Source organism: Actinacidiphila glaucinigra (assembly GCF_035918135.1).
GTDB lineage: Bacteria > Actinomycetota > Actinomycetes > Streptomycetales > Streptomycetaceae > Actinacidiphila > Actinacidiphila glaucinigra.
The window spans coordinates 5894745-6006931 of record NZ_CP109144.1 but is presented as its reverse complement, the minus strand read 5'-3'; the positions used below and the strand labels follow the sequence as shown (position 1 = coordinate 6006931).

Sequence of the window (112187 nt, the reverse complement as noted above, 5' to 3'; positions counted from 1 at the left end):
TCAACTTCGCCGCCACCCTGGGGGTGTCGGCGCTGGTCTTCCGCCACGTGTTCGGCTTCTCGGCGACGGACGCCTCGGTGCCGCTGTACGGCTTCGTCTTCCTGGTCGCCCTGGGCGTGGACTACAACATCTTCCTGATGACCCGGGTCCGCGAGGAGACGCTGCGCCACGGCACGCGGCAGGGCGTCCTGCGCGGACTGACCGCCACCGGAGGGGTGATCACCTCGGCGGGCGTGGTGCTCGCGGCGACCTTCGCGGCGCTCGGCGTGATCCCGCTGGCCTTCCTGCTGCAGATCGCGTTCATCGTGACCTTCGGCGTGCTGCTGGACACCCTGCTGGTGCGCTCGTTCCTGCTGCCCGCGCTGGTACGGGACATCGGCCCGAAGGTGTGGTGGCCGGGTGCCGCGGCACGCGGGGGCGACGGGCCGCCGGCGCGGCAAGGCGCCGCGGATCCGCCGCGGGTGGCGGAGCGTCAGACGACCTGATGCAGCCAGCGCACGGGGGCGCCCTCACCCGCGTAGCGGAAGGGCTCCAGTTCGTCGTCCCAGGGCTTGCCGAGCAGCTTGGCGACTTCCGTCTCCAGGTCGGCCTCGCCCTTGCGGGCGCGGGCGAGCGCGGCGCGCAACCGGTCCTCGGGGATGAGGATGTCCCCGTGGATGCCGGTGACGGCGTGGAAGATGCCGAGGTCGGGGGTGCTGCTGTAGCGCTCCCCCTCGGCACCGGCGCAGGGCTCCGCGGTGACCTCGAAGCGCAGCAGGTGCCAGCCGCGCAGCGCGGACGCCAGCTTGGAGGCAGTGCCGGGTTGGGCCTGCCAGGAGAACTCGGCCCGCCAGGTGCCCGGCGAGGCGGGCTGGCGGATCCAGTCCAGGTTCACGCGCACGCCGAGCACACCCGCGACGGCCCACTCGACGTGCGGGCACAGCGCGCGTGGCGCGGAGTGCACGTACAGAACTCCACGTGTCGTCACCGGAACCTCCAGTGTGGGACGAGGTACGCCTTCCCCAGCGGCCTCATGCCCATAACCGAGCCATCCGGGACAGCAGTGGACATTCTGCACTAATCATAACGAATGAGACAAGATCTGACCTTGGATCACCTCTTTCGCACCACCTGTCAGGGAAAAAGCTACCGCGCGGCGTCAGGCGACGAGTGACGTACTGTCGGGATCAGCGAGAAGTCACCCACTCGTCCGAGGGAGAACGGATGCGCCTGTCGCTCTCGCGCGGGGTCAGCGGCGCCCTGATCGCGCTGGTCACCCTGCTCACGACGGCACTCGCGGCCGGCTGCTCGGCGAAGGACGGCCCGGGCAGCACCGAGGCCGGCGCCGCCGGACGGGCGGACGCGGCGAAGCGCCCCGCGGCGGTGTGGGACACCACCCCCGCCTCGCTGGCCGCGCTCGGGGACTCCATCACCCGCGCCTTCGACGCCTGCGGGATCCTGACGGACTGTCCGGACCTGTCCTGGGCGACCGGCAGCCGCCGCTCCGTGGAGAGCGTGGCCACCCGCCTGCTGGACAAGCCGGCCTCCAAGAGTTGGAACCTGGCGGCCAGCGGGGCCAAGATGCACGACCTGCCGGCACAGGCGAAGAAGGCCGTCGAACGACGGCCGCAGCAGGTGACGATCCTGATGGGGGCCAACGACGCGTGTGCGCGCAGCACCGACCGCATGACCCCGGCGGCCGAGTACCGCCGGGATTTCTCCGCCGCCCTGCGGACCCTCGACCGCGAACTGCCCAAGGCCCAGGTCTTCGTCGCGAGCGTGCCCGACCTGATGCGCCTGTGGGACGTCGGCCGGCAGAACGCGCTGGGGCGGCAGATCTGGAAGCTGGGCCTGTGCCCGTCGATGCTCTCCGACGCGGAGTCGATGAGCACGGCCGCCCGCGAACGGCGGCTGACCGTACGCGAGAGGGTGATGGCGTACAACGACGTCCTGCGGCAGGAGTGCGCGCGCCTCGAGCGCTGCCGCTACGACGGCGGCATGGTCTTCGACTACCGGTTCACCCAAAAGGAGCTGAGTCCCTGGGACTGGTTCCACCCCAGCGCCGAGGGTCAGGCCAAGCTGGCGCGACTGGTCTACGCGGCGGCCTTCGGGCCGGGCGCGGTCGGACGCTAGTCCCTGCCGGCAGGACCGGCTCCTCGTTCGGGGTTTCGGACACGGCGCGGTGCGCGCCACGGGCGGACGGACTCACTTCGGCAACATCGCCGTCACCTCCCCGGCACACCCATTGACACCGCCGGGAGCCCGTAACTACGTTCCCTTCAACATTTCGAACGTGTGACGAAATCTCGAACGACACCCTGTAAGGGGCGAACTTCCGTGCGCATCACCGGCATCAGCACCCATGTGGTCGGCACTCCCTGGCGGAATCTCACCTATGTGCTCGTCCACACCGACGAGGGACTCACGGGCGTCGGCGAGACCCGCATGCTCGGCCACACCGACGCGTTGCTCGGCTACCTCCACGAGGCGGAGGCCAACCACATAGCCGGCTCGGACCCCTTCGCGGTCGAGGACCTGGTCCGCCGGATGAAGTACGGCGACTACGGGCGCGCCGGGGAGATCGTCATGTCCGGCATCGCCGTCATCGAGATGGCCTGCTGGGACATCAAGGGCAAGGCCCTCGGCGTGCCCGTGTGGCAGCTGCTCGGCGGCAAGGTGAACGAGAAGGTCAAGGCGTACGCCAACGGCTGGTACACCACCGAGCGCACCCCGGAGGCCTACCACAAGGCCGCCGCCGCCGTGGTGGAGCGGGGCTACCGCGCGCTGAAGATCGACCCCTTCGGCACCGGCCACTTCGAGCTCGACCACGCGGCGACCGCCTACTCCGTCTCCCTCATCGAGGCCGTGCGCGACGCGATCGGCCCCGAGACCGAGCTGCTGGTGGAGATGCACGGCCGGTTCAGCCCGGCGACCGCGATCCGCGTCGCCAAGGACCTGGCACCCTTCAAGCCCAGCTGGATCGAGGAGCCGGTGCCGCCGGAGAACCTCAAGGCCCTGGCGAAGGTGGCCGCCCACACGGACCTGCCGATCGCGACCGGCGAGCGCATCCACGACCGCTACGAGTTCCGCGAGCTGTTCGAGCTGCAGGCCGCCGACATCATCCAGCCCGACCTCGGGCACATCGGCGGCATCAACGAGGTCCGCAAGCTGGCCGCCACCGCGGAGACCCACTACGTGCTGGTCGCCCCGCACAACGTCGGCGGCTCCGTGCTCACCGCCGCGAGCCTCCAGCTCGCCGGGTGCACCCCCAACTTCAAGATCCTCGAGCACTTCAACGACTTCGCGGACTCCGAGATCAAGAAGGTCGTCAAGGGCGCCCCCGTGGTCGGCGAGGACGGGTGCTTCACCCTCTCGGACGCACCGGGCCTCGGTGTCGAGCTCGACGTCGACGCCGCCGCCGAGTTCCCCCAGCAGCAGGCCCGTTTCGACCTGTGGGCCGAGGGCTGGGAGCGCCGGAAGCCGAAGGGCGCGAAGTGACCGTCCACACCCCCCGCGCCGTCGTCCTCGACGGGCCCGGCCGGCACCGGATCGCGCCGGCCGGACCGGTGCCGCCCGGTCCGGGCGAGGCGCTGGTCCGCGTGCACGCCGCGGGCATCTGCGGCAGCGACCGGGAAATGTACGCCGGCACCCGCCCTGAGGGGTACGTCCGCTACCCCGTCACCCCGGGCCACGAGTGGTCCGGCACGGTGGAGGCGGTCGGCGCCGGGGTGACCGACGGGCTGGTGGGCCGGAAGGTCGTCGGCGAGGGCTTCCGCAACTGCCAGGTCTGCGAGCGCTGCCACGCCGGGGAGACCACGCTGTGCAGCGCCCCGTACGAGGAGACCGGCTTCACGAAGCCCGGTGCCATGGCGGACACCCTGACCCTGCCCGCCCGGCTGCTGCACGTCCTGGACGACGCCGCCGACCTGCGGACCGCCGCGCTCCTGGAGCCGGCCGCGTGCGTGGCGGCGGCGCTGCTGAAGGCCCCGGCGGCGCCGGGCGAGCGGGTGGCGGTCGTCGGCACCGGCACGCTCGGCATGCTGGCGGTGCAGTTCCTTGCCGCGGTGTCACCGGCGGAGCTGCTGGTGGTGGGCACCGGTCGGGTCCGCGAGGAGCTGGCCGCCTCGTTCGGCGCCACGCGGTTCCGCACGGCCGCCGAACTGGCCGATACCGAAGGGGAGTACGACCTGGTGGTCGAGGCCGCCGGGTCCGCCTCCGCGGCCCGCGTCTCGGCGGGGCTGCTGCGCCGCGGCGGCCGGATGGCACTGACCGGCATCCCCGCACCGGGGGCGCTCGGCCTCGACCCCACCGACCTGGTGGTGCGCCAGCTGACCGTGCACACGGTCTTCGGGGCGCCGCCCGCCGCCTGGGCCCACACCGTACGGGCCTTCGACGCCGGAATCCTGGACCCGGCACCGCTGATCACGCACGACCTGCCCCTGGAGGAGTACGCCGACGCCCTGGAACTGCTGGGGAGCCGGGATCCCAAGGTGGGGAAGGTGCTGCTGCGTCCGTGACCGCTCCGTGCGCGGCGGACACACGATGTCCCATCCGTGCCCACTCACACCCAATGAACCGAACGTCGTCCGAAATCTCGAACGGCGAGAACGAAGGAGCACCGTGACCGACGCACCCACCCCGAGCCCCGGCACGGCCGGTCCCACCTCCGGTCCCCGTCACCCGGGCCAGTACGCGCTCACACTCCTCGGTCACGGCGCGCCGGCGGACGACCCGGCCGACTCCTCCCCGCACTCCTTCCCCGACGGCGGCACCTGGCGCACCGAGATCCCCTCCGTGGAGGGCCCGGAGGCCCTGGCCACCGTGCTGGAGGAGAGCGAGCGGCTGGAGGTGCCGGTGCACCGGATCAGCCAGGGCAGCGGCATCTGGATGCTGACGGACGCGGAGATCACCGAGATGGTCACCGCGTGCGCCGAACGCGACGTCGAGCTCTGCCTGTTCACCGGTCCCCGTGGCACCTGGGACATCGGCGCCGCCACCCGCACCGACTCCCGCGGCGGGGGCCTGCGGGCCCGCGGCCACGACCAGGTGGCCGGCTGCGTCGAGGACGCGCTGCGGGCGGCCGCCCTGGGCGTGCGCTGCCTGCTCGTCGCGGACGAGGGAGTGCTGTGGCTGCTGCACCAGCTGCGGGGGCAGGGGCTGCTGCCGGCCGACACCACCTTCAAGGTCTCGGCGCTGGTCGGCCCGGTCAACCCGGCGGCCTACGCGGTGTGGGAGCGGCTGGGCGCCGACTCCATCAACATCCCCTCCGACCTGACCCTCCAGCAGATCACCGAGATCCGCCGGGTCAGCCGGGCGCCGATGGACTTCTACATCGAGGCCCCGGACGACCTCGGCGGCTTCGTACGGCTCTACGACGCGGCGGAGCTGATCCGCCGCGGCGCGCCGATCTACCTCAAGTTCGGGCTCAGCAAGGCCCCCGGCATCTACCCGTACGGACGCCAGCTGCGGGAGGTCGCCCTGTCGACCGCCCGCGAGCGGGTCCGGCGCGGCCGCCTTGTGCTCGACCTGCTCTCCCGGCTGGGCGCGGACGGCGGGCAGTCCCCGCTGGGCGCGCGGCTGCCGGGCCCGCTCCACCGCTTCCCCCTGGACATCGCGACCGACCCGGACCAGGCGACCGACCCCCGCCTGGCCGCCGAAAGGATCTGATCAGCCATGCGCATCGCCAGAGCCGCACGTCTGCGCACCGCCGCCGCGATGGTGGCCACCCTCGCCCTCGGCGCCACCGCGACCGCCTGCGGGCAGAGCGACAACACCGGAGGCGGCGGCAGCAAGGACGGGGAAAAGGGCACCATCGGCATCGCCATGCCCACCAAGTCGTCGGAGCGCTGGATCGCCGACGGCGACAACATGGTCAAGCAGTTCAAGGAGCAGGGCTACAAGACCGACCTGCAGTACGGCGACGACAAGGTCGAGAACCAGGTCGCCCAGATCCAGAACATGATCACCAAGGGTGACAAGCTGCTGGTCGTCGCGGCCATCGACGGCTCGGCCCTCAGCGACGTGCTGCAGCAGGCCCACGACGCCGGGATCAAGGTGATCTCCTACGACCGCCTCATCCTGGGCTCGGAGAACGTCGACTACTACGCGACCTTCGACAACTACAAGGTCGGCGAGCTCCAGGCCGGTTACATCATCGAGAAGCTGGGCCTGAAGGACGGCAGCAAGAAGGGCCCCTTCAACATCGAGCTCTTCGCCGGCTCGCCCGACGACAACAACACCAAGTACTTCTTCAACGGCGCGATGGACACCCTCAAGCCGTACATCGAGAAGAAGCAGCTGGTGGTCAAGAGCGGCCAGACCGAGCTCAACCAGGTCACCACCCTGCGCTGGGACGGCGCCACCGCCCAGGCCCGCATGGACGACCTGCTCAGCAAGTCGTACACGTCCGACGACGTGGACGCGGTGCTCTCCCCGTACGACGGCATCTCCCGCGGCATCATCTCGGCGCTCAAGAGCGTGAGCTACGGCACCGGCAAGAAGCCGCTGCCGATCGTCACGGGCCAGGACGCCGAGGTCGCCTCGATCAAGTCGATCATCGCGGGCGAGCAGGCCCAGACCGTCTACAAGGACACCCGCGAACTGGCCAAGGTCGCCGTCCAGATGGGCAACGCGGTGCTGACCGGCGGCAAGCCGGAGATCAACGACTCCAAGACCTACGACAACGGCACCAAGGTCGTCCCGACCTACCTGCTGCCGCCGGTGAGCGTCGACAAGTCGAACTACAAGGAGGCCGTCGTCGACTCCGGCTACATCAAGGAGTCCGAGCTCCAGTAGTCCCGGAGCCGGTACACGACCGACGATCTTCCCCTTCCCACCACCCGAGGAGAACGGAAAGCAGGAATGGCCGGACCCGTCCTCGAAATGCGCTCCATCACCAAGACCTTCCCAGGGGTCAAGGCGCTCTCCGACGTCACCCTGACTGTCGCCGAGGGCGAGGTCCACGCCATCTGCGGTGAGAACGGTGCGGGCAAGTCGACCCTGATGAAGGTGCTCAGCGGGGTCTATCCGCACGGCAGTTACGAAGGGGAGATCCTCTTCCGCGGTGAGACCTGCGAGTTCCGCGACATCCGCGCGAGCGAGCAGCGCGGCATCGTGATCATCCACCAGGAACTCGCCCTGGTGCCCTACCTGTCCATCGCCGAGAACATCTTCCTCGGCAACGAGCACTCCACACGCGGTGTCATCAGCTGGAACGAGACGCTGCGGCACGCGGGCTCGCTGCTCAAGCGGGTCGGGCTGGCCGACCAGCCGAGCACCCGTGTGGCGGACATCGGCGTCGGCAAGCAGCAGCTCGTCGAGATCGCCAAGGCGCTGTCCAAGGAGGTCAAGCTCCTGATCCTGGACGAGCCGACGGCCGCCCTGAACGACGAGGACAGCCGCAAACTCCTGGACCTCATCCTGGAGTTCAAGGAGCACGGCATCTCCTGCATCATCATCTCGCACAAGCTCAACGAGATCGCCAGGGTCGCCGACTCCATCACCATCCTGCGGGACGGGCGGACCATAGAGACGCTCGACATGAAGGCCACCGACGAGGACGGCGGGAGGGCCGTCACCGAGGAGCGGATCATCCGCGGCATGGTCGGCCGCGACCTCGACCACCGCTTCCCCGAGCGGGAACCGGAGATCGGCGAGGTGGCCTTCGCCGTCGAGGACTGGACGGTGCACCACCCGATCGACCAGCAGCGCAAGGTGGTCGACGGGGTCTCCCTCAACGTCCGGCGCGGCGAGATCGTGGGCATCGCCGGGCTGATGGGGGCAGGCCGCACCGAACTGGCCATGAGCGTCTTCGGCCGCTCCTACGGCCGGGGCATCAGCGGCCGGGTCTACCTGGACGGCAAGGAGATCCGCACCCGCACCGTCCCGGAGGCGGTCGGCCACGGCATCGCCTACGTCACCGAGGACCGCAAGCACTACGGGCTGAACCTCATCGACGACATCAGCCGCAACATCTCGCTCAGCGCCCTGTCCAAGGTCGCCAAGCGCGGCGTCGTCAACCAGCACGAGGAGGCCCGCGTCGCCGAGTCCTTCCGCTCGACGATGAACATCAAGACCCCGACGGTCTTCGAGACCACGGGCAAGCTGAGCGGCGGCAACCAGCAGAAGGTCGTCCTGAGCAAGTGGATCTTCGCCGGGCCGGAGGTCCTCATCCTCGACGAACCCACCCGGGGCATCGACGTCGGGGCCAAGTACGAGATCTACACGGTCATCAACGACCTGGCGGCCCAGGGCAAGGCCGTCGTCTTCATCTCCTCCGAGCTGCCGGAACTGCTCGGCATGTGCGACCGCATCTACACGATGTCGGCGGGCCGGCTGACCGGGGAGATCCCGCGCGAGAGCGCGACGCAGGAAGTGCTTATGCGCCACATGACCATGGACCGAGGTAACTGAGATGGGCAGCCCGGTGAAGACCGACAAGACTCCTCCGCCGCCCGCCGGGGGCGCGGCCGCGGCCGTCAAGGACGGCGGCGCGGCGGCCGGAGCCGCCGGCCTCCTACTGCAGGCGGCACGGCGCAACATGCGCCAGTACGGCATGATCATCGCGCTGGTGCTGATCGCGGCGCTGTTCCAGATATGGTCCGGCGGCATCCTGCTCAAACCGCAGAACGTCACCAACCTCATCGGCCAGAACAGCTACATCCTGATCCTGGCGATCGGCATGATGGTCGTGATCATCGCCGGCCACATCGACCTGTCCGTCGGTTCGCTCGCGGCCTTCGTCAGCGCGGCCGCCGCCGTGATGATCATCCACCATCACGTCCCGTGGCCGCTCGCCCTGGTCGCCTGCCTGCTCATCGGCGCGATCGCCGGCGCCTGGCAGGGGTACTTCATCGCGTACGTCGGGATCCCGTCGTTCATCGTGACCCTGGCCGGCATGCTGCTCTTCCGCGGCGGCACCCAGATCTTCCTGGAGGGCCAGTCCATCTCGCCCTTCCCCCGCGGCTTCCAGAAGATCGGCAACGGCTTCCTGCCCGAGGTCGGACCGCACACCAACTACCACAACCTGACGCTGCTCATCGGTCTCGTGGTGATCGCGATCGCCGTCGTCCAGGAGATCCGCGACCGCCGCCAGCAGCTGGCGTACGACCTGGACGTGCTGCCGCGCAACTTCTTCCTGCTGAAGCTGCTCGCCATCATCGCGTGCTGCGTCGCCTTCACCATGACCCTCGCCAGCTACCACGGCGTGCCGATCGTGCTGCTCATCCTCGCCGGGCTGCTCATCGTCTTCGGCTTCGTGATGCGCAACGCGGTGATCGGACGCCACGTGTACGCGCTCGGCGGCAACCAGGCGGCGGCCAAGCTCTCCGGTGTCAAGGACAAGCGGGTCGTCTTCCTGGTCTTCGTGAACATGGGCGTGCTCGCCGCCCTCGCCGGACTGGTCTACGCGGCGCGGCTGAACGCCGGCGTCCCGCAGGCCGGCATCAACTTCGAGCTCGAGGCCATCGCGGCCGCCTTCATCGGCGGTGCCTCCGCGACCGGCGGCGTCGGCACGGTGCTGGGCGCCATCATCGGCGGCCTGGTGCTCGGGGTGCTCAACAACGGGATGTCGCTGGTCGGCATCGGCACGGACTACCAGCAGGTCATCAAGGGTCTGGTGCTCCTGGCCGCGGTCGGCTTCGACGTCTGGAACAAGCGCAAGGTCGGTTCGTAAAGCAGCTACCTACAGAAGGAGCCGCAAGTGAACAGACGTACATTGATCGCGGGCGCGGCACTCGGGGCGGTCGCGCCCGCGATCGGCGGGACGAACGCCTGGGCGGCCGGGGAGGCCGCCACGGCGCGGCAGACCGCCGACGCCAGGCACAGGCCCGCGGGCAGGAGCAAGGTGAGCAAGGAACACTTCGGGACCCTGGAGGACGGCACCAAGGTCGACATCTGGACGGTCAGCAACGGCGGGATCACCCTCAAGGTGCTCTCGTACGGCGGCATCGTCCAGACCTTGGAGCTGCCCGACCGGCGCGGCCGCCGCGTCAACGTGTCCCTCGGATTCGACGACCTGGCCGGCTACGTGGCGAGCAGCCCGTACTTCGGCGCGCTGATCGGTCGCTACGGCAACCGCATCGCGGGCGGGAAGTTCACCCTGGACGGCCGCACCCACCAGCTGCCCGTCAACGACGGCCCGAACAGTCTGCACGGCGGCGACCGGGGCTTCGACAAGCGGGTCTGGGCGGTCGAGGGCTTCAAGGCGGGCTCGGACGCCGGTCTGGTGCTGCGCTACACCAGCGCGGACGGCGAGATGGGCTACCCGGGCACGCTGAAGGTCAAGGTCGTCTACACCCTGACCGCCGACGCCCGGTGGCGGATCGACTACACCGCCACCACCGACAAGGCGACGGTCGTCAACCTCACCAACCACACCTACTTCAACCTGCGCGGCGAGGGCGACGGCGGCATCTACGACCACGAGGTCCAGATCGCCGCCCGGCGCTACACCCCGGTCGGCTCCACCCTGATCCCCACCGGTGAACTGGCGCCCGTCGCGGGCACCCCGTTCGACTTCCGCTCGGCGAAGACGATCGGCCGCGACATCCGCTCCGCGCACCAGCAGATCCTGTACGGCCAGGGCATCGACCACAACTTCGTGCTCGACAAGGGCCGCACGGCCGCGCCCGAGCACATCGTGACGGTCACCGAGCCCGTCTCCGGCCGGGTCATGCGGATCGCCACCACCGAGCCCGGTGTGCAGTTCTACACGGGCAACTTCCTGACCGGTGCGTTCGCCGGCTCCTCGGGCCGGGTCTACCGGCAGGGCGACGGCTTCTGCCTGGAGACCCAGCACTTCCCGGACTCCCCCAACCAGCCCTCGTTCCCGTCGACGGTCCTGCGGCCGGGGCAGACCTACCGCTCCACCACCGTGCACTCCTTCGACACCCACTGAGCGGCGCCACCCTCCCCGCGGGCGGGGGCGGCCGGGATTGTCTCCCGGGCGCCCCCGCCTGTCGACTCCGGGACCGGCTACGGGTGAACACCCCCTCGGCCGTACGGGAATGTTCTGGGCCACCGGAATGACAGCGGCACAGAGTCCGCGCGCCGGGGGGTACGCATCCCGTCGATCAAGCCCTGCGGCTTTCGCATTCGACGAGGAGTCCCCCATGAGTCCTGACGGCAGGCCGTCTTCGCCGCGCAGGTTCCGGCGGTACGGACGGCTGACCGGCGTGGTCCTGCCGCTCGCCGTCGCCGCGGCCGCGGTGTCGGCGCCCGTGCTCGCCACGACCCCCGGCACCGTGACCACGGCGGCCGGCACGAGGGCGGCCGTGAACGACCCCCGGCCGCCCGTCACGCGGAGCGTCGCCGCCGACGACGACGAGGATGAGGGGGAGGAGGGTGAGGACGGCGGCCGCGAGCAGGAGGCCCGCGACGAGAACGGCGCGGACGGCGGGGACGGCGGGGAGCGCACGGACCAGCGGGGCGAGCGGGAGACCGACCGGGGCGACAACGGGCCGGACGAGGTCGAGAACGAGCGCGGCGACGAGGGCCGGGACCAGGGCGACCAGGGCCGGGACGACCGCGGCGACCAGGGCCGCGACCAGGGCGGCAACCAGCGCGGCGACCAGGGCCGCGACCAGGGCGGCAACCAGCGCGGTGACCAGGGCGGTGACCAGGGCGGCAACCAGCGCGGTGACCAGGGCGGCAACCAGGGCGGTGACCAGGGCGGCAACCAGGGCGGCAACCAGCGCGGTGACCAGGGCGGCAACCAGGGCGGGAACCGCGACGACGGACGCCGGGACGAGCAGGGCGACGCACGTGGCGGCCGCGAGGGCGACTGCGTCAGCATCGACTCGACCCTCCGCAAGAACGACCAGGAGATCTCCGTCGCGGTGTTCGAGGGCCGGATCTTCATCGGCGGCCGCACCCTTCCCCGCGGGCGCTTCGTGTGGCACTCCCTCAGCGGCAACCGGGGCTACCCGCGCGGCGTCTGCGGGGCCACGGTGACCTCCGTCGGCTCCGGCGTGTGGGTCAAGGCGATCACCCGGGACGGCCGGGTGGTCGAGACGCACTGCACCATCCACGAGACCCGCGGCAAACAGAGCTCGTGCGGGGAGTGGAAGACCCTGGAAAGCCGCTCGTTCCGCTCGGCCAGGTGACCCCGCGCCCGCGCCGGCCGGTGAGCGACCGGCCCGCGCGGGCGCGGTGCGTCAGGAGGCGTCCTGCCAGTACAGGGCCGGCCGCGGGGTGCCTGACGGCACCGCCGCGAAGGCCGGCGGGACCTCGGCGGCCAGCGCGGGGTACATGTCCGTGGCGGGCCCCTCGGCCCGCGGCTGGAACTGCGGCTGTACCTGGGGCTGAGGCTGAGGCTGGACCTGAGGCTGCGGCTGCGGCTGCGGCTCGCGTCTGACCTCGTAGACCGGCTGCGGCGGCGCCGGGGGCGGCGCGAAGGGCTGCTCGTACAGCGGCTGGGGCGGTGGGGCCTGCTGGATCTGCGGGAGCGGCTGCGGCGGCGGGGCGGGCTGGATCTGCGGCAGCTGCTGCGGCGCGGGCTGCGGGGGCGGTGGGGGCTGCTCCTGGACGGGCGCGGCAGCCGCGGGTGCGGGTGCGGCGTACCAGGTGCTGCCGTACAGCACCGTGCTCAGCCCGGTGAGCAGCCGCTGGACGTCGGCCTGGGGGCGGACCACCAGCCGCATGAAACGGCTGCTGCTGCCCAGCTTGTTGCCGCACTCGCGGACCAGCACCCCGTGCTCGGCCAGCAGCCGGTCGCGCAGCACGGCGCCGTCGACGCCGTCGGGGAGCTTGACGAAGACGAAGTTGCCCTGCGACGGGTAGACGGTGAGCCCCGGCAGCGCCGCGAGCTGCCAGGTCATCTCCTGGCGGTCGCGGGAGACCATGCGCAGGCTCTGCGCGTACTCCTCGCGGTGGTCCTTGAGCATGAAGACCACCGCCTCGGCGAAGGAGTTGAGGTTCCACTTCGGCAGCATGCGGCGGACCTTCCCGGCCAGCGCCGGATTGGCGACCAGGTAGCCGAAGCGGATGCCGTGCAGGCCGAAGTTCTTGCCGAGGCTGCGCAGGACGATCACGTTGGGCCGCAGGACGGCCTCGTCGGCGACGCTCGGCCAGGCCTCGGCGTCGCTGAAGTCGAGGAACGACTCGTCGATCACGACGAGGTCGAGGTCGGACAGGGCGTCCATGAGCGCCACGACGGCGTGCTTGGGGAGGAAGCCGCCGTCGGGGTTGTTGGGGTTGCAGATCACGGCCGTACGGGAGCCGCGGGCGCGGACGAACGCGACGAAGGCCGCCGGGTCGAGGGCGAATCCGGCGGCCTCCGGGAGGAGGAACATGTCGACGCGCTTGCCGGTCTCCATCGGCTGGTCGGTCCAGCGGCCGAAGGTCGGTATGGGGATCGCCAGGCTCTCGCGGACCAGCAGGTGGTCGATCCACGTGATCAGCTCGGTGGAGCCGTTGCCCATGGCCACGGTCTGCGGGTTGAGACCGAGCAGCGAGCACAGCTCGTTGGTGATGACGTCCGTGCTGCTCGGGTAGTAGGTGAGGATGTCCCGCATCGACTCCTGGAGCTTCTCGTACATGGCCGGGCTCGGGAAGTACGGGTTGCACGGGATGCAGAAGTCGACGATGTCGCGCCCTCCGCCGGAGGGCGACAGGCCGCCGGCGGCGCGGCGCAGCGCGAAGTACGAGGGACTGTGCGCGGTGTTGGCGCGGAACAACTCGGTGGCATTACCGGTGACGCCGACAGCGACGGTCACGGCAGAACCTCCCTCGATCACGGGGGCCGCGCCGCGGCGGCCCGCTTCCCCTTGCCCGCACGACCTTGTCACACATTCCTCACATCTAGTACATGTGGGTTGATCGTGGGACAAGTGGTGCGCGGTTCGGCTATCTTGCGGCCTTCCCGCGTCTCATACGGGCCCGGACGCGCTTCCGTTCAGTGACCGCCGCCCCTTCCCGCGGACACCGACGGCGGGAGCGGGGCGGCGTGTCCCTCTCAGCCGAGGGTGCCCGCGGCCGCGACGAGCAGGGCGCGGATCTGGGCGGTGACCGCGAGCCGCTGGGCGACGAAGGCGGGGTCGGTGACCGTGCCGGTGGCCGGTTCGGTGTTGCCGGGGCCGAAGTGGAGCACCGGGGTGTGGACATGGCCGCCCGGGGCGGGCAGCGCGAGCCTGTCCCGGAGCAGGGTGGCCCGGTAGGCGATCTCGTTGGAGAGGTAGTCGCCGCCGCCCCCGGCGCGGGCGGCGGAACCGGCCGTCGGGCCGCCGTCACGGGTGACGGGGGCGGTGGCCCCGGCGGGCACCTCGGTGACGGTGGTGCGGTCGTGCACCGGGAAGGCACCGGTCCCGGCGGCGGCGATCGCCGCGTACGGCAGGGTGGACGCCGTCCACTGCGGCTGCCGGCCGGGGGCGGCGACGGGGACCGGGCCGGTGACGGACAGGCCCGCGTTGTCGGGGTGGCCGCCGCGCCAGGCGCCGTTGAAGCGTTCGAGGTCGAAGCGTCCGTCCCGGCCCTGGCTGACGGTGGCGAAGAGGTCGACACGACGCGGGCCGGGCCGGAACCGGGGGCGCAGCACGCGTTCGACCGTGCCGTCGGCGAAGTCGCCCCAGCGCACCGGGAAGACGACGGTCTCGACGCGGGCCGGGCCCGCGGCGGTCTCCAGCGTGACGCCGTCCAGGGCGAGCGCAGCGGCCCCGGAGGGATTGCTGCGGCGTATGTCGGCGTCCAGCCGGAAGGGGTCGAAGCCGGTCAGCAGGATGCGCCGAACGCCCTCGGCCACGGGCGGCCGGACGGCGTCCTGCCCCCGCGAGGCACGCTCCAGGCGGGCCGCCAGCGCCGCGCGGACGGCGGCGGACAGCCTGAACGCCGGTTCCCACCCCCGCAGTTCCCTGCCGAGGGCGAGCCGGGCCCAGTACAGCGGCCGGTCGTCGTCGTGACCCAGGTCGCCCTCCACCGGCCCGCGGCCCTGGGCCCGGTCCACGGCGGCCCGCCACAGGGCGCGCCCGTGCCGCCGTACGGTCCTGGCGGCCTCGGCCGGGTCGTGGGCCTCCGCCAGCGCCCGGGCGAACCGGGGAGCCGCGGCGTGGAAGCCGCTGCGGCGCAGGATCTCCCGCGGCACCGCCTGCTCCAGGCGCACTTCCTCGCCTGTCGGCGGCGGGACGTCGGCGGGCACGCCGGGGTGGAGCGGCAGCCGCATCGCGGGGAACCTCCGGTCGGTCGGGTACGGGTCGGCGCCCGGAGCATGCCGCACCGGAGCCCCTCTCCGCCAGGGGCCCGGGCGCCAGGCCGTGCCCGACCGTGCCAGGCCTAGGCCGGCTTGCGGACGAGGAAGAAGATGCTCGGCCCGAACCCCACGCGGGCCAGCGGGGACTGCAGCGCGCCCTCGGCCCTCACCAGCGCCGAGTGCGGGACCACCCGCTTCAGCCGCGTGCTGCGCAGGTTGGACACCGACAGCCGCCGCTCCACGTGCAGCCCCGCGGCCTCCAGTTGCCCGGCGACCGTGCGCGGGTGGTGGTTGACGAACGGGATGCTGTCGCGCTCGCGGTTCTCCGCCGAGCGGATGTCCACCGGCGACAGCGGCACCCGCCGGCGGTGCGCCGCGTAGCGCAGCCGGTTGGCGGCGTGCGCGAGGTTGGCGGTCTCGACGACGGCGGTGCCGCCCGGGCGCAGCACCCGGGCGATCTCCGCCAGTGCTGCCCGCGGGTCCGGCAGGTGGTGCATGACGCGGATGAGGGTGACCAGGTCCACGCTCGCGGAGTGCAGGCCGAGGCCGTCGGCGCTCATCAGCCGCATGCTCACCCCGGCGAGCCCCTTGAGGTACACCTCCGCGTCGTTCAGCTGCTTGCGGCTCGCGTCCACCAGCGTGACCCGGTCGGCGAACTCCCGCAGCACGGGCACGAGCCGGCCGTAGCCGCCGCCGACGTCGGCCGCGTGGCCGAAGTGCCGCCCTTCGAGCAGCCGGCGCAACGCGGCCACCTCGGCGTCGTGTTCGTAGCCGCGGCTCACCCAGTAGGTGCGGTAGCTCTGCGGGTTGTCGTCGTACTGGTTGGTGCGCTGCGCCATGGCGCGCCTCCCCCTCGCGTGCTCGTCCCCGTACATAGGTCACACGACGGGTGCGGAATGGTTCCCTCCGGTCGCCTCCGGTGGCTACGGCTTGCGGAAGTCCAGCGGCGCCACGGGCGCACCGGACTCCGGCTGCGTCTCCGGGGCTCCCTGCGGCGGCATCACGGACCGCGCCAGAAGCGTGGCGCCGGCCACCGCGCCGGGCATGAGCAGGACGGAGACCAGCGGCACCAGGAAGCACAGGATCAGGGGCACCCCGAACCCGAGCGTGAGCGCCATCCGGCCGCGCAGTATGCGCATCCGCTCCCGCAGCGGCACCTCCCGGCGCTGGAAGGCCACGCCGGTGAGTTCGAGGGCGAGGAAGTAGCCGGAGACGCAGAAGCCGATCGCGGGGACGACGGTCTGGCCGACGACGGGGACGAAGCCGGCGGCGAAGAGCAGCACGCCCCAGATCGCGACCCGGACCAGCACCCGCAGGCTGTCCCGGGCGGACTGCAGCAACTCCCGCCACAGCGGGAGGTCGGGCCCGTCCGGGGCGCCGCCCTCGGAGACGTCGACGCGCTCGGCCAGGGACTCGTAGAAGGGCTGGCCGACCAGGAGGGTCACCGCGGTGAAGGAGATCACCGCCAGCAGCAGGCCGCCGCCGAAGGCGACCGCGGTGAGCAGTCCGCGGAACAGGCCTCGCCAGGGCGAGTCCCAGTCGTCGGCGAAGGGGGTGGCCCAGGCCGTCGCGTCGTCGGCCCAGAAGGCGAGGGCGACCAGTGCCGCCGCGTAACCGACGAGGGTGATCAGCGCGGGCAGCATCCCGAAGCCGAACCAGCGGCCGTGCCGGAGCACCCAGCGCTGGCCGTCCACGAAGAGCCGTATACCGGAGGCAAGATCTCGCATGCGCGACAGAGTATGCGAACCGCGGGCGGCCGGGGACGGCTCAGACCATGACCTCGCAGTCCCGGAGGCCCGAGGGGTCCGGGTCGAAGAGGCAGACGTCGGAGCCCGTGCCACCGGTCACGACGCCGGTGCCGGCGATGTCCTCGGCCCTCAGGAAGAGCACGTCGTCGCCCGGCCCGCCGCTGACGGTGCCGGAGTTGGCGTCGGCGTCGCCGATCAGGTCGACGAGGTCGCCTCCGTCGCCTCCGGTGACGAGCCCGCTGTTCGCGCCGCTGATCTCGATCATGTCGGCCCCGCCGCCGCCGTCGACGGTCCCCGCGTTGCCGCCGTGGACGGTGATGACGTCGACACCGCCGCCCCCGGCGACCACCACGCCGGCGGGGACGCCGTGCGCGCAGTCGATCTCGTCGAAGCCCTCGGTGCCGGTGACGGCGGCGCCGGTGACCGGCCGGTCGTTGACCGAGCAGCCGGTGACGGCGGGCGCGGGCGGTTCGCCGGCCCGCGCGAAGCCGGTCGGCAGCACGGACGCGCCGGCCAGGAGGAGTGCCGCGCCGGCCAGGACCGGACGGATGCGCGTTCGTGCCGTCATCGCTGCTCCTCGGGTGGACGCCTGGAGTGGGGCGCCATTGGCACGAGCGTCACGTCACGGCACCCGGCCCGCAATCGGGCGGGGTCCGCCCGGGGGACCGCCCCGGCGCGGCGCCTGACGAACCGTCACCGAGCGGCGGACGTCCCCGGGAGGGCCGCAGGGCTTCCCGGACGCGGAGTCGGGCGCCACCCACGACGCACGGGACGGTGTTCACGGCCCGGCACCGGCCGGGAGGCGGCGCCCCACGACCACGATGGCAACGCCGCACGTCCGCCCCGCGCCGGCGCGCGACGAACCCGGTCGACGACCCCGCACCCCGGGGAGGGTGTCAGGGACCTCCCCGGGGTGTGTGGGTCAGCCGTTCACGGCCACCGGCACCGTGAGACGGCGGTCGGCGACGCTGCGCGCGACCTCGGCGGTGTACGTACCCGCAAGAGTGCGCCAGTCACCCTCCGAGGGGTCCCAGATCTGCGCGGCGCGGCGCGCGAGCGCGATACGGGCCTCCGTCACGGCGCCCGCGGCGAGCTCGACGGAGAGGAACCCGGCCAGGACCCGGGCCGGACGGCCGACTGCCGGGTCCTCGCCTGCGGGCGCCGCCAGGTAGACCTGGACGACCTCGCGCCCCGGCCGGTCGCCGGTGTTGCGCAGACGTACGGTGAGCGTGCCCAGCACGTCCGGCCCGCCGTCCGCGGCGCCGTCCGCGGGCGTGAAGGAGGCGTCCTCGTAGCCGATGGAGATGGTCGCCGACCTGGTCGAGTACAACGCCACCCGGCCGGGCGTCGTCCAGGTCTTCGCCGTGCTCGCCGGCGACAGCGTCACCGGGGACCATCCCGCGCGGGAGTACTTCAGGGACCGCTACACGCGGGTGCGCCGCTGGGCCGCCGACTCCCTGCGTGCCCAGTACGGCGACAGGCTGCCCGGCGGCCTCACCCCCGAGCAGGCCGCCCCGCTGCTGGTGGCCGTCATGGACGGTCTGCAGCTGCAGTGGCTGCACGACCCCGGCGCGGTGGACATGCCGGCGGTCTTCCGGCACTTCGTCACCCTGCTCGACCCGGGCCGGGGCGACGGGGAGACCGGCGGTGCGTGAGGGGCGCGCCCGCCCGGGCGCGCCCCTCGTCCCCGTTGCCGCGCGCCGCTATTCGGGCAGGCGCACCAGCATCTTCCCGGTGTTGTCGCCGCGCAGGACGCCGAGGAAGGCCTCCAGGTTGTTCTCGATCCCGTCGACGACGGTCTCGCGGTAGTGCAGCCTGCCCTCGCGGATCCAGCCGCCGACCTCCTGGACGAACTGCGGCTGCAGGTCGTAGTGGTCGCCGACGAGGAAGCCCTCGATGCGCAGCCGGTTCTGGATGAGCCGGGACAGGTTGCGGGGGCCGGGGGCGGGCTCGGTGGCGTTGTAGATGGCGATCATGCCGCAGACGGCCACCCGGCCGCGCAGGTTGAGGGCTCCGATGGCCGCCTCGAGGTGCTCGCCGCCGACGTTGTCGAAGTAGACGTCGATGCCGTCGGGCGCGGCCGCCGCCAACTGCTCGGCCACAGGGCCGTTCTTGTAGTTGAAGGCGGCGTCGAAGCCGTACTCCTCGACCAGGAGCTTGACCTTCTCGTCCGAGCCGGCGCTGCCGATCACCCGGGAGGCACCCTTGAGCCGGGCGATCTGGCCGACCTGGCTGCCGACCGCGCCCGCCGCGCCGGAGACGAAGACCACGTCGCCCTCCTTGAGGCCGGCGACGCGCAGCAGGCCCGCGTAGGCGGTGAGGCCGGTCATCCCGAGCACGCCCAGATAGGTGCTCAGCGGGGCGAGGTCGGGGTCGACCTTGACCACGGCCTCCGCCTTGGCCAGGGCGTACTCGCGCCAGCCGAGGGGGTGCAGCACGTGGTCGCCGGGGGCGAAGCCCTCCGCGGCCGAGGCGACGACCCGGCCGACCGCGCCGCCGTGCATCGGCTGGTCCAGCCGGTACGGCTCCGCGTACGACCTCGCCTCGTTCATGCGGCCGCGCATGTAGGGGTCGACCGACACGTAGAGGTTGCGCACGAGGATCTCACCGGGTCCGGGCTCGGGGACCTCGGTCTCGCGCAGCGCGAAGTCCTCGGGCTTCGGCCACCCGTGAGGGCGGGCTACCAGGTGCCATTCACGGCTCTTCGGCATGGGGGGAACGCCTCCAAAGCTTTAGGTTCTTAACTAACCATGAGCCTGGATGTTTGAGGAAGTCAAATAAATCGGCATGGGCGTGTCCCGTCGCACACCGGAGCGCCGGCCGGTGGAACCGGCCGGCGCGGTGAGCCGGTGGGACGGGGGCGGGACGGGTCGGCGGAAGAGCCGGGAAGGACGGGCCCGGTGCCCGTCAGGTGCACCACCACAGGAAACGGGTGCAGGAGGGGGTCGGCTTCGGCGTGTGCGTGGCGGGCGGCGAGGCCGGGGCGGAGTGCGGCGGCGCCGAGGCCGTGGGGGCGCCGCCGGCGGGGGCCGAGGCCCCGGAGCCCGCAGGCGAGCGACTGACCGTGGCGGAGGCGGTGGCCGAGGGGGACTGCGACTTCTTGGCGCTCTCCGAGACGCTGGGTGACGCGGAGGCGCTCGTGCTCGCGGACGCCGAGGTGTCGGAGGCGGGTGCCTTCGGGTCCCCGGAGGTGTCGCCGCCGGGCGAGGAGGTCGCGCTCGGGGAGGCGCCGTCGGTCCGCGTGTGGTCCGCGGCCGCCGAGTTCGCGCCCGTCACGTAGCCGGCGAGCGGGAGTTCCGCCACGCTCCAGCCGACGAGCACGATGGCGGCGCCCACCAGGGTGCCGACCAGCAGCCGCGAGCGGCGGCGGGTACGGACGCGGCGGGTACGGGCCCGGCTGCCGGAGCGGCGCGGGGCGCCCTCCGCGGGGCCCCGCCCCGCGCCCTTGCGTCGTTCGGCGCGACCGCCCTCGGAGGCGGCGGCGTTCTCGCCGTCGCCAGCCGCGGATGCCTGCGCGGGCGCGTCGGCAGGCCCCTGCGCACCGAGCTGGTGGGCGGGCGTTCCGCACCCTGGGCAAGACAGGGCGCCGTTGATGTGCCGTCGGCAAGCTGCGCAGTAGTCCATTGCCTTGGCAGCGTATGGGACGCACTGATACGACGTACATATGAGTTGCCCGTCGATCCCGTGAAACCTCTGTGAAACCCGGGACATGCGGGTTTAGGGCGCCGATCAGCCCCGAATCAACCCCGAACCACCACGGAATCAACCACCGAACGGCACATCGGGCATCCCCTGCCCGGCTCCCGGCACCACCAGCAGCGATCCCGACAGGGGCCGCTCCGCCAGCTCCCGGGCGTCAAGGCCCGTGCTCGCGGAGGTGATGTAGAGATCCGTCAGGGACGGGCCGCCGAAGGCGCAGGCCGTGGGCCGCCGTACCGGCACCTCCACGACCCGGTCCAGGTCGCCCCGCGGGGTGTAGCGGCGGACGGCCGCCCCGTCCCACAGGGCCACCCAGACGCAGCCCTCGGCGTCCACGGTGAGCCCGTCCGGGAGACCCGCGGCCTCCTCGACGGCCGCGAACGGCCGCCGCCCGCGCACGAGTCCGGTGTCCCGGTCGACGTCGAACACGTCGACGCGCCGGGTCGGGCTGTCCACGTAGTACATCAGGGAGCCGTCGGGGCTCCAGTCGGTGCCGTTGCTGACGGTCACGTCGTCCAGCACCGGCACGACCGTGCCGTCCGGGCCGACCCTGCGCAGGGTCCCGCCGCCGGGCGCCTCGTCGTAGCGCATGGTGCCCGCCCACAGGGTGCCGGCGGCGTCCACGGCCGCGTCGTTGGCCCGCCGCCCGGGGACGGGGTCGCGGTGCAGCCAGCGGAAGGCACCGTCCGCGTCGTACAGCCCCACGCCGTCGCGCAGGTTGACCACCACGCCGCCGGCCGCGCGCGGCTTGGCCGCGCCGACGTGCTGCCCGGTCGCCATCACGGACTCGCCGCCGCCGGCCGGGTCGTACCAGTGCACCCGGGAGGCGAGGATGTCCACCCACAGCAACCGCGCGCCGACCGGGTCCCAGGTGGGCCCCTCGCCGAGCCGCGCCCCGGCCTTCAGGGCGAGTTCGACCCCGTTCACCGCGCACCGCCCCGGTGGCCGAGGCGCTCGGACAGCTCGGCGGCGCCCTTGACGGCCAGTTCCTCCAGCTCGGCCCGGCGCTCCTCGTTCCAGCGGATCATCGGCACCGAGATGCTGAGCGCGGCCACCACCCGCCCCACCGAGTCACGGACCGGGGCGGCGACGCAGGAGACGTCGGGGTTGGACTCGCGCCGCTCGACGGCGACGCCCCGCTCGCGCACCGCGTCGAGCTGCCGCCGCAGTTCGCCGGCCGTGGTGATGCTGTGCTCGGTCATCGCGGGCAGCGGCCCGTCCCCGGGCAGGCGTTCGTCGAGGTCGTCGGGGGGCAGCGAGGCCAGCAGCATCTTGCCGACGGAGGTGCAGTGCGCGGGCAGCCGCCGCCCGGCCGCCGACACCATCCGCACCGCGTGGGTGCTGTCCACCTTGGCGATGTAGATGACGTCGGTGCCCTCCAGGACCGCCACGTGCACCGTCTCGTCGCAGGTCTCCGCGACCGAACGGGCCACCTGCTGGCCCTCGGCGGCGAGGTCCAGCTGCTCGGCGTAGCGGCTGCCGAGCTGGTACGTGCGCACGCCGAGCCGGTAGCGGCCGGCCTGACCGGGCTGCGGCACCAGGTAGTTGCGCGCCGCGAGGGTCGTCACCAGCTCGTGCACGGTGGTGCGCGGCAGCCCCAGCCTGCGGGTGATCTCGGGCGCGGACATCGAGCCGTCGCCTTCGAGGAAGAGCTCCAGGATGTCCAGGGCTCTGGTCACGGCGGGTACGAGACGTCCCATCTCTGCTCGCTCTCTCCGGCGCCTGTTCGAGATTCCGTATAACGATCGGTATCGCGAACGCAGCGTATCCGCGCCAGGTCGTAGCGGGCAATGGCCACGCACCACGCCACGCCGATTGTCGTCTTGTCGGACAACTCTAGGGCCGTTTGCTACTTTCTCAGTGCCCATCAGAGGCTTTGCACCACTTTCCGACTTTTCGGTGATTCCTTCACCTCTCTCCTCCTACGGGGTCGCCGTGACGATCACGCCCAGCAGCATGCGCAAGACGCCCGCCCGGCCCGGCGGGCTCGTCCCCTCCCCGGCCACCGGCGACGCCGACCGGCCGGGCACGAACCCGGACACCGCCCGCCGCCACGACTACGCGCGCCACGGCACGCTCGCCGGACCCCTCAACGACCCGCCGCGACCGGGGGTGCTGTACCGGGTCAGGTACCGCAGCCTGATGTCCCGCGAAGGACACCGGGTCCGCACCTGGCTGCTGCTCACCGCCGCACCCCTGGCCTCGCTGGGCGTCCTGGTCTGGCTCCTGCAGCCCCGCCACTGGGCGACCCGTGAGGCCGTGCCGCAGTGGGCGCACGTCGCGGACGTCGCGGTGCTGGTCTGCCTCGGCCTCGCCGGACTCTTCCGGCTGGTCGCCGCCGTGTCCCACGCCCACGCCACCCTGGTCGCCCGCGACCCGGTCCCGGTCGCCCCGGCACCGGGCACGCGGGTCGCCCTGCTGACCTCCGCCGCCCCGGGCGAGGAGTCCCTGGTACGGGTGCGGGCCACCCTGGAGGGCGCGGTGCGCGTCCGGCACGACGGCCCCGTCGACGTGTGGCTGCTGGACGAGGACGACGACCCGGAGGTCCGGCGGCTCTGCGAGGCGATGGGCGTACGGCACTTCACCCGCAAGGGTGTCGAACGCTGGAACCAGCCCAAGGGCGCCTTCCGCGCCGGCGCCCGGCACGGCGGCCACAACGCCTGGCTCGACGCCCACGGCGACGACTACGAGTTCACGGCCTCCGTCGGCACCGGCCGGGTGCCGCTCCCCAACTACCTGGAGCGGATGCTCGGCTACTTCCACGACCCGGACGTCGCCTTCGTCGTCGGCCCGCAGGTCCACGGCGGCCACGGCACCCGCGGCACGGCCGTGACGAGGGCCGCCGAGAGCCACCGGTCCCTCGTCGACGCGTCCGCCCAGCGGGCCGCCAACCGCTACGGCTCCGCCATGTTCAGCGGCACCGCCAACGTCGTCCGCGTCTCGGCGCTCCGGCAGGCCGGCGGGCTGTACGACTCCGCCGCCGGCGACCTTGCCACCGGGCTGGAGATCCACGGCCGCCGCAACCCCGCCACCGGCCGCAAGTGGCGCTCGGTGCACACCCCGGACGTGGTGGCCGTCGGCGAGGGGCCGTCCTCCTGGTCCGGCTTCTTCGACCAGCAGCGGCGCCGGAGCCGCGGCACCTGCGAGGCGGTCCTGCGCCAGTCCTGGAAGGCCCCGTGGAAGCTGCGTCCGGGCAGCCTGCTCACCTACACGCTGACGGCCGCCCACTACCCCCTGGCGGGCCTCGGCTGGCTCCTCACCGCGCTCGCCTGCGTCCTGTTCCTCGGACTCGGCGCTTCCGTGGCCCCCATCGACCCCGCGGTATGGCTGACGCTCCACGGCACCGCCGTCGCGTTCCGGGTCGCCCTCTGCCTGGGCAACCGCGGACGCAACGTCAGCCCCCACCGGCCCAGGGGCTCCTTCGGCGTCGCCGGGACGGTGATGTCCGCGGTGGCCGCCCCGCTCTACGCGCTCGCCCTCGTGACGCCACCGCTGCGGCGCACGCCGGGCCCGGTCGCCGCGGCCGAGGGCGACCCGGCCCGCCCGGACCGGCTCGCCACCTTCCGTGTCCACCTGCTGTGGGCGGCCCTGTTCGCCGGTTCGCTGTTCGCCTCGCTCCCCCTCGGCCACGCCCACGCGGCGATGCGCACCTGGGCGGCGATCGCGCTGCTGACCGCCCTCGTCCCGCTGCTGGCCTGGCGGTGCAGTGTGCTGCGGTGCCAGGTGGCGGGTGTGCTGTCCGCACGGCGGGCCCCGACGAGCCGCGGCCGGCACCGCGCGCCCAGGCAGCGCACCTCCACCCGGATCGCGGCGGTACGGCGCCACTTGGTGCGGCGCTGAGGGACGCGGAAGGACCGAAGAAGCGAGGACGGCCGCCACCGGGCAGCCGTCCTCGCTTCTTTCCCGCTTCGTCCCCGTCATCCCCCGCCGGGCCCGGCGGGTCCGGACGGCCCGCCCGAGGGGACGGCCGAGGGAACGCCCGAGGCCGATGCGGCGGGGCGCCCACCGAAGCGGGGGCGGAGACCGGAACCGGGGCGGCCACCGAAGCGGGGGCGGATGGTGGGACAAACGGCGGCGGGTCCACGTGGCCGCGGCCGGGACGCGCCGAGGCGCCCGCACCGACGGCGGCCGGGCACCGCCGCTTCTGGTGCGCCGAACGGTCGCCGCGGATCCGAAATGCTGACGAATCGTCAGGCGGCATCCGAATCCAGTACGACTATTCGGGTGATCATGCGCATCCATGGACAAATCGGGTCGTTGATCAGATCACGACCTCTGGTCCCCTCCAGTCCGAAAGGAACACAAGTGAAGCGTTTCTCCAAGGCTGTCGCCCTGACTGTCGCCACCGGTGCCCTCGTCCTCGGCTCCGCCACCACCGCCCTCGCATACGACGGCGGCGGCAAGGGCGGTGGCAAGGGTTACGGCAAGAGCTACGGCAAGAGCTACGGCAAGGGCTACGGCAAGGGCTACGGCTTCGACGGCTACGGTTACGGCAACCGCCGCAGCGGTGCCAACGCCCGTGCCATCGCCGTCGGCTCCCCCGGCATCCTGAGCGGCAACGTCATCCAGGTGCCGATCAACGTCCCGATCAACGTCTGCGGCAACGGCCTGAACGCGATCGGCCTGCTCAACCCGACCGCGGGCAACGTCTGCATCAACGGCTGACGCCCGCGTCACACCTCTCGGGGCCGCCGGAGGGCACCTCCTCCGGCGGCCCCGCCATGTCACAGGCCGTTGGTGTAGGCCGACAGCCGCGCGGTGCCGTAGCCGCCGTCGATGGGCACGTTGCGGACGGCATGGCCGGTGAGCCACGCGCTGAGCGCCTCGAAGGACGCGTCACCGTGGGTGTCCTTGTACAGGGCGGCGATCCCGGTGACGTGCGGGGCGGCCATCGACGTGCCGTCCATGTCGCGGAAACTCCCGTTGAGGTACGCCGACAGGATGCCCGTGCCCGGTGCGTGGATGTCCACGCAGGTGCCCCAGTTGCTGAACCAGGCGCGGCGGTCCTCCGGGTCGATCGCCCCGACCGTGAAGGCCGTCCGCGAGCTCGCCGGCGAGACGAAGCACGCGTTGAGGTTGTCGTTCCCGGCCGCGGCCACCGGGAACACCCCGGCCTTGGCCAGACCCTCGACGGCCCGGTTGGCCGCCTGCGACCAGCGCCCGGAGAGCGACAGGTTCGCCACGGCGGGCTTCCTCGCGTGCCCGGCGACCCAGTCGACGCCCGCGATCACCGCGGAGTTCGAGGTCCGCCCGACGCACGGGAAGACCCGTACCGACACCAGCGCCGTCTTGCGGGCGACACCGGTGTAGCCGCCGCCGACGACGCCCGCCACATGGGTGCCGTGGCCGTTGCAGTCCCCGCCGTCCAGGCCGTCGCCGATCGCGTCGTACCCGGGCACGGCACGGCCCCCGAAGTCCGGGTGGGAGAACTCGATGCCGCTGTCGACGATGTACGAGGTGACCTTGGCGCCGGTGGCCCGCACCTCGAAGCCGGAGCCGCCGAGGGCCCGGTTGTTGATCCGGGTCAGGCCCCAGGGCGTGAACCCGCCCATGCCGCGCAGCCCCTTCGACCGGGGTCCGGAGGAGTCCGGCACCGGTGCCGAGGGTACGGCCGGGCCGGGGACGGTCTGCGGGACCGGGACCGGCTTGGTGCCGGACCCCGGGGCGACGGGCTCCCCCGGCGCCGCGGGATCCGGCGAGGACTGCCCGGGCGCCGTCTGCACGGGCCCGGCCGCTTCCGGGGCCGCCTGGTACGGCACCGTCTGGTCCGGAGCCGCCGGATCAGGACCGGACAGTTCCGGCATCGCCTGCCCGGGGAACTGCCCGGGGAACTGCCCGGGCATCTGCCCGGGAGACTGTTCCGGCGACTGCTCGTCAGGTCCCGTTCCCGGTCCCGTTCCCGGTCCCGCCGGCAGAGGCGCTCCGGGTGCCCCCGCCGCCGGCGGCGCCTCCTGCGGCCCTTGCTGCGGCCCGGCGTTCGGGGACGGGGCCCCGGGCGCGGCGGTGTCCTGGGGGAAGTCGACGGGGCCGCTCGGCTCACCCGGGACGTCGCCGGGGTAGGGGGGTTCCAGGTCGCTGTCGGCGGGGGCGTCCTCGCCGAGCGGGATGGCGACCACCGCGTCCTGCTCCACCTCGTCGACGCCGGGCGCGGCACGGACCCGCTGCACCTGGGCCGGTGTGAGCCGGGCGGCGAAGCCGGCCAGCGCGTGCCGGTAGGTGAAGAGCGGCTGGACGCCCAGCCCGTCGAGGACGGTCTGCGGCGCGGTGCCGTGGTCCAGGGTCACGATGTACTGGTCCGGAATCGCCCCGGGAGGACCGGGCAGCGGTTCCGCCGCGCTCGGGAGGGGAGCCGCCAGGGCGAGGGCGGGAAGGGCAGTCATCAGGGCGGCGGAGGCGGTCCGCCGCAGAGAGGTTCGCATCCGCGGAGCTCCTTGACCGGTAGGCAATCTGACGGTCCCCCAGGTTTCTGGTTATCAGCTCACCATTCCGGCTGCCCGGTTCCGGCGGCTGTTCGGGTGACGCTCCGCATCCGCCCCGGCTTGCGCGTCGTTGACCAGACCGCACGTCAGTGACCCAAGGAAAGGAAGAGCTCGTGAAGCGTCTCTCGAAGGCCGCAGTGCTGACCGTCGCGGCCGGTGTCGCGGTGATGGGCAGCGCGGGTGGCGCCCTCGCAAGCGACGGCGGCAAGGACCGCCACCACGACCGCGGCGGTGCCTCGGCCGAGGCTGCGGCCGTCGGCTCCCCGGGCGTCCTCAGCGGCAACGTCATCCAGATCCCGGTCAACATCCCGGTCAACATCTGCGGCAACGGCATCAACGCCGGCGCGCTGCTGAACCCCACGGCCGGCAACGCCTGCTTCAACGTCTGACGGCGGCGCCCGCTCCGGGCGCCCCGCCATCCGTCCGCACCTCATTCTGGAGCTCCGCAACATGCTGAAGAAGGCACTCGCCTGCGCCACCCTCGCGGTGGCCGCGACCGGCAGCGCCGCGGCCCTCGCGCCGACCGCCCAGGCCTCCGACGTCCACGGTGGGAACTACTCGCAGAACGTCAACGTCCTGCCGCACCTCTGCCTGGATGTGAAGCGGGTCAGTCCGGCGACGCTCGCTCCGATCGACGCGCTGACCGAGACCAGCGGCCAGCAGTGCAACGAGAAGTCCAGCGTGGTAGACGGGCACAAGTCGGCGCTGTCCGACCTCGCCGACATCGGCGCGTACCAGAACTGATTCGGGTGGGATCTCCGGCGGCCGTCCCCGATCCACGGGGGCGGCCGCCGCCTGTGTGCGCGCCGGACGAGGACGGGCACCGGAAAAGGGCCCGGCCCCACGGAGTTCCGTGGGGCCGGGCCCTGTGTGCGCCCGATCCGTCAGTTCTGGTAGGCCCCGGCGTCGATCAGGTCGGAGAGCGCGGACTTGTGCCCGTCGACGACCTTCGACTTCTCGTTGCACTGCTGGCCACTGGTCTCGGTCAGCAGGTCGATCGGAGTGAGGGTCGTCAGGTTGAGTCGCTTGACGTCGACGCAGGGGTGGGGGATCAGGTTGACGTTCTGCGAGTAGTTCCCGCCCGAGGTGTCGGAGGCCACGGCGGCGGGGACGACGGCGCCGGCGGCCGCGACGGCGAGAGAAGCGCAGGCGAGAGCCTTCTTCAGCATGGGGAGTTTCTCCTCTGGGAGTTCAACGACGTCCTCCGGACGCCGACACCTGGAGCAACGCCCCCCACCGGGTGGACGTGACGGGCATCGCTCCAGGTTCTCCCTCATTCACTCCCAGGCCGTAGGGCGCGCCGCTAATACGAGGAGTCCGCGTCCAACGACCCCAGGACGACGGCGCTGTTGAACCCGCCGGTCCCGCGGGCGAGGACCACGGCCGTGGTCAGCCGTTCCGGCCGCGTCCAGCGGGTGACGAGGCGGACGCCGTACCGCTCGCGGGCGGCCCGCGCGTCGCCGCCCCGGGTGGGCGGGACGACCCCGGTGCGCAGGGCGAGGGCCGCGGTCACCGCGTCCAGGGCGCCCGCGCCGGAGGTCAGCCGGCCGACGCCGGCCTTGGGCACCGTCACCGGGACCTCCGACAGCCGGTCGCCGAAGACCCGGCGGAGCGCCGCGGCCTCGGCCGCGTCCCCGGCCGGGTCGCCGGCGCCGTCGGCGAAGACCACGTCCACGTCCTCGGGGGCGCGGCCGGCCTGCTCCAGTGCCGTGGTGACGGCCCGGGCCAGCTGGACGCCGTCGGCCGCGGGCGCCGTGTGGTGGTGGGCGTCGTGCGTGGCGGCGTGGCCGAGCAGTTCGGCGTAGCCGCGTACCCCGCGCTCCGCGGCGTGCGCCTTCTCCTCCAGGACCATCAGGGCGCCGCCCTCCCCGGGGACGAAACCCGAGGCCTGCGGGCTGAAGGGCAGATAGGCCCGTTCGGGGTCGGTACCGCGGTGCACCGTGGGCAGGGTCGACTGGCAGGCGAGCGCGAAGGGCGACAGCGGCGCCTCGGTGCCGCCGACGATCACGGCCTTTCCGCCGCGCCGCAGCAGCCGCCAGGCGTGCTTGAGCGCGTCGAGACCGCCCGCGCCGTCCGCGGCGACGACCCCGCAGCCACCGGTCAGCCCGTGCCGGATCGAGATCTGGGCGGCGCCCGCCGCGTGGAACCAGGCGACGGACTGGTGGGCGCCGGCCTCACCGGGCTGCCGCGCCCACAGGGCGTGGGTCTCCCGCTGGCCGGACTCGTTGCCGCCGGAGCCGCTGGAGGTGACCACCGACAGATGGAACGGGGGGTGGTCGGCGGGCCGCAGCGCCGCGTCGGCCAGCGCCATCTCGGCCGCGGCCAGGGCGAACCAGGTCCAGCGGTCGGTCTCGGCGCGGAGTTCGTCGTCGATCCAGCGGGCAGCGTCGAACCCGGTGACCTCCCCGGCCAGCACGACCGGGGAGCGGCCCGCGTCGGGCCTGCCGATCGGCCGGATGCCGTTGCGCCCGGCGACGGTGGCCCGCCAGTAGGGGCGGGCGCCGACGCCGGTGGGGGCGACGACCCCGAGCCCGCTGAGGACCGCGCGTGTGGTCATGCCCCCGCCTCCCGTTCCGGGTCCGGCTCCAGGGCCGAGAAGACCATCGCCGACTGGAAACCACCGAGGCCGCAGGCCACCGACAGCGCGTGCCGCACCCGCCGTTCGCGGGCGAGGACCGGCGTGTAGTCGAGGTCGCACTGCGGGTCGGGCCGCAGCAGGTTCGCGGTCGGCGGGATCACCCCCCGCCGGACGGCGAGGGCGCAGGCGGCCATCTCCAGTGCGCCCGCCGCGCCGAGGCAGTGGCCGATGACGGACTTGACGGAGCTCACCGGGACCTTGCGCGCGTACTCGCCGAGGGCGCGTTTGTAGGCGGCGGTCTCGTAGCGGTCGTTCTGCACCGTGCCGGAGCCGTGCGCGCTGATCCAGTCGAGCTGCTCGGGGGCGATGCCGGCCTCCGACATGGCGGAGATGATCGCCTCGCTCAGGTCGTAGCCGTCGGGGCGCAGACCGGTCATGTGGTAGGCGCCGGTCCGGTTGTCCCAGCCGCGGACCTCGCAGTAGACGGACGCGCCCCGGGCCCGGGCGTGCTCCAGTTCCTCCAGCACGAGCACGGCGCCGCCCTCGCCGAGCACGAAGCCGTCGCGCCGGGCGTCGAAGGGTGCCGGCGTCAGCTCGGGATCGCCGGTGAAGGCGGTGGTGGCACGGATCGCGTCGAAGCAGGCCACCGTGACCGGGGAGACGGGCGCCTCACTCGCGCCCGCCAGCATGACGTCGGCCTCGCCGTCGCTCAGCGTCCGGAAGGCGCAGCCGATCGCGTCGACGCCGGAGGTGCAGCCGGTGGAGACGACCGAGGACGGACCGTGCAGGCCGTGCCGGAGGGAGAGTTCGGCGGCGGCGGAGGAGGGGTGCATCGCCCGGTGCAGGAAGGGCATGCCGTGGTCGGGGCTGACCTCCCAGTGCCGGCCGCCGTCGCTGGCGACCACGTACTCGTCCTCCAGGGTGACGGTGGCACCGACGGCGGTGCCGAGGCAGACCCCGAAGCGGTCGGTGTCCTCGGCTTCCGTGCGCAGTCCGCTGTCGGCGAGCGCCTCGGCGGCGGCGGCGAGCGCGAACTGGGCGAACCGGCCGTTGCGGCGTATCTCCCGCGGGGTGAGCCCGGCCGCGAGGGGGTCGAAGTCGGCCTCGGCGGCGATCCGCGAGCGGTACCGCGAGGGGTCGAAGCGGGTGATCCGGCGGATCGCCGGCCTGCCCCCGACGATCCGCTCCCAGAACGCCTCCCGCCCGACGCCGCCGGCGGCGACGGCTCCGACGCCCGTCACCACCACCCTGCGCGCGGTACGGCCCGCGGTCACCGGTCGACCAGTTCGCGGCCCGGCGCCGGGCCCTCCGTCGCCGGGCCCGCCGCGGCGGCGGCGCGGGCGACGGCGGCGGCCTGCTCACGGGTCTCGGTGTCGACGTGCCCCAGTTCGGGGCGCGGCGCGAGCGGCGCCAGGAAGAACACCGCGCGGGCCGCGGCGTCGGAGGTGTTCACCAGCCGGTGGCGGACCCCGCGCGGCACGAGCAGGGCCTCGTTGGCGGCGACGCTGCGTGGCGAACCGTCGAGGTCGACCCGCACCTCGCCCTCGACGACGACCAGTTGCTCCTGCGAGTACGGGTGGTAGTGCTCGGCGACGGCCTCACCGGGGCCGACGGTGACCATGCCGCAGAACCCGTCCGTCGTACCGACCGAGGCGGTGGTCAGCAGGGTGCGGATGTCGCCGCCGCGGCGGGTGTCCGCGTGGGTGTCCAGGGTGCCGACGGGACGGATCCGGCGGGACTCCAGGCGGTCCTTGACGAGTTGCATCTGGACGCGGGAGTTGCTGTTGATCCGCTGCCGCATGCCCTCGTCGTCGACGGGCGCGTCCACCTTCATCCGGAAGTCCTGCAGCCAGCGCATACGGGTGCTCTCCGGGCCGAGCTCCTCGTACTGCCAGAAGATGTTCATGAACTCGAACGGGCCGGTCTCCAGCCGCCGGGCCCGCACGGTACGGGTCTCGGGGTCGGCGGTGCGCTCGGACACCCAGGACCAGACGCGGCCCTTCTCGTCGGGGTGCATGGTGAGGCGGAAGCGGGTGGTGTCGCCGTCCCGGGAGATGATCTCGGCCTCGGCGTACTCGCTGAAGAGGGTGGGCCAGCCGGCGACGTCGTTGGTCCGCAGCCACACGTACCGCAGGGGTGCGTCGATGACGATCTCGTTCTCGGTGTGCATCGTCACCGGGTCCGCACCTCCGCGGCGCGATGGCCGGGCTGACGTTCCGTCACTGGTTTCATGGGGGCACTACCTCCAACCGAGCGGGCCGAATAATCACACAATCGGTCCCCGCGGTGACGGAACGTGTCACGCCCTCCCGTCCCGCTCCACCCGGACGGGGGCACACTTCGTGAGGGTCCGTCAGCGGCCCTTCCGGACCCCGTACGCCGGCTCGGGCGTCCGCGGTCCCGCGCTCCCCGGCGGACGCGGCGGCGCGCGGAGGGGCCGGGCACCTCGACGTGTTCGGTGCGCCGCCCTCACGCGCGGTGGTGGGGTGCCTCCGTGCCGTCCACGTGGGTGCCGGGCACCACCGGGGCGTGGGCGGGCGGGAGGTCCTCGGGGACGCGCTCGCGGCCGCGGCCGCCCTCGCCCTGCGGGGCGGCGTGACGGGCGGGGCCGGCGGTCCTGACCTGGGAGCGGTGCGGCCAGAGCGAGGTCTTCCTGTGTTTTCCGGTCATAACGGGCGAATACCCGCACCGGGCGCCGGTCACCCGTCGTCCGTCACGCGCCGCCCGTCACGCGGCCGTGAGCGCGACCGCCGCCTCCGCCGTGTGCACCAGGAAGGTGAGGGTCTCCTGGAAGTACAGCCGCACACTGGTGTCGTCGTGCGACAGGTAGCCGATGGACACGTCCTCGCCGATCCGCAACTCGAAGTCGCCGCCGCGGGTGGAGAGCAGGAACGCCCCGTCGATGGCGGGCGCCCACACGATCTCCCCGTCGAGGAGCCGGGCGAGGTGCGCGTGGACCGGGTAGCCGTAGTGGGAGGTCTCGTTGACGGCGGTGTACGCGTCGGCGCTCAGCGCGAGCGTGTACGGGCCGCCGACGCCCGCGAGGCGGAGCGCCGAGATGGCCTGGCTGACGGCGTCGGGGTAGTCGCGCACATCCGCGGGGAGGCCCAGCGGCGGGTTCGACGCGCTCGCGCGGATGCCGGTGATGCCGGCCGCCGCGTACCCCTCGAAGACCGCCCGGTCCTCGGTGAACGCGATGCGCCGGGCGGCGTCCTTCACGGGCTGCCAGTCCGCGTCCTGGGCACCGCGCTCCACGAGGTCGACCTCACGGCGGTCGACCGTGAAGGGCACGCGCAGCTCGACGACCGGCTGCGCGCGGCGCACGCGGGCGACAACGTCCTCGTGGGGCGCCTCGACCGGGTCCAGGTGGCCGGTGTTCACCCCGGCGAACGCGGGGCCGGCAGCCTCGGGCACGTCGACGATCCGGCGGGCGGCGACATGGCGCTCGAAGGTGCGCCGCGCCTCCTCCTCCAGGTCGTCCCAGGCGGCTTCGGAGATCGGGGCGAGTTCCCGGTGCAGGTTGTTCATGATGTGACGGTCTTCCTCAGGTCGCCGATCCCCAGCGACTTCGCGGCCGGGAGGGCCGCGACGGCGGGGGGATCGGGAAGGTCGTCCAGGAAGTCGGCGGAGGGCACGAAGAACAGCGTGCCGGTCACGGCCCGGGAGAAGTCCAGGATCCGGTCGTGGCTCGCCTGCCCGTCGCCGAGGAACATGTTGCGCAGCATCCGCTCGGTGACCTCGGGGGTCCGGGCGTAGCCGATGAAGTACGTGCCGAACTCGGCGGTGCCCACCCGGCCGAAGGGCATGTTGTCGCGGAGGATCTGCCGCTCCGTGCCGTCCGGTTCGACGATCGTGGTCAGGGCGACGTGCGAGTCGGCCGGCTTCACCTCGTCGTCCATCTCGACGTTGCCCAGCTTGCTGCGGCCGATCACCCGCTCCTGCGCCTCCACCGGCAGGGCGTTCCAGGTGTCGAGGTCGTGCACGTACTTCTGCACGATCACATAGCTGCCGCCCGCGAAGTCCGGGTCCTCGCCGCCGGTCAGGACCGCCTCGGTCGCCTCGGGGCCCACCGGGTTCTCGGTGCCGTCGACGAACCCCAGCAGGTCGCGGATGTCGAGGTACTTGAAGCCGTGCACCTCGTCACGGACCGTGACATGGCCGCGCAGCCGGTCCATCACCAGGGAGGCCAGCGCGAAGCACAGGTCCAGCCGGCCGGCGCGGATGTGGAAGAGCAGGTCGCCCGGGGTGGCGGGCGCCTGGTGGCGGGCCCCGGTCAGCTCGACGAAGGGGTGCAGCTCGGCGGGGCGCGGGCCGCCGAAGAGGCGGCCCCACACGTTCGACCCCACCCCCGCGACGCAGCTGAGCCGCCCGTCCGGGGTGCCGAAGCCGACCGAGCGCTGCAGTCCGGACAGGTCCTCCAGCAGATCGCGGACGGCGGTCTCCCCGCCGGGGTCGACCGTCACGACCAGGAAGATCGCGGACGTGGTGAGAGGGCTGAGCACCGGCTGCGGCAGCGGTTCCGCCATCACCACGCTCCTTCGTGTCGGGGCGCGCCCGGGTCCGGGCGGACACGCACAAGTCTGCTCCGGGCCCCGGTCCGGTGCATCCTGACCAGGAGCGGCACCGAACCCCTGGGGAAGGCGGCTGGACATGAGCGGTGGCCCGGAAGGGGAACGGCGGCGCCTGCTGACCGTGCTGCTGCTGGTCCTCACCGTGCTCAGCGGGCTGGTCGACGCCGTGAGCATCCTCAGCCTGGGCCAGGTCTTCGTGGCGAACATGACGGGCAACCTGGTCTTCGTCAGCCTGGGCCTCGCCGGGGCGCCCGAGTTCTCGGTCGTCACCTCGCTGGTGGCCCTCGGCGGCTTCGCGGTGGGCATCCTCTTCTGCCGGGCGGCGCTGTCCCGGCTGAGCCCCCCGGTCGCGCTGGTGAGCGCGGCCGCGCTGTGCGAGACCGCGCTGCTCGCCTCCGCCACGGTGCTGCACGCGCTGGACGGGCCGCGGCGCGTGCTGGTGGTGGTCTGCGCGGTCGCGATGGGCGTCCAGAACGCCATGGCCGGACGCGTCGGCATCGCCGGCCTGACCACGACCGTGATGACCCGCACCCTGGTCGGGCTGATCGGCGACACCGGCGCCGCGGCGCACGACCGGCGGATCGCCGTACGCCAGGCGCTGAGCGTCGCCGCCCTGGTGGCCGGCGCCCTCGCCGGGGGCCTCCTCGTGCTCCTGGTGACACCGCCCGCCGCGCTGGCCGCGGCCACCGGGTGCGCGCTGGCGGTGGCCGTGGCGGCGACCGTCGCCGCCCGCCGGTGACCCGGCCCGTACCGCCGCTCAGAAGCGGACCGGGAGGGCGATCAGGCCGCGGGTACGCATCGAGGCGCGCCACCGCAGCTCCGCGGGGTCGGCGTCGAGGGCGAGCCGGGGGAAACGGGCCAGCAGTCCGGTGAGCGCGATCTCGGTCTCCAGCCGGGCCAGGGGCGCGCCGAGGCAGTAGTGGATGCCGTGCCCGAGGCCGAGGTGCGCGGTGTCGGAGCGGCCGACATCGAGCCGGTCGGGCTCCGTGAAACGGGCGGGGTCTCGGTTGGCCGCGGCCAGCGACAGCAGCACCGTCTCCCCGGCGGGGACCGTGACGCCGCCGATGGTGACGTCCTCCAGGGGGAAGCGCCGGATGGCCAGCGGCGCCGGCCCGTCCCAGCGGGTCAGCTCCTCGACCGCCGCCGCGGTCCTGCCCGGCTCGGCACGCAGCGCCGCCAGTTGCGCGGGGTGCGTCAGCAGCGCCAGGACGGCGTTGCCGATGAGCTGCACGGTGTTCTCGTACCCCGCGAACAGGACGAGGAAGGTCAGCGACATCAGCTCGTCCTCGCTGAGCCGGTCGCCGTCGTCGCGGGCGGCGATCATCGCCGAGAGCAGGTCGTCCTCGGGGTGGGCGCGCTTGCGCGCGATGAGCTGCCCGAAGTACGCGAGCATCGCGGCGACCGCCTCCTTCGCCGCGGAGGGACGCGACGGGTCCGGCGCGACCAGGGCGTCCGTCCAGCCCCGGAAGTCGCGGCGGTCGCCGGGGGCCACGCCGAGCAGGTCGCAGATCACCCGGATGGGCAGCGGTGCGGCGTAGGCGGCGATCAGGTCCGCGCGGCCGTCGGGGGCGACGGCGTCCAGGAGTTCGGCGGCGGTACGGCGGACCGGCTCGCGCAGGTCCGCGACGCGGCGCGGAGTGAAGGCCTGCGACACCAGGCGCCGGATGCGGGTGTGGTCCGGCGGGTCCATGTTCAGCAGGTTGGCGTCGAGGGCGGGGGGCAGCGCGAACCCGGAGTAGTTGCCGGGCAGGGCGTTGCGCTTGTCCAGGGACAGCAGCGGGTCGCCGAGCGCCTGGCGCACGTCCTCGTACCGCGTGACCACCCAGGCGGGACGCCCGTCGGTGCCGGTGATGCGGTGGACGGGGCCGGCCTCGCGGAGCCTGCCGTACGCCCCGTAGGGGTCGGCGATCAGCTCGGCGGGGTCAACGGGGCTCCGGCCGGACGGCGTCGCGTCCGGCGCGGCGTTCGGCTCGGCGTTCGGCTCGGCGTTCGGCTCGGCGTTCGGTGGGGTCGAGGTGGCCATGACCCCACCCTAAGAGCCGGCTCGTGGCGCTTCGTCCCTTCACTCCTGTGGCCGCCTCGACGGGCCCCTAACCGAGCGCCGCCGAGAGGAGAGCGGCGGCCACGAGGTAGGCGATCGCGGCGGCGAGGACGACGCCCACCATGGCGAGCGCCTGCACTGCGGAGGACCACCCGGAACGGGCGATCTTCAGATTGATCATCGTGGCCGCTCCCCCGGCGAGTCCGCCGAGGAGCCCGCCGACGACGATCAGCACCAGCGGAATGACCGTGCCCCCGACCTGCCACGGGGAAAGTCCCCGGAACTGGGCCCATCTGTCGGGCTTCACGGCGGAATCGGGCAGGAGATCGGGCAGCTGGGCCATGCGGGGTTCCTTGATCACGTCGGAATGCGGAGCGCAAGGATGACACGTCTACCGTGCGGGCGAGGGAACTCCCGGTGAACGGTTGAGCGGCAGCCGGCCTCCCGTGGTGAAAGGGGCCCGGCGGCGCACGCGTTGCCGCCCGAGGGCTCGCCGGCCTCGTGGCGCACGCCGGCGCCACGCTCCCCGGCGGGCAGCGCGTCGCCAACGTCTGCGCCCTGCGCGGCACCGTGGCCGAGGCGGGGCGTACGGCCGTCGTGCCGGTTGCGGCGCGTCGGCTGTCCACCGTCGCCATGGCCGGCCGGCCGCCGCCCACCGCCGCCGGGCTCCCCCGCGCCATCGGCTCGCATGCCCACGGGAAGCCTCAGCCGAAGACCTCCGGGTGCTCCCGGACCAACTCCGCCATGCCGGAGGCCGGTCTGCCCAGGATCTCCCTGATGTCGTCGGTCGCGCGGTCGTAGCGGTTCGCCGCGTGGAGGCGGGCCATGGTGGCGATGTGCTGCCGCACGTGGTCGGGGAGCCCCAGGGCGTCCAGTTCCCCGGCCCACTCCTCGTACGGCACGTCGACGTAGCGGACCTTCCGCCCCAGCACCTCGGTGAACTCGGCGGCGATCGCCGTCATGTCGCGGGACTCCGCCCCGGTCAGCTCGTGGACCCGGCCGACGTGCGGCGCCGGGTCCGCCAGCACCGCCGTGACCACTTCGGCGACGTCCCGGGCGGCGACGGGCGAGGTCCGCCCGTCGCCGAAGGGCAGGCGGATCGTGCCGTCCCGGGCGATCGAGCGGAAACCGAGCCCGAGGAAGAGCGGGTTCTCCATGAAGACCGTCGGCCGGATGTGGCAGACCGGGACCCCGGACCAGTCCATGACCTGCTCCGCCAGCCACTGCTGCCACTGCTGCTTGGACTCGGTCGTGCTGGTGAGGTCCATCTGGGAGACCGTCATCTGCGACATGTTGACCAGGACATCGAGGCCCCCGTGGGCGCGGGCCACGGCCGCCGTCGTCGCGGCGGCCTGCAGATACTGCGCGGACACGCCCATGCCGAAGTACATCCGGCCGCAGCCCTCCGAGGCCCGCGCGACGTCCGCGGTCCTGGTCAGGTCGCCGGCGAAGACCTCCGCCCCGGTGGCCCGCAACCGGGCCGCCCGCTCGTCCTCCCGGTGGACGAAGGCACGGACGGGCAGGCCGCGTTCCCTCAGCAACTCGACGGTGGTGTGCCCGACCGCTCCCACGCTCCCGGCGGCGCCGGTCACGAGGATCATCGGGCTGTCGGACGTCATCAGGCCGCTCCGCCGGTTCCGTCAGGAGGGCGACGTCACGCAGGACTCCGGTGCGCCGCCCGCCTCCAGGCAGGAGACGACCGGCCCCAGCGCCGCCGTCAACTGGTCGGCCGTCATCCCGGGATGCGCCTCCAGCCACTGCGTGGCGAGTGCGGCGAAGGCCTGTACATGGGGATCGGCGGCGATGTCCGGATGGGCCTGCAGGAAGGCCTGCAGCGCCTCCTGGACGTCCGCCGCGGACCATCCCGATCCGCCGGGCAGGCAGTGCGACGGCGAACCGCCCTGGCCGTCCCCGCCGTGGCAGCCGTCGTCGGCGAGCGCCGTACCGGTGCCGCCGAACGCCAGGGCCCCCGCCGCGAGCGCGGCGACCGTTCCTGCGGCGAGCTTCTTCGAGAGAGCCATGGGGTCCGCCTCGGGTCGGGTTGTCGAATCGGCCGGTGCCGGCGCTCCCGAGGCACCGGGCACACGACGGTGCCTGCGAGGGAGCGCGGATCACCGGCCCCCTGGGAAGGGGCGGGATAGCCGGGGCCCATGGCACCCGCAGGGTGCCGGGCCGTCATCGACAGACCCAGCACATCACAGTCACCCGGATGGCGCATCCGGAGCAGGACCGGGCCCGGCCGTCCCCGTTCAGCCCGTGATGCCCTCCAGTTGCTCCGGTGCCGGCCGCAGTGCCCAGCCTCCAGGTCCGCCGGCGCGGCGCGCGCCCGCCGGTCACCGTGGTCGGCGGCCGCGTGGACGACGTCGGAGGCGGCGTGGGCGTGGAAGTCCGGCTCGGGGTGGGACCAGGGCGCGGCGCCGGTGGCGGCCGGCAGCAGGTGGCCGACGGCCTGAAGCAGTGACGCGCCGTCCGGTCCCGTGTGGTGCCACAGATCGACGCCGACGTGGTGCGCCGACGCCGAGGCCTGCATCGCTCGGGCGCCCGCCCCGCTCCACACCGGGCCCCGCTGACGGCCGAGGTCTTGCCGCCGCACCGCGCGGCGGAGGCCTCCCCCATGTCCGGCGAGACCCCGGCGGGGTGACGGCGCGTCGGACATGGCGCGCCGGCGACTCGGAGCGACGGCGGGCCGCCTAACGGCCGATGAATCCCCTCCGGGTGACCCGGAGGGGCTTCGTTCGCTGTCTCGCTCCGGGTCCCGAACCTGCGGGCCCGCGGCCCTCGGTGGGGCGGGTGGGACTCGAACCCACGACCGACGGATCATGAGTCTCCAGCACCCAATCCCGCGCCCTGCCGGATCGTGCCGCCCCCTACCGATTTATCGCAGGTCACGCGCATTTCGCGGCGCCTACGATCAAGTGGCGCGGGCCGAGAGAACTGCCCCTCTCAACCGGGGTCCTTGAAGACCACAGTCGTGGGCGCATCCCCACGACTGGGTGACACGCGGTCATTCAGTCGTTGCCGTCTCGGCTACAGCTGCCTTCCTGACCCGGGGCACGAGGGCGGCCGCGCGCCTCGGCGATCTCAAGGTCGGCCTCCAGCAGCAGCGACGTGTACGTCTCGCCGGCCAGCGTGATCGTGAAGTGGCGCAGCGTCTCCTTGATGGCGTGCAGGTCTCCGCCACCCGCGTGGATCAGCGTGGCCGCGCAGTGCCGCAGGTCTCGCAGGTTGATGGGCGGCAGGTCTGCCGCGCGGCAGATCCGGCGGAACGCGTCCCACACCTTCTCCGGGTGCAGCCACTCCCCCAGCTCGGCCGTGAGGACCTTCAGCCGGCGGGCGCGGTGCTCGCGCAGCACGGCCACGTTCACCGAGTCCAGCGCGATCGTCGCCGCGGAGCCGTCCGTCCTCGGCACGTCCTCGACCGGGGTCCGGCCGTCGACCACGATCTCCTTCGCGACCGAGAGCGGATGGGCCTCGAGGTCGACGTTCACCCAGTCCAGGCCGACGCCCTCGCCGCGGCGAAGCCCACGGAACGCAATCAAGCGGAAGAACGCGTACAGCCTGTCGGCCTCGGCCTCGTCGAGGAAGGCGCCGTTCTGGTCCGGCCGCCACACCATGACGGCGCTCGGCTTATCGCCGGTCTCGCGCCAGTGCTGGACGTGCTGCTCGGTCCACAGCACAGCCTTCGGCCGCTTCCCGGATGCGAGCTCTACGAGGGATGCCGGGTTGAAGGTGATGAGCTGCCGCTTGACGGCCCCGTTCAGCGCGGTGCGCAGCGTGGCCCGGATCCGCTGCTGGGTGGCCGGGCCGGTAACGAGCCGGTACGGCGGCATCGCATCCGGCTTCGCCCGCTCGACGGCCAGGCGCGCGGACTCCTGGGCCGGCGGGAAGGCCCGTCCCGGCCCCGCATGTACTCCCTGTAGAGCTGCCGCCGGCCTCCGACGGCAAGCAACACGGGAGGCTGACGGGCGAGGCCCCCACCGCAGTTGCCGCGGTCGGGGCCTCGTAATTGGTGGGCCGCGTCGTCAAACCGCGCGCTCCACCTGGCATGCCCGGCTCTGACAGGCCGGGCACAGCTCATGAAGCCCCCGGTCAGTGACTACGGTTCCCCAGCCGCGGCATACCTCGCATCCGCGGGCGAGCAGCACGTTGGGTCGGGGCGGGGATTGCGAAGCATCGAAGGCTCCGTAGGGCATTGTGGGCTCCTCAGAGGCGCAGCGATGCGACCGGTATGGGGTATTTGTTCGGTTACTTCAGGTATACACCTCACCGCCTGCCGATGGGCGCCCTCGAAGGCAAAGCCTGAAAGAGCCCAGCGCGGGCCACTCATGCCGGAAACGAGACAGGCCCCCGGCGCTTCGCAGCGGCAGGGGCCCACCTCACGGTGCGAGAACCTCGTCTGGGGGGGGAGACGGGGCCCTCAAGCACTCTGAGCAGTAACGCACCCGCCGAACCGCGTGGCCGGACGGGTGGGCGCGCACATGGGTGACGGGCGACCCCGCCCACGAGGGCTGAACCTCGTCCGCTCAGGGCAAGGCCGCACTTCCGGGGTGCGACGCAACGGGGCGGGGAGCACGCTGAAGGAGTGGAGCATCGAGTGACCGTGATGCCGCTCTCGGACACCGGCGGCCGCGTGGTGCGCGTCGAGAACGAGATCCTCGGCACCGCGTACCGGATGGCCGACCTAGTGGAGTTCCTGCGTCGCGCCGGCCTTGATGCCGACATGGCCGACGTCGTCGACCCCGAGGTGATCGACTGGCGGGGCGGCGGCCCCGACGTGTGGTCCTGAGGCCGGACCACTCCTCCGCGTGCGGCCCCTCGTCGGTGCCGAGCGGCACGTCGTCGAACACGACGAGTCCAGGCAATGGCCCGGCCGGTCGCCGGGCCGCGCGACGTTGCGCACCTGAATGCCGACCCCGAGCATCCGTGCGCCCTTCATCGCCTCCGTGACGTCGTCCATTTCCTGGGTGAGCATGAGTTTGGTCCGCCGAGGATTCGTGGTGCAGCCGTCGCCGTTCTCGTCTGCCGCCATCCGGACCTCCTGGGTCGAAGCGGTCAGCCAACGAGTATCCCGACGATCGCCGCGATGAGAGTGAACATCCCGAGAGGCCACCACGGGCGACCGTGCCGCGGACGCGACGAAGGCCGGCGCTCGCTACAAGCGCCGGCCCTCTGCTCTCCGCACCCCGGCGGTGGGGGCTCGCCCATGTCCGGCGAGTACCTGCCGGGGTGACGGCGCGTCGGGCATGACGCGCCGGCAACTCGGGGCGACGGCGGGCCGCCTAACGACCGATGAAGCCCCTCCGGGTGACCCGGAGGGGCTTCGTTCGTTATCTCGCTGCGGGTCCCGAACCTGCGGGCCCGCGGCCCTCGGTGGGGCGGGTGGGACTCGAACCCACGACCGACGGATTATGAGTCCGCTGCTCTAACCGGCTGAGCTACCGCCCCGTACGGCGTGCCGTCACCATCCCGTCCACGCCGTCTGCCGCAGCATAGCTGCTCATACGATCTGTCGCCCTCGCGGGTCACAGACGCACCACCTGGTGGACTGCGATCACCGGGTGATCGGTTCCCCGGGGCACGAAAAAGGACCCCCGAGGGGGTCCTTGACCGGTGCTCCCCCGACTGGACTCGAACCAGTAACCTGCCGGTTAACAGCCGGCTGCTCTGCCAATTGAGCTACAGGGGATAGAGGAGCGCGAGCTCCCCCGACTGGACTCGAACCAGTAACCTGCCGGTTAACAGCCGGCTGCTCTGCCAATTGAGCTACAGGGGATCGCTCCGCTTGCACCGAATGCACCCGTTTCCGGCATCCCGGACGGCGTGCGCTCGCTGCGACACATACATTAGCGCAAGGTGGGGGGTGCTCCGCCAACCGGTATCTCCGTGGTTGTCCGCAGGCCACGGCGGGTAGGCGCGAAGCACAGCCCCGAGACGAGGAGAGGGTGGAGCCATGCGCTACCGGCTGACGTTCATCAGCGGGGTCGCCGTCGGGTACGTGCTCGGGGCGCGGGCCGGCCGCGAACGGTACGAGCAGCTGCGCAAGAGCGCCCAGCGCATCGCGCAGAACCCGGCGGTGCGGAACAGCGTGGAGTCCGCGGGACAGGCGGGGCGCGGGGCGGCCGTGAAGGCCGTGGACGTGGTGACCGCCAAGGTCGGGGACCGGCTGCCGCCGGCGGTCGCGGAGCGGCTGCGCCGGGTGCGCGGCAACGGCTCCGCCGGCGAGGACGACTGGGGCACCAGCAACACCTGACGCCACAGCCCGGCGTGGCGCGGCTGCGGGCGCGGGTGCCCGGTTTTCCGCCGTACGCGCCGGGTGCGGCATGATGCCCGCATGGGGATTGTGGCGGGGATCGACAGCTCGGGCACCGGCACGACGGTCGTCGTGTGCGACACCGGGAGCGGGGCCGTGCTCCGGCAGACGCACGCCCCGCACCCCCTTCCGGGCGGCGAGGGCGCCGGGACGCCGACCGAGGTCGACCCCGAGGCGTGGCTGCTGTCGCTGGGCGAGGCGGCCAAGGGCGGGATGCTCGAGGGCGTGGAGGCCATCGGGGTCTCCGGACAGCAGCACGGGATGCTGGCGCTGGACGCCGGCGGGGCGCTGGTGCGGCCCGCGCTGCTGTGGAACGACAAGCGGGCGCAGATCCAGGCCGCCGACCTGACCGAGGAGCTGGGCGGTCCCGGCGCCTGGGCCGAGGCGGTCGGGGCGGTGCCGCAGGCCGCGTACCCGGTGGCGAAGCTGCGCTGGCTGGCCCGGCACGAACCCGCCTCGGCGCAGCGCACGGCCCATGTGCTGCTGCCGCACGACTGGCTGGTGTGGCAGCTGATGGGCCGCCCCCAGCGGCGTACGACGGACCGGGGCGACGCCTCGGGCACGGGCTACTGGTCGGCCGCGACCGGCCGGTGGCGGACGGACATCGTGGAGCTGGCCCTCGGCCATCCGGTGCAGCTGCCCGAGGTGCTGGCCCCCGCCGAGCCGGCCGGCCGGACCCCGGAGGGGCTGCTGATCTCGGCCGGCACCGGGGACAACATGGCGGCCGCGCTCGGCCTGGGCGTCGGCCCCGGGGACGCGGTGGTGTCGCTGGGCGCGGCGGGGACGGTCTTCGCGGTGCACCACCACGCGCTGAGCGACCCGTCGGGCATGATCACCTCCTTCGCCGACGCGACCGGCCGCCATCTGCCCGTGGTGCACACCCGCAACGCGGTACGGGTGCTGCGCGGCACCGCCGAGCTGCTCGGCACCGACCTGGCCGGCCTGTCCGAGCTGGCGATGCGCTCCACACCCGGCTCGTACGGCCTGGTGCTCCTGCCCTACCTGGAGGGCGAGCGCACGCCGGACCTGCCGCACACCGCGGGGACGCTGCACGGGCTGCGGCGCGAGAGCATGAAGCCGGAGCACCTGGCGCGGGCGGCGTTCGAGGGGATGCTGTGCGGGCTGGCGGACGCGCTGGACGTGCTGCGGGCGCGCGGGGTGGAGGTGCGCCGGATCTTCCTGCTGGGCCCGGCGGGCGACCTGCCCGCCGTGCGGTCGATGGCCCCGGCGCTGCTGGGCGCGCAGCTCGTGGTGCCCCCGCCGGGCGAGTACGCGGCGCTGGGCGCGGCCCGGCAGGCGGCGTGGTCGCTCGGCGTGGTGAACGGCACGGACTCGCCGGAGCAGCCCCCGTACTGGCACCCCGCCGACTACGCCGTGGTCGAACCGGGGGAGGACGACGGGCCGATCGGGCACTCGGTGCGGCAGCAGTACGTGTCGGTGCGTGAGCAGACGCATCCGGGGGCGTTCCCGGGTTGATCCCGGTGTCGGCCATGAGCCGGTAAACCGTGTGCCTGCGGCAACCATCGGACTATAGGGTCATCCGTCGTGCTGATCCGTCTCCTGCGGTCCCATCTCCTGCCCTACAGGCGTGCCGTCTCCGTGCTCGTCGTACTGCAGCTCGTGGCGACCCTCGCCATGCTCTACCTGCCCGCCCTGAACGCCGACATCATCGACGAAGGCGTCGTGAAGGGGGACACGGGCTACATCCTCAGGATCGGCGGCGTCATGCTCGCCGTGACCCTGGTCCAGCTCGCCTGCTCGGTGGGCGCCGTCTACCACGGGGCCCGCACCTCGATGGCCGTCGGCCGGGACATCCGCGCCTCGGTCTTCGACCGGGTGCAGCGCTTCTCCTCGCGCGAGGTCGGGCAGTTCGGCGCCCCCTCGCTGATCACGCGTACGACCAACGACGTCCAGCAGGTCCAGATGCTGGTGCTGATGACCTTCACGCTGATGGTCTCGGCGCCGATCATGTGCTTCGGCGGCATCATCATGGCGCTCGGCCAGGACGTGCCGCTGTCCTCTCTGCTGCTGGCGGTGGTGCCGGTGCTGGGCGTGCTGGTGCTGCTGCTGGTTCGCAGTCTGCGCCCGCTCTTCCGCTCCATGCAGGAGCGGCTCGACACGGTGAACCGGGTGCTGCGCGAGCAGATCACCGGCATCCGGGTCATCCGCGCCTTCGTCAAGGACGACTTCGAGCAGGACCGGTTCCGCAAGGCCAACGACGACCTGACGGACGTCGCGCTGCGCGCCGGGCGGATGATGACGCTGATGTTCCCGGTCGCGATGGCCGTCGTGAACGTCACGAGCGTGGCCGTGCTGTGGTTCGGCGCCCACCGGATCGACAGCGGCGGCATGCAGATCGGCGCGCTGACCGCCTTCATCAGCTACCTGATGCAGATCCTGATGTCGATCATGATGGCCACCTTCATGGTGATGATGGTGCCGCGCGCCGAGGTGTGCGCCGAGCGCATCGAGGAGGTGCTCGGCACCGACCCCAGCGTCGTCCCGCCCGCCGCGCCGGTGCGGCTGACGGCACGGCACGGCGAGCTGGAACTGCGCGCCGCGGAATTCGCGTACCCCGGGGCCGAGGCCGAGGTGCTGCGCGGTGTCGACCTGATCGCCCGGCCCGGTGAGACCACGGCGGTGATCGGCTCCACCGGCAGCGGCAAGACGACCCTGCTCGGGCTGGTGCCGCGGCTGTTCGACGCCACCGGCGGCCGGGTGCTGATCGACGGCACGGACGTCCGCGAACTGGACGCGGCGCAGCTGGCCGAGACGGTCGCCCTGGTCCCGCAGAAGCCGTACCTGTTCTCCGGGACGGTCGCCTCCAACCTGCGCTACGGCAACCCCGAGGCCACCGACGAGGACCTGTGGCACGCCCTGGAGATCGCGCAGGCCAGGGACTTCGTGGAACGGCTCGCGCCGGAGGACGGCGGCTCCGGACTCGACGCCCCGATCGCGCAGGGCGGCACCAACGTCTCCGGCGGCCAGCGCCAGCGCCTCGCCATCGCACGGGCCCTGGTGCGCAAGCCCGGCATCTACCTCTTCGACGACTCCTTCTCCGCACTGGACTACGCCACCGACGCCGCGCTGCGCCGGGCGCTGGGCCGGGAGACGGCGGACGCGACGGTCGTGATCGTCGCGCAGCGGGTCAGCACCATCCGCGACGCCGACCGGATCGTGGTCCTCGACGAGGGCCGCGTGGTGGGCACCGGCACCCACCGCGAACTGATGGACGGCAATCCCACGTACCGGGAGATCGTGCTCTCCCAGCTCACCGAGCAGGAGGCGGCATGAGCGTCCCCGCGCCCCGCAGGGGGCCCGCACCCACGGCGGGGCCGATGCGGTTCATGGGCGGCCAGCCCACCGAGCGGTCCATGGACTTCAAGGGCTCCGGCAAGCGGCTGCTGGGGCTGATGCGTCCCGAACGCGCCCTGGTCGTCGCCATGCTGGCCTGTACGACACTGGGCGTCACCCTCAACGTCATCGGCCCGAGGGTCCTCGGCAAGGCCACCGACCTGATCTTCGCCGGGGTCCTCGGCCGTTCGCTGCCGGCCGGCACCGACAAGGCCGGGGCCATCGAGCACCTCCGGCAGCAGGGCAGCGACACCCTCGCCGACCTGCTGCGGTCCGCCGACTTCACCCCGGGCGCCGGGATCGACTTCGACGCCGTGGGCCACGTGCTGCTGACCGCCCTCGCGATCTACGCGGGCGCCGCGGTCTTCGCGATCGTCCAGGGCCGGCTCGCCACCACGGTCATCCAGCGCACCGTGTTCCGGCTGCGCCAGGACGTCGAGGCGAAGCTGGCCCGGCTGCCGCTGTCGTACTTCGACCGGCAGGCACGCGGCGAGGTGCTGAGCCGGGCCACCAACGACATCGACAACATCGGCCAGACGCTGCAGCAGACGATGGGGCAGATCATCTTCGCGCTGCTGTCGATCGTGGGCGTGCTGGTGATGATGTTCTCGATCTCCTGGCTGCTCGCGCTGGTGGCACTGGTGACCGTGCCGCTGTCGGTGTTCGTCGCCACGGCGGTGGGCAAGCGGGCCCAGCCGCAGTTCGTGCAGCAGTGGCGGACCACCGGCAAGCTCAACGCGCACATCGAGGAGATGTACACCGGGCACACCCTGGTGAAGGTCTTCGGCCGCCAGGAGGAGTCCGCGGAGGCCTTCCGCGAGCAGAACGAGGCGCTCTACCAGTCGGGCTTCCGGGCGCAGTTCATCTCGGGCGTCATCCAGCCGGCGATGATGTTCATCGGGAACATCAACTACATCCTGGTCGCCGTGGTGGGCGGCCTGCGGGTGGCGAGCGGCGCGCTGTCCATCGGCGACGTCCAGGCGTTCATCCAGTACAGCCGGCAGTTCAGCCAGCCGCTGACCCAGGTGGCGAGCATGTCCAACCTGGTGCAGTCCGGGGTCGCCTCCGCCGAGCGGGTCTTCGAACTGCTCGACGCGCAGGAGCAGAGCCCGGAGCCGAAGACGCTCTCGCTGCGCAAGGTGCGGCGCGGCGAGGTCCGCTTCGAGGACGTGGCGTTCCGCTACGAGCCGGAGAAGCCGCTGATCGAGGACCTGTCGCTGACCGTCGAGCCGGGCCACACGGTGGCCATCGTCGGCCCCACGGGCGCGGGCAAGACCACCCTGGTCAACCTGCTCATGCGCTTCTACGAGGTCACCGGCGGCCGGATCACCCTCGACGGCACCGACATCGCGTCCATGCCGCGGGAGGAGCTGCGCTCCGGCATCGGCATGGTGCTGCAGGACACCTGGCTGTTCGGCGGCACGATCGCGGAGAACATCGCGTACGGCACCGAGGGAGCCACCCGCGAGCAGATCGAGGAGGCCGCGCGCGCCGCGCACGCGGACCGCTTCATCCGGACCCTGCCCGACGGGTACGACACCGTCATCGACGACGAGGGCACCGGCGTCAGCGCCGGCGAGAAGCAGCTGATCACCATCGCGCGGGCGTTCCTGTCCGACCCGGTGATCCTCGTCCTGGACGAGGCCACCAGCTCGGTCGACACCCGCACCGAGGTACTGATCCAGCGGGCCATGGCGCACCTCAGCCACGGGCGGACCAGCTTCGTCATCGCGCACCGACTGTCCACGATCCGTGACGCGGACGTCATCCTGGTGATGGAGAGCGGCGACATCGTCGAACAGGGCACGCACGAGGAGCTGCTGGCCGGAGACGGTGCCTACGCCCGGTTGTACGCGGCGCAGTTCGCGCAGGCGGTGGCGGAGGTCGACTGACCGTCGGCGCCGCCGCGACACGAGCCCCCGCCGGCCCGGCCGGCGGGGGCTCCCGCGTCCTCAGTCGAGATAGCCGCGCAACTGGTCGGCGAAGGCGTGGTCACGCAGCTTGTTGAGGGTCTTGGACTCGATCTGCCGGATGCGCTCGCGGGTGACGCCGAAGATCCGGCCGATCTCCTCCAGGGTGCGCGGGCGCCCGTCGGCCAGGCCGTAGCGCAGCTGGACGACCTTGCGCTCGCGCTCACCGAGGGTGGACAGCACCGCCTCCAGGTGCTCGCGCAGCAGCAGGAAGGACGCGGACTCCACGGGCGAGGCGGCGTCGCCGTCCTCGATGAGGTCGCCGAGGGCGACGTCCTCCTCCTCACCCACCGGGGCGTGCAGGCTCACCGGTTCCTGCGCCAGGCGCAGCACCTCGCTCACCCGCTCCGGGGAGATCTCCAGGTGGGCGCCGACCTCTTCGGTGGTGGGCTCGTAACCGCGTTCCTGCAGCAGGCGGCGCTGGACGCGGACGACGCGGTTGATCAGCTCCACGACGTGGACCGGGACCCGGATCGTGCGGGCCTGGTCGGCCAGGGCGCGGCTCATGGCCTGGCGGATCCACCAGGTCGCGTAGGTCGAGAACTTGTAGCCCCGGGCGTAGTCGAACTTCTCCACGGCGCGGATCAGCCCGAGGTTGCCCTCCTGCACCAGGTCCAGCATGGTCAGGCCGCGGCCCACGTAGCGCTTGGCGACGGAGACGACCAGGCGCAGATTGGCCTCGATCAGGCGGCGCTTGGCCATCCGGCCGAGCACGACCAGACGGTCGAGGTCGACGGCGAGCCGGGAGTCGGGGTCCTGGGTGCCGTTCAGCTTCTCCTCGGCGAAGAGGCCCGCCTCGACGCGCCGGGCGAGCTCGACCTCCTCCTCGGCGGTGAGCAGCGGTATCCGGCCGATCTCGCGCAGGTACTGGCGGAACAGGTCGGCGGACGGGCCGGCGACCTCGTCGCCGGCCCGCCGTACCGGTCCCGGGTCGGGATCGGACTCGGGGTCGGGGTCGGGGTCGGAGCCCGCCTCGGCCTGCGCCTGCGCCTCCGCCTCGTCGGGTTCCCCGGCCGGTTCCTCGGGGTGCACGGCCGCGTGGTTCTGCTCCGGCACGCGCTCCAGCAGGTCGTCGGCAGGGGCCGCCGGGGGCCTCAGGGTCTGGATGTGCACGGGAGCGACCTCCACGGTGAGCGCAGCCACGGGCTCGGAGACGCGCGCCGACGGAACGGTCACGGCGCCCTCGCCGCGGCCCGTCCGGGAGTTCGCCGTCAGCGGTACCGCGGTGGCGTCACCATCGACACCGCTCGGCAGTCCGCGCTCCGAGGACTCTTGCACCGCCCCCAGTGTGGCGTACGGCACACCGTGCCCACGAGGGTCGTGCGCCGCTTTTTTGTGACGGAGGGCAACCCCCTCGTCACGCCCGTGTTCCCGTCCGTTCCCGTCCGTTCCCGGGCCGGACGGCCCTGCGCGGCCCGGCTCAGAGGGCGGCGGCGCCCTCGACGCGCAGGCGCTGGCCGTACTGCTGCAGCGCCCACAGCTCGCCCTGGACGGCCGAGAGCTGGGCCTCGTCCGCGCGGTGGCCGAGCCGGGCGAGGGAGGCGCGGACCTCGGCGACGCGGCGGTCGACCGCGAGCAGGCGGACCCGGACGAGGACCTCGCCCGCGTAGATGTCGGGGGCCTTGTGCATCACGGCCTCGACGGCGAGTTCCGTCACCATGCTGCGGACCGTGTCGTCCGGCGCGACGTCACGGACGCGGGCCAGATACCCGGCGTCGGCGGACTCCGCGCCGCCCGCCTCGGTGATGGCGCGGCGCACGGCGACGTACGGCGGGGCGGTGAACTCGTCCTCCCCGTAGGCGTCGAAGACCGGGGAGACCAGCCCGGGGTGCTGCAGGGCCAGCTTGAGCAGCTCGCGCTCGACGCGGTGCGCCGGGCTGCGCAGGTCCAGCCGGGGGCCGCTCGGCACGGGAGGACCGGCCGGACCGGCGGGAGCCGCCTGGTGCCCCTGCGGCGGGCCGTTGCGGGGCCCCTGGCCCGACGGGCCGCCGGACTGGCGGCGTTCGCGCTGCCAGCGGGCGAGCTGGGCGACCCGGCGCACCACGAACTGCGAGTCGAGGATGCCGAGCATGCCGGCGAGCTGCACCGCGTACTCGTGCTGGATGGCCGCGTTCTTGATGCCCGCCACGATGGGCGCGCCCGCCTCCAGCGCGGAGGCCCGGCCCTCGGCGGTGTCGAGGTTGTAGCGGGCGACGACCGACCGCAGCGCGAAGGCGAACAGGGGCGTGCGGGTGTCCACCAGCCGCTGCACGGCCGCGTCGCCCTCCGCCAGGCGCAGATCGCACGGGTCCATGCCGCCGGGGGTGATGGCGATGGAGGTCTCGGCGGCGAACTTCTGGTCGTCCTCGAAGGCGCGCAGGGCGGCCTTCTGGCCGGCCGCGTCGCCGTCGAAGGTGAAGACGACCTCGGCGTTGGAGTTGTCCATCAGCAGCCGGCGCAGGATCTTGATGTGATCGCCGCCGAAGGCGGTGCCGCAGGTCGCGATGGCGGTGGTGACACCCGCGAGATGGCACGCCATGACGTCGGTGTAACCCTCGACGACGACGGCCCGGCTGGTGCGGGCGATCTCCTTCTTCGCCAGGTCGATGCCGTACAGCACCTGCGACTTCTTGTAGATCGGCGTCTCGGGGGTGTTGAGGTACTTCGGGCCCTGGTCGTCCTCGCGCAGCTTGCGGGCGCCGAAGCCGATCACCTCGCCGGTGATGTCGCGGATCGGCCAGATCAGCCGGCCGCGGAAGCGGTCGATGGCGCCGCCGCGGCGGCTCTCGCTGGCCAGCCCGGAGACGATCAGCTCGCGATCGGTGAAGCCCTTGCCGCGCAGGAAGCGGACGAGGTGGTCCCAGCCCGCCGGGGCGTAGCCCACGCCGAAGTGCTCGGCGGCGGCCTGGTCGAATCCGCGCTCGGCGAGGAACTTCCGGCCGATCTCGGCCTCGGCGCCGCCCAGCTGCTCGACGTAGAACTGCGCGGCCACCTTGTGGGCCTCGATCAGCCGGATCCGCTCGCCCTGCTGGCGGCCCGGGGTGTAGCCGCCCTCCTCGTACCGCAGTGTGATGCCCGCCACGGCGGCGAGCCTCTCGACGGCCTCGGAGAAGGACAGGTGGTCGACCTTCATCACGAAGTCGAGGGTGTCGCCGCCCTCCTGGCAGCCGAAGCAGTGGTAGAGCCCCTTGCTCGGGCTCACGTGGAAGGAGGGGGACTTCTCGTCGTGGAAAGGGCACAGGCCCTTCAGGTTGCCGCCGCCCGCGTTCCTGAGCTGGAGGTACTCGGACACGACGGCGTCGATCGGGACCGCGTCCCGCACCGTCTTGACGTCCTCGTCCCTGATCCGCCCAGCCACACAGGGAGTCTACGGCGCGGGCCGCGGAAGGTCAGACCGGCTTGGCGACGAAGAGGAAGTGGGGCCCGGCCGGCTCCAGCACGAACTCCTCCCCCACCACCGTGAAGCCCTGCCCCTCCCAGAAGCCGCGGGCCGAGGTGCGGCCGTTGCACCACACCAGCTCGGCACCGCGCTGCCGGGCCTGCTCCAGCGCGGCATGCAGCAGCGCCGCCCCGTAGCCGCGGCCGCGGACCTCGGGGGCGCTGGCCATGCCGCGGATCCGGTACGCGATCGCGGTGTCGCCGGGCAGTTGCTCAGGGAAGAGCGTGACGCACGCCACGACCTCGTCGCCGCCGTCGCCGTAGGCCGCCATGTGGAAGGCGAGCGGGTGACCGTCCTCCAGGAAGACCGCCGACACCCGGGGGAGCCCCGGCCGCAGGACCCTCCAGCGCAGATCGAAGATCTCCTCGACGGGTACGACGGCGGTCCTGGGCTCCATGGCAGCCATGCTAGGTGGTCACTCCCGCGCTCACTCCAGCAGGGAGGCCAGCGGCACCGTGGGGTCGGCCAGCGCGTCGGTGTCGACCTGGCGGCCCGAACGGATCAGCTTCTGGATGGTGTCGGTCACGTCCCACACGTTGACGTTCATCCCGGCCAGCACCCGGCCCTCGCGCAGCCAGAAGGCGATGAACTGCCGCTTGCCCATGTCGCCCCGGGCCAGGACCTGGTCGTAGGTGCCGGGGGCGGCGTGCCCGGAGAACTCCATGCCCAGGTCGTACTGGTCGGTGAAGAAGTACGGGACCCGGTCGTACAGCACGTCCTTGCCCAGCATGGCGCGCGCCGCCACGGGCCCGCTGTTGAGCGCGTTCGCCCAGTGCTCGACCCGCAACCGGCCGCCCAGCAGCGGGTGTTCGGCGTTGGCGACGTCTCCGGCGGCGAAGACGTCGGGGTCGGAGGTGCGCAGCGAGGCGTCCACCGCGATGCCGCCGCCGGCGGCCCGGTCGGCGAGGGCGAGTCCGGCGGCCTCGGCGAGCGCGGTGCGCGGGGCGGCGCCGATCGCGGCGAGCACCTGGTGGGCGGGGTGCTCCTCGCCGTCGTCGGTGAGCACCGACATCACCATGCCGTCCTGGCCGGTGATCTCGGTGAGCCGCGCTCCGAAGTGGAAGCGCACACCGTGCTCGCGGTGCAGGTCGGCGAAGACCTCGCCGAGTTCCGGGCCGAGCACGGAGTGCAACGGGCACGGCTGCGGCTCGACGACCGTGACCTCGACGCCGTAGCCGCGGGCGGCCGCCGCCACCTCCAGGCCGATCCAGCCCGCTCCCGCGATGACCAGGTGGCCGTTCTCGCGCCCGAGCGAGGTCAGCACGTTCTTCAGCCGCTCGGCGTGCGCGAGGCGGCGCAGGTGGTGCACCCCGACCAGGTCGGTGCCGGGGATGTCCAGCCGGCGCGGCTCGGCACCGGTGGTCAGCAGCAGCCTGTCGTACGGGATGGCGGTGCCGTCGCCCAGGGTGATCCGCCGGGCGACCCGGTCGAGGCCGGTGACCGGCTGGCCGAGGTGGAGTTCGACGTCGTGCTCGGCGTACCAGGCGGCGGGATGGACGAAGACCGAGTCGCGCTCCTCGTTGCCCAGCAGGAAGCCCTTGGAGAGCGCGGGTCGCTCGTAGGGGTGGTCGCGTTCGTCCCCGATCAGTATCACGCGGCCGGTGAAGCCCTCGGAGCGCAGCGTCTCCGCCGCTTTCGCCCCGGCGAGCCCCGCCCCGACGATGACGAATGTGTGGTCTGCGTCCACCACTGTGCGCCTCCCTGGTGTCCTCGGGTGCCCCGCGGCCCTCCCTCTGGCAATTGCCAGTCATGTGAGCGTCCCGCACGCCGGGGCCGACGTGAAGAGTGCCGCGCCGACCGGGAACGGGGGCGGCGCCGCGCACGGGGGCGGGCGGGGGCCCGCCGGGGGCTCACCGGGAGGTGCTGAGCCGGGCGTGCAGGGCGGTCGCGGCGGCGTCGGTCAGCGAGGCGATCTGGTCGACGACGGCCCGCTGCCGGGCCCGGTCGTCCTTGGCCGCGTCGAAGATGCCGCGGAACTGCGGGTCCAGCCCCTCCGGCGCCCGGGCCAGCAGGGCCTCGGCGAGCTCCCCGATGACCACCCGCTGCTGGGCGCGCCGCCGCTCCTGCGCCTCGCGCTGCATGACGTACCGGTCGGCGACCGCCTTCAGGACGGCGCACTCCAGCCTCTGGTCGCGCGGGACGACCAGCTGGGCGCGGTGGCGGGTGAGCCGGCCGGTGCCGTAGGCGTCCCTGGTGGCGCGCTCCGCGGCCAGGCAGAAGCGGCCGATCAGCTGCGAGGTGGCGTCCTTCAGGCGGGCCTGGGCGATCGCGGAGCCGTCGTAGCCGTGCGGCCACCACTCCATGTCCAGCAGCCGGTCCAGTGCCTCGGCGAGCTCGTCCTCGGCCGCCCCGGGGGCGTAGCGGCCGGCGGCGACGGCGAAGATCTCGCGGCGCTCGGGCTCCGCGAGCAGCACCGCCGGGTCCAGGTGGCCGGCGTGCAGCCCGTCCTCGACGTCGTGGACGGAGTACGCCACGTCGTCGGCCCAGTCCATGACCTGCGCCTCGAAGCACTGCACGTACGGGCGGTCGGCGGGGGCGGTGCGGCGCAGCCACTCGAAGACCGGCAGGTCGTCCTCGTACACGCCGAATTTCGGGCTGGCGGGATCGGTGGGGTGGCCGCCGCGGGGCCACGGGTACTTCGTCGCCGCGTCCAGTGCCCCCCGGGTCAGGTTGAGGCCCACGCTGACCAGGGTGCCGTCGTCGGCGTGGGCGAACCGCTTCGGCTCCAGCCGGGTCAGGATGCGCAGGCTCTGGGCGTTGCCCTCGAAGCCGCCGCAGCCGGCCGCCACCTCGGCGAGCACCATCTCCCCGTTGTGGCCGAAGGGCGGATGGCCGATGTCGTGGGCCAGGCAGGCGGTCTCCACCAGGTCCGGGTCGCAGCCGAGGGCCGCCCCGAGCTCCCGGCCGACCTGGGCGCACTCCAGGCTGTGCGTCAGACGCGTCCGCGGGCTGCTGTTGATCGCCCGGGCGTCGTCGACCGGGTCCACCACCTGCGTCTTCCCGGCCAGCCTGCGCAGTCCCGCGGAGTGCAGCATGCGGGCCCGGTCCCGCTGGAAGGACGTGCGGCCGGGCCGCTTGTCGGGCTCGGGCACATAGCGTTCGGTGTCGGCTTCGCTGTAGGGGGCGTGGTCGGCCGCCGCGGGGTGGTTCGCGTCCATACCGCGACGTTAGCGGGCGCGAGCGGATACCGGTGGCTACGCGGTGGCCGGCTGCGCCGCGGCGGCGGAACCGGCCGTGCCGGCCAGCGCCCGGTCGTAGCGGTGCAGCACCAGCGCCGCCATCGCCGGATGCGCGCCGAGCGGGGCGGCGGCGATCCACGGCGCCGCGGCGGCCGTCGCCGTCGCGAACCGGCCCGGAGCGGCGAAGCAGGACGCCACCGCGACCCGGTCCCGGCCCTCGGCCGCCAGCCGGCGCACCGCCGTGGCGACGTCCGGCCCCGCCGACGCGTACGCGGGCACCACCGGGACGTCGCCGCCCAGCCGCGCCCGCAGCAGGGCTGCCGTCGCCTGCGTGTCGCGGGCCGACCGCGGGTTCCGGGACCCGGCGGCGGCCAGCACGACCCCGGCACGCCGGGCGGCCCGCCCGGAGCCGGTGCGGCGCCAGCCCGCCTCGGCCAGCCGGTCGTACAGCGCCTCCGCGAGCAGCGGGTGCGGCCCGAGCGGCGCCGCGACCCGTCCGCGCAGGTGCGGGGCCCGGGCCAGCGCCCCGGGGACGTCCCGTGCGACGTGGTGGCCGCGGGTCAGCATCAGCGGCACCAGGACCACCTCGCCGCTCAGGGCGGCGAGGGCGTCGTCCAGCGGCGGCTCGTCGATCTCGATGTGGCCCAGCCGCACGGCCAGCCCCGGGCGCAGGTCCCTGATGCGGTCCAGCAGGGCGTGCGCGGTGCGCAGCGCCTCCGGGTCCCGGCTGCCGTGCGCGACGGCGACCAGCACCGGGGGGCGCGGGGGCGCGGAGCTCAGGGTCACCCGGGAGAGCCGGCTGCTGAGCTGCGCGGTGATCCGGGACATGAGCTGTGCCGTGCTGTCGAAGTGGTCCGGTCCTGGCGCGCCGTGCGGCGCGGGCTGCTCGGCCGTCATGGACCGAGTGTCGCGAGCGGCGGTTGCCGGGCCGTTGCACCGACGTCACGACTGGTTTCCGCCGCTTCACACGTCGTGCGCACCGGTGTGAGGGCGTACGCGGGTCAGCGGTGCTTCCAGTCGCCGCCGGCGATGGGGCGGCCCTTCTCGCGCAGCTCCCGCTCGTGGTCCGCGGCCGCCAGGTACACCCAGGCGGGCAGCGTCTGCCCGGAGTAGGTACGCACGTCGCGGACGACCCGCTCGTACAGGTTCCCGGGCGCCCCCGGGCTGTACTCCTCCAGACGGTCGAGGTCCGACAGCACCTCCTGGTACAGGTCCTCGGCCGGATGGATCACGTCGCCGTGGACGCGGCCGCGCCCGTCGGCCACGGCGTACGGGTAGCCCGGGCCGTCGAAGAGCAGCGCGCCGTGCAGCACCGCGGGCGTCTCGGACGTCGTCCGGCCCCGCAGCAGCCAGGAGTGGTTGATCTCGCCGGGCCGCAGGGTCCCGTACACGAAGAACGGGAGGCGGGAATGGTCGTCACGCATCAACTTCATGGAACCGCACGGACGTGCGGGACGTCGACTCGGACGTGGAACGAAGCCTGAACCGGAAGACGCCGGGATCGCGGGTGGCGGCCGTCGTGCGGCGGCTGCGACGGCTGCCGCGCTCCAGGCGGGGATGGCGGCACCTGCTGTGGGCCGCCGTGGCGCTGGGAGTGTTGGCGCTGCTGCCCGCGACGTGGCTCCAGGTCACGGCGGACGACCGGGTCCGCACGGTCGCGGACGCCCCCGCGGAGCCCGTCGCCGTCGTCTTCGGCGCGGGCCTGTGGAACGGCGAGCCCTCCCCCTACCTGGCCCACCGCCTCGACGCGGCGGCCGAACTGTGGGCGGCGGGCAAGGTGCGGGCGGTCCTCGTCACGGGCGACAACAGCCGCACCGACTACGACGAGCCCACCGCGATGCGCGACTACCTGGCCGCGCACGGGGTGCCCCGGGACAAGGTCGTCCTCGACTACGCCGGCTTCGACACGTGGGACTCCTGCGCCCGCGCCCGGCGCGTCTTCGGCGTCGACCGGGCGCTACTGGTGAGCCAGGGCTTCCACATACGGCGGGCGCTGGCGTTGTGCGAGGCCGCCGGGATCGAGGCGTACGGGGTCGGGGTCGACGAGCGGCACGACGCCACCTGGTACTACGGCGGCACCCGCGAGGTCGCGGGAGCCGTGAAGGCCGCCTTCGACGCGGCGTTCACCCCCGACCCCCGTTTCCTCGGCCCCCGCGAGGGTGGGGTCGGGCGCGCCCTGGGGTGACCTTCCCGGGGGGCGCCCCGGTGTGTGCGGTGCCCCTCGCGGCGCGTTGTCGTGTCCGAGTGCGTTCTGTGGGGCCCGGTGGTTGTGTGCGGGTCCGTTGTGGTTGCGGTTGCGGTTTCTCCCCCGCCCTCCCTCCCTCCCCCAGCCTTCGGCCGGGGGGACCCCCATCCCGGATGGTTGGTGCGGGCCTCGCGCGGTTCGTGGTGGGCCGGGGGCGGGGCCTCCAGGGCTGGGCATTCTGTACCGCATATTTATGTGCATGACGGGCGGTCCAGGCAGGTGCCGTCTGTGCCGCACAACAAATACACGTCAGCGTCCAGAACGCCCACCCCTACGACCCCGCCCCCTGCGTATCAGGGGGCGACCAACGGCCGGTGGGGGGTGATGGGGGGCGGCCCCTCCCCGCACGGTTGGGAGCTGCCCTCAGCGGGGGGTCTCTTGGCCGCAGGCCGAGCAAGGGTGCACGCACCCGTGGCCGGGGGCGGCACCTCCCACGGGACGACTGACGCACCTCGCCCACCGGCGCTCCAGGGCTTTGCCTATGTCACGGCGATGCCGAAGGCCGCCAGGCGGCAGATCACGACGAGCCCCGATGCGGGGACGCACCCTGACCTCCGGCGGGCGGCCGACCCGCAACCAGGTTCAGTCTTGGAACCACACCGAATCAGGCCGCCCCCTGGCCGAAGGCGGAAAGCGCGGGAACACGCACACAACAACAGGCCTCTCACCTCAGCGCCCGCGCGCCCTACCGCCGGCATCGGCCCGAGCACCCGATCGTGCCGGAGCCAGCGCGGGCCTCAGCCACCACCCCCATGGCCGTGGGCGTTCGGTAAGACGCGTGCGGCAACCCCGGACCGCCTCACCCCCCTCCGGCCGTCAGTCGCTCACGGATACGGAGGGGGCGGGGTCGTAGGGGTGGATGTTCTGGACGCTGCGGGATATTTGTGTGCGGCATCCGGGGCACAACAAGTACCGCCCGCCATGCACGTAAATAACCCAGTCCAGGACGTGCAGCCCCGGAGGCCCCGCCCCCGGCCCACCACGCACCCTGCAAGGCGTTCACTGACCGCGCCGGATGGGGGTCCCCCCGGCCGAAGGCTAGGGGAGGGCGGGAGGGCGGGGGACAGCCCGCCGCAGGCGCAAACAACCCGCACACGACAACCGGCCGCAAGGGGCACCGCAACCGCAACGCACCCGCACACAACCACCGGGCAGCCCGGCGCAGCCGCCCGCAGGCGCAAACGACCCGCACACAACAACCGGCCGCAAGGGGCACCGCAACCGCAACGCACCCGCACACAACCACCGGGCAGCCCGGCGCAGCCGCCCGCAAGCGCAAACGACCCGCACACAACAACCGGCCGCAAGGAGGCGGCCGCAGCGCCTCACACCCCGCACAGCCCCGCAGGGAGCGCACCGTGCGCCCGCCGTAACGCCCACGCGCGCGCCGCGAAACACCGGCGCCGCATCGTGGACGGCATGAGCGCGAGCGCAGGCGGAACCGTCGACACCCACTGCCCCTACTGCGCCCTGCAGTGCGGAATGGGCCTGGTCCGCACCGCGGCAGGCGCCCTGGACGTCGTGGAGCGCGACTTCCCCGTGAACAAGGGCGCCCTGTGCGGCAAGGGACGCACCGCGCCCGCCGTGCTGTCCCCTCAGGCGCGTCTGGCCGGGCCCCTGGTCAGGAACCGCGCCTCCGGGCGGCTGGAGCCTGCCCCCTGGGGGGACGCCCTGGACCGGGTCGCGGAAGGCCTGCTCCGGGTGCGGGCCGCCCACGGCCCGGACGCCGTCGGCGTCTTCGGCGGCGGGGGGCTGACGAACGAGAAGGCGTACGCCCTGGGCAAGTTCGCCCGCGTCGTGCTGCGGACCTCCCAGATCGACTACAACGGCCGCTTCTGCATGTCCTCCGCCGCCGCCGCGCACTCCAGGGCCTTCGGGCTGGACCGGGGCCTGCCGTTCCCGCTGGCGGACATCCCGCGGACCGGCTGCGTGATCCTGGTCGGCTCGAACCTGGCCGAGACGATGCCGCCCGCGCTGCGCTACTTCACGGAGCTGAAGGAGAACGGCGGCCGCCTGATCGTCGTGGACCCGCGCCGTACGCGCACCGCCGAGCACGCCGACCTGCACCTGCAGCCGCGTCCCGGCACCGATCTCGCCCTCGCGCTCGGCCTGCTGCACCTGGTGGTCGCGGAGGGCCGCGTGGACGAGGACTTCGTCGCGGAGCGGACGACGGGCTGGCCGGAGGCGCGCGCCGCGGCGATGACGCTCTGGCCCGAGCTGGTCGAGCGGATCACGGGGGTGCCGGTGCCGAGGCTCCGTGAGGCGGTGGAGATGTTCTGCGGCGTGCCGGAGGCGATGGTGCTGACCGCGCGGGGCCCGGAGCAGCAGTCGAAGGGCACGGACACGGTGAGCGCGTGGATCAACCTGTGCCTGGCGACGGGCCGCGCGGGGCGGCCGCTGTCGGGGTACGGCTGCCTCACGGGGCAGGGCAACGGCCAGGGCGGCCGGGAGCACGGCCAGAAGGCCGACCAGCTGCCGGGCTACCGCAGGCTCGACGACCCGGCGGCCCGCGCCCACGTGGCCGGGGTGTGGGGGGTCGACCCGGACGACCTGCCGGGGCCGGGGCGCAGCGCGTACGAGCTGCTGGACGCGCTGGGCCGGGATGTGAAGGGCCTGCTGCTGATGGGCTCCAACCCGGTGGTCTCCGCGCCGCGGGCGGCGCACGTCACGGAGCGCATCGCGGCGCTGGACTTCCTCGCCGTGTGCGACGTGGTGCTGTCGGAGACGGCGGCGATGGCCGACGTGGTGCTGCCGGTGACGCAGTGGGCCGAGGAGACGGGCACCACGACGAACCTGGAGGGCAGGGTGCTGCTGCGGCGCAGGGCCGTGGACCCGCCGGAGGGCGTGCGCAGCGACCTGTACGTGCTGAACGGGCTGGCCTCGCGGCTGGGCCGGGAGAAGGGCTTCCCTGCCGACCCGGAGGAGGTCTTCGACGAGCTGCGCCGCGCGTCGGCGGGCGGGCCCGCGGACTACTCGGGGATCACCTACCGCCGGATCGAGGCGGAGGACGGCGTGTTCTGGCCGTGCCCGGAACCGGCGGCCGGGGAGGCCGCCGCGCACCCGGGCACGCCCCGGCTGTTCCTCGACCGTTTCGCGACGCCGGACGGCCGGGCCAAGTTCGTGCCGGTGCTGCACCGGCCCGCGGCCGAGGAGCCGGACGGGGACTTCCCGCTGTACCTGACGACCGGCCGCGTGCTGGCGCAGTACCAGTCGGGCGCCCAGACGCGGCGGGTGGCGGAGCTGAACGCCGCCGCGCCCGGTCCGTTCGTACAGCTCCACCCGCGTCTGGCCGAGCGCATCGGTGTCGCCGAGGGCGACCCGGTCGCCGTCACGTCCCGCCGGGGCCGCGCGGTGGCGCCGGCCCGGGTGGACCGCGCCATCCGTCCGGACACGGTCTTCATGCCCTTCCACTGGGCGGGCGAGGGCCGGGCGAACACCCTCACCAATCCGGCGCTCGACCCGACGTCCCGCATGCCGGAGTTCAAGGTGTGCGCGGTCCGCGTCGAGCGGGCGCAGCCGCGGACCGTCGACGTCTGATATCAACCCGGAGGCGATCATGGCACGCACGGTCATCGATCTGGACGACGCGATGCTCGCCCAAGCCCAACGGCAGCTCGGCACCAGGACGAAGCGCGAGACGATCAACCTGGCCCTGTCGATAGCGGCCGGGACGAGCGCCGACGACCGTGCCCGCGGTCTCGCGTGGCTCCAGGAGCGCGCCGAGGACGTCCTGGACTTCGACTACCTGGCGGAGCAGGAGCGCGGCGGCCGATGAGCTACCTCGCCGACACCTCGGCGATGCGGCGCCTGTTGCGGCGGCAGATCCCCGAGCCGTGGCCCACGCATGTGGCCCGGGGGCTGGTCGCCATGTGCCCGCCGGTCGAAGCCGAGTTGATGACCGGTGTGCGCTCCGATCGCGAGTACGAGCCGTTTCTCGCCGTACTCCGCCGGACCTTCGGCCGGTGCCCGGCGCTCGACGATCCCTGGCGCCGGATCCACGCCGTGCAGCGTGATCTGATCGCCATCGGGCACCACAGGGGCCCGTCGCCCGTGGACATCCTCATCGCGCTGACCGCGGAGGCCCACGGCCTGACCCTGATCCACGCCGATCAGGACTTCGCGTCGGTGGCCGAGGTCCGGCCCGGTATCGCCATGATCAGGGTCGACCGGCCGTAGCCGGATGCCGCTTCGGGCTCACAGCCGGGCCGGTCCGGCGCTGAGGGCACTGTTCCCCGGGGGAAACGACGGGGATCCGGCCGGGTAACAGCGGCACCGCAGGCTCGTGCCATGAGGATGGTGGTGGTCGGCGGCGGAATGGCGGGGGCGCGCCTCGCGCAGCGTCTGGCGCCCTCCGGGGCGGACGTCACGGTGGTCGGCGAGGAGCGGCACGCCCCGTACAACCGGGTGCTGCTCGCGGAGGTGCTGGCGGGCCGGTACGCGCCGGAGGCGGTCGCCCTGCCGGGGGTGCCCGGCGCGGCGGTCCGCAGGGGTGTCCGGGTGGTGCGGATCGACCGCGCCGAGCGGGCCGTGGTCTGTGACGACGGCGGCGTGCTGCGGTACGACCGGCTGGTGCTGGCGACCGGCTCCAATCCGGTGCTGCCGCCGCTGCGCGGGCTGTTCGCGGAGGACAGCGGCTCCTTCCCGGAGGGGGTGCACGCCTTCCGGACGATGGACGACTGCCTGGCGCTCTCGGCGGCGGTGCGCCCCGGGGCCCGCGCGGTGGTCGTCGGCGGCGGGCTGCTCGGGGTGTCGGCGGCGCGGGCGCTGGCGGCACGCGGGGCGCAGGTGGTGGTCGCCACCCAGGGCGAGCACCTGATGGAACGCCATCTCGACGCCTCCGCGGCCGAGTTGCTGCGCGCACATCTGGAGGGGCTGGGTGTCGAGGTGCACACCCAGTGCCGGGTGCGCGGTCTGCTGACCCGTGACGCGGACGGCGGCGCGGAGCCCTCGCGGCAGTTGCGGCTGGCCCTGGCGGCGCGCACGGGAGGCACTCCCGCCGGGGCGCGTCCGCTGACCCTGCCCCGCGGGGCGGGCGGCGAGGGCCGGGCGGCGCGTCCCGTCGTCACCGCGGTCGAACTCGCCGACGGCTACCGCCTCGGCACCGACCTGGTCGTGCTGGCCTGCGGCGTCCGGCCGCGCGTCGGGCTCGCCCAGGCGGCGGGGCTGGCGGTCGCCAGGGGGGTGGTGGTGGACGACGCGCTGCGCACCTCGGACCCGTCGGTCCACGCCATCGGCGACTGCGCCCAGCACGCCGGCGTCGTCTACGGTCTCGCGGGCCCGGCCACCGAGCAGGCGGACGCGCTGGCGGACGTCCTGACGGCCGGCCCGGCGCCGCGGTACGGCGGCACCCGTTCGCTGACCCGGCTCACCCTCAACGGCCCGGCGGCCCTGGACATCGCCTCGTTCGGCGAGACCACCCCCGCCCCGGGCGACGACGTGCTCCGGCTCGCCGACGCCACGCGCGGCGCGTACCGGAAGGTCGTCCTGCGCGGTGACCGCCTCGTCGGCGGCATCCTCCTCGGCGACCTCGGCACCGTGGGCACCCTCGCCCGCACCTGGGAGGGCGACGAGCCACTGCCCTCTCCCCCGCTCCACCTGCTCACCGACAACGGAGGGTCCTGACATGACCACGCCCACCATTGTGCTCGTCGGCCACGGGATGGTCGGACAGCGGTTCCTGGAGGCGCTGGCCGACCGGGGCCTGACCTCCCGCGCGCGGGTGGTGGTGCTCTGCGAGGAGCCCCGCCCGGCGTACGACCGCGTCCACCTCAGCTCGTACTTCGCCGGCACCGGCCCCGAGGCGCTCTCCCTGGTGGAGGCCGGCTTCATGGCGGAGCACGGCATCGAACTGCACCTGGGCGACCCGGCGGTGACGATCGACCGGGAGGCACGGACCGTCACGGCCCGCTCCGGCCTCACCGTCGGCTACGACACCCTGGTGCTGGCCACCGGCTCGTACCCCTTCGTACCGCCGGTCCCCGGCAGGGACGCGGGCGGCTGCTTCGTCTACCGCACCATCGAGGACCTGCTGGCGATCGAGGAGTACGCGATGACCTCCCGCACCGGCGCGGTCGTCGGCGGCGGGCTCCTCGGACTGGAGGCGGCCGGCGCCCTCAAGGGGCTCGGACTGGACACACATGTCGTGGAGTTCGCTCCCCGGCTGATGCCGGTGCAGGTCGACGAGGGCGGCGGCGAGGCGCTGCGGCGCACCGTCGAGGAGATGGGCGTGGCCGTCCACACGGGGGTGGGCACGCAGGAGATCCTCACGGCCGGCGACGGCTCGGTCCGGGCCATGGCGCTGTCGGACGGCTCGTCGCTCGAGACCGACCTGGTGGTCTTCTCCGCGGGCGTACGGCCGCGCGACCAGCTCGCCCGGGAGTGCGGACTGCCGGTCGGGGAGCGCGGCGGCATCGTCGTCGACGCGGCCTGCCGCACCGAGGACCCGCAGGTCTACGCGATCGGCGAGTGCGCCCTGGCCTCCGACGGCCGGGTGTACGGCCTGGTGGCGCCGGGCTACGAGATGGCGGAGACCGCGGCGAAGGCCATCGCCGGCGAGGACGGCTCCTTCACCGGCGCCGACACCTCCACCAAGCTGAAGCTGCTCGGCGTGGACGTGGCCTCCTTCGGCGACGCGCACGGGGCGACCGCGGGCTGCCTCGACGTGGTCTACTCCGACTCCCGCTCCGGGGTCTACAAGAAGCTGGTCGTCTCGCGCGACGGCGTGCTGCTGGGCGGCATCCTCGTCGGCGACGCGGAGCAGTACGGCATGCTGCGCCCGCTCACCGGCTCCGTGCCGCCGGTCCCCGCGGAGCATCTGGTGCTCCCGGCGGGCGCGGGTGCCCCCGTGGCGCTGGGGCCGTCCGCGCTGCCGGACGAGGCGGTGATCTGCTCCTGCCACAACGTCACCAAGGGCACGATCCGCGGCGCCGTCACCGAACACGGCTGCGCGACCGTCCCCGAGGTGACGAAGTGCACCAGGGCCGGGACCGGCTGCGGCAGTTGCGTGAAGGTGCTGGGCCAACTGGTCACCGCCGAGCTGGAGGCCTCCGGCGTCGAGGTCGACAAGGGGCTGTGCGGCTGCTTCGCCCACACCCGCCAGGAGCTCTTCGAGATCGTGCGGGCGCTGCGGATCACCGGTTTCCGCGAACTGCTCGACCGTCACGGCCGCGAGGGCGCCCGCGGGGGCGACGGCTGCGAGGTCTGCAAGCCGGCCGTGGGTTCGATCATCGCCTCGCTCGCCCCGGCGATCGGCGCCTCCGGCTACGTCCTGGACGGCGAGCAGGCAGCGCTGCAGGACACCAACGACCACTTCCTGGCCAACCTGCAGCGGAACGGCTCGTACTCGATCGTGCCCCGCATCCCCGGCGGCGAGATCACCCCGGAGAAGCTGATCGTGATCGGCGAGGTGGCCCGCGACTTCGGCCTCTACACCAAGATCACCGGCGGGCAGCGGATCGACCTGTTCGGCGCCCGGGTCGACCAGCTCCCGGTGATCTGGGCCCGGCTGGTGGACGCCGGCTTCGAGTCCGGGCACGCGTACGGCAAGGCGCTGCGCACCGTGAAGTCCTGCGTCGGGCAGACCTGGTGCCGCTACGGCGTGCAGGACAGCGTCCGCATGGCCATCGACCTGGAGCTGCGCTACCGGGGCCTGCGCTCCCCGCACAAGCTCAAGTCCGCCGTCTCCGGCTGCCAGCGCGAGTGCGCGGAGGCGCGGAGCAAGGACTTCGGCGTCATCGCCACCGTGGGCGGCTGGAACCTCTACGTCGGCGGCAACGGCGGCGCCACCCCGCGCCATGCGGACCTGCTCGCCCAGGACCTGAGCGACGCCGAACTGGTCCGCCTGATCGACCGCTTCCTGATGTTCTACATCCGTACCGCCGACCGCCTGGAGCGCACGTCCGCCTGGCTGGAGCGGATCGAGGGCGGGCTCGGCCACGTACGGGACGTCGTCGTCCACGACTCGCTCGGCATCTGCGAGGAGCTGGAGCGGCAGATGGCCGGCCATGTCGCCAACTACCGCGACGAGTGGGCCGAGACGCTGGACGACCCGGAGCGGCTGCGGCGCTTCGTCTCCTTCGTCAACGCGCCCGGCGTGCCCGACCCCTCCGTCCGCTTCGTCCCCGAGCGGGACCAGGTCAAGCCCGACCTCGGCCTGCTCGCCGGCCCCGTGCTCGCCGTCCGCACCCTCGAAGGGACCACCACCGCATGAACGTCGAAGTCCTCCTCCCGGGCACCGCCGACTGGTTCGCCGTGTGCGACCACGACGCCCTCACCCCCGGCCGCGGCGTCGCCGCCCTCCTCCCCGACGGCCGGCAGGCGGCCCTGTTCACCGACCGGCACGGGCGCGCGTACGCCATCGACAACCGCGACCCCTTCACGGGCGCCTACGTCCTGTCCCGCGGCCTGATCGGCTCCACCGCCGAGGGCCGGGCCTTCGTCGCCTCCCCGCTGCTCAAGCAGCGCTTCGACCTCGAGAACGGCCGCTGCCTCGACGACGGGGCGGTCTCGGTCCCGGCCTTCCCCGTGCGGATGCGGTGACGGGCGCGGCACCTGCTGGAATCGGTCCATGGCCGAGGTCGAGGTGCTGCGGGTGTTCGTCGGTCCCGACGGGCGGGGCGGGAACCTGCTCGGGGTGGTGCGGGACGGCGCGTCCGTGCCCGGGGCGGAGGCGCGGCGGCGGCTGGCCGCCGAGCTCGGCCACAGCGAGACCGTGTTCGTCGACGACACCGGTCGCGGTGTCATCGACATCTGGACGCCGAGCGCGCGGCTGCCCTTCGCGGGCCATCCGGCGGTGGGGACGGCGTGGCTGCTCGGCGCCGAGGTGCTGCGGCCGCCGGCCGGCGAGGTGAAGGCCTGGACGGAGGGCGGGCTCACCTGGGTGCGCGGGCGCGCGGAGTGGGCGTCGGGACGTCGCACCCGGCGGTTCGGCTCACCCGCGGAAGTGGACGCGCTGCCCGCGCCGCCGCCCGGTGAGGGCTGGCTCTACGCGTGGGCCTGGGCGGACGAGGCGGCCGGGCGCGTCCGCGCGCGGGCCTTCCCGCGACGCGGCGACGGGATCGTCGAGGACGAGGCGACCGGGGCCGCCGCCCTGGTGCTCACCGCCGAGCTGGGACGCCCGCTGGACGTCCGCCAGGGCGCGGCCTCGCAGATCCTGACCCGCCCCCACCCCGACGGCACCGTCGACATCGGCGGCCGGGTCTCCCCCGCCCCCTGACCCGCCGCCGTTCCGGCAGGGCCCCGGCGCACGGCGTCGTGGCCCTGCCGCGGCGGACTTCGTCCGGTGGTCACCGTGGCCGGCGCGCCACGGTCGGCTCGCTGCACCAGGCAGACGCCCCTTGCGTCGCCCCGGCCGACTCAAACCCCGCCGGCCGTCCGCCCCCGCCCGGGACGGCACATCACACCCCCTCCCCATGCCGAACGCCGACGGGTCGTGCCGACTCACGGCGCGAACCCGCGGCGGCCGCGCCGGAAGAACCCGGCCGACGGCAGCCGCCGCACGGCACCGGACCGGCCGGTGGTCCCCGTGCCCGGCGGCCCCGGCGCACGGCGGCCGGACCCGGCGGGGCGTGCGCGAGGGGAACGCCGCCGCGCGGGGCGCCCCGGGATTCGCGTACACCGTCCGGCGGGCGGCCGCCATGCGGGCGGCCACCGCGAGCGCGGCTCACACGGGCCCTCTGACCTGCGGATTCGGGACACCGCGGGCTCCGGATGCGGATCTTCGTCGGGGCGGTGATGCTGAGAGAAGTGCCACTGACGGCGAGGAGGACAGCGATGTCCATGTTCGACAAGATCAAGGCCAAGCTGAAGGGCCACGAGAGCCAGGCCCAGAAGGGCATCGACAAGGGCGGCGACATGCTGGACGACAAGACCGGCGGGAAGTACCAGCGCCAGGTCGACACCGCTCAGGACAAGATGGGCGACGAGTTCGGCACCGGCGGCACCGGCGGCACCGGCGAGGACCGTCCCCCGCACTCCTGACGCCGAAGGGCCGTCGCGCACCCGTGTGAAGGGCGGCGCGGCGGCCCTACGCTGGCCCGCATGCTGTGGACCGCGAACGACATCCCCGACCAGAGCGGCCGCACGGCCGTCGTCACCGGAGCGAACAGCGGCATCGGATACTGCACCGCCCGCGAACTCGCCCGCAGGGGCGCGAGGGTGCTGCTCGCCTGCCGCAGCGAGGCGCGCGGCAAGGAGGCCGTCGACCGCCTGAAGGCCGAAGTGCCCGACGCCCGCGCCGGATACCGCCACCTCGACCTGGGGGACCTGTCCTCGGTGCGCGCCTTCGCCGCCGGGTACGACGCCAGCGCCCTCGACCTGCTGGTCAACAACGCCGGTGTGATGGCGCTGCCCTACGGCACCACCGCCGACGGCTTCGAGACCCAGATGGGCGTGAACCACCTCGGCCACTTCGCCCTCACCGGCCTGCTGCTGCCGCGCCTGATGGCCACCCCTGGCGCGCGGATCGTCTCCGTCTCCAGCGGCATGCACGCGATCGCCACCATCGACCCGGGCGACCTCAACAGCGAGCGCCGCTACCGCCGTTGGATCGCCTACGCCCGGTCCAAGAGCGCCAATCTGCTCTTCGTCCACGAGTTGTCCCGGCGGCTGGCGGCCGCGGGCGCCGCGACCGTCGCCGCGGCGGCGCACCCCGGCTACGCCAGCACCGGCCTGCAGACCCGCGCCGCGCGCATGGAGAACCGCCGGACCGTCGAGCGCGTGGTGAACCTCGGGAACCGGGTGATCGCCCAGTCCGCGGACGCCGGCGCGCTCCCGCTGCTGTACGCCGCCACGGCGCCCGGTGTGCTCCCCGACTCCTTCACCGGCCCCCGCTTCCAGGGGTGGCGCGGCTCCCCCGTTCCCTCCTGGCGCGCCCCGTGGACCCGCGACGACCGGTCGGGCGAGCTGTTGTGGGCGGCTTCCGAGCAGCTCACGGGCGTCCGCTACGAGCTGCCCGCGGCGGGTGAGCCGCGCCGCCCCGCGCCGTCCGCCATGACGGTGAATCCGGCAGACCGTGGCGGAGGGTTCACGCTGCGTTGGTGCCCACGTCAGGGGGCGCGCCCTAACCTTCCGGTGCGCGACCCGCCCGCGGCGTCGGGTCCGGGCGGGCCACCCGTCGTCCCTGGAGTGATCGTGGAACGTCGAACCTTCTTACGCGGAGCGGTGGTCGGCAGCTCGGCGGCCGCCTTCGGAGGCACCCTGATGCGCGGGGCGGTGTACGCCGCACCCGCCCAGCCCGGTACCGGCCCCTACGGCGCGCTGCTGGCGCCCGACGCCAACGGCATCGCCCTGCCCGGTGGTTTCACCAGCCGGGTGATCGCCCGCTCCGGCCAGACCGTCGCGGGGACCTCGTACACCTGGCACAGCGCGCCCGACGGCGGCGCGTGCTTCGCCGACGGCACCGGCTGGATCTACGTCTCCAACTCGGAGGTCAACCCGGGCGGCGGCGCGAGCGCGGTGCGGTTCAACTCCTCGGGCAACGTCACGGGTGCCTACCGGATCCTCTCCGGCAGCCGGCAGAACTGCGCCGGCGGCAGGACGCCCTGGAACAGCTGGCTGTCCTGCGAGGAGGTCAGCCTCGGCTACGTCTACGAGACCGACCCCCGCGGCGTGGAGGCGGCCGTCCGCCGCGCCGCCATGGGCCGGTTCAAGCACGAGGCGGCGGCCGCCGACCCCGTGCGCAAGGCGGTCTACCTGACCGAGGACGAGACCAACGGCTGCTTCTACCGGTTCGTCCCGGCCACCTGGGGCGACCTGTCCGCCGGGACCCTGCAGGTGCTGGTCGCCGGCACCGCCGCCTCGGGCTCCTTCACCTGGGCGAACGTGCCGGACCCCGACGGCTCCCCGACCGCCACCCGCAGCCAGGTCTCCGGCGCGAAGAAGTTCAACGGCGGCGAGGGCTGCCACTACGCCGACGACACCGTCTGGTTCACCACCAAGGGCGACAACCGCGTCTGGCGCCTCGACCTGGCCGCCGGCACCTACGCGCTGGCCTACGACGACTCCCTCGTCTCCGGCAGCGCCCCGCTGACGGGCGTGGACAACATCACCGGCAGCTCCTCGGGCGACCTCTACGTCGCCGAGGACGGCGGCAACATGGAGATCTGCCTGATCACCCCGGCCGACGTCGTCTCGCCGTTCCTGCGCGTCGGCGGCCAGTCCGGCTCCGAGATCACCGGTCCCGCCTTCTCCCCCGACGGCACCCGGCTGTACTTCTCCTCCCAGCGCGGCACGAGCGGCAGTTCGTCCGGCGGCATCACCTACGAGGTGCGCGGCCCGTTCCGTTCGTAGCCGGGCGGAACGGAAGCGGGGGCGGCACCTTCGCACAAAGGTGCCGCCCCCGGTGAGGGTGGGAGATGGTCTTCCGGGCCGGGCTACCGGCAGTCGCTGCCCTTGCTCTGCGCTGCGGCCCGGCCCGCCTCCAGGCGGGCGACGGGGATGCGGAAGGGGGAGCAGGAGACGTAGTCCAGGCCCACCTCGTGGAAGAAGTGGACGGACTCGGGGTCGCCGCCGTGCTCGCCGCACACGCCGAGCTTGAGGTCGGGCCGCGTGGCGCGGCCGGCCTCGGCGGCGGAGCGGACGAGGGCGCCGACGCCGTCCTTGTCGATGGTCTCGAACGGGGAGACGCCGAAGATGCCCTTCTCCAGGTAGGCGGTGAAGAAGCTCGCCTCGACGTCGTCGCGGCTGAAGCCCCAGACCGTCTGGGTCAGGTCGTTGGTGCCGAAGGAGAAGAACTCGGCGGCCTCGGCGATCTGGGCGGCGGTCAGGGCGGCGCGGGGCAGCTCGATCATCGTGCCGAGGGTGAGGCTGAGCTCGGTGCCCGTGGCGGCCTCGACCTCGGCGATGACGGCCTCGGCCTCGTCGCGGACGATCTCCAGCTCCTGGACGGTGCCCACCAGCGGGATCATGATCTCCGCCCGCGGGTCGCCCTTGGCGTTCCGCCGCTCGGCCGCGGCCTCGGCGATGGCCCGCACCTGCATGGCGAACAGGCCGGGGATGACGAGCCCCAGGCGCACGCCGCGCAGGCCCAGCATCGGGTTCTGCTCGTGGAGCTTGTGGACGGCCTGCAGCAGCCGCAGGTCGTTCTCGTTGGAGTCCTTGCGCGCCTCGGCGAGCGCGACGCGCACCGACAGCTCGGTGATGTCGGGCAGGAACTCGTGCAGCGGCGGGTCCAGCAGGCGCACGGTCACCGGCAGCCCGTCCATCGCCTCGAGGAGCTCGACGAAGTCGGACCTCTGCAGCGGCAGCAGCGCGGAGAGCGCCTTGTCGCGCTCGGAGTCGGTGTCGGCGAGGATCAGCCGCTCCACCAGCTCGCGGCGCTCGCCGAGGAACATGTGCTCGGTGCGGCACAGGCCGATGCCCTGGGCGCCGAAGCGGCGGGCGCGGGAGGCGTCCTCGGCGTTGTCGGCGTTGGCGCGCACCCGCAGCCGGCGGACCCGGTCCGCGTACGCCATGATCCGGTGCACGGCCCGCACCAGCTCGTCGGCGTCGTCGGCGCCGGCGTGCATGCGGCCCTCGAAGTACTCCACGACCGGGGACGGCACGACCGGCACCTTGCCGAGGTAGACCTTGCCGGAGGAGCCGTCGATGGACAGGACGTCGCCCTCCTCGACCACGACCCCGCCGGGCGCGGTCATCCGGCGCCGTTTGGTGTCGACCTCGAGCTCCTCGGCGCCGCACACGCAGGTCTTGCCCATGCCGCGGGCGACGACGGCGGCGTGCGAGGTCTTGCCGCCGCGCGAGGTGAGGATGCCCTCGGCGGCGATCATGCCGTTGAGGTCGTCGGGGTTGGTCTCGCGGCGGATGAGGATGACCTTCTCGCCGGAGCGCGACCACTTCACGGCGGTGTACGAGTCGAAGACGGCCTTGCCGACCGCGGCGCCCGGCGAGGCGGCGATGCCCCAGCCGATCCGCTCCGCCTTCGCCTTCTCGTCGAAGCGGGGGAACATCAGCTGCGCCAGCTGCGCGCCGTTGACCCGCTGCAGCGCCTCGGCCTCGTCGATCAGGCCCTGGTCGACCAGCTGGGTCGCGATGCGGAAGGCGGCGGCCGCGGTGCGCTTGCCGACGCGGGTCTGCAGCATCCACAGCTTGCCGCGCTCGATGGTGAACTCGATGTCGCACAGGTCCTTGTAGTGCGTCTCGAGGGTCTCCATGATCTGCATCAGCTGGTCGTAGGACGCCTTGTCCAGCTGCTCCAGCTCGGCGAGCGGCACGGTGTTGCGGATGCCCGCCACGACGTCCTCGCCCTGCGCGTTGCTCAGGTAGTCGCCGTAGACGCCCTGATGGCCGGTGGCCGGGTCGCGGGTGAAGGCGACGCCGGTGCCGGAGTCGGAGCCGAGGTTGCCGAAGACCATCGAGCAGACGTTGACGGCGGTGCCGAGGTCGCCGGGGATGCGCTCCTGGCGGCGGTAGAGCTTGGCCCGCTCGCCGTTCCACGAGTCGAAGACGGCGCGCACGGCCAGGTCCATCTGCTCGCGCGGGTCCTGCGGGAAGTCCCGTCCGGTCTCCTTGGCGACGACGGCCTTGAACTGCTCGACCAGGCCCTGCAGGTCGCCCGCGTCCAGGTCGAGGTCGTCGTGGGTGCCCTTGGCGCGCTTGGCGTCCTCCAGCGCGTCCTCGAAGAGCTCGCCGTCGACGCCCAGCACGGTCTTGCCGAACATCTGGATCAGGCGCCGGTAGGAGTCCCAGGCGAAGCGCTCGTTGCCGGCCTGCGCGGCCAGGCCCACGACCGAGGCGTCGGAGAGGCCGATGTTGAGGACGGTGTCCATCATGCCCGGCATGCTGAACTTCGCCCCGGAGCGGACGGAGACCAGCAGCGGGTCGTCCGCCTGCCCGAGCTGCTTGCCCATCCGCTGCTCCAGCGCCTCGAGGTGCGCACTCACCTCGTCGCGCAGCGCCGCGGGTTCGGCGCCCGACTCCAGGTAGACCTTGCAGGCCTCGGTGGTGATCGTGAAGCCCGGGGGGACGGGCAGACCGAGGTTGGTCATCTCGGCGAGGTTCGCGCCCTTGCCGCCGAGCAGGTCCTTGAGGTCCTTGTTGCCCTCAGTGAAGTCGTAGACGAACTTCTGGATTACTTGTTCTTCCGACACGGGACTCGCTCCTCGCGGCCGGGATGCCCTGACGGCGGGGAGCGTACCCATCCCGAAGGCGCTGCAGTACGTCAATCACCAGGTCACACGGTCGTAACCACCCATCCGCCGAGAGATCGAAAGTCGTGGCGCCCCTACGGGTGAACAACCCATGCGTTCAATCGTCGAACACATGCTCTCGCCACGTGATCGGCACACTTGGAGTCGGTCACTCCACGTGACGGATGGCTTGAGCATGTGTCCACGACAACGATGACACTCAGTGCCACGCATTGGAGAGATGTGGTGGCACTCAGGCTGCTCATCTGAGCGACACCCCTATCAAGCGTGGCGAGAATCACTCGTTCTGCCCGCGGTTCGTCTTACAGTCCGGACGTCCCCGCGGACCGGCGAAACGTCCTCAGCCGCCCGAAGTGTCCAGCTCGGCGTCGGCACCGACGACCACCGAGCAGTCGTACGGGTCCTGCAGCCAGCCGTCCGGGAGCACCACGCGCTTGCTCCCGGCCGTCCGGCCGCGCGGCCCCTCGGCGCCATCCGGCCATTCCTGGTCGAGGTCGAGGTCGGCGAGGTGTGCGTCGAGCTCGGCGAGGGAGGAGGTCATCGCCAGCTTGCGGCGCATCTCCGAGCCGACCGAGAAGCCCTTGGTGTACCAGGCGACGTGCTTGCGGAAGTCGATGACACCGCGCTCCTCGTCGCCCAGCCACTCCCCCAGCAGCCCGGCGTGGCGCCGCATGACGCCGGCGACCTCGCGCAGCGTCGGGGCGGCCGGCGCGCCGCCGCCCTCGAAGGCGGCCACGAGGTCGCCGAAGAGCCAGGGGCGGCCGAGGCAGCCGCGGCCGACGACGACGCCGTCGCAGCCGGTCTCCCGCATCATCCGGACCGCGTCCGCGGCGCTCCAGATGTCGCCGTTGCCCAGGACCGGGATCTCCGGGACGTGCTCCTTGAGGCGGGCGATCGCCTCCCAGTCGGCCGTGCCCCCGTAGTGCTCCGCGGCCGTCCTGCCGTGCAGCGCGACGGCGGTGACGCCCTCCTCGACGGCGATCCGGCCGGCGTCCAGATAGGTGGTGTGGTCGTCGTCGATGCCCTTGCGCATCTTGATCGTGACGGGCAGGTCGCCCGCGTTGCCGACCGCCTCGCGCAGGATCGAGCGGAGCAGGTTGCGCTTGTAGGGCAGGGCCGAGCCGCCGCCCTTGCGGGTCACCTTGGGGACCGGGCAGCCGAAGTTCAGGTCGATGTGGTCGGCGAGGTCCTCGTCGACGATCATCCGGACCGCCTTGCCGACGGTGACCGGGTCGACCCCGTACAACTGGATCGAGCGCGGCTTCTCGCTGCCGTCGAAGTGGATCAGCTGCATGGTCTTGTCGTTGCGCTCGACGAGGGCCCGGGTGGTGATCATCTCCGAGACGAAGAGCCCCTTGCCGCCGGAGAACTCGCGGCACAGCGTGCGGAACGGCGCATTGGTGATCCCCGCCATCGGTGCCAGCACGACCGGGGGCCACACGGTGTGCGGGCCGATGCGGAGTGCGGGAGCGGTGGCGTCAGCAGTCATGCGGACCATTCTCCCGTATCACCGGGGCGAGGTTGGGTGTAGCGTGAAATGGTTACACACGTACAATCAATCCGGATCAAGGAGACCGAACAGCCGATGCCCGAGCTGAGCCGGGGCAGGCGCCTTCTGGTGCTGGCCATCTGCTGCATGAGTCTGCTCATCGTCAGCCTCGACAACACGATCCTCAACGTCGCGCTGCCCGCCATGCGCCGGGACCTGCACACCTCCATCTCCGGACTGCAGTGGACCATCGACGCCTACACGCTCGTGCTGGCCTCGCTGCTCATGCTCTCCGGCTCGACCGCCGACCGGATCGGCCGGCGCCGGATCTTCCGCACCGGCCTGGTGATCTTCACGGTGGCGTCCGCGCTGTGCAGCATCGCCCCCAGCCTGGAGTGGCTGGTGGTCTTCCGCATGCTGCAGGCGATCGGCGGTTCGATGCTCAACCCCGTCGCGATGTCGATCATCACCAACGTCTTCACCGACCCGCGCGAGCGCGCGCGGGCGATCGGGGCGTGGGGCGGTGTCGTCGGCATCAGCATGGCCGCCGGACCGATCATCGGCGGCGCGCTCGTGGAGACGGTCGGCTGGCGCTCGGTGTTCTGGATCAACCTGCCGATCGGGCTGCTCGCCCTGGTGCTGACCGCGCTCTACGTGCCCGAGTCCCGTGCCCCACGGGCGCGCCGGATCGACCCGGTCGGTCAGCTGCTGGTCATCGCGCTGCTCGGCTCGCTGACCTACGCCATCATCGAGGCGCCCGCGGCGGGCTGGGGCTCCCCGGTCATCGTCGGCTGCCTCGCGCTCGCCCTGTTCTCCGCGGCGTCCCTTGTCCCCTACGAACGTCGGCGCAGGGAACCGCTGATCGACCCGCGCTTCTTCCGCAGCGCGCCCTTCAGCGGGGCGACGGTGATAGCGGTGAGCGCCTTCGCCGCCCTCGCCGGCTTCCTCTTCCTCAACACCCTGTACCTGCAGGACGTGCGCGGCTTGTCCGCCCTGGACGCCGGTCTGCACCTGCTGCCGATGGCGGTCATGGCCCTGGTCTGCGCCCCGTTGTCCGGACGCATGGTCGGCAGCCGCGGCCCGCGGCTGCCGCTGCTGCTGGCGGGTGTGGCCACCACGGCGAGCGGCGTGATGTTCGCCGCGCTGGACGCGACCGCCTCGGACACGAAGCTGTTCACCGCGTACGTCCTGTTCGGCATCGGTTTCGGCTTCGTCAACGCGCCGATCACCAACACCGCCGTCTCCGGCATGCCGCGGACCCAGGCGGGGGTCGCCGCGGCGGTGGCATCGACCAGCCGGCAGGTCGGCCAGTCCCTGGGCGTGGCCGTCATGGGCGCCGCGCTCGCCGCCGGCCTCGACCTCACGGCGTGGTGGATCATCACCGGCTGCGGTGTGGCGATCCTGGCGCTGGGGTGGCTGACCTCGGGCCGGTGGGCGGCGGGCACCGCCGAACGCGCCGCCGAGCGGCTCAGCGCCGACGCCGCCCGCGAGCCGGTGGGCGCCCGATGAACGAGGCCACGGCCACCCGGGTGTGGCGCGACCTGCGCACACTCGTCCTCGAGCGCAACGAACGCCGTCGCGAGGTCGCCGACGCCCTCGGCATGAGCTTCTTCCGGGTCAAGGCGCTGCGCCGGATCGCAGCGGACCCCGTCACCCCGGGCGACCTCGCCGCCGACCTCATGACGGACCGCCCGTACGTCACGCTCGTCGTCGACGACCTCGCCCGGCGGGGGCTGGTGGAGCGCACGCCGCACCCGCGGGACCGGCGCCGCAAGCTCCTGAGCGTCACGCCCGCGGGCGCCTCGGCCGCGGAGGAGGCCGACCGCATCCTCGGCACTCCCCCGCCCGGCCTGGTGGCACTGGACCCGGAGGAACTCGCGGCGCTGGACCGGGTGGTGACCAAGCTGCTGGGGCCCGCGCCGGGGTGAGCGGGGAAAACCGGGGGCCGTTGTCGGTGCCCGGCGGTACCGTCACGAACATGACGACGCAGATCACCGAGCCCCGCGACGCCCGTTCCCGGGCCGCCCTGTCGGAGCTGACCGCGCGCGGCGTCCGGCCGAGGTATCTGTTCTTCTGGGGCCACCGGCCGCAGCGCGACGGCAGCGTGGGCGCGGGCTGCCTGAGCCAGTGGTGGCCGTCGGAGTTCACCGTCGACGGCATCGGCTACGCCACGGCGGAGCACTGGATGATGGCCGGCAAGGCCCGGCTCTTCGACGACGACCGGGCCCTCGCCGCCATCCTCGCCGCCCCGCACCCGCACGCCGCGAAGAAGCTGGGCCGTCAGGTGCGCGGCTTCGACAACGCGACCTGGGAGCGGCACCGCGAGGAACTGGTCGTCGAGGGCAACGTCGCCAAGTTCGGTCAGGACCCGGCCCTGCGCGACTACCTGCTGGGCACCGGCTCGCGCGTGCTGGTGGAGGCCAGCCCGTTGGACCGCATATGGGGCATCGGGCTCGCGGCCGACGACGACAAGGCCGCCGACCCCGCGCGGTGGCACGGCCTGAACCTGCTGGGCTTCGCCCTCATGGAGACGCGGCAGCGGCTGCTCACACCGACATCGGCATGACGCTCGGCGCGGAGGCGGCGATCTCGTACAGCCGGTCCAGCCGTTCGCGGGTGGCGGCGTCCGCCGGGGAGTAGGTCACCAGCCGCGGGCCCTGGCTGGGGCCGAGCCACAGGTGCGTGAAGTGGAAGGTCAGCAGACCGACCCGGGGGTTGAGGAAGCGCTTGGTGCGGTTCTCCGGTTCCTGCACCTCATGCCGCTCCCACAGCTCACAGAACTCCGGGGAGGCCTGCTCCAGCCGCTTGACCAGGGACTTCCACGCGGGCTCCGCGAGGTGCTCGGCCATCGCCGCACGGTACTTGGCGACCAGTTGCCGGCTGGTCTCGTGCCAGTCGGGCAGGCCCTCGCGCCAGGCGGGGTCGGTGAAGGCCAGCCACATGATGTTGCGGTCCTCGAAGGGGAGTCTGTCGAGGTCGTCGACCAGCCGCGCGTAGGTGCGGTTGTGGGCGATCACGTCGGTGCGGCTGTTGAGGACCGCGGCCGGCAGCGGCTCCAGCTTCGCCAGCATCTCCCGGATCTGGTCCGACATCCCCGGGCACTGGGCGCGCGGGTTGGGGTCCGGCACCCCTGCGAGCAGGAAGAGGTGGGTGCGCTCGTTCGGGTCCAGCATCAGGGCCCGGGCGATGGAGTCGGCCACCTGCGCGGAGATCTGCATCTCCCGGGCCTGCTCGAGCCACGTGTACCAGGTCACGCCGACCGCGGCCAGCTGTGCCACCTCCTCACGGCGCAGTCCGGGGGTGCGGCGTCGGCGGCCGGGCGGGAGTCCGACCTGCTCGGGGGAGATCCGTTCACGGCGGCTGCGGAGGAAGGAAGCGAGCTCGCTCCGCGCGGCGGCGCTGGGAGACGTCATACCTCCAGGGTGCCTGACGTCCCAAACCATTGCCAGGTGGTCGCGATACCTGGATAAACGCTCTCTGGTACCCCCCTTGGAACAAGGTCATCGTGGCATACGTGACCGATCACAACGAATCCTCCGCCGATCTCCGTTCCCGGGCTCGAGTGCGGCCCCGCGTCATCCGGGTCGGCGCCACCGGTCCGGCACCCGCCGCGAGAACCGCGCCACCGGCCGCCGAGGCGCCGCCCGGCCCCGCGGCACCGGCGCTCAGCCCGCTGGGCCTGTTCACCGTGCTGCTGGGCGCGGCACTGCCGCTGATCGACTTCTTCATCGTCAACGTCGCCCTGCCCGCCATCGAGACCGACCTGCACGCCGGGGCGGCCCTGCTGGAGCTGGTCGTGGCCGGCTACGGCGTGGCGTACGCCGTGCTGCTGGTGCTCGGCGGCCGGCTCGGCGACTCCTTCGGCCGCCGCCGGCTCTTCCTCGCCGGCATGGCGGCCTTCGGCCTCACCTCGCTCGCCTGCGGTCTGGCGCCCGACGCGTGGGTGCTGGTGGGCGCCCGCGTCGCACAGGGCGCGGCGGCCGCGCTGATGCTGCCCCAGGTGCTGGCCACGATCCACTCCACGACCGCCGGGCACCGCAGGGCCAGGGCGCTGAGCCTGTACGGCGCGACCGCGGGCCTGTCCATGGTCGCGGGCCAGATCCTGGGCGGCGTCCTGGTCGCGGCGGACATCGCGGGCACCGGCTGGCGCGCGGTGTTCCTGGTCAACGTGCCGGTCGCGGCGGCCGGTCTGCTGCTCGCGCTGCGCTCGGTGCCCGAGACCCGTTCCGACCGGCCCGCGCCGGTCGACCGGCCGGGCACCCTGCTGCTGGCGGTGTCACTGGTGACCCTGCTGGCGCCACTGACGGAGGGGCGTGCGGCCGGCTGGCCGGTGTGGACGTGGGTGTCGCTTGCCGTCTTCCCGTTCGCGGCCGCGGCCTTCTTCGTGGTCGAGCGACGGGCCGACCGGGCCGGGCGGATCCCGCTCGTGCCGCCGAGCCTGTTCGCGCTCACCGGGATGCGGCGGGCGCTGCCCCTGCTGGTGCCGTTCTCCATCGGCTTCGGCGGCTTCATGTTCGTGATCGCGGTCGCGCTGCAGCAGGGCCTGCGGTACGGGCCGGTGGAGGCGGGCACCACACTCGTGCCGATGGCCGTGGCGTTCTTCCTGGCCTCGCTGGCCGGGCCGCACCTGGTGGGCCGGTACGGCGGGCGTGTGGTCACCGCGGGCGGCGTCCTGCAGGGCGCCGGCATCGCGGTGCTGGCGCTGACCGTGGCCCGCAGCTGGGAACCCGGGATGACGGCGTGGGCGCTGCTGCCGGGTGTGGCGTTGGCCGGACTCGGCCAGGGGCTGCAACTGCCGGTGCTGTTCCGGCTGGTGCTCGCGGACGTGCCGGGCGAGCGGGCCGGGGTGGGCAGCGGGGTCATGGTGACCACCCAGCAGTCGGCGCTGGCCCTGGGCGTGGCCACCCTCGGCACCCTCTTCCTCGCCCTGGTCCCCTCGCACGGGACCCGTGAGGCGCTGGTCGCGGTACTGATCGTGCAGTTCGCGGCGGTGGTCGTGACGGCGCTGGCCAGCCTGCGCCTGCCGCGCCAGGTGGCCTGAGGAGCCGCGGGGCCGGGTTCCGGGTCCCTGGTCCGGGTCCCTGGCCTGGTCCGGTCCTCCCGGAGGCGGAGATGCGAGTGACAGTTGCGCTGACAGATATTGAAATCTGTCAGCGCATGTGTCACTGTTGTCAGCATCCCCGCACCACCTCCTGATCCGACCAAGGAGTCCCCTTGCAGAACCGCACCCTCGGTTCCTCCGGCCCCGTCGTCTCCGCCCTCGGCCTCGGCGCCATGGGCATGTCCGCCCTCTACGGCGACGCCGACCGCGGCGAGTCGATCGCCACCGTCCACGCCGCCCTCGACGCGGGCGTCACGCTGATCGACACCGGCGACTTCTACGGCATGGGCCACAACGAGCTGCTCGTCGGCGAGGCCCTGCGCACGGCCTCCCCGGCCGGCCGCGAGAGCGCGCTGATCAGCGTCAAGTTCGGCGCCCTGCGCGGGCCCGGCGGCGAGTGGCTGGGCCTCGACGGCCGCCCGGCCGCCGTGAAGAACTTCGCCGCGTACTCCCTGCAGCGCCTGGGCGCCGACCACATCGACGTCTACCGCATCGCCCGGGTCGACCCGGACGTCCCGATCGAGGAGACCGTCGGCGCCATCGCCGAGCTCGTCGAGGCCGGCTACGTACGGCACATCGGCCTGTCCGAGGTCGGCGCCGCCACCCTGCGCCGGGCCGCCGCCGTGGCCCCGATCAGCGACCTGCAGATCGAGTACTCGCTGATCTCCCGCGGCATCGAGCACGAGATCCTGCCCACCGCCCGCGAACTGGGCATCGGCGTCACGGCGTACGGCGTGCTGTCCCGCGGACTGATCAGCGGCCACTTCACCCGTGACCGGCAACTGGCCGGCAACGACTTCCGCGCCATGAGCCCCCGCTTCCAGGGCGAGAACCTGGAGCACAACCTCGGGCTGGTCGAGGCACTGCGCAAGATCGCCGAGCAGAAGGGCGTCACGGTCGCCCAGACCGCGATCGCCTGGGTGCTGTCCCGGGGCGAGGACATCGTCCCGCTGGTGGGCGCCCGCACCCGCGAGCGGCTGGCCGAGGCGCTGGGCGCGCTGGACGTGACCCTGGACGCGGACGACCTGGCGGCGATCGAGACCGCCGTCCCGGCCGACGCGGCCGCGGGCGAGCGCTACCCGCAGTCGCAGATGGCGCACCTGGACAGTGAGCACCGGCACTGACGGGCATCCGCCCGGCCCTGGGAGAATGGCGCCCATGCCACCCGAGACGCTGACCGCCGAACGCATCCTCGAGACCACGGAAGAGGTGCTGCGCCGTTACGGCCCGGCCAAGGCCACCGTGGTCGACGTGGCCCGTGCCCTCGGGGTCAGCCACGGCAGCGTCTACCGGCACTTCCGCACCAAGGCCGCGCTGCGCGAGGCGGTCACCCAGCGGTGGCTGGACCAGGCCCACGCGGAGCTGTCGGCGATAGCGGAGGACGGCGGCCGGCCGGCTCAGGCGCGGCTGCGCGCCTGGCTGGAGGCCCTGTTCGCGGCCAAGCGGCGCAAGGCGGGCGGCGACCCCGAACTGTTCGCCACCTACATGGCGCTGACCGAGGAGCACAGCTCCGTGGTCGCCGAGCACGTCGCGGTCATGGTCGGGCTCCTCACCCGGATCATCCGGGACGGCGTGGCCGGCGGAGACTTCGCCGCCGGCGACCCCGGGGCCGCCGCGCAGGCGGTGTGGGACGCCACCGTCCGCTTCCACGACCCGGCCTACGCCGCCGAGTGGTTCACCCCGGGCGTCGACGCCGCGTTCTCCGCGGTCAACGACCTGATCGTGCGCGGCCTGAGGGCCTGAAGCCCCGATCGCCCGGCCCCCCGGGCCCGCGGACGCACGAAGGCGCCCGGCCGCTCCCCTCTCGGGAACGGCCGGGCGCCTTTCGCGTACGTCCGGGTCCGGACCTGGGCCGTGTCGCCTAGCAGCCGAGCAGCCGGCCGCCGAGGTAGGCCTCGACCTGGTCCAGCGAGACGCGCTCCTGCTTCATGGTGTCGCGCTCGCGCACGGTGACCGCGTTGTCCTCGAGGGTGTCGAAGTCGACGGTCACGCAGAACGGGGTACCGATCTCGTCCTGACGGCGGTAGCGGCGGCCGATGGCACCCGCGTCGTCGAACTCGATGTTCCAGTGGCGGCGCAGGTCGGCCGCGAGGCCCTTGGCCTTCGGCGAGAGCTCCGGGTTGCGCGACAGGGGCAGCACGGCGACCTTGACCGGCGCCAGGCGCGGGTCGAGGCGCATGACGGTGCGCTTCTCCATCACGCCCTTGGCGTTCGGGGCCTCGTCCTCGTTGTACGCGTCGAGCATGAAGGCGAGCATGGCGCGGTTGAGACCCGCCGCGGGCTCGATGACGTACGGGAAGTAGCGCTCGCCGGCCTCCTGGTCGAAGTACGACAGGTCCTGGCCGCTGGCCTGGCTGTGGGCCTTGAGGTCGTAGTCGGTGCGGTTGGCGATGCCCTCCAGCTCGGAGAACTCCGTGCCGCCGAAGTTGAACCGGTACTCGATGTCGGTGGTGCGCTTCGAGTAGTGGGACAGCTTCTCCTTGGCGTGCTCGTACCAGCGCATGTTCTCCTCGCGCAGGCCGAGGCCCCGGTACCAGTCCCAGCGCTGCTGCATCCAGTACTCGTGCCACTGCTCGTCCTCGCCGGGCTTGACGAAGAACTCCATCTCCATCTGCTCGAACTCGCGGGTCCGGAAGATGAAGTTGCCCGGCGTGATCTCGTTGCGGAAGGACTTGCCGGTCTGGGCGATGCCGAACGGCGGCTTGCGGCGCGAGGTCGTCTGCACCTGCGAGAAGTTGGTGAAGATGCCCTGCGCGGTCTCCGGACGCAGGTACGCGACCGCGCCGGAGTCCTGGGTCGGGCCCAGGTGCGTGGAGAGGAGGCCGGAGAACTGCTTGGGCTCGGTGAAGGTGCCCTTGTTGCCGCAGTTCGGGCAGTTGAGGTCGGAGAGGCCGTTGGCCGGGAGGTGGCCGTGCTTGGCCTCGTACGCCTCCTCCAGGTGGTCCGCGCGGTAACGCTTGTGACAGGAGGTGCACTCGGTGAGCGGGTCGGTGAACGTGGCGACGTGACCCGAGGCCTCCCAGACCTCGCGGGCCAGGATCACCGAGGAGTCGAGGCCGACCACGTCCTCCCGGGAGGTGACCATCGCACGCCACCACTGGCGCTTGATGTTCTCCTTCAGTTCGACGCCCAGCGGTCCGTAGTCCCAGGCGGCGCGCTGACCGCCGTAGATCTCGCTGCAGGGGAAAACAAAGCCACGGCGCTTGCTCAGGCTGACGATGGTGTCGATCTTGTCGGCGGCCACGGTGCTCTCTTCAGACGACGAAGCGGTCGGTGGAGTCGCCGGGTCGCGTGCGGTCCGGCGAATACCTCAGATTACCGGCGGGTGCGGGGGCTGTATCAAATCGGTTCCGCACTCCGGGAGGACCGCGTCCGATCACAGGGTCAATTGACAATCGTTTCCAGTTTTGTTGAAAATGGGTGTCATGAACATAGGTCGCGCTCTGGTCCCCCTCGCCGCCGCCGGGCTGGTCGCCCTCTCCGCCTGCTCCACCGCGGGCGCGAGCGGCGAGGACGGCAGGCTGAGGGTCACCGCTTCCTTCTACCCGATGCAGTTCCTGGCCGAGCAGATCGGCGGCGGGCACGTCGACGTGACGGAACTGACCAAGCCCGGGACCGAACCGCACGACCTGGAGCTCACCCCCCGGCAGACCGGCGAGCTGGGCGAGTCCGACGTCGTCGTCTACCTCAAGGGCCTGCAGCCCGCCGTCGACGACGCGATAGCCCAGTCCGGCGTGGAGAACACCGTCGACGCCGCCGCGCTGACCCCGCTGGAGGACCACGGCACCGAGGTCGACGGCCACGACCACGGCAGCGGGGACGACCACAGCGGGCACGGGGACGAGGACGCGGGCGCCGACCCGCACATCTGGCTCGACCCGGTCCGCTACGCCGAGGTCGCCGAGGGCGTCGGCAAGGCCCTCGCCAAGGCCGACCCGGCCCACGAGGCGGCCTACGAGAAGAACACCGCGGCGCTGGTGAGGAAGCTCGACGCGCTCGACACCGACTTCCAGGACGGGCTGAAGAACCGTTCCTCGGACACCTTCATCACCACCCACGCCGCCTTCGGCTACCTCGCCGAGCGCTACGGGCTGGTCGAGCAGGCGATCAGCGGCATCGACCCGGAGTCCGAGCCCAGCGCCGCCCGGATGAGGACGCTGCACACCCTCGCCGAGGACAAGGGCGTCAGCACCGTATTCTTCGAGACGCTGGCCAGCGACAGGACCGCCAGGACCCTCGCCGGCGACCTCGGCCTGAAGACCGCGGTGCTCGACCCGATCGAGGGCATCACCGACAAGTCCGCGGGCCGCGACTACTTCGAGGTCCAGCACAGCAACCTCCAGGCCCTGCGCGCGGCGCTCGGCGCGAAGTGAGGCGATGATGACGGAGCCCGGTACGGAGGCTGGAATGGACACGGTCATATCGATGCGGGGTGCGACCGCCACGCTCGGCTCACGGCCGGTACTGCGCGGCGTCGACCTGACCGTGCGGCGCGGCGAGGTCGTCGCGCTGCTCGGCGCCAACGGCTCGGGCAAGTCCACCGCGATCCGCGCCCTGGTCGGCCAGGTGCCGCTCACCTCGGGCGGGCTGGAGCTGTTCGGCACCCCGCTGAACCGCTTCCGCGACTGGGCCCGGATCGGCTACGTGCCGCAGCGCACCACGGCGGCCTCCGGCGTCCCCGCCACCGTCCGCGAGGTCGTCTCCGCCGGGCGGCTGGCCCGTACGAGGCTGGGTCTGCCCCGCAAGGCGGACCGCCGGGCCGTGGAGCACGCCCTGGAGCTGGTCGGGATGGCCGACCGGGCCGCGGACCCGGTCGAGGCGCTCTCCGGCGGCCAGCACCAGCGGGTGCTGATCGCCCGCGCGCTGTCCGTGGAGCCCGAACTGCTGATCATGGACGAGCCGATGGCGGGCGTCGACCTCGCCAGCCAGGAAGTGCTCGCCGGGACGCTGCGCGAACAGGTCTCGCTGGGCACCACCGTCCTGCTGGTGCTGCACGAACTCGGGCCGCTCGAGCCGCTGATCGACCGCGCGGTGGTGCTGCGCGACGGCTGCGTCGTCCACGACGGGCCCCCGCCGAAGGCCCGGGGACAGCACGCGCTGCCCGGCCACGACCATGTCCACCCGCACGCCGGTCATGCGGCCGAGCCGATCCGGACGGGGCTGTTCTGATGGAGCTGTTCTCCTACGCCTTCATGCAGCGGGCGCTGATCGCCGCCGTCCTCGTCGGCATCACCGCCCCCGCGATCGGCATCTACCTCGTCCAGCGCCGCCAGTCCCTCATGGGCGACGGCATCGGCCACGTCGCCCTCACCGGTGTCGGCCTCGGCTTCCTGCTCAGCGCCAACCCGGTGTGGATGGCGACGGCCGTGGCGGTCGCGGGCGCCGTCGTCATGGAACTCATCCGCTGGTACGGCAGGACGCGCGGCGACATCGCCCTCGCCATGCTCTTCTACGGCGGCATGGCGGCCGGCGTGCTGTTCACCTCGCTCGCGCCGAACGGCTCCAACGCCAACCTGCTCACCTATCTGTTCGGCTCCATCACCACCGTCTCCCCGCAGGACATCACCGCGATCTGCCTGCTGGCCGGCTTCGTGGTGCTGGTCACCGTGGGCCTTCGGCGGCAGTTGTTCGCGGTCTCCCAGGACGAGGAGTTCGCCCAGGTGACCGGCCTGCCGGTGCGGCTGCTCAACCTGCTGGTCGCCGTCACCGCGGCGGTCACGGTCACGGTCGCCATGCGGGTCGTCGGGCTGCTGCTGGTCAGCGCGCTGATGGTGATCCCGGTCGCCGCCTCGCAGCAGATCGCCCGGAGCTTCGCCACGGCCTTCGCGCTGTCGGTCGTGATCGGCGTGGTGGTCGCCTTCTCCGGAACGGTGACCTCGTACTACGCCGACGTGCCCTCCGGAGCGACCATCGTGCTGCTGGCCATCGGCGTCTTCGTCACGCTGACGCTGCTGGCGGCGCCGCTGGCGAAAAAACGTGCGCGCCGTGCCGCAGGGGACGGGACACGGTGCACCCTGGAGGTACCCGCGGCGCGTCCCACCGAGGACGACGTCCGGGTATGAGCTCCAGGCCTGGCAGAATGACCGACCGAACCGACCGAGTAGGAGGCCACCGGTGACGACCGCCAAGCCCCCCGTCCGAGGCCGATCGACGCGGCAGCGTGCCGCCGTCGCCGCGGCCCTCGCCGAGGTCGACGAGTTCCGCAGCGCCCAGGAACTGCACGACCTCCTCAAGCACCGGGGTGACTCGGTCGGCCTCACCACGGTCTACCGCACGCTGCAGTCCCTCGCCGACGCCGGCGAGATCGACGTGCTCCGCACCGGGGAGGGCGAGTCCGTCTACCGCCGCTGCAGCAGCGGCCACCACCACCACCTGGTCTGCCGCGTCTGCGGCAAGGCCGTCGAGGTCGAGGGTCCCGCGGTCGAGAAGTGGGCCGACACCATCGCCGAGGAGCACGGCTTCGTCGACGTCGCCCACACGGTGGAGATCTTCGGCACCTGCGCCGACTGCGCCGGCTGCGGCGGCGTCCCCGTGCGGGCCTGATCCCGCGCCGGTCAGCGGTCGAAGCAGAGGTACGAACCGTCGTCGGCCCGGCCGACGCTGTTGTGGGACCAGCAGTGCAGGGCGGGGGCGACGGTGCACATCCGCCACGCGAGGAGCGCGGCCAGGCACAGGGCGGCGCCGCGCGCCGCCCTTGAGCCCCGTACCGCCACCGCGACCCCGCCCGCGGCCAGCAGGGCCGCGAGCGCGCACAGGTAGACCACCAGGGGAGCGGTGTTGTCGCGCAGGCCCGGACCCGACTCCATGTCCATCGTGGCGAGGAAACCGAGCATCACCAGGCAGGCGCCGGCCGCGAAGACCACCGCCGCGGCGCAACCGCGACCGGCGGCCACAGCTCGCGCCGCGCCACCGCGCCGTCCGTTCATGCCCCTCCCCCGTGTCCCGCGGTCGCCAGGTGGGCGACCGCGGGGTGACCACTGACTACTCGGTGTCCGCGCCGCTCTGCGCGCCCGGCGACTGCTCGTTGGGGATCGCCCCGCCGAAGCGGCGGTCGCGGGATGCGTACTCCAGGCACGCACGCCACAGGTCGCGGCGGTCGAAGTCCGGCCAGAGGACGTCCTGGAAGACCATCTCGGCGTAGGCGGACTGCCAGATCAGGAAGTTGGAGGTCCGCTGCTCCCCGGAGGGGCGGACGAACAGGTCCACGTCCGGCATGTCCGGGTGGTACATGTACTTGGCGAGGGTCTTCTCGTTGACCTTGGAGGGGTCGAGGCGACCCGCCTTTATGTCCTCGCCCAGGCGCGCCGCCGCGTCGGCGATCTCCGCGCGGCCGCCGTAGTTGACGCACATGTACAGCGTCATCGCGTCATTGTCGCGGGTCATCTCCTCCGCGACCTGGAGCTCCTTGACGACCGACTTCCACAGCCGGGGCATGCGCCCGGCCCAGCGGATGCGGATGCCCATCTCGTGCATCTCGTCGCGGCGGCGGTGGATGACGTCCCGGTTGAAGTTCATCAGGAAGCGGACCTCGTCGGGGGAGCGCTTCCAGTTCTCGGTCGAGAAGGCGTACAGGGAGAGGTTCTTGACCCCCAGCTCCAGACAGCCCTTGAGGACGTCCAGCACGACGGACTCGCCGATCTTGTGCCCCTCGGTGCGGGGCAGGCCGCGCTCCTTGGCCCAGCGGCCGTTGCCGTCCATCACGATGGCCACGTGCTGGGGCACCAGCTCCCCTGGGATCTTGGGGGGCTGCGCGCCGGACGGATGCGGGTCGGGAGCCCGGTACTCGCGCCGGGGACGGCTCAGAATCCCGCGTACTGCCATGACCTTGCTCTCCACTTCCTGTGCCTCACGACCTGGTGCTGCCGGGCCCGCCGGGTACCGCTACTTCTCGATGAAGCGCAGACTGCGCAAGCCGCGCTCCAGGTGCCACTGCAGATACGCGGCGACCAGTCCGCTGCCCTCCCGGCAGTGGCGCGGTTCGCACGCGTCGGCGGTCTCCCAGTCCCCTCCGAGCAACGCGCCGAGGAGTTCCAGTGACTCCAGTGAGGGTACGACGCTTCCGGCCGGGCGGCACTCGCCGCATACGACTCCTCCCGCGCCGACCGAAAAGAACCGATTCGGGCCGGGCATCCCGCACTTCGCGCAGTCCCCGAAGCTGGGGGCGTAGCCGTTGACCGCCAGCGAGCGCAGCAAAAAGGCGTCGAGCACCAGGCGCGGGTCGTGCTCACCGTCGGCGAGCGTGCGCAGGCCGCCGACCAGCAGCAGGTACTGCTGCACGGCCGGTTCGCCCTCGTGGTCGGTGAAGCGCTCGGCGGTCTCCAGCATCGCCGTGCCCGCGGTGTAGCGGGCGTAGTCGGTGACGATGCGGCTGCCGTAGGGGGCGATCGTCTCGCCCTGGGTGCACAGCGGCAGACCGCGGCCGATCAGCTCTCCCCCGCGTGCGAAGAACTGCACGTCCACGTGGGAGAAGGGCTCCAGCCGCGCCCCGAACTTGGACTTCGTCCGCCGCACGCCGCGGGCCACCGCCCGCACCCGGCCGTGCCGGCGGGTGAGCAAAGTGATGATCCGGTCCGCCTCGCCCAGCTTCTGGGTGCGCAGCACGATGCCGTCGTCGCGGAACAGACTCATGCGCCCATTCTCCCGTACGGAGCGAGCGGTCCGGCCCGGGTCGTACGCTACGGCTCATGTCGATCACAGCGACCGTCGCCGTGCTGCTCATAGCGGCCCTCCACGTCTACATCCTGGTCCTGGAGATGTTCCTGTGGACCACCCCCCGCGCCAGGGGAGCCTTCGGGACCACCGCGGAGTTCGCGCAGGAGAGCAAGGCGCTCGCGGCCAACCAGGGGCTCTACAACGGTTTCCTCGCCGCCGGGCTGGTGTGGGGCGCCGTCGCCCCGGACCCGGTGGGCTTCCAGGCGAAGGTGTTCTTCCTGGTCTGCGTGGCGGTCGCCGGGCTGTACGGCGCCGCGACGGCGAGCCGGCGCATCCTCTTCGTGCAGACCGTGCCGGCGCTCGTCGCCCTGGCACTGGTGCTGACGGCCCGCTGATGGACTCCGTCACCCACCGCATCACGGCGACCGGCCCCGACGGCACCGGGCTGGAGGTGCTGTACGGCTACGCGGACCGGCAGCGGCGGATGCTCGAGTGCCGGCACTGCGGATGGCGCGAGCAGATCACCTGGGGCGGCGCCAGGGACAAGGCGCTGGCCCATCTGTCGCAGGCCCACGGCGCCACCGGGGCGCCGGCGATGGCCGCGGACGGACGGACGCTGGGCACGACGGTGTGGACCGTGCTCGCCTGCTTCGCCGTCGCCGCCGCGATCCTCCTCTGGGCGGTCAGCCGCTGAGCCCCGCCGTTCCGCCGGGGGCGACCAGCCCCGACTCGTAGGCCGCGATCACCAGCTGGGCGCGGTCGCGGGCGCCGAGCTTGCCCATGATCCGGCTGACGTGCGTCTTGGCGGTGAGCGGGCTCAGGCCCAGCGCCTCGGCGATCTCGGTGTTGTTCAGGCCCCGTGCGACGAGGGTGAGCACCTGCCGCTCCCGTTCGGACAGCGCGGCCAGGCGTTCCGGTGCGGGGCCGCCCTGCGGCGGCCCCTCGGGCAGGCGCAGCACCCGGGCGATCAGCCGTGCCGTCGGCCCGGGCGAGAGCAGCGCCTCGCCCGCGGCGACCGTGCGGATGGCGTCGAGCAGGTCGGCGGGGCGGGTGTCCTTGACGAGGAAGCCGCTGGCCCCGGCGCGCAGCGCGGGCAGGACGTGGTCGTCGGTGTCGTACGTGGTCAGCACCAGCACCCGGACGCCGGCCAGGTCCTCGTCGGCGGCGATGAGCCGGGTGGCCTCGATGCCGTCGAGGTCCGGCATGCGGATGTCCATGATCACCACGTCTGCGCGGCCGGCGCGGGCCGCCGCCACGGCCTCCCGGCCGGTGGCCGCGTGCCCGACGACCCGCATGTCGGGGGCGGAGTCGACGAGCATCGCGAAGGCCTCGCGGACCAGGTTCTGGTCGTCGGCGAGCAGGACGCGGATCATGCCGGGCCCCCCGCGAACGGCAGAACGGCGGCCACCTGGAAACCGCCCTCGGGCCGGGGCCCGGCGGTCAGCGTGCCGCCGACGCTGCGGGCGCGCTCGCGCATGCCGATGAGGCCGTAGCCGGCGGCGGGCACGGTCTCCGCCGGGCCGGCGTCCGCAGGGAGCCTCGGGGGTGCCACGGCGCGCCAGGGCCGCCATCGGGCGTCGGGGCGGTCCGGTTCGTGCTCGGCCTCCGTCCCCGGGCAGGGGCCGTCGTCGGTGACGGCGATCCGCAGGGCGGTGCCACGGTCCGGGTCGGTGCCGAGTTCCACCCCGACCCGGACCGAGGTGCCCCCGGCGTGCCGCACGGCGTTGGTGAGGGCCTCCTGCACGATCCGGTAGGCGGCCGCCCCGATCGCCGGGGGCACCCCGTCCGCGCCGGCCGCCACGGCCAGTTCCACCCGGGCGCCGGCGGCCTCGGCGGAGCGGGCCAGGTCGGCCACGGCCGCCAGGCCCGGCAGCGGGCCGCGCTCGTCGTCGCCGCGCAGCACCTGGAGGGTGGCGCGCAGTTCGGCGCGGGCGTCGCGGCAGGTGCCGGCGATGCCGTCGAGGGCGCCGGCGACGGCCGTGCGGTCCAGCCGGTCGGGGTCGGCGAGCAGGACGTGCGCGGCGACCGAGGTCTGCACGCCGATGAGGGTGATGCTGTGGGCGAGCAGGTCGTGCAGGTCGCGGGCGATCCGCAGCCGCTCCTCGGCGACGCGCCGGGCCGCCTCCTCCTCGCGGGTGCGTTCGGCACGTTCGGCGCGCCCGACGATGGCGGCCACGTACTTGCGGTGGATGCGGACCGCCTCGCCGGTCAGTGCCACCGCCACCACCCAGCCGCCGCTGCGCAGCATGTCGGTCGCCGCGTGCCGGTCGGGTGTCGCCGACATCACCCCGACCATGATCGCGACGACCGCCGCCACGGTGAGGTACGTCCGCGGCGGCGGCCCGGCGACCGCCAGCGAGTAGATCGCCACCATGCTCGCCGGGACCACGGCCAGGTGGAGGTTGTCCATGGCGTGGTAAGGGGCGACGGCCGCGACCATGACGAGCATCACGGTCATCGGCCACCGCCGCCGGACGGCCAGCACCAGCGCGGTGACCACCAGCAGCGCCCAGCCCGCCGCGTCCGGGCGGTGCCCCTGCCCGGACGGCAGGAGGGCGCCCATGGTGCTCTGGAGCGCGAGCACGCCCACGGCGAGGGCGGCGTCCTTGTGCGCGCGGACGGCGGGCGGGAGGGGCGGCGGCTTCGGCACGGCTCCATCTTCCGTTACGGGGTCGGCGGCGTGACAGACCGGTTCACGGGCCGGCTCACGGGCTCGTACGCGGCCGGCTCAGCCGGCCCGGCCACCAGAGCCGCTCGCGCAGCGCCACGCTCGCGGAGGTCACCAGGTAGGTCCGGACGAGGAAGGTGTCCAGCAGGACGCCCACGGCGATGACGAAGCCCATCTCGACCAGCGACACCAGCGGCATGTTGACCAGGACCGAGAACGTGGCCGCCAGCACCAGCCCGGCCGAGGCGATCACCCCGCCCGTGGTGCGCAGCGCGGTGACGGCCGCGGCGGCCGGCGCGGCCCCCGCCAGCGACTCCTCGCGCATCCGGTGCATGAGGAAGATGCCGTAGTCGACCCCGAGCGCCACGAGGAAGACGAACGACAGCAGCGGCAGCCCCGGGTCCGTGCCCTCGAAGCCGAACAGCGGCCCGAAGACCAGCCCGCCGATGCCCAGCGCGGCGCCCCACACCGCGATCACGGCCACCACGAGCAGCAGCGGCGCGACCAGGCTGCGCAGCAGCACGACGAGGATCAGCAGCACGGCCGCCAGGACGAGCGGCACGACGACCCGGCGGTCGCGGGAACTGGTGCCGGCCAGGTCGGCCTGCTGGGCACCGGGCCCGCCGACGTGGGCGCCGTAGGGGCCGTCCAGCTCCGCGCGCAGGGCGTGGATGGTCGCGGTCTCGCCGGGCGACTCGGGCGGCGCCTGCGCGGTCACCGACACCTCCGTCCAGCCGCCGCCGCTGCGCCCGCGTTCGGCGGACGCGACCCCTTCGGTGCCCCGGACCGCGGCCAGCACCTCGCCGGCCCGGCCGGTGGGCGCCATGACGGTGATCGGCTGGGCGGAGCGGCCGGGGTCGGCCTCGGCGAGGATGCGCATCGCGGCGACCGACTCCGGGGCGCTGGTGAAGGCGTCGTCGTTCTTCAGGCTGCCGGGCAGGGCCAGGGTCCCGAGCGCCAGCACCCCGAGCAGCACCGCGCCACCCGCGAGCACGGCCAGCGGACGGCGTGCGGCCGAGCCGCCCATCGCCGCGAACAGGCCGCGCGGACGCGGCACTTCGCTGCCGTACGCCGGGACCAGCGGCCAGAAGACCCGGCGGCCCAGCAGCACCAGCAGCGCGGGCAGCAGGGTCGTCATCGCCAGGAGCGCGCACAGCACCCCGACCGCGGCGATCGGGCCCATGCCCCGGCTGCTGTTGAGGTCGGCGGCGAGCAGGCACAGCAGCCCCGCCGCGACGGTCCCGGAGGAGGCCAGGATCGCGGGGCCGCAGCCGCGCAGCGCGGCGCGCATGGCGTCGTACGGGCGCGGTACGCGCCGGAGTTCCTCGCGGTAGCGGGAGACGAGCAGCAGCGCGTAGTCGGTGCCGGCGCCGAAGACCAGGATGGTCATCACACCCTGGCTCTGGCCGGTGACGGTGATGCCGAAGGCCTGGTGGAGTCCGTAGACCCCGGCCATCGCAGCAGCGTCGGCCACGCCCGCGACAAGCAGGGGCAGCAGCCACAGCAGCGGGCTGCGGTAGATGAGGATCAGCAGGACGGCGACGACGGCGACGGTGGTCCACAGCAACGGCCCGTCGAGGGAGGAGTACACCTCCTTCATGTCGGTGTTGAGCGCGCCGGGGCCGCCCACGTGGGCGGTCAGCCCGTCGCCGCCCTCGGCCCGGTCGCGGACGTCGGTGACGAAGGCGTTCCTGGCCGCGTCGTCCTGGCCCGGCCCGGTGCTCGCCACGGGGTACATCAGTGTGTCGCCGTGCGACATGACGGCGTGCGGCGTACCGCCGGTGAGCCGGTGCGCCCGCGCGATGCCGGCGATCTGGGCGGCGGCCTTGTCGCGGTCGGCGGCGGTCAGCCCGCCGTCGCGGTGGTAGACGACCACGAGTTCGGTGGCCTCGCCGCCGGGCAGGGCGTCCTGGAGCCGGGCGACCTGCGTGGAGTCGGCGCTCACCGGGAGATAGTCCACCGCCCGGTTCTGCTGCGCGTCGGCGAGCTTGCCGGCCAGCGGGCCGGCCAGCGACAGCACGGCGATCCACAGCGCGAGCACCGCCCAGGGGAGCGCGCGGGCGCCCCGGCTCCTCCCCCGTCCTCGCGTCGGCGGCGGCGCGGCGGCCGGTGTGGTCTCAGTGGTCGGGGCCCCCATGATGGGCCTCCCTCCGGGCCGGTGGTCTGGTCGCTTCCAGACTTCCGGCCGCGGAGCGCCCTTTCGTCGGGCCCGAGGGCGAAACGCGCGTTACTTCCCGGGGTGCGGGACGGGGCCCGTTACTCCCCGGGGAGTACGCCCGGCGGTGGCGGGGGCGGGGGTTGAGGGACGTCGGGGAGCGGCCGTCAGGACGGCGTGCGGGCCGCGGCCTCCAGGATGCGTTCGGTGTCCGCGCCGACGAGGCCGAGGCAGCGGCCGACGGCACCGAGGACCTCCCGCTCGGCGGGCAGGTAGGGGCCGTCGGCGAGGGCGATGAGGGCGCCCTGCAGCAGGACGTGCTCGCGGCCCTGGGGGGCCAGGTGCCGGGAGAGGGGCTCCAGGGCCTCGTGGAGCTCGATGGACAGCCAGCTGCCGCAGCCGTCGAGGGCGTCCGCGAGCCCGTCGGCGTCCAGCGCGTCGGAGGCGCCGGGGAAGCGGCCCTCGTCGGCGACGATCGCGGCGAGCAGGCCGAGCAGTTGGTCCTCGGTGCAGTCGGTGAACCCGGCCGAGCGGACCGCGCCGACGGCGGCCTCGCGGGCGCCGCGCCCCATCGCGCCGCCGGCGGTGAGCACGGCGAGGGCGACGGTGTGGACGGCGTCGCGGAGCATGGCGGAGAAGACGGTGGTGGTGGGCTGCTCCAGGACCCCCGGGCCGCGGTGCGTGCGGCACACCACACACTCCACGACCGTGCCGGCCGAGCCGCGCGGCAGGAGGGGCAGACCCAGCAGGGTCAGCCGCCGGGTGCCGGTGCGCCGCCGGTAGCCGCGGTCGCCGCCGCAGCCGGCGCAGAAGAACTCCCCGTCACCTTCGGTGTGCCAGACCGTCCGCACGCCCAAGATGCACAAGCCCTTGATCTGGAGCACTTCGCACCCTCCGGCCGCCATCCCGATTACACCGGTTCGTCCCATTACGCGCCGTACGCGTGGGCAACGCTCCGGCAACGGCGCCGTAATGACGTGATGTTAGCCACATGAGCAACGCGCAGTCAGTACCACGAGAGGGCCGAATACAAGAATCGGCCACGGCGCCCGGGCGGGCGCCGTGGCCGGTTCACCGTCCGCGGTGACTAACGGGCCGCGCGGTTGACGGCGGAGACGACCGCCTTCAGCGAGGCGCGGGTGGTGTTGGCGTCGATGCCGATGCCCCACAGGACCTGGCCGTCGATGGCGCACTCGATGTACGAGGCGGCCTGGGCGCTGGCGCCCTCGCTCATGGTGTGCTCGGTGTAGTCCAGCAGGCGGGCGTCGACCCCGACCGAGGCCAGCGCGTCGAAGAACGCGGAGATCGGGCCGTTGCCGGTGCCCGTCAGGGCCGTCTCCGCGCCGTCCACGACCGCCTCGACGGTCAGGGTGTCGGTGCCGTCGCTGCTGGTCGAGGTCTGCGCCTTGCGCAGGACGATGCGGCCCCAGGTGTTCTCCGGGGTGGGCAGGTACTCGTCCTCGAAGATCGCCCAGATCTCCTTCGGGGTGACCTCGCCGCCCTCGGCGTCGGTCTTCGCCTGGATGATCTTCGAGAACTCGATCTGCATGCGGCGCGGCAGGTCCAGCTTGTGGTCGTTCTTCAGGACGTACGCGACGCCGCCCTTGCCGGACTGCGAGTTCACGCGGATGACGGCCTCGTAGGAGCGGCCGACGTCCTTGGGGTCGATCGGCAGGTACGGGACCGCCCACTCCAGATCGTCGACGGTCACACCCGGGCCCTGGGCGGCCGCGTCGGCCTCCATGGCGTCGAAGCCCTTCTTGATGGCGTCCTGGTGGGAGCCGGAGAAGGACGTGTAGACCAGGTCGCCCACGTACGGGTGGCGCGGGTGGACCTCCATCTGGTTGCAGTACTCGGCGGTGCGGCGGACCTCGTCGATCTGGGAGAAGTCGATCATCGGGTCCACGCCCTGGCTGAACAGGTTCATGCCCAGGGTGACCAGATCGACGTTGCCGGTGCGCTCGCCCTGGCCGAACAGGCAGCCCTCGATGCGGTCGGCGCCGGCCATCAGCGCCAGCTCCGCGGCGGCCACGGCCGTACCGCGGTCGTTGTGCGGGTGGACCGACAGGCACACGTACTCGCGGCGCGACAGGTTCCGCGACATCCACTCGAAGCGGTCCGCGTGGGTGGAGGGCGTGGAGCGCTCGACGGTCGCCGGCAGGTTCAGGATGATCTCGCGGCCCTCCTCGGGCTGCCAGACGTCCATGACCGACTCGCAGACCTCCAGCGCGAAGTCCAGCTCGGTGTCGGTGAAGATCTCCGGGCTGTACTGGTAGCCGAAGACGGTCTCGTCGCCCAGGATCTTGTCCGCGTACTCCATGACCAGCCGCGTGCCGTCCACGGCGATCTGCCGGATCTGCTCCTTGGAGCCGCGGAAGACCACCCGGCGGAAGGTCGGGGCGGTCGCGTTGTAGAGGTGCACGGTCGCGCGCGCCGCGCCGCGCAGGGACTCCACGGTCCGCTCGATCAGTTCCTCGCGGGCCTGGGTCAGTACGGAGATGGTGACGTCGTCGGGGATCGCGCCCTCTTCGATGATGGAGCGCACGAAGGCGAAGTCGGTCTCGCCCGAGGCCGGGAAGCCGACCTCGATCTCCTTGTAGCCCATCTTCACCAGCAGGTCGAACATCGCGCGCTTGCGGGCCGGTGACATCGGGTCGATCAGCGCCTGGTTGCCGTCCCGCAGGTCGGTCGACAGCCAGCGGGGGGCCTTGGTGATCCGCCGGTCCGGCCAGGTGCGGTCCGGGATCTCCACGGCCTCGTACGGCTTGTACTTGTGGACCGGCATCGCGGTCGGGCGCTGGCGCACCGTCGCGGCGGTGATGGGCGTGGGGCGGCCGACGGCGTTCGGGGTGGACATCTGCGGGGGTGCTCCTCGGTTGCGGCTGTGGAGGCGGCCGACCGGCGCTGGTGCAACGCCAAACCCCGCGGGGAGGGAGTCGACCTGGACTACAGGCCCTCGCCGCGGCAGCTAAGAAGAAGCAGCCCGAAACGCATGATGCTGTCGACCATAACCGAGCCCCCGGGGACCCTGCAGCCGCTGCGGCGTTCTTCTCAGTATGCAAGACCGCCCGCGATGACATGAAAAACGCACATCTTCCCCCTTTTCCGTGGATCATGGTGACACCTAGTGACAGACAGTGAGCACCGTGCCACATTGCCCTGCATGGAGCAGACACCCGTTTTCTGCACGATCGTGCCGCCGCACGTCCTCGACAAGGTCGCCCGCAACGAGGACCGCGCACTCGCCGAGCCCGCCCGCCGCACCCTGGAACGCGACGCCGCGGAGCGCACCCGCCGCCGGCTGACCACCGTCATCGGCGCCCTCCCGGTGATCGGGGCGGAGCCGTCGGACCGGCCGCGCCGCACGATCAGCGACGCCGAGCACCGCACGGACCTGCCGGGACGGGCCGTCCGCGGGGAGGGCGACCCCGCCCTCGCCGACGCCACCGTCAACCGGGCCTACGACGGGCTGGGGGCGACCTTCGAGCTCTACCTGACGGCGTACGGCCGCCACTCCATCGACGACGCCGGGCTGCCGCTGGACGCCACCGTCCACTACGACCGCGACTACAACAACGCCTTCTGGAACGGCGAGCAGATGGTCTTCGGGGACGGCGACGGGGAGATCTTCCTCGACTTCACGCTCCCCCTCGACGTCATCGGCCACGAACTCACCCACGGCGTCACCCAGTACACCGCCAACCTCGACTACTTCGGCCAGTCCGGCGCCCTCAACGAGTCGATGTCCGACGTCTTCGGCTCCCTCATCAAGCAGTACGCGCTCGGCCAGACCGCCGACGAGGCCGACTGGCTGATCGGCGCCGGACTGCTCGCCCCGCGCGTCACGGGTGTGGCGCTGCGCTCCATGAAGGCCCCCGGCACGGCCTACGACGACGACGTCCTCGGCAAGGACCCGCAGCCCGGCCACATGGACGCCTACGTCCGCACCTCGCGGGACAACGGCGGCGTGCACATCAACTCCGGCATCCCCAACCGGGCGTTCCACCTGCTCGCCACCGCGCTGGGCGGCAACGCCTGGGAGCGGGCCGGGCTTGTCTGGTACGACGTGCTGACCGGTGGCGCGCTGTCGCCGAGGGCGACGTTCGCCGAGTTCGCCCAGGCGACGGTCGCCGCGGCCGCCGGGCGCTTCGGCGAGGGCGAGGAGCACGCCGCGGTGGTGAAGGCGTGGTCGGAGGTCGGCATCGCGACCGCCCTCGGCGGCACCGACGTACCGCGCCAGTCGCCCGCCCCGGAGGGTGCGCGACCGCCCGCCCAGGGGTAGACGTCCGCCATGCGCATACAGGTGATCCGCTCAGGCGGCTTCGCGGGGATCGAGCGCCGGGCCGTCCTGGACACCGCCGGCCGGCCCGACGCCTTCCGTCTGCACACCCTCGCCCGCGACGTCCTCGCCGCGGACCCGGGCGGGCCCCCGCAGGGCGTACCGGACGGCTTCCGGTACGAGATCGCGGTCGACGGCCACACGGTGCACTGCGCCGACCCGTGGCTGACGGAGGAACAGCGCGAACTGGTCCGGCTGGTGCTGAAGGAGGGCGCCTGACATCCTCGCCGCCGTGCCGCCGTGCCGCGGTGCCGTCCGGTTCCGACGGCGCCGCCGGCCCGGGGGCCCGGCCTCCGGCCCGGAGGGTCAGAAGCCGAGCTTGCGCAGCTGCTTGGGGTCGCGCTGCCAGTCCTTGGCGACCTTCACGTGCAGGTCGAGGAAGACCGGCGTCCCGAGCAGCGCCTCGATGTGGCGGCGGGACTTGGTGCCGACCTCCTTCAGCCGGGAGCCCTTGGGGCCGATGATGATGCCCTTCTGGCTGGGGCGCTCGATGTAGATGTTGGCGTGCACGTCCAGCAGCGGCTTCTCCGCGGGGCGGCCCTCGCGCGGCAGCATCTCCTCCACCACGACGGCGATGGAGTGCGGCAGCTCGTCCCGCACGCCCTCGAGTGCGGCCTCACGGATGAGCTCGGCGACCATGACCTGCTCGGGCTCGTCGGTGAGGTCGCCCTCCGGGTAGAGCGCGGGGCCCTCCGGCAGCAGCGGGACGATGAGGTCGGCGAGGAGGGAGACCTGCTTGTCGCCGACCGCGGAGACCGGGATGATCTCGGCCCACTCGATACCCAGCTCGGCGCCGAGCTGGGCGACGGCCACCAGCTGCTCGGCGAGCCGCTTGGAGTCCACCAGGTCGGTCTTGGTGACGATGGCCACCTTGGGGGTCTTGCGGACCTCGCCCAGCTCCTTGGCGATGTAGCGGTCGCCGGGGCCGAGCTTCTGGTCGGCGGGCAGGCAGAAGCCGATCACGTCGACCTCGGCCCAGGTGGTGCGGACGACGTCGTTGAGCCGCTCGCCGAGCAGGGTGCGCGGCTTGTGCAGACCGGGTGTGTCGACGAGGACGAGCTGGGCCTCGGGGCGGTGCACGATGCCCCGCACGGTGTGCCGGGTGGTCTGTGGCCGGTTGGAGGTGATGGCCACCTTCGTGCCGACCAGAGCGTTGGTCAGCGTGGACTTGCCCGCGTTGGGGCGGCCCACGAAGCAGGCGAAGCCGGCTCGGTGGGCGGGGGCGGGGGTCGTCTCGGTGCGAACGCTCATGGCGACCATTGTCCCTGATCCACCGGGCCCGGCCGACGCCCGCTGCCGGCGGCCGGAGCCGCCGGTGCCCGGCGGGGGGCGGCCCGTTGCGGGCGCGGGTGGCGGTCGGCGGTGCGTCCTCCCCGCTGACCTGTGCGTTCCGGGCGGGCCTGGGCGCTCGGGGTGCGTTTCCCGGGCCGTCGTCCAGCGTTCCGCCGGGGGCACGGAACCGTCCAGGAGCCACTGCTACGACCGATGGCTATGGATGTCCACCTGCGTGACCTCCGCTACTTCACCGAAGTAGCGGACGAGCTGCACTTCACCCGTGCCGCCGAGCGGCTGCGCATCTCCCAGCCCGCGCTCTCCAAGCAGATCCGGGCCCTCGAACGGCAGCTCGGCTTCAGCCTCTTCGACCGCGGGCCGCGCAGCGTCGCGCTCACCGCGCAGGGCGAGGCACTGCTGCCCGCAGCTCGCGCCCTGATCGGCGACTGGGAGCACGCCCTGCGCGCGGCCCGCGCGACGGGGCCCGCCCCGGGCTGACCGCCGGCAGGCCGGCCCCCGCCGGCGGGCCGGGACAAAGAGGGACCTCGCGGACTCAGCCGGCGGTGACCGTCGCCCTGACGGCGCCGTCGGGCCCGGCCAGCAGCACGGGGGTGTCGGCGCCGCCCAGGTCGCGCACGGCCGCGCGGTCCGCGTCCGGCACCGCCTCCGCCTCGGACACCACGGCCGCCGCCTCCAGTGACGTGGCTCCGCTCGCCACGGCCATGGCCACCGCGGTCTGCAGCGCGCTGAGCGACAGCGACTCCAGGGCGACGGTGCCCGCCACATAGGTGCGGCCCGTCTCGTCGCGGACCGCCGCGCCCTCGGGAACCCCGTTGCGGGCCCGGGTGGAGCGGGCCAGGGTGATGATCTTGCGGTCTTCCGCGGGCAGCTCGTCGCTCATGGCGGTCAGCGTAGCCGTCCCGGTGGTTCCCCCTGGAGGACAGGGCCTGCCCATGATCCCCGCACGAGGACGGGCGCGGCACTACCCGCCGTGCATCGCCCCGTCCGGCTCCGGACCCGCGCCGTCCTCGTCCACGACGGCCGCGACCGGCTCGACGAGGACCGCGCCGATCCGGTTGCGGCGGCCCGACGGGGCCTCCGCGGTGAGCCGCAGCGCGGCCGGCGCGTTCGGGGCCGAGGCGGTCTCGGGGAGCGTGACGACGGCGGAGGCGCCGGGGATCGGCACCCGGCCCAGGGTCTTGGCGAGCAGGCCGCCGACGGTCTCGACGTCCTCGTCGTCCAGGTCCACTCCGTAGAGCTCGCCCAGGTCGCCGAGGTCGAGGCGGGAGGTGACGCGGTAGCGGCCCCCGCCGAGCTCCACGACCGGCGGCAGCTCGCGGTCGTACTCGTCGGTGATCTCGCCGACGATCTCCTCCAGGATGTCCTCGATGGTGACGATGCCGGCCGTGCCGCCGTACTCGTCGATGACGACGGCGACGTGGTTGCGCTCGCGCTGCATCTCGCGCAGCAGGTCGCCGGCGTTCTTGGTGTCGGGGACGAAGTAGGCCGGGCGCATCAGCGAGGAGACGGGGTCGGTCTCGGCGTCCCGGTTGATGTGCACCCGGCGGGCGAGGTCCTTGAGGTAGACGATGCCGACGATGTCGTCCTCGCTCTCGCCCGTGACCGGGATGCGCGAGAAACCGCTGCGCAGGGCGAGGGTCATGGCCTGGCGGATCGTCTTGAAACGCTCGATGGCGACGAGCTCGGTGCGCGGCACCATCACCTCGCGGACCAGGGTGTCGCCGAGCTCGAAGACGGAGTGCACCATGCGGCGCTCCTCGTCCTCGATGAGGGACTCGCTCTCGGCGAGGTCCACCAGCGCGCGCAGCTCCGCCTCGGAGGCGAACGGGCCCTGGCGGAAGCCCTTGCCGGGGGTGAGGGCGTTGCCGAGGAGGATCAGCAGCGCCGGGACCGGGCCCATGACCCGGGCCAGCGGCAGCAGCACGTACGCCGCCGCGGTGGCGGTGTTCAGCGGGTGCTGGCGGCCGATGGTGCGGGGCGAGACGCCCACCGCGACGTACGAGACCACGATCATGACGGCGACCGCCACCAGGACCGCCTGCCAGGTCCGTTCGAAGTGCCGGACGCACACGACGGTCACCAGCACCGCCGCCGCCATCTCGCAGGCCACCCGGACCAGCAGCGCGACGTTGAGGTAGCGGGTCGGGTCCGAGGAGACCGCCAGCAGCTTGTCCGCGCCGCGCCGGCCGGCACGCACCGCGGCCTCCGCCCGGAAGCGGGAGGTGCGGGCGATACCGGCCTCGGCGCAGGCGGCCAGCCAGGCGACGACGACCAGCAGGACGGCGAAGACCACCATCGCGATCAGTGGGTGGTCGTCGGGGCCGGCGACGGCCCCTGGATGCCGCGCTCGGCGCGCCAGCCGTCGAGGATGGCCTTCTGCAGGCCGAACATCTCGGCCTTCTCGTCGGCCTCCTCGTGGTCGTAACCGAGCAGGTGCAGGACCCCGTGGACGGTCAGCAGCTGCAGCTCCTCGTCCATGGAGTGCTTGGTCACGGCCGCGTCGCCCTGCTTCTTGGCCACCTCGGGGCAGAGCACGATGTCCCCGAGCAGGCCCTGCGGGGGCTCCTCGTCGTCCTTCCCGGGACGCAGTTCGTCCATCGGGAAGGACATGACGTCGGTCGGGCCCGGTTCGTCCATCCACTGGATGTGCAGCTGCTCCATGGCATCGGCGTCGATCGCGATGACCGAGAGCTCGGACAGCGGGTGGATGCGCATGTGCTGCAGGGCGTAGCGGCTGATGTCGAGCACCGCCGCCTCGTCGAAGTCCCAGCCGGATTCGTTGTTGACGTCGATCGCCATAGTGCTTCGGTGGCTACTTTCGGTTGCCGTTGAGGTCGTCGTAGCGCTCGTAGGCGTCCACGATGCGCCCGACCAGCTTATGGCGTACGACATCCGTGCTCGTCAGACGCGAGAAGTGCACGTCCTCGAGGCCTTCGAGGATGTCCACGACCTGGCGCAGCCCGCTCTTCGTGCCACCGGGGAGGTCGACCTGCGTGACGTCTCCCGTGATGACGATCTTGGAGTCGAAGCCGAGGCGGGTGAGGAACATCTTCATCTGCTCGGCGCTGGTGTTCTGCGCCTCGTCGAGGATGATGAACGCGTCGTTGAGCGTGCGTCCGCGCATGTAGGCCAGAGGAGCGACCTCGATCGTGCCGCTCGCCATGAGGCGGGGGATCGAGTCGGGGTCGATCATGTCGTGCAGCGCGTCGTACAGCGGGCGCAGGTACGGGTCGATCTTCTCGTAGAGCGTGCCCGGCAGGAAGCCGAGCCGCTCGCCCGCCTCGACGGCGGGGCGGGTCAGGATGATCCGGTTGACCTGCTTGGACTGCAGGGCCTGGACGGCCTTGGCCATGGCCAGGTAGGTCTTGCCGGTGCCGGCCGGCCCGATGCCGAACACGATCGTGTGCTTGTCGATCGCGTCGACGTAGCGCTTCTGGTTGAGGGTCTTGGGGCGGATCGTCCGGCCCCTGCTGGACAGGATGTTCTGGGTGAGCACCTGGGAGGGGGTCTCCTCCAGGCCGTCGGTTCCGCTGTCCTGGCGGAGCATGGCGATCGACCGCTCCACTGCGTCCTCCGTCATCGGCTGGCCTGTGCGCAGTACCAGCATCATCTCGTCGAAGAGGCGCTGGACCAGTGCGACGTCCGCAGGTGCACCGCTCGCGCTGATCTCATTGCCTCGCACATGGATGTCGACCGTCGGGAACGCCTGCTCTATGACGCGCAACAGCGAGTCGCCCGACCCCAGGACGGTCACCATGGGGTGCTTGGCCGGTACGACGAAGTGGGCGCTCGCCTGCCGTTGCTGCGTTGTCCGTGTCTGAGTCATGGGCCAGGCTCGACGGCCTGCTCAACCCGCCTTCTGCTGTTCGGCATGCCACTGGGCTTGGGGTTCAAGGGTACGTCGGTGTGGCTGGGGTTCCGAGAGGTTTTACGCTCCGTCACGCGCCGGGTAGAACAGCGGAATGGAGATCCGAACCGGTGGACCCGGGGACCTGCCCGCCACGCTCGCCCTGCTGGACGAGGCCATCGCGTGGCTGACCGCACGCGGCCACACCGGTCAGTGGGGCACCCGCCCCTGGTCCTCCCGGCCCCCGGCGGTGGAGCGCGTGACCCGGTACGCGCGGGAGTACCTGCTGCGCGTCGCCGAGACCGGCGGCCGGGTGGTGGGCGTCTGCGTGCTGGCCGAGGAGAGGCCCGACTACGCCCCGCCCGTGGACGAGCGCGAGCTCTACCTGCGACTGCTGGTCACCGACCGGTCCCTCTCCGGCAGCGGCATCGGCGCGGCCCTGGTGGAGGACGCCGTCGCCGAGACCCGGCGGCGCGGCATCCGGCTGCTGCGGGTCGACTGCTACGCGGGCGGCGAGGGCCGGCTGGTACGGCGCTACGAGGCCCTGGGCTTCACCCGCGCCCAGCCCTTCGCCGTCAGCCGGGCCGAGGGCGACCCCTGGCCGGGGCAGATCCTGGAACGCCGGGTGTGACGGCGCATGCGAAACGCATGCATGCATGCGTTTCGCATGCTAACGTGACGACATGGCGAACATCCAGATCAAGGACGTCCCCGACGACGTGCACCGCACCCTCAAGCACCGCGCGGTCGAGGCGCACCAGTCCCTGAACGAGTACCTGCGCCAGAGGCTGATCGAACAGGCGCGAACGCCGACGGTCGACGACATACTGGCCAGCGCCCGGAAGTCGGCGACAGCCGACTACACCGTGGAGGACCTGCTGGGTCACCTCGACGAGGGGCGCCGCGGGTGATCGTCGTCGACGCGTCCGCACTCGTCCTGGCCCTCACCCACGGCGGGCCACTGGGCGATCTCGCGCGCAAACGCCTGTCCGGCGAGATCCTTCACGCACCGGCCGTCATCGAGTTCGAAGCGGCTCATGCGATCCGTGGCCTGTCGCTCGGGGGAAAGCTGGAGCAAGCGGCGGCGGAGACGGCGATCACCCTGCTGTCCGCCCTGCCGATCCAGCGCATGCCGGGATACGCCCTGCTCGATCGCGTCTGGGAGCTACGCGCCAACCTCTCCGCGTACGACGCTTCGTACGTCGCGCTCGCCGAACACCTGGGGTGCGCCCTGGTCACGGGGGACGCCCGGATCGAGCGCGCCAAGGCGGCCCGCTGCCCCGTCGACGTGATCGCCTGACGCGGGCCCCTCGCGTCAGCGCATCGGTGGCGGGCGGAAGCCGATCGTCGGCACCGCGCGGCGCAGGGGCCAGCGGCGGGTGCCGGTGGGCAGCAGGTCGTCCAGGAAGGCGTAACGGCGCAGTGCGGAGCGGTCCTGGTCGTCGTAGGCCTTGGCGTGCTGCCACCAGGCCGCGATCTCGATCCAGCCGGGCGCCGACAGCGAACCGCCGAACTCCTGCACCGACAGCGCGGCCGTGAGGCACGCGAAGGCCAGCCGGTCGGCGAGGGCCCAGCCGGCAAGGGTGCCGGTGAGGAAGCCCGCGACGAAGACGTCCCCGGCTCCCGTGGGGTCCAGGGCCTCCACGGAGAGCGCCGGGACCTCGGCAGCCTGCCCGGCCGCGGAGTCCACCGCGTACGCGCCCTCGGGGCCCAGCGTGACCACCGCCAGGGGGACCAGCTCGGCCAGCTTGCGGGCGGCGGCGCGGGGGCAGTCGGTGCGGGTGTAGCGCATGGCCTCGGCCGCGTTCGGCAGGAAGGCCTCGCAGTGCGCCAGGTCGGCGAGGTCGGCGCGGTCCCAGCGGCCGCTGTCGTCCCAGCCCACGTCGGCGAAGATCCGGCTGCCCCGCCCGGCGGCGGTGCCGATCCACTCCTGCTGCGGGACCCCGGGAACGAGGGAGGCCACGCACGCCCGGCTCGGCGGCGGGCACGGCGGGGCGGGCTCCTCGGGCGGCGGGGCCTCGTGGCCGTGGCTGACCATGGTGCGCTCGCCCTCGTACGCCATGGAGACCGTGACCGGGGAGTGCCAGCCGGGGATCTTGCGGGACAGCGCCAGCTCGATGCCCTCGCCGCCGGCGAGGGAGTCCCAGCAGTAGTCCCCGTACACGTCGTCGCCGAAGGCGGCCGCGAGCGAGGTGCGCAGCCCCAGCCGGGCGAGGGCGGTCGCCATGTTGGCCACGCCGCCGGGGCTCGACCCCATGCCGCGCGCCCAGGACTCGGTGCCGCGGACGGGCGCGCTGTCGAGACCGGTGAAGATGATGTCCAGGAAGACCGTGCCGGTCAGGTACACATCGGTCTCCGGGTCGTCCGGCCCGCGTACCGCCGCGAGCGGGTCGAGGACGGGCTGGTCTTCCACCCGGGCTCCTCCCGGCCTGGTGTCGTTCCGACCGATCGTACGCGCGCCCGGGGCCGTGACCAGCGTTTGTCCGCGCGGGGACGCGGACGGATGCTGAGGGAAAGCGGATGACCCCAGGGGCTGGAGATGCCCGGACACTCGGCCGCACCACCGCAACTGATCGTGACCACGGGGCCGGACGCCGGACGGGCCTACGCCGTTCCGGCCGGCTACTGCGAGATCGGCAGGCTCGCCGGCAGCGGGATCCGGCTGGACGCGGAGGGCGTCAGCCGGCGGCACGCCGCGATGAACCGAGCCGGCAGCCACGTCGTGCTCAGCGACCTCGGCTCGACCAACGGCACCTACCTCAACGGGACCCTGCTCGACGCGCCGCGCCCCCTTCGCGACGGGGACCTGCTCCGCATCGGCCACGTCGAACTGCGGCTGTCGGTGGAGGCGGCCCGGCAGGGGCGCCCGTCCCCGGGGGACCCCGGCAACGACCCCGGGGAGGAGCCCGGGGAGGAGCCCGGGGAGGAGCCGGGCGGCACCACTCGCCCGCCGCCGGCCGTCCTCCACGACCTCGGGGACACCCGGGCCCCGTCCGGGCCCGGCGACACCCACCCCTACCCCTCCGGGCGCGCGCAGTACCTCGCCGGGCGCCGGCGCTACGGGGACGGCGGCGACGGGCGCGAGGCGGACCCCGGGGCCGCCGAGGAGGCCTGCACCGGGCTGTTCCGGGTGCGGGGGCCGGGGCGGGTGCTCATGGCCGCCGGGGTGCTGGTGGCGCTCGCCGGGTTCGCCGTCTGGGTGTCCCTGATCCTCAGCCTGCTCGGCGGTGCGGGCAGCGCGCAGGCCCCGCCGGATCCCTTTGCGGAGTCCCTGTGGGGGCTGCCGAAGGCACCGCTGGGCTTCACCGCGTTCGCGGCGGGCGCCGTGCTCTGCGCGGGCGGCGCGGCCCTGTCGAGGCACACCCGCGCACGGGGCGCGGCATCGGGGCGGCGTGGTCCCGGACGGCACCGGCACTGACCCTAGGACGGGTACGGGCACGGCGGCCCGGTACCCGGCCGCGGCGGCATACCAAAGCTTTGCCGGTCCTTTCCGCACGTGGCGACCTGGGCTGATCCGGCCTCGGGCGGCGATTCGGGGTCATCGCGCGTAGACAGCCCTTGACCAGCATGATCGGGACCCCTAGCGTCGCCGCGTCAACGAGCCCCGCAGGGCCGGGCGTACCCCTGAGCGCGTGGGCCCGGCCGTGTGCGCCCTCCGGCCGGATCCATCGAAGGAGCCCCCAGATGCCCGCAGCCAGACCGTCCGTGTTCACCCGCGGGCGCACCCGCACCCTCGCCGCCGCCGTCGCCGCGGTGGCGGCCGCCGCCACCCTCTACGGGGTCGGCGCGGCGACCGCGGACACCTCCGTGCCGCGCAGCGACAAGCAGATCCCCAACCTGACCGACGTGGTCAACGACATCAAGGCGTACTACGGCGACACCGTCGACGCCTCGGGCGAGCACCAGGCCTCGGCCGACGGCAACTACGCCAAGCAGGTCGCCGGCATCGAGAAGAAGGCCCAGGACTACCTGCGGGACGCCCTCGCGAAGTCCGCGCACCACCGCCACGGCAAGCCGGCGATCGTCCTGGACGTCGACGACACGTCCCTGCTGACGTACAACTACGAGCTCGAGGTGGGCTTCAACTACACGCCGGCCTCGAACGATGCCTACATCCAGAACAAGGACATGGCCCCGGTCCTCGGCATGCCCCAGCTGGCCAACTGGGCCGCCGACCACGGCGTGACGGTCTTCTGGATCACCGGCCGCCCGGAGACGCAGCGCGCCGCGAGCGTCCGCAACCTCGGGACCGCCGGCTACACCTCCGCCGCCGACCCGGCCCACTTCTTCCTGAAGAACAAGGTCGCGACCGACTACCTGCCCTGCTCCGCCCCGACGTGGACCTGCTCCACCGTCGACTACAAGGCGGGCACCCGGGCCCACATCGAGGCGCAGGGGTACGACATCGTCGCCAACTTCGGCGACCAGTACAGCGACCTGAACGGCGGTCACGCCGACAAGTCGTTCAAGCTCCCCAACCCGATGTACTACGTGCCCTGACCGGCGGCGGGCCGCCAGCCCGCGGTGCCCGTCCCGCCGCGCGGGGGGCGGGGGCCGCTGCGGCGGGCGCGGGCCAGCCACAGGCCCCGGCCCAGCGACCACAGCACCAGCCCGGCGACCAGGGGCCCGCCGAGCAGCATCGCCAGCCCGGCGCCGATGTTGGCGCCGATCACCCCGGCCGTCACCGTCCGCCAGATCGCGCCGGTCAGCAGCCCGGCCGCGAGCAGCGGTCCGATGACCTCCCACCACCGGCCGTCGAAGCGGTCCGGTCCGGGACGGGAGGCCCGGCCCAGCAGCACCGCCGCGCCGGTGGCCAGCACGGCCGCGGCCGCGCCGATCGCGGTCTCCGCCCCCGCCGGGATACCGAAGGGCCGTACCAGGTAGTCCAGTTCCGAGGGATCGAAGCCCGCGGCGTCCTGCCGGCCCATGAGCCCCCAGGTGGCGACGGGCGTGGTCACGATCAGCGTGACGGCCGCTGCGGGCCGCATCAGGTGCCTTCGCATGACTCCATGCTCCGCCCGCGCGCCACGGCCCGCATGAGTGCGCGTACTCAGACGGCACGCGCGGCCGCACTCAGAACGTGTGGGCGTCCACCTCGGCGAGGTACCGGGCGCGCAACTCCTCGTCGTCGTCGAGGAAGGCGGCCAGGAAGGAGTTGCGGGCGAGCCTGCGCAGGTCGTCCTCGCCGAGCGGGAGCGCGCCGGCAACGGCGTCGAAGGTGTCGCCCGCGTAGCCGCCGAAGTAGGCGGGGTCGTCGGAGTTCAGGGTGACCATCAGCCCCGCGTCGAGCATGGCGGGCAGCGGGTGGTCGGCGAGGGTGTCCACGCAGCGCAGCCGTACGTTGGACAGCGGGCAGACGGTCAGCGGCACCTGGTCGCGGACCAGCCGGGCCACCAGGTCCGGGTCCTCCATGCTGCGGATGCCGTGGTCGATCCGCTCGACGCCGAGCACGTCCAGTGCCTCCCGCACATACGCCGGGGGACCCTCCTCGCCCGCGTGCGCGACCCGGCGCAGACCCGCCGCCGCCGCGGCCTCGTACACCGCGCGGAACTTCGACGGCGGGTGGCCGACCTCGGCGGAGTCCAGGCCGACGGCGCTGATCCGGTGCAGGTGGGGCCGGGCGGCCTCGAAGGTCTCCAGCGCGGACTCGGCGGACTCGTCCCGCAGGAAGCACATGATCAGCCGCGTGCTGACGCCGTGCCGCTCCGGGGCGCGGTCCAGGGCCCTCGCCAGGCCCTCCACCACCGTGCCGAGCGGGACGCCGCGCGCGGTGTGCGCCTGCGGGTCGAAGAAGACCTCGGCGTGCCGCACACCCTGCGCGGCGGCGCGGGCGAGGTAGGCGTCGGCGAGGTCGGCGAAGTCCTGCTCCGTGCGGAGCACGGCCATGAGCGCGTAGTACAGGTCGAGGAAGGACTGCAGGTCGCTGAAGGAGTAGGCCTGCCGCAGCTCCTCGGTCGAGGCGTACGGCAGGTCGACCCCGTTCCGCTCGGCGAGGGCGAAGGCGAGCTCGGGTTCGAGGGTGCCTTCGATGTGCAGATGGAGTTCGGCCTTGGGGATGCTCACCCGGCAACCGTACAGGTCAGAGGCGTTTGGCTACGTCTGGCGGCGCTTCGGCACGGCGACCCGGCCGAGGTCCTGGGCGACCGTCAGCTCGCCCTCGAAGCCCGCGTCCCGCGCCTGGCGCTCGAAGTCCGCCGGTTCGGTGTAGCGCTGCGAGAAGTGCGTGAGCACCAGATGCCGGACACCGGACTCGGCCGCCACACGGGCCGCCTGACCGGCCGTCAGGTGCCCGTGCTCCTCGGCGAGCGCGGCGTCCTCGTCCAGGAAGGTCGACTCGATGACGAGCAGATCGCAGCCGTCGGCGAGGGCGTACACCGCGTCGCAGAGCCGGGTGTCCATCACGAAGGCGAAGCGCTGCCCCGGGCGCGGCTCGCTCACGTCGGCGAGCGTCACCCCGTCCACCTCGCCCTCGCGCTGCAGCCGGCCCACCGCCGGGCCGGTGATGCCGTGCGCGTCCAGGCGCTCCGGCAGCATGCGGCGCCCGTCGGGCTCGACCAGCCGGTAGCCGTACGCCTCCACCGGGTGCGACAGCCGGCGCGCCTCCAGCAGGAAGGCGCCGGAGTCGACCAGCACCACCGCCTCGCCCTTCACCGGTTCCTCGCGCAGGGCCACCGTCTCGCGGTAGGCGGTGGCGTAGCGCAGCCGGTCGAAGAAGCGGCGGCCGGACTCGGGGTAGTGGGCCGTGACGGGGTGCGGCACCCGGTCGAGGTTGATCCGCTGGATCACCCCGGCGAGGCCCAGGCTGTGGTCCCCGTGGAAGTGGGTCACGCACAGCCTGGTCAGGTCGTGCGCCGCCACACCGGCCCGCAGCATCTGGCGCTGTGTGCCCTCCCCCGGGTCGAAGAGGATGCCCTCGGCGTCCCAGCGCAGGAAGTAGCCGTTGTGGTTGCGGTGCCGGGTGGGAACCTGGCTGGCCGTGCCGAGCACGACCAGTTCACGTGCGGACACCGGCGGTTATCCGGGCGGCCACTCGAGGCCACGGCCGCCCAGCACGTGGGCGTGCGCGTGGAAGACGGTCTGGCCCGCGCCCGCGCCGGTGTTGAAGACGATCCGGTAGCCGCTGCCGTCCACCTTGTCCTCGGTCGCCACCTCGCCCGCCTCCCGCAGCACGTCCGCGGCGAGTTGGGGCGCCCGGGCGGCCAGCGAGGCGGCGTCCGGGTAGTGCGCCTTGGGGATGACCAGGACGTGCGTCGGCGCCTGGGGGTTTATGTCGCGGAACGCGACGGTCGTCTCGGTCTCCCGCACGACGGTCGCGGGGATGCTCCCCGCGACGATCTTGCAGAACAGGCAGTCCGCCTGCGGCTCTCCCGCCACCTGACGCCTCCGTCCAGGGGTTGATCAGTACGTCCCGCATGCTACCGGTGCCCCCCGCGGCGGCGCGCCGTCGCGGGGCCCGGGTCGCGCCGGGCCCCGCTCCCGCCGCTACGGCAACGGGGGCGCGGTGCGGGCCGGATGCGCCGCCAGCGCCTCCAGGGCGAGGCGGACGGCCTCGTCCAGCTGCGGGTCGCGCCCGGCGGCCGAGTCCTGCGGGGTGTGGACGACCTCGACATCCGGGTCGACGCCGTGGTTCTCCACGTCCCAGCCCATGCCCTCCAGCCACGTGGCGTACTTCGGCTGGGTGACCAGCGTCCCGTCGACCAGGTGGTAGCGGGAGTCGATGCCGATGACGCCGCCCCAGGTCCTGGTGCCCACCACGGGCCCGATCCCCAGCGCCTTGATCGCCGCGTTGACGATGTCGCCGTCCGAGCCCGAGAACTCGTTGGCGACGGCCACGACGGGCCCGCGCGGCGCGTCCAGCGGGTAGCTGAAGGGGGGCAGCCCGCGCGGCAGGTCCCAGCCCACGATCCGCCGCGCCAGCTTCTCCACGACCAGCTGCGAGGTGTGGCCGCCGCGGTTCTCCCGCACGTCCACGACCAGCCCCTCCCGCACGACCTCCACGCGCAGGTCGCGGTGGAGCTGGGCCCAGCCGGAGCCGACCATGTCGGGGACGTGCAGATACCCCAGCCGGCCACCGGACAGCTCGTGCACGTACGCCCGGCGCCCGGCGACCCAGTCGTGGTAGCGCAGCGGCTCCTCGTCCGCGATGGGCACGACGACCACATGGCGCGCCGCCCCGCCGTCGGCGGGGCCGACGGTGAGCTCGACGGGCTTGCGCACGGTGCCGATCAGCAGCGGGCCGGGGCCGGTCAGCGGGTCCACGGGCCGTCCGTCCACCGCGAGGATCGCGTCGCCCGCGCGGACCGCGGCGCCCGGCGCCGCCAGCGGGGAGCCGGCCCGCGGGTCGGAGGTCTCCGAGGGCAGCACCCGCTCCACGCGCCACACGCCGTCCGCGTCCCGGGCGAGGTCCGCGCCCAGCAGGCCCTGGCGGTGGAGCCCGTCGCCGCGGCCGCCGGCGGGCATGACGTAGGCGTGCGAGGTGCCGAGCTCGCCCGCCACCTCCCAGAGCAGGTCGACGAGGTCGTCGTGGGTGGCGACGCGGTCCAGGACGGGCCGGTAGCGCTCGCGCACGCCGTCCCAGTCGACGCCGCCCATGTCGGCGCGCCAGAAGTTGTCCCGCATCAGGCGGTGCGACTCGTCGTACATCTGGCGCCACTCGGCCTGCGGGTCCACGGTGACACGGACCCGGGAGAGGTCGACGGTGACGTTGCTGTCGGTCTCGTCCTCGGACGGGGCCGACTTGTGGTCGGCCGCGGCGACCCGCAGCCGGTGACCGGACGTCACCAGCACCTTGTTGCCGTCGCCGCTGACGGCGAAGTCGTCGGCGTCGTCGGCGATGTCCTCCACGCGCAGCTGCTTGAGGTCGTAGCGCTCCAGCGCGGTGGACGGCGGCTCGGCCTCGGGCGAGGCCAGGCTCGCGCCCAGGACCCCGCGCACGGGGTGACGCAGCCACAGGACGCCGTCCTTGGCCGCGCGCAGCGTGGAGTAGCGGGCCGCCTCCACGGGGAAGGGGACGATGCGGTCGGCCAGGCCCTCGGCGTCCACCTTGGTGACGGGCGTGCGGGGCCGGTCCTCGCCGTCCTCCTTGCGGGAGTCCTTCTTGCCCTCGTCCTGGCCGCGGTCGTCGCCGTCCTTGTCCTCGGCGGAGAAGTCGACCGGCCGCCCGTGGCGCTGCGGGCCGAAGGGCGAGGGCGTGGTGGCGGCGAGGGTGATCAGGTGGGGGCGGCAGGCGCGGAGGAAGGCGAGGTCGAAGACGTGGTCGTCGTAGACCGGGTCGAAGGAGCGCTCGGACAGGAACGCCAGGTGCTTGCCGTCGGCGGTGAAGGCGGGCGAGAAGTCCCGGAAGCGCAGCGGGGTCGCGTCGACGACGGTGAGGTCGGCGGTCGAGGCCAGCTTGAGCCGGCGCAGCGGATCGGGTCCGGCGTGCGACCAGGCGAGCCAGGCCGAGTCGGGCGAGAAGGCGAGGCCGGTGGCGTGGCCGTGCTCGCCCTCCACGACGGTGCGCACCTCGCCGGTCTGGGCCTCGACGAGCAGCACCCGGCCGTCGTGCGAGGCGACGGCGATCCGGTGGCCGTCCGGTGAGACGGTCATCGCCAGGACCCGCCCGAGCCGCCCCGCCGCCAGCCTGCGGGGCGCGGCCGGACCGGTGCCCGCGGCGGGGGCGATCTCCAGCGCGTCCTCGCCCTCGGCGTCGGTGACCCAGACGACCTGCTGGTCGCCCTCGCCTCCGAACACCCGCGGCAGCCGTGTGCGCACCCCCGGCTCGGCCGACAACGCCCGTGCCGGGCCGCCGCGGTGGGTGACCCAGTGCGTGGTGCCGCGGATCTCGACAGCACTGCCGCGGCCGGTGTGGTCGGGCCGCGCGTCGCCGAGGTGGTGGGCCGCGTGGATCGGGTGCGGCTGCAGGTCGGCGCGCTGGCCGCCGAGGCGCACCTCGACCGGGCGGGCCTCGGCACCGTCGAGGTCGTCCAGCAGGAACAGCCGGCCGGTGCTGGTGTAGACGACGCGGGAGCCGTCGGTGGCGGCCTGCCGCGCGTAGAAGCCGCCGTCCGCCACGGAGGTGTGGCGGCGCAGGTCCGCGCCGTCGGGGAGGCTGGAGTAGACCGCGCCGACGCCCTCGTGGTCGGAGAGGAAGGCGATCCTGTCCCCCACCCACATCGGGTACTCCACGTTGCCGTCCAGGCCGGCGTGGATCCGCTCGAACTCCCCCTCGCCCGTGCGGTCGATCCACAACTTGCCCGCGGTGCCGCCCCGGTAGCGCTTCCAGGCCGCCGCCTCACGTCCCATCGTGGCCGAGAGCAGCAGCACGGCCCCGTCCGGCCCGTGGGCGACTGCCCCGACCGGACCGTACGGCAGCGTCGAGGCGGGACCGCCGTCGACCGGGATCGCCCGCGCCCAACTGCGGCGCAGCGACGCCTGCCCGTACGTGCTGATGGCGAGCACGTCGCCGCCGGGCGTCCAGCCCCGCACGGAGGTGCGCCCGCTGCCCCAGTGCGTCAGCCGCTTCGACGGCCCGCCGTCGGCGGCCGCGACGTGCACCTCGGGTGCGCCGTCCCGCGTGGAGGTCCACGCGATGAGCGTCCCGTCGGGCGAGAACCGCGGATGGCCGACCGGCATGTTGTCGGCGCTGACCCGCCAGGCCCGCCCGGTGCCGTCCAACGGGGCGGCCCAGACGTCGTCCTCGGCGGTGAAGGTGATCAAGTCACCGTGCAGGTGCGGGAAGCGGAGGTACGCGGGATGCGAAGGCT

General features: G+C 73.0%; 104 protein-coding genes, 3 tRNA genes and 4 pseudogenes (2 of these 111 cut by a window edge). 54 read left to right on the top strand and 57 right to left on the bottom strand.

The genetic code is table 11. The annotated features are described in order from the left end of the window. A protein-coding gene (locus tag OIE69_RS26965) for an MMPL family transporter (protein WP_326576331.1) crosses the window boundary here: on the top strand, positions 1–485 show its 3' portion. It extends 1651 nt beyond the left edge of the window; the window shows 485 of its 2136 coding nt (coding positions 1652–2136); the start codon falls outside the window, past its left edge; it ends in the stop codon at positions 483–485. Here OIE69_RS26965 and OIE69_RS26960 read toward each other — a convergent pair. Continuing rightward, positions 473–967, bottom strand: a complete 495-nt coding sequence (locus OIE69_RS26960; protein WP_326576329.1) for a DUF3145 domain-containing protein — start codon at positions 965–967, stop codon at positions 473–475. The genes OIE69_RS26965 and OIE69_RS26960 overlap by 13 nt on opposite strands. Before the next feature lie 236 nt (positions 968–1203). Between OIE69_RS26960 and OIE69_RS26955 the strand changes: the two genes are divergently transcribed. The 9 genes from OIE69_RS26955 (at position 1204) to OIE69_RS26915 (ending at position 12083) form a co-directional block, all read left to right on the top strand. Then, on the top strand, positions 1204–2112 hold the full coding sequence (locus OIE69_RS26955) for an SGNH/GDSL hydrolase family protein (protein ID WP_326576328.1): 909 nt from the start codon (positions 1204–1206) through the stop codon (positions 2110–2112). A 204-nt stretch (positions 2113–2316) separates the two neighbouring features. After that, entirely contained in the window at positions 2317–3477 is a 1161-nt protein-coding gene (locus OIE69_RS26950) for a mandelate racemase/muconate lactonizing enzyme family protein (protein ID WP_326576327.1), read from the top strand. Next, the gene (locus OIE69_RS26945) at positions 3474–4496 is read left to right on the top strand and encodes a zinc-dependent alcohol dehydrogenase (RefSeq protein WP_326576325.1); all 1023 of its coding nucleotides are present in this window, start codon (positions 3474–3476) and stop codon (positions 4494–4496) included. The genes OIE69_RS26950 and OIE69_RS26945 overlap by 4 nt, the downstream gene beginning before the upstream one ends. Positions 4497–4599: 103 nt before the next feature. Then, on the top strand, positions 4600–5646 hold the full coding sequence (locus OIE69_RS26940) for a hypothetical protein (protein ID WP_326576323.1): 1047 nt from the start codon (positions 4600–4602) through the stop codon (positions 5644–5646). Positions 5647–5652: 6 nt separating this feature from the next. Next, the gene (gene chvE / locus OIE69_RS26935; protein WP_326576321.1) at positions 5653–6774 is read left to right on the top strand and encodes a multiple monosaccharide ABC transporter substrate-binding protein; all 1122 of its coding nucleotides are present in this window, start codon (positions 5653–5655) and stop codon (positions 6772–6774) included. A gap of 66 nt (positions 6775–6840) precedes the next feature. Next, positions 6841–8391: a multiple monosaccharide ABC transporter ATP-binding protein gene (gene mmsA, locus OIE69_RS26930; protein ID WP_326576319.1), complete on the top strand. Its 1551-nt coding sequence runs from the start codon at positions 6841–6843 to the stop codon at positions 8389–8391. A 1-nt stretch (position 8392) separates the two neighbouring features. Then, a complete protein-coding gene (gene mmsB, locus OIE69_RS26925; RefSeq protein ID WP_326576317.1) occupies positions 8393–9652 on the top strand; it encodes a multiple monosaccharide ABC transporter permease in 1260 nt (419 codons plus the stop codon). Positions 9653–9694: 42 nt separating this feature from the next. Next, a complete protein-coding gene (locus OIE69_RS26920; RefSeq protein WP_392567682.1) occupies positions 9695–10876 on the top strand; it encodes an aldose epimerase family protein in 1182 nt (393 codons plus the stop codon). Positions 10877–11090: 214 nt separating this feature from the next. Beyond that, a complete protein-coding gene (locus tag OIE69_RS26915; RefSeq protein WP_326576313.1) occupies positions 11091–12083 on the top strand; it encodes a hypothetical protein in 993 nt (330 codons plus the stop codon). A gap of 51 nt (positions 12084–12134) precedes the next feature. Here OIE69_RS26915 and OIE69_RS26910 read toward each other — a convergent pair whose 3' ends face one another. From OIE69_RS26910 to OIE69_RS26885, 6 genes are all read right to left on the bottom strand, one after another. Then, the gene (locus OIE69_RS26910) at positions 12135–13694 is read right to left on the bottom strand and encodes a pyridoxal phosphate-dependent aminotransferase (RefSeq protein ID WP_326576311.1); all 1560 of its coding nucleotides are present in this window, start codon (positions 13692–13694) and stop codon (positions 12135–12137) included. Between the two features lie 239 nt (positions 13695–13933). After that, on the bottom strand, positions 13934–15133 hold the full coding sequence (locus OIE69_RS26905) for a pyroglutamyl peptidase (protein WP_326581427.1): 1200 nt from the start codon (positions 15131–15133) through the stop codon (positions 13934–13936). Between the two features lie 110 nt (positions 15134–15243). After that, on the bottom strand, positions 15244–15999 hold the full coding sequence (locus OIE69_RS26900; RefSeq protein ID WP_326576309.1) for a class I SAM-dependent methyltransferase: 756 nt from the start codon (positions 15997–15999) through the stop codon (positions 15244–15246). A gap of 84 nt (positions 16000–16083) precedes the next feature. Further along, positions 16084–16887 (bottom strand): EI24 domain-containing protein, encoded by an 804-nt coding sequence (locus tag OIE69_RS26895; protein ID WP_326576307.1) that lies wholly within the window; start codon positions 16885–16887, stop codon positions 16084–16086. A 40-nt stretch (positions 16888–16927) separates the two neighbouring features. Beyond that, entirely contained in the window at positions 16928–17476 is a 549-nt protein-coding gene (locus OIE69_RS26890; protein WP_326576305.1) for a hypothetical protein, read from the bottom strand. Between the two features lie 354 nt (positions 17477–17830). Continuing rightward, positions 17831–18238, bottom strand: a complete 408-nt coding sequence (locus tag OIE69_RS26885; RefSeq protein ID WP_326576303.1) for a fibronectin type III-like domain-contianing protein — start codon at positions 18236–18238, stop codon at positions 17831–17833. Between OIE69_RS26885 and OIE69_RS26880 the strand changes: the two genes are divergently transcribed. Next, positions 18213–18563: a TetR family transcriptional regulator C-terminal domain-containing protein gene (locus OIE69_RS26880; protein WP_326576301.1), complete on the top strand. Its 351-nt coding sequence runs from the start codon at positions 18213–18215 to the stop codon at positions 18561–18563. The genes OIE69_RS26885 and OIE69_RS26880 overlap by 26 nt on opposite strands. 48 nt (positions 18564–18611) lie before the next feature. Here the strand turns inward: OIE69_RS26880 and OIE69_RS26875 are convergent, their stop codons facing one another. Further along, the gene (locus tag OIE69_RS26875) at positions 18612–19619 is read right to left on the bottom strand and encodes an NADP-dependent oxidoreductase (protein WP_326576299.1); all 1008 of its coding nucleotides are present in this window, start codon (positions 19617–19619) and stop codon (positions 18612–18614) included. 221 nt (positions 19620–19840) lie between these two features. On the opposite strand from OIE69_RS26875, the gene OIE69_RS26870 reads away from it, so the two are divergent. Further along, positions 19841–20188 (top strand): hypothetical protein, encoded by a 348-nt coding sequence (locus OIE69_RS26870; RefSeq protein WP_326576297.1) that lies wholly within the window; start codon positions 19841–19843, stop codon positions 20186–20188. A 29-nt stretch (positions 20189–20217) separates the two neighbouring features. Here OIE69_RS26870 and OIE69_RS44950 read toward each other — a convergent pair. The 3 genes and pseudogenes from OIE69_RS44950 to OIE69_RS26860 form a co-directional block, all read right to left on the bottom strand. Next, positions 20218–20532: pseudogene (locus OIE69_RS44950) on the bottom strand (SCO2400 family protein); the annotation flags it as partial. Positions 20533–20670: 138 nt separating this feature from the next. After that, on the bottom strand, positions 20671–21534 hold the full coding sequence (locus OIE69_RS26865) for an SMP-30/gluconolactonase/LRE family protein (RefSeq protein ID WP_326576295.1): 864 nt from the start codon (positions 21532–21534) through the stop codon (positions 20671–20673). Then, a complete protein-coding gene (locus tag OIE69_RS26860) occupies positions 21531–22307 on the bottom strand; it encodes an IclR family transcriptional regulator (protein WP_326576293.1) in 777 nt (258 codons plus the stop codon). The genes OIE69_RS26865 and OIE69_RS26860 overlap by 4 nt, the downstream gene beginning before the upstream one ends. A 235-nt stretch (positions 22308–22542) precedes the next feature. On the opposite strand from OIE69_RS26860, the gene OIE69_RS26855 reads away from it, so the two are divergent. Together OIE69_RS26855 and OIE69_RS26850 are read left to right on the top strand one after the other, a co-directional pair. Further along, on the top strand, positions 22543–24447 hold the full coding sequence (locus tag OIE69_RS26855) for a glycosyltransferase family 2 protein (RefSeq protein WP_326576291.1): 1905 nt from the start codon (positions 22543–22545) through the stop codon (positions 24445–24447). A 465-nt stretch (positions 24448–24912) separates the two neighbouring features. Next, positions 24913–25272, top strand: coding sequence for a chaplin (locus tag OIE69_RS26850; RefSeq protein ID WP_326576289.1), 360 nt, complete (start codon positions 24913–24915; stop codon positions 25270–25272). A 59-nt stretch (positions 25273–25331) separates the two neighbouring features. Here OIE69_RS26850 and OIE69_RS26845 read toward each other — a convergent pair whose 3' ends face one another. Continuing rightward, the gene (locus OIE69_RS26845; protein WP_326576288.1) at positions 25332–27026 is read right to left on the bottom strand and encodes a S8 family serine peptidase; all 1695 of its coding nucleotides are present in this window, start codon (positions 27024–27026) and stop codon (positions 25332–25334) included. 173 nt (positions 27027–27199) lie between these two features. Between OIE69_RS26845 and OIE69_RS26840 the strand changes: the two genes are divergently transcribed. Both OIE69_RS26840 and OIE69_RS26835 read left to right on the top strand, forming a co-directional pair. Beyond that, positions 27200–27475 carry a chaplin gene (locus OIE69_RS26840; protein WP_089221557.1) on the top strand — a complete coding sequence of 92 codons (276 nt, stop codon included), beginning with the start codon at positions 27200–27202 and terminating at the stop codon, positions 27473–27475. A gap of 61 nt (positions 27476–27536) precedes the next feature. After that, the gene (locus OIE69_RS26835) at positions 27537–27830 is read left to right on the top strand and encodes a hypothetical protein (RefSeq protein WP_326576286.1); all 294 of its coding nucleotides are present in this window, start codon (positions 27537–27539) and stop codon (positions 27828–27830) included. 140 nt (positions 27831–27970) lie between these two features. On the opposite strand, the gene OIE69_RS26830 is transcribed toward OIE69_RS26835, so the two are convergent. From OIE69_RS26830 to OIE69_RS26800, 7 genes are all read right to left on the bottom strand, one after another. Beyond that, positions 27971–28255 carry a hypothetical protein gene (locus OIE69_RS26830; RefSeq protein WP_326576284.1) on the bottom strand — a complete coding sequence of 95 codons (285 nt, stop codon included), beginning with the start codon at positions 28253–28255 and terminating at the stop codon, positions 27971–27973. Positions 28256–28389: 134 nt separating this feature from the next. Beyond that, entirely contained in the window at positions 28390–29643 is a 1254-nt protein-coding gene (locus OIE69_RS26825; RefSeq protein WP_326576282.1) for a beta-ketoacyl synthase N-terminal-like domain-containing protein, read from the bottom strand. Further along, positions 29640–30938, bottom strand: a complete 1299-nt coding sequence (locus OIE69_RS26820; protein ID WP_326576280.1) for a beta-ketoacyl-[acyl-carrier-protein] synthase family protein — start codon at positions 30936–30938, stop codon at positions 29640–29642. Before OIE69_RS26820 ends, OIE69_RS26825 begins: the two co-directional genes overlap by 4 nt. Beyond that, positions 30935–31834, bottom strand: a complete 900-nt coding sequence (locus OIE69_RS26815; protein ID WP_326581426.1) for a cupin domain-containing protein — start codon at positions 31832–31834, stop codon at positions 30935–30937. Before OIE69_RS26815 ends, OIE69_RS26820 begins: the two co-directional genes overlap by 4 nt. Positions 31835–32133: 299 nt before the next feature. Then, entirely contained in the window at positions 32134–32334 is a 201-nt protein-coding gene (locus tag OIE69_RS26810) for a hypothetical protein (protein ID WP_326576277.1), read from the bottom strand. A gap of 57 nt (positions 32335–32391) precedes the next feature. Continuing rightward, positions 32392–33192: a family 1 encapsulin nanocompartment shell protein gene (locus OIE69_RS26805; protein WP_326576275.1), complete on the bottom strand. Its 801-nt coding sequence runs from the start codon at positions 33190–33192 to the stop codon at positions 32392–32394. Then, complete coding sequence (locus OIE69_RS26800) at positions 33189–34190, bottom strand: Dyp-type peroxidase (protein ID WP_326576273.1); 1002 nt, start codon at positions 34188–34190, stop codon at positions 33189–33191. Before OIE69_RS26800 ends, OIE69_RS26805 begins: the two co-directional genes overlap by 4 nt. Before the next feature lie 124 nt (positions 34191–34314). On the opposite strand from OIE69_RS26800, the gene OIE69_RS26795 reads away from it, so the two are divergent. Further along, positions 34315–34974 (top strand): YoaK family protein, encoded by a 660-nt coding sequence (locus OIE69_RS26795; RefSeq protein ID WP_326576271.1) that lies wholly within the window; start codon positions 34315–34317, stop codon positions 34972–34974. A gap of 18 nt (positions 34975–34992) precedes the next feature. Here the strand turns inward: OIE69_RS26795 and OIE69_RS26790 are convergent, their stop codons facing one another. From OIE69_RS26790 to OIE69_RS26775, 4 genes are all read right to left on the bottom strand, one after another. Further along, positions 34993–36258, bottom strand: a complete 1266-nt coding sequence (locus OIE69_RS26790) for a cytochrome P450 family protein (RefSeq protein WP_326576269.1) — start codon at positions 36256–36258, stop codon at positions 34993–34995. 67 nt (positions 36259–36325) lie between these two features. Next, positions 36326–36619 (bottom strand): hypothetical protein, encoded by a 294-nt coding sequence (locus OIE69_RS26785; RefSeq protein WP_326576267.1) that lies wholly within the window; start codon positions 36617–36619, stop codon positions 36326–36328. A 361-nt stretch (positions 36620–36980) separates the two neighbouring features. Continuing rightward, on the bottom strand, positions 36981–37895 hold the full coding sequence (locus tag OIE69_RS26780) for an NmrA family NAD(P)-binding protein (protein WP_326576265.1): 915 nt from the start codon (positions 37893–37895) through the stop codon (positions 36981–36983). A 21-nt stretch (positions 37896–37916) separates the two neighbouring features. Further along, positions 37917–38297, bottom strand: a complete 381-nt coding sequence (locus OIE69_RS26775; protein WP_326576263.1) for a hypothetical protein — start codon at positions 38295–38297, stop codon at positions 37917–37919. Between the two features lie 257 nt (positions 38298–38554). Between OIE69_RS26775 and OIE69_RS44780 the strand changes: the two genes are divergently transcribed. After that, the gene (locus OIE69_RS44780; protein ID WP_392567574.1) at positions 38555–38737 is read left to right on the top strand and encodes a hypothetical protein; all 183 of its coding nucleotides are present in this window, start codon (positions 38555–38557) and stop codon (positions 38735–38737) included. 543 nt (positions 38738–39280) lie between these two features. Here the strand turns inward: OIE69_RS44780 and OIE69_RS26765 are convergent. Next, positions 39281–40175, bottom strand: a pseudogene (locus OIE69_RS26765) (site-specific integrase); the annotation flags it as partial. A gap of 704 nt (positions 40176–40879) precedes the next feature. Here OIE69_RS26765 and OIE69_RS26760 point away from each other — a divergent pair. After that, positions 40880–41062 carry a hypothetical protein gene (locus tag OIE69_RS26760; protein ID WP_326581425.1) on the top strand — a complete coding sequence of 61 codons (183 nt, stop codon included), beginning with the start codon at positions 40880–40882 and terminating at the stop codon, positions 41060–41062. 585 nt (positions 41063–41647) lie between these two features. Here OIE69_RS26760 and OIE69_RS26755 read toward each other — a convergent pair. The 3 genes from OIE69_RS26755 to OIE69_RS26745 form a co-directional block, all read right to left on the bottom strand. Further along, positions 41648–41721: transfer RNA gene (locus OIE69_RS26755), tRNA-Ile, on the bottom strand. A 168-nt stretch (positions 41722–41889) separates the two neighbouring features. Continuing rightward, positions 41890–41962, bottom strand: a tRNA-Asn gene (locus OIE69_RS26750). A gap of 14 nt (positions 41963–41976) precedes the next feature. Beyond that, positions 41977–42049 (bottom strand) — tRNA-Asn (locus OIE69_RS26745). A gap of 177 nt (positions 42050–42226) precedes the next feature. On the opposite strand from OIE69_RS26745, the gene OIE69_RS26740 reads away from it, so the two are divergent. The 4 genes from OIE69_RS26740 (at position 42227) to OIE69_RS26725 (ending at position 47832) form a co-directional block, all read left to right on the top strand. Then, the gene (locus OIE69_RS26740) at positions 42227–42526 is read left to right on the top strand and encodes a hypothetical protein (protein ID WP_018556692.1); all 300 of its coding nucleotides are present in this window, start codon (positions 42227–42229) and stop codon (positions 42524–42526) included. A gap of 81 nt (positions 42527–42607) precedes the next feature. Continuing rightward, positions 42608–44062, top strand: coding sequence for an FGGY family carbohydrate kinase (locus tag OIE69_RS26735; protein WP_326576260.1), 1455 nt, complete (start codon positions 42608–42610; stop codon positions 44060–44062). Positions 44063–44131: 69 nt separating this feature from the next. Then, positions 44132–45880 (top strand): ABC transporter ATP-binding protein, encoded by a 1749-nt coding sequence (locus tag OIE69_RS26730; protein WP_326576258.1) that lies wholly within the window; start codon positions 44132–44134, stop codon positions 45878–45880. Then, the gene (locus OIE69_RS26725) at positions 45877–47832 is read left to right on the top strand and encodes an ABC transporter ATP-binding protein (protein ID WP_326576256.1); all 1956 of its coding nucleotides are present in this window, start codon (positions 45877–45879) and stop codon (positions 47830–47832) included. Before OIE69_RS26730 ends, OIE69_RS26725 begins: the two co-directional genes overlap by 4 nt. Positions 47833–47892: 60 nt before the next feature. On the opposite strand, the gene OIE69_RS26720 is transcribed toward OIE69_RS26725, so the two are convergent. The 7 genes from OIE69_RS26720 to OIE69_RS26690 all read right to left on the bottom strand — a co-directional run bounded on the left by OIE69_RS26720 (position 47893) and on the right by OIE69_RS26690 (position 55931). Then, complete coding sequence (locus OIE69_RS26720) at positions 47893–49188, bottom strand: RNA polymerase sigma factor (protein ID WP_326576254.1); 1296 nt, start codon at positions 49186–49188, stop codon at positions 47893–47895. A gap of 142 nt (positions 49189–49330) precedes the next feature. Next, positions 49331–51247: a DNA primase gene (dnaG, locus tag OIE69_RS26715; RefSeq protein ID WP_326576252.1), complete on the bottom strand. Its 1917-nt coding sequence runs from the start codon at positions 51245–51247 to the stop codon at positions 49331–49333. Positions 51248–51278: 31 nt separating this feature from the next. After that, positions 51279–51725, bottom strand: a complete 447-nt coding sequence (locus tag OIE69_RS26710) for a GNAT family N-acetyltransferase (protein ID WP_326576250.1) — start codon at positions 51723–51725, stop codon at positions 51279–51281. A 30-nt stretch (positions 51726–51755) separates the two neighbouring features. Next, positions 51756–53018, bottom strand: a complete 1263-nt coding sequence (locus OIE69_RS26705) for an NAD(P)/FAD-dependent oxidoreductase (protein ID WP_326576248.1) — start codon at positions 53016–53018, stop codon at positions 51756–51758. 160 nt (positions 53019–53178) lie between these two features. After that, positions 53179–54486 carry a deoxyguanosinetriphosphate triphosphohydrolase gene (locus tag OIE69_RS26700; protein ID WP_326576246.1) on the bottom strand — a complete coding sequence of 436 codons (1308 nt, stop codon included), beginning with the start codon at positions 54484–54486 and terminating at the stop codon, positions 53179–53181. A gap of 36 nt (positions 54487–54522) precedes the next feature. After that, complete coding sequence (locus OIE69_RS26695) at positions 54523–55404, bottom strand: sirohydrochlorin chelatase (protein ID WP_326576244.1); 882 nt, start codon at positions 55402–55404, stop codon at positions 54523–54525. A 104-nt stretch (positions 55405–55508) separates the two neighbouring features. After that, complete coding sequence (locus tag OIE69_RS26690; protein WP_326576242.1) at positions 55509–55931, bottom strand: gamma-glutamylcyclotransferase family protein; 423 nt, start codon at positions 55929–55931, stop codon at positions 55509–55511. An 83-nt stretch (positions 55932–56014) separates the two neighbouring features. Here OIE69_RS26690 and OIE69_RS26685 point away from each other — a divergent pair, with 83 nt between their 5' ends. From OIE69_RS26685 to OIE69_RS26635, 11 genes and pseudogenes are all read left to right on the top strand, one after another. Further along, a complete protein-coding gene (locus OIE69_RS26685) occupies positions 56015–56692 on the top strand; it encodes a SanA/YdcF family protein (RefSeq protein ID WP_326581424.1) in 678 nt (225 codons plus the stop codon). 1479 nt (positions 56693–58171) lie between these two features. Continuing rightward, positions 58172–60289, top strand: coding sequence for a molybdopterin oxidoreductase family protein (locus OIE69_RS26680; protein ID WP_326576240.1), 2118 nt, complete (start codon positions 58172–58174; stop codon positions 60287–60289). 19 nt (positions 60290–60308) lie between these two features. Then, entirely contained in the window at positions 60309–60527 is a 219-nt protein-coding gene (locus tag OIE69_RS26675; RefSeq protein WP_326576239.1) for a type II toxin-antitoxin system VapB family antitoxin, read from the top strand. Further along, on the top strand, positions 60524–60928 hold the full coding sequence (locus OIE69_RS26670; protein WP_326576238.1) for a PIN domain-containing protein: 405 nt from the start codon (positions 60524–60526) through the stop codon (positions 60926–60928). The genes OIE69_RS26675 and OIE69_RS26670 overlap by 4 nt, the downstream gene beginning before the upstream one ends. Before the next feature lie 117 nt (positions 60929–61045). Then, positions 61046–62374, top strand: a complete 1329-nt coding sequence (locus OIE69_RS26665; protein ID WP_396571557.1) for an NAD(P)/FAD-dependent oxidoreductase — start codon at positions 61046–61048, stop codon at positions 62372–62374. 1 nt (position 62375) lies between these two features. Continuing rightward, on the top strand, positions 62376–64961 hold the full coding sequence (nirB, locus tag OIE69_RS26660) for a nitrite reductase large subunit NirB (protein ID WP_326576236.1): 2586 nt from the start codon (positions 62376–62378) through the stop codon (positions 64959–64961). Beyond that, positions 64958–65290, top strand: coding sequence for a nitrite reductase small subunit NirD (gene nirD / locus OIE69_RS26655; RefSeq protein WP_326576235.1), 333 nt, complete (start codon positions 64958–64960; stop codon positions 65288–65290). The genes nirB and nirD overlap by 4 nt, the downstream gene beginning before the upstream one ends. A gap of 28 nt (positions 65291–65318) precedes the next feature. Further along, a complete protein-coding gene (locus tag OIE69_RS26650) occupies positions 65319–65966 on the top strand; it encodes a PhzF family phenazine biosynthesis protein (protein ID WP_326576234.1) in 648 nt (215 codons plus the stop codon). A 557-nt stretch (positions 65967–66523) separates the two neighbouring features. After that, a complete protein-coding gene (locus OIE69_RS26645; protein ID WP_326576233.1) occupies positions 66524–66730 on the top strand; it encodes an antitoxin in 207 nt (68 codons plus the stop codon). Between the two features lie 60 nt (positions 66731–66790). Next, positions 66791–67699 (top strand): annotated as a pseudogene (locus OIE69_RS26640) (oxidoreductase); the annotation flags it as partial. Between the two features lie 183 nt (positions 67700–67882). After that, a complete protein-coding gene (locus OIE69_RS26635; protein WP_326581423.1) occupies positions 67883–69040 on the top strand; it encodes an alkaline phosphatase PhoX in 1158 nt (385 codons plus the stop codon). Positions 69041–69123: 83 nt separating this feature from the next. On the opposite strand, the gene ppdK is transcribed toward OIE69_RS26635, so the two are convergent. Then, positions 69124–71820, bottom strand: a complete 2697-nt coding sequence (gene ppdK, locus OIE69_RS26630; RefSeq protein ID WP_392567681.1) for a pyruvate, phosphate dikinase — start codon at positions 71818–71820, stop codon at positions 69124–69126. Positions 71821–72238: 418 nt separating this feature from the next. After that, the gene (gene dusB / locus OIE69_RS26625; RefSeq protein ID WP_326576230.1) at positions 72239–73387 is read right to left on the bottom strand and encodes a tRNA dihydrouridine synthase DusB; all 1149 of its coding nucleotides are present in this window, start codon (positions 73385–73387) and stop codon (positions 72239–72241) included. 96 nt (positions 73388–73483) lie between these two features. On the opposite strand from dusB, the gene OIE69_RS26620 reads away from it, so the two are divergent. Genes OIE69_RS26620 through OIE69_RS26610 form a run of 3 tightly spaced genes read left to right on the top strand, consistent with a single transcriptional unit; the run spans position 73484 to position 75953 of the window. Beyond that, a complete protein-coding gene (locus OIE69_RS26620) occupies positions 73484–74896 on the top strand; it encodes an MFS transporter (RefSeq protein WP_326576229.1) in 1413 nt (470 codons plus the stop codon). Beyond that, positions 74893–75315 (top strand): MarR family winged helix-turn-helix transcriptional regulator, encoded by a 423-nt coding sequence (locus OIE69_RS26615; protein WP_326576228.1) that lies wholly within the window; start codon positions 74893–74895, stop codon positions 75313–75315. Before OIE69_RS26620 ends, OIE69_RS26615 begins: the two co-directional genes overlap by 4 nt. A 50-nt stretch (positions 75316–75365) precedes the next feature. After that, the gene (locus tag OIE69_RS26610; protein ID WP_326576227.1) at positions 75366–75953 is read left to right on the top strand and encodes an NADAR family protein; all 588 of its coding nucleotides are present in this window, start codon (positions 75366–75368) and stop codon (positions 75951–75953) included. Here the strand turns inward: OIE69_RS26610 and OIE69_RS26605 are convergent. After that, complete coding sequence (locus OIE69_RS26605; RefSeq protein ID WP_326576226.1) at positions 75934–76800, bottom strand: helix-turn-helix transcriptional regulator; 867 nt, start codon at positions 76798–76800, stop codon at positions 75934–75936. The genes OIE69_RS26610 and OIE69_RS26605 overlap by 20 nt on opposite strands. A gap of 149 nt (positions 76801–76949) precedes the next feature. Between OIE69_RS26605 and OIE69_RS26600 the strand changes: the two genes are divergently transcribed. The 3 genes from OIE69_RS26600 to OIE69_RS26590 all read left to right on the top strand — a co-directional run bounded on the left by OIE69_RS26600 (position 76950) and on the right by OIE69_RS26590 (position 80231). Then, positions 76950–78428 (top strand): MFS transporter, encoded by a 1479-nt coding sequence (locus OIE69_RS26600; RefSeq protein WP_392567680.1) that lies wholly within the window; start codon positions 76950–76952, stop codon positions 78426–78428. Positions 78429–78601: 173 nt separating this feature from the next. Continuing rightward, a complete protein-coding gene (locus OIE69_RS26595; protein WP_326576225.1) occupies positions 78602–79612 on the top strand; it encodes an aldo/keto reductase in 1011 nt (336 codons plus the stop codon). Positions 79613–79637: 25 nt separating this feature from the next. Then, entirely contained in the window at positions 79638–80231 is a 594-nt protein-coding gene (locus OIE69_RS26590; RefSeq protein WP_326576224.1) for a TetR family transcriptional regulator, read from the top strand. Between the two features lie 118 nt (positions 80232–80349). On the opposite strand, the gene OIE69_RS26585 is transcribed toward OIE69_RS26590, so the two are convergent. After that, the gene (locus OIE69_RS26585; RefSeq protein ID WP_326576223.1) at positions 80350–81732 is read right to left on the bottom strand and encodes a glycine--tRNA ligase; all 1383 of its coding nucleotides are present in this window, start codon (positions 81730–81732) and stop codon (positions 80350–80352) included. A 181-nt stretch (positions 81733–81913) separates the two neighbouring features. Here OIE69_RS26585 and OIE69_RS26580 point away from each other — a divergent pair, with 181 nt between their 5' ends. Genes OIE69_RS26580 through OIE69_RS26565 form a run of 4 tightly spaced genes read left to right on the top strand, consistent with a single transcriptional unit; the run spans position 81914 to position 85031 of the window. Further along, entirely contained in the window at positions 81914–82861 is a 948-nt protein-coding gene (locus tag OIE69_RS26580) for a metal ABC transporter substrate-binding protein (RefSeq protein ID WP_326576222.1), read from the top strand. A gap of 34 nt (positions 82862–82895) precedes the next feature. Continuing rightward, positions 82896–83657, top strand: coding sequence for a metal ABC transporter ATP-binding protein (locus OIE69_RS26575; RefSeq protein WP_326576221.1), 762 nt, complete (start codon positions 82896–82898; stop codon positions 83655–83657). Further along, positions 83657–84550: a metal ABC transporter permease gene (locus OIE69_RS26570; RefSeq protein WP_089221511.1), complete on the top strand. Its 894-nt coding sequence runs from the start codon at positions 83657–83659 to the stop codon at positions 84548–84550. Before OIE69_RS26575 ends, OIE69_RS26570 begins: the two co-directional genes overlap by 1 nt. A 52-nt stretch (positions 84551–84602) precedes the next feature. After that, on the top strand, positions 84603–85031 hold the full coding sequence (locus tag OIE69_RS26565) for a Fur family transcriptional regulator (RefSeq protein ID WP_018556658.1): 429 nt from the start codon (positions 84603–84605) through the stop codon (positions 85029–85031). An 11-nt stretch (positions 85032–85042) separates the two neighbouring features. Here the strand turns inward: OIE69_RS26565 and OIE69_RS26560 are convergent, their stop codons facing one another. From OIE69_RS26560 to recO, 3 genes are read right to left on the bottom strand one after another with little or no spacing between them, the layout of a single operon-like run. After that, positions 85043–85414 (bottom strand): hypothetical protein, encoded by a 372-nt coding sequence (locus OIE69_RS26560; protein WP_326576220.1) that lies wholly within the window; start codon positions 85412–85414, stop codon positions 85043–85045. A gap of 55 nt (positions 85415–85469) precedes the next feature. Beyond that, entirely contained in the window at positions 85470–86309 is an 840-nt protein-coding gene (locus OIE69_RS26555) for an isoprenyl transferase (RefSeq protein ID WP_326576219.1), read from the bottom strand. A 60-nt stretch (positions 86310–86369) separates the two neighbouring features. Then, entirely contained in the window at positions 86370–87116 is a 747-nt protein-coding gene (gene recO / locus OIE69_RS26550) for a DNA repair protein RecO (RefSeq protein ID WP_326576218.1), read from the bottom strand. Between the two features lie 56 nt (positions 87117–87172). On the opposite strand from recO, the gene OIE69_RS26545 reads away from it, so the two are divergent. Together OIE69_RS26545 and OIE69_RS26540 are read left to right on the top strand one after the other, a co-directional pair. Continuing rightward, positions 87173–87535, top strand: a complete 363-nt coding sequence (locus OIE69_RS26545; RefSeq protein WP_326576217.1) for a DUF1304 domain-containing protein — start codon at positions 87173–87175, stop codon at positions 87533–87535. Next, positions 87535–87834: a hypothetical protein gene (locus OIE69_RS26540; RefSeq protein ID WP_326576216.1), complete on the top strand. Its 300-nt coding sequence runs from the start codon at positions 87535–87537 to the stop codon at positions 87832–87834. Before OIE69_RS26545 ends, OIE69_RS26540 begins: the two co-directional genes overlap by 1 nt. On the opposite strand, the gene OIE69_RS26535 is transcribed toward OIE69_RS26540, so the two are convergent. The 5 genes from OIE69_RS26535 to leuA form a co-directional block, all read right to left on the bottom strand. Then, complete coding sequence (locus OIE69_RS26535) at positions 87824–88513, bottom strand: response regulator transcription factor (protein ID WP_326576215.1); 690 nt, start codon at positions 88511–88513, stop codon at positions 87824–87826. The two genes, OIE69_RS26540 and OIE69_RS26535, sit on opposite strands and share 11 nt — an antisense overlap. Continuing rightward, positions 88510–89790 (bottom strand): sensor histidine kinase, encoded by a 1281-nt coding sequence (locus OIE69_RS26530; protein ID WP_392567573.1) that lies wholly within the window; start codon positions 89788–89790, stop codon positions 88510–88512. Before OIE69_RS26530 ends, OIE69_RS26535 begins: the two co-directional genes overlap by 4 nt. A 55-nt stretch (positions 89791–89845) precedes the next feature. Then, positions 89846–91945, bottom strand: coding sequence for an MMPL family transporter (locus OIE69_RS26525; protein WP_326576214.1), 2100 nt, complete (start codon positions 91943–91945; stop codon positions 89846–89848). Positions 91946–92130: 185 nt separating this feature from the next. Next, positions 92131–92868, bottom strand: a complete 738-nt coding sequence (locus tag OIE69_RS26520) for a TerB family tellurite resistance protein (RefSeq protein ID WP_326576213.1) — start codon at positions 92866–92868, stop codon at positions 92131–92133. Positions 92869–93050: 182 nt separating this feature from the next. Next, positions 93051–94820, bottom strand: a complete 1770-nt coding sequence (gene leuA / locus OIE69_RS26515; protein WP_326576212.1) for a 2-isopropylmalate synthase — start codon at positions 94818–94820, stop codon at positions 93051–93053. Positions 94821–95126: 306 nt separating this feature from the next. Between leuA and OIE69_RS26510 the strand changes: the two genes are divergently transcribed. Together OIE69_RS26510 and OIE69_RS26505 are read left to right on the top strand one after the other, a co-directional pair. Beyond that, a complete protein-coding gene (locus OIE69_RS26510; protein ID WP_326576211.1) occupies positions 95127–96245 on the top strand; it encodes a M4 family metallopeptidase in 1119 nt (372 codons plus the stop codon). 9 nt (positions 96246–96254) lie between these two features. Continuing rightward, entirely contained in the window at positions 96255–96521 is a 267-nt protein-coding gene (locus tag OIE69_RS26505; protein WP_326576210.1) for a protealysin inhibitor emfourin, read from the top strand. A gap of 87 nt (positions 96522–96608) precedes the next feature. On the opposite strand, the gene era is transcribed toward OIE69_RS26505, so the two are convergent. Then, positions 96609–97562: a GTPase Era gene (gene era, locus OIE69_RS26500; protein ID WP_018556645.1), complete on the bottom strand. Its 954-nt coding sequence runs from the start codon at positions 97560–97562 to the stop codon at positions 96609–96611. A gap of 231 nt (positions 97563–97793) precedes the next feature. Between era and OIE69_RS26495 the strand changes: the two are divergent. Continuing rightward, positions 97794–98051, top strand: a pseudogene (locus OIE69_RS26495) (LysR family transcriptional regulator); the annotation flags it as partial. Positions 98052–98127: 76 nt separating this feature from the next. On the opposite strand, the gene OIE69_RS26490 reads toward OIE69_RS26495, so the two are convergent. From OIE69_RS26490 to OIE69_RS26475, 4 genes are all read right to left on the bottom strand, one after another. Further along, positions 98128–98475 (bottom strand): cytidine deaminase, encoded by a 348-nt coding sequence (locus tag OIE69_RS26490; RefSeq protein WP_326576209.1) that lies wholly within the window; start codon positions 98473–98475, stop codon positions 98128–98130. A gap of 81 nt (positions 98476–98556) precedes the next feature. Beyond that, positions 98557–99891, bottom strand: a complete 1335-nt coding sequence (locus tag OIE69_RS26485; RefSeq protein WP_089221497.1) for a hemolysin family protein — start codon at positions 99889–99891, stop codon at positions 98557–98559. 5 nt (positions 99892–99896) lie between these two features. Next, positions 99897–100394: an rRNA maturation RNase YbeY gene (gene ybeY / locus OIE69_RS26480; RefSeq protein WP_326576208.1), complete on the bottom strand. Its 498-nt coding sequence runs from the start codon at positions 100392–100394 to the stop codon at positions 99897–99899. 13 nt (positions 100395–100407) lie between these two features. After that, complete coding sequence (locus tag OIE69_RS26475; RefSeq protein WP_326576207.1) at positions 100408–101421, bottom strand: PhoH family protein; 1014 nt, start codon at positions 101419–101421, stop codon at positions 100408–100410. 136 nt (positions 101422–101557) lie between these two features. Here OIE69_RS26475 and OIE69_RS26470 point away from each other — a divergent pair, with 136 nt between their 5' ends. The 3 genes from OIE69_RS26470 to OIE69_RS26460 are packed head-to-tail and all read left to right on the top strand — an operon-like array spanning position 101558 to position 102742. Then, positions 101558–102073, top strand: coding sequence for a GNAT family N-acetyltransferase (locus tag OIE69_RS26470; protein ID WP_326576206.1), 516 nt, complete (start codon positions 101558–101560; stop codon positions 102071–102073). Positions 102074–102125: 52 nt separating this feature from the next. Beyond that, positions 102126–102353 carry a FitA-like ribbon-helix-helix domain-containing protein gene (locus tag OIE69_RS26465; protein ID WP_326576205.1) on the top strand — a complete coding sequence of 76 codons (228 nt, stop codon included), beginning with the start codon at positions 102126–102128 and terminating at the stop codon, positions 102351–102353. Beyond that, positions 102350–102742, top strand: coding sequence for a type II toxin-antitoxin system VapC family toxin (locus tag OIE69_RS26460; protein WP_326576204.1), 393 nt, complete (start codon positions 102350–102352; stop codon positions 102740–102742). The genes OIE69_RS26465 and OIE69_RS26460 overlap by 4 nt, the downstream gene beginning before the upstream one ends. Before the next feature lie 15 nt (positions 102743–102757). On the opposite strand, the gene OIE69_RS26455 is transcribed toward OIE69_RS26460, so the two are convergent. Further along, a complete protein-coding gene (locus OIE69_RS26455; protein WP_326576203.1) occupies positions 102758–103855 on the bottom strand; it encodes a carbohydrate kinase family protein in 1098 nt (365 codons plus the stop codon). 126 nt (positions 103856–103981) lie between these two features. Between OIE69_RS26455 and OIE69_RS26450 the strand changes: the two genes are divergently transcribed. After that, the gene (locus OIE69_RS26450) at positions 103982–104860 is read left to right on the top strand and encodes an FHA domain-containing protein (RefSeq protein ID WP_326576202.1); all 879 of its coding nucleotides are present in this window, start codon (positions 103982–103984) and stop codon (positions 104858–104860) included. A 266-nt stretch (positions 104861–105126) separates the two neighbouring features. Then, the gene (locus OIE69_RS26445) at positions 105127–105942 is read left to right on the top strand and encodes an HAD family acid phosphatase (RefSeq protein ID WP_326576201.1); all 816 of its coding nucleotides are present in this window, start codon (positions 105127–105129) and stop codon (positions 105940–105942) included. Here OIE69_RS26445 and OIE69_RS26440 read toward each other — a convergent pair. From OIE69_RS26440 to OIE69_RS26420, 5 genes are all read right to left on the bottom strand, one after another. Beyond that, positions 105930–106445: a hypothetical protein gene (locus OIE69_RS26440; RefSeq protein WP_326576200.1), complete on the bottom strand. Its 516-nt coding sequence runs from the start codon at positions 106443–106445 to the stop codon at positions 105930–105932. The two genes, OIE69_RS26445 and OIE69_RS26440, sit on opposite strands and share 13 nt — an antisense overlap. Before the next feature lie 70 nt (positions 106446–106515). Beyond that, on the bottom strand, positions 106516–107505 hold the full coding sequence (locus OIE69_RS26435) for an adenosine deaminase (RefSeq protein ID WP_326576199.1): 990 nt from the start codon (positions 107503–107505) through the stop codon (positions 106516–106518). Between the two features lie 30 nt (positions 107506–107535). Beyond that, entirely contained in the window at positions 107536–108450 is a 915-nt protein-coding gene (locus tag OIE69_RS26430) for a ribonuclease Z (RefSeq protein WP_326576198.1), read from the bottom strand. Between the two features lie 6 nt (positions 108451–108456). After that, complete coding sequence (locus tag OIE69_RS26425; RefSeq protein WP_326576197.1) at positions 108457–108816, bottom strand: histidine triad nucleotide-binding protein; 360 nt, start codon at positions 108814–108816, stop codon at positions 108457–108459. 108 nt (positions 108817–108924) lie between these two features. Further along, positions 108925–112187: the 3' portion of a S41 family peptidase gene (locus OIE69_RS26420; protein WP_326576196.1), read on the bottom strand. It continues 13 nt past the right edge of the window; 3263 of the gene's 3276 nt are visible here — the last part of the coding sequence; its start codon lies off the right edge, out of view; it ends in the stop codon at positions 108925–108927.

What these genes read in the sequence shown, in the direction of transcription:
- OIE69_RS26725 (WP_326576256.1), top strand. Translation starts at nt 45,877, where the DNA reads ATGAGCGTCCCCGCGCCCCGCAGGGGGCCCGCACCCACGGCGGGGCCG.
- OIE69_RS26485 (WP_089221497.1), bottom strand. Translation starts at nt 99,891, where the DNA reads ATGGTGGTCTTCGCCGTCCTGCTGGTCGTCGTCGCCTGGCTGGCCGCC.
- era (WP_018556645.1), bottom strand. Translation starts at nt 97,562, where the DNA reads ATGGTCGCCATGAGCGTTCGCACCGAGACGACCCCCGCCCCCGCCCAC.
- OIE69_RS26650 (WP_326576234.1), top strand. Translation starts at nt 65,319, where the DNA reads ATGGCCGAGGTCGAGGTGCTGCGGGTGTTCGTCGGTCCCGACGGGCGG.
- OIE69_RS26830 (WP_326576284.1), bottom strand. Translation starts at nt 28,255, where the DNA reads ATGCTGAAGAAGGCTCTCGCCTGCGCTTCTCTCGCCGTCGCGGCCGCC.
- OIE69_RS26780 (WP_326576265.1), bottom strand. Translation starts at nt 37,895, where the DNA reads ATGACGTCCGACAGCCCGATGATCCTCGTGACCGGCGCCGCCGGGAGC.
- OIE69_RS26710 (WP_326576250.1), bottom strand. Translation starts at nt 51,725, where the DNA reads ATGGAGCCCAGGACCGCCGTCGTACCCGTCGAGGAGATCTTCGATCTG.
- OIE69_RS26895 (WP_326576307.1), bottom strand. Translation starts at nt 16,887, where the DNA reads ATGCGAGATCTTGCCTCCGGTATACGGCTCTTCGTGGACGGCCAGCGC.
- OIE69_RS26775 (WP_326576263.1), bottom strand. Translation starts at nt 38,297, where the DNA reads ATGGCTCTCTCGAAGAAGCTCGCCGCAGGAACGGTCGCCGCGCTCGCG.
- OIE69_RS26670 (WP_326576238.1), top strand. Translation starts at nt 60,524, where the DNA reads ATGAGCTACCTCGCCGACACCTCGGCGATGCGGCGCCTGTTGCGGCGG.
- OIE69_RS26440 (WP_326576200.1), bottom strand. Translation starts at nt 106,445, where the DNA reads ATGCGAAGGCACCTGATGCGGCCCGCAGCGGCCGTCACGCTGATCGTG.
- OIE69_RS26845 (WP_326576288.1), bottom strand. Translation starts at nt 27,026, where the DNA reads ATGCGAACCTCTCTGCGGCGGACCGCCTCCGCCGCCCTGATGACTGCC.
- OIE69_RS26620 (WP_326576229.1), top strand. Translation starts at nt 73,484, where the DNA reads ATGCCCGAGCTGAGCCGGGGCAGGCGCCTTCTGGTGCTGGCCATCTGC.
- OIE69_RS26465 (WP_326576205.1), top strand. Translation starts at nt 102,126, where the DNA reads ATGGCGAACATCCAGATCAAGGACGTCCCCGACGACGTGCACCGCACC.
- OIE69_RS26955 (WP_326576328.1), top strand. Translation starts at nt 1,204, where the DNA reads ATGCGCCTGTCGCTCTCGCGCGGGGTCAGCGGCGCCCTGATCGCGCTG.
- OIE69_RS26570 (WP_089221511.1), top strand. Translation starts at nt 83,657, where the DNA reads ATGGAGCTGTTCTCCTACGCCTTCATGCAGCGGGCGCTGATCGCCGCC.
- OIE69_RS26800 (WP_326576273.1), bottom strand. Translation starts at nt 34,190, where the DNA reads ATGGCGGAACCGCTGCCGCAGCCGGTGCTCAGCCCTCTCACCACGTCC.
- OIE69_RS26615 (WP_326576228.1), top strand. Translation starts at nt 74,893, where the DNA reads ATGAACGAGGCCACGGCCACCCGGGTGTGGCGCGACCTGCGCACACTC.
- OIE69_RS26795 (WP_326576271.1), top strand. Translation starts at nt 34,315, where the DNA reads ATGAGCGGTGGCCCGGAAGGGGAACGGCGGCGCCTGCTGACCGTGCTG.
- OIE69_RS26665 (WP_396571557.1), top strand. Translation starts at nt 61,046, where the DNA reads ATGGTGGTGGTCGGCGGCGGAATGGCGGGGGCGCGCCTCGCGCAGCGT.
- OIE69_RS26490 (WP_326576209.1), bottom strand. Translation starts at nt 98,475, where the DNA reads ATGAGCGACGAGCTGCCCGCGGAAGACCGCAAGATCATCACCCTGGCC.
- recO (WP_326576218.1), bottom strand. Translation starts at nt 87,116, where the DNA reads ATGAGTCTGTTCCGCGACGACGGCATCGTGCTGCGCACCCAGAAGCTG.
- OIE69_RS26560 (WP_326576220.1), bottom strand. Translation starts at nt 85,414, where the DNA reads ATGAACGGACGGCGCGGTGGCGCGGCGCGAGCTGTGGCCGCCGGTCGC.
- OIE69_RS26505 (WP_326576210.1), top strand. Translation starts at nt 96,255, where the DNA reads ATGCGCATACAGGTGATCCGCTCAGGCGGCTTCGCGGGGATCGAGCGC.
- OIE69_RS26915 (WP_326576313.1), top strand. Translation starts at nt 11,091, where the DNA reads ATGAGTCCTGACGGCAGGCCGTCTTCGCCGCGCAGGTTCCGGCGGTAC.
- OIE69_RS26510 (WP_326576211.1), top strand. Translation starts at nt 95,127, where the DNA reads ATGGAGCAGACACCCGTTTTCTGCACGATCGTGCCGCCGCACGTCCTC.
- OIE69_RS26645 (WP_326576233.1), top strand. Translation starts at nt 66,524, where the DNA reads ATGTCCATGTTCGACAAGATCAAGGCCAAGCTGAAGGGCCACGAGAGC.
- OIE69_RS26470 (WP_326576206.1), top strand. Translation starts at nt 101,558, where the DNA reads ATGGAGATCCGAACCGGTGGACCCGGGGACCTGCCCGCCACGCTCGCC.
- OIE69_RS26700 (WP_326576246.1), bottom strand. Translation starts at nt 54,486, where the DNA reads ATGGACGCGAACCACCCCGCGGCGGCCGACCACGCCCCCTACAGCGAA.
- dusB (WP_326576230.1), bottom strand. Translation starts at nt 73,387, where the DNA reads ATGACTGCTGACGCCACCGCTCCCGCACTCCGCATCGGCCCGCACACC.
- OIE69_RS26825 (WP_326576282.1), bottom strand. Translation starts at nt 29,643, where the DNA reads ATGACCACACGCGCGGTCCTCAGCGGGCTCGGGGTCGTCGCCCCCACC.
- OIE69_RS26890 (WP_326576305.1), bottom strand. Translation starts at nt 17,476, where the DNA reads ATGACGGCACGAACGCGCATCCGTCCGGTCCTGGCCGGCGCGGCACTC.
- OIE69_RS26545 (WP_326576217.1), top strand. Translation starts at nt 87,173, where the DNA reads ATGTCGATCACAGCGACCGTCGCCGTGCTGCTCATAGCGGCCCTCCAC.
- OIE69_RS26740 (WP_018556692.1), top strand. Translation starts at nt 42,227, where the DNA reads ATGCGCTACCGGCTGACGTTCATCAGCGGGGTCGCCGTCGGGTACGTG.
- OIE69_RS26805 (WP_326576275.1), bottom strand. Translation starts at nt 33,192, where the DNA reads ATGAACAACCTGCACCGGGAACTCGCCCCGATCTCCGAAGCCGCCTGG.
- OIE69_RS26695 (WP_326576244.1), bottom strand. Translation starts at nt 55,404, where the DNA reads ATGACGGCCGAGCAGCCCGCGCCGCACGGCGCGCCAGGACCGGACCAC.
- OIE69_RS26540 (WP_326576216.1), top strand. Translation starts at nt 87,535, where the DNA reads ATGGACTCCGTCACCCACCGCATCACGGCGACCGGCCCCGACGGCACC.
- OIE69_RS26860 (WP_326576293.1), bottom strand. Translation starts at nt 22,307, where the DNA reads ATGGGACGTCTCGTACCCGCCGTGACCAGAGCCCTGGACATCCTGGAG.
- OIE69_RS26575 (WP_326576221.1), top strand. Translation starts at nt 82,896, where the DNA reads ATGGACACGGTCATATCGATGCGGGGTGCGACCGCCACGCTCGGCTCA.
- OIE69_RS26790 (WP_326576269.1), bottom strand. Translation starts at nt 36,258, where the DNA reads ATGGCCACCTCGACCCCACCGAACGCCGAGCCGAACGCCGAGCCGAAC.
- nirD (WP_326576235.1), top strand. Translation starts at nt 64,958, where the DNA reads ATGAACGTCGAAGTCCTCCTCCCGGGCACCGCCGACTGGTTCGCCGTG.
- OIE69_RS26475 (WP_326576207.1), bottom strand. Translation starts at nt 101,421, where the DNA reads ATGACTCAGACACGGACAACGCAGCAACGGCAGGCGAGCGCCCACTTC.
- OIE69_RS26605 (WP_326576226.1), bottom strand. Translation starts at nt 76,800, where the DNA reads ATGACGTCTCCCAGCGCCGCCGCGCGGAGCGAGCTCGCTTCCTTCCTC.
- OIE69_RS26675 (WP_326576239.1), top strand. Translation starts at nt 60,309, where the DNA reads ATGGCACGCACGGTCATCGATCTGGACGACGCGATGCTCGCCCAAGCC.
- OIE69_RS26815 (WP_326581426.1), bottom strand. Translation starts at nt 31,834, where the DNA reads ATGCACACCGAGAACGAGATCGTCATCGACGCACCCCTGCGGTACGTG.
- OIE69_RS26525 (WP_326576214.1), bottom strand. Translation starts at nt 91,945, where the DNA reads ATGGGGGCCCCGACCACTGAGACCACACCGGCCGCCGCGCCGCCGCCG.
- chvE (WP_326576321.1), top strand. Translation starts at nt 5,653, where the DNA reads ATGCGCATCGCCAGAGCCGCACGTCTGCGCACCGCCGCCGCGATGGTG.
- OIE69_RS26875 (WP_326576299.1), bottom strand. Translation starts at nt 19,619, where the DNA reads ATGCCGAAGAGCCGTGAATGGCACCTGGTAGCCCGCCCTCACGGGTGG.
- OIE69_RS26810 (WP_326576277.1), bottom strand. Translation starts at nt 32,334, where the DNA reads ATGACCGGAAAACACAGGAAGACCTCGCTCTGGCCGCACCGCTCCCAG.
- OIE69_RS26880 (WP_326576301.1), top strand. Translation starts at nt 18,213, where the DNA reads ATGGTCGCCGACCTGGTCGAGTACAACGCCACCCGGCCGGGCGTCGTC.
- OIE69_RS26580 (WP_326576222.1), top strand. Translation starts at nt 81,914, where the DNA reads ATGAACATAGGTCGCGCTCTGGTCCCCCTCGCCGCCGCCGGGCTGGTC.
- OIE69_RS26520 (WP_326576213.1), bottom strand. Translation starts at nt 92,868, where the DNA reads ATGGCGGCCGGAGGGTGCGAAGTGCTCCAGATCAAGGGCTTGTGCATC.
- OIE69_RS26590 (WP_326576224.1), top strand. Translation starts at nt 79,638, where the DNA reads ATGGCGCCCATGCCACCCGAGACGCTGACCGCCGAACGCATCCTCGAG.
- OIE69_RS26450 (WP_326576202.1), top strand. Translation starts at nt 103,982, where the DNA reads ATGCCCGGACACTCGGCCGCACCACCGCAACTGATCGTGACCACGGGG.
- leuA (WP_326576212.1), bottom strand. Translation starts at nt 94,820, where the DNA reads ATGTCCACCCCGAACGCCGTCGGCCGCCCCACGCCCATCACCGCCGCG.
- nirB (WP_326576236.1), top strand. Translation starts at nt 62,376, where the DNA reads ATGACCACGCCCACCATTGTGCTCGTCGGCCACGGGATGGTCGGACAG.
- OIE69_RS26610 (WP_326576227.1), top strand. Translation starts at nt 75,366, where the DNA reads ATGACGACGCAGATCACCGAGCCCCGCGACGCCCGTTCCCGGGCCGCC.
- mmsB (WP_326576317.1), top strand. Translation starts at nt 8,393, where the DNA reads ATGGGCAGCCCGGTGAAGACCGACAAGACTCCTCCGCCGCCCGCCGGG.
- mmsA (WP_326576319.1), top strand. Translation starts at nt 6,841, where the DNA reads ATGGCCGGACCCGTCCTCGAAATGCGCTCCATCACCAAGACCTTCCCA.
- OIE69_RS26785 (WP_326576267.1), bottom strand. Translation starts at nt 36,619, where the DNA reads ATGGCCCAGCTGCCCGATCTCCTGCCCGATTCCGCCGTGAAGCCCGAC.
- OIE69_RS26680 (WP_326576240.1), top strand. Translation starts at nt 58,172, where the DNA reads ATGAGCGCGAGCGCAGGCGGAACCGTCGACACCCACTGCCCCTACTGC.
- ybeY (WP_326576208.1), bottom strand. Translation starts at nt 100,394, where the DNA reads ATGGCGATCGACGTCAACAACGAATCCGGCTGGGACTTCGACGAGGCG.
- OIE69_RS26735 (WP_326576260.1), top strand. Translation starts at nt 42,608, where the DNA reads ATGGGGATTGTGGCGGGGATCGACAGCTCGGGCACCGGCACGACGGTC.
- OIE69_RS26690 (WP_326576242.1), bottom strand. Translation starts at nt 55,931, where the DNA reads ATGCGTGACGACCATTCCCGCCTCCCGTTCTTCGTGTACGGGACCCTG.
- OIE69_RS26535 (WP_326576215.1), bottom strand. Translation starts at nt 88,513, where the DNA reads ATGATCCGCGTCCTGCTCGCCGACGACCAGAACCTGGTCCGCGAGGCC.
- OIE69_RS26760 (WP_326581425.1), top strand. Translation starts at nt 40,880, where the DNA reads ATGCCGCTCTCGGACACCGGCGGCCGCGTGGTGCGCGTCGAGAACGAG.
- OIE69_RS26900 (WP_326576309.1), bottom strand. Translation starts at nt 15,999, where the DNA reads ATGGCGCAGCGCACCAACCAGTACGACGACAACCCGCAGAGCTACCGC.
- OIE69_RS26445 (WP_326576201.1), top strand. Translation starts at nt 105,127, where the DNA reads ATGCCCGCAGCCAGACCGTCCGTGTTCACCCGCGGGCGCACCCGCACC.
- OIE69_RS26835 (WP_326576286.1), top strand. Translation starts at nt 27,537, where the DNA reads ATGCTGAAGAAGGCACTCGCCTGCGCCACCCTCGCGGTGGCCGCGACC.
- OIE69_RS26555 (WP_326576219.1), bottom strand. Translation starts at nt 86,309, where the DNA reads ATGGCAGTACGCGGGATTCTGAGCCGTCCCCGGCGCGAGTACCGGGCT.
- OIE69_RS26905 (WP_326581427.1), bottom strand. Translation starts at nt 15,133, where the DNA reads ATGCGGCTGCCGCTCCACCCCGGCGTGCCCGCCGACGTCCCGCCGCCG.